Origin of the sequence: Flavobacterium cellulosilyticum (genome assembly GCF_004349355.1) — a bacterium.
Lineage (GTDB): Bacteria > Bacteroidota > Bacteroidia > Flavobacteriales > Flavobacteriaceae > Flavobacterium > Flavobacterium cellulosilyticum.
The window spans coordinates 519,043-633,330 of sequence record NZ_SMFK01000002.1 but is presented as its reverse complement, the minus strand read 5'-3'; the positions used below and the strand labels follow the sequence as shown (position 1 = coordinate 633,330).

At 33.3% G+C, this 114,288-nt stretch carries 76 protein-coding genes and 1 pseudogene; 37 read left to right on the top strand and 40 right to left on the bottom strand.

From position 1 onward, the window contains the following. The 5 genes and pseudogenes from E0F76_RS06580 to E0F76_RS06560 form a co-directional block, all read right to left on the bottom strand. A pseudogene (locus E0F76_RS06580) lies at positions 1 to 242 on the bottom strand (ISAon1 family transposase); the annotation flags it as partial. A gap of 91 nt (positions 243 to 333) precedes the next feature. Further along, the gene (locus E0F76_RS06575; protein WP_132003100.1) at positions 334 to 690 is read right to left on the bottom strand and encodes an ISAon1 family transposase N-terminal region protein; all 357 of its coding nucleotides are present in this window, start codon (positions 688 to 690) and stop codon (positions 334 to 336) included. Between the two features lie 140 nt (positions 691 to 830). Further along, entirely contained in the window at positions 831 to 3,548 is a 2,718-nt protein-coding gene (locus E0F76_RS06570) for a DNA gyrase/topoisomerase IV subunit A (RefSeq protein WP_132003097.1), read from the bottom strand. Beyond that, a complete protein-coding gene (locus E0F76_RS06565) occupies positions 3,549 to 4,646 on the bottom strand; it encodes a PDDEXK nuclease domain-containing protein (RefSeq protein ID WP_132003094.1) in 1,098 nt (365 codons plus the stop codon). A 21-nt stretch (positions 4,647 to 4,667) separates the two neighbouring features. After that, a complete protein-coding gene (locus tag E0F76_RS06560) occupies positions 4,668 to 6,530 on the bottom strand; it encodes a DNA topoisomerase IV subunit B (RefSeq protein ID WP_132003091.1) in 1,863 nt (620 codons plus the stop codon). 640 nt (positions 6,531 to 7,170) lie between these two features. Here E0F76_RS06560 and E0F76_RS06555 point away from each other — a divergent pair. Next, on the top strand, positions 7,171 to 9,753 hold the full coding sequence (locus E0F76_RS06555; protein ID WP_132003088.1) for a pectate lyase family protein: 2,583 nt from the start codon (positions 7,171 to 7,173) through the stop codon (positions 9,751 to 9,753). 272 nt (positions 9,754 to 10,025) lie between these two features. Beyond that, positions 10,026 to 11,375: a DEAD/DEAH box helicase gene (locus E0F76_RS06550; RefSeq protein ID WP_132003085.1), complete on the top strand. Its 1,350-nt coding sequence runs from the start codon at positions 10,026 to 10,028 to the stop codon at positions 11,373 to 11,375. Positions 11,376 to 11,442: 67 nt separating this feature from the next. Here E0F76_RS06550 and E0F76_RS06545 read toward each other — a convergent pair whose 3' ends face one another. Then, positions 11,443 to 12,555, bottom strand: a complete 1,113-nt coding sequence (locus E0F76_RS06545) for a lactonase family protein (protein WP_132003082.1) — start codon at positions 12,553 to 12,555, stop codon at positions 11,443 to 11,445. 147 nt (positions 12,556 to 12,702) lie between these two features. On the opposite strand from E0F76_RS06545, the gene E0F76_RS06540 reads away from it, so the two are divergent. The 4 genes from E0F76_RS06540 (at position 12,703) to E0F76_RS06525 (ending at position 17,139) form a co-directional block, all read left to right on the top strand. Continuing rightward, positions 12,703 to 14,631: a vWA domain-containing protein gene (locus tag E0F76_RS06540; RefSeq protein ID WP_132003079.1), complete on the top strand. Its 1,929-nt coding sequence runs from the start codon at positions 12,703 to 12,705 to the stop codon at positions 14,629 to 14,631. A gap of 106 nt (positions 14,632 to 14,737) precedes the next feature. Beyond that, positions 14,738 to 15,991, top strand: a complete 1,254-nt coding sequence (locus E0F76_RS06535; RefSeq protein WP_132003076.1) for a dihydroorotase — start codon at positions 14,738 to 14,740, stop codon at positions 15,989 to 15,991. A gap of 117 nt (positions 15,992 to 16,108) precedes the next feature. Further along, positions 16,109 to 16,441 carry a hypothetical protein gene (locus tag E0F76_RS06530; protein ID WP_132003073.1) on the top strand — a complete coding sequence of 111 codons (333 nt, stop codon included), beginning with the start codon at positions 16,109 to 16,111 and terminating at the stop codon, positions 16,439 to 16,441. 56 nt (positions 16,442 to 16,497) lie between these two features. After that, on the top strand, positions 16,498 to 17,139 hold the full coding sequence (locus E0F76_RS06525) for an alpha/beta hydrolase (protein WP_132003070.1): 642 nt from the start codon (positions 16,498 to 16,500) through the stop codon (positions 17,137 to 17,139). Between the two features lie 70 nt (positions 17,140 to 17,209). Here E0F76_RS06525 and E0F76_RS06520 read toward each other — a convergent pair whose 3' ends face one another. After that, positions 17,210 to 17,710, bottom strand: coding sequence for a hypothetical protein (locus tag E0F76_RS06520; protein WP_132003067.1), 501 nt, complete (start codon positions 17,708 to 17,710; stop codon positions 17,210 to 17,212). A 12-nt stretch (positions 17,711 to 17,722) separates the two neighbouring features. Continuing rightward, the gene (locus tag E0F76_RS06515; protein ID WP_132003064.1) at positions 17,723 to 18,487 is read right to left on the bottom strand and encodes an MBL fold metallo-hydrolase; all 765 of its coding nucleotides are present in this window, start codon (positions 18,485 to 18,487) and stop codon (positions 17,723 to 17,725) included. Between the two features lie 102 nt (positions 18,488 to 18,589). On the opposite strand from E0F76_RS06515, the gene E0F76_RS06510 reads away from it, so the two are divergent. Next, a complete protein-coding gene (locus E0F76_RS06510) occupies positions 18,590 to 20,047 on the top strand; it encodes a TonB-dependent receptor (protein WP_132003061.1) in 1,458 nt (485 codons plus the stop codon). A gap of 80 nt (positions 20,048 to 20,127) precedes the next feature. On the opposite strand, the gene bcp is transcribed toward E0F76_RS06510, so the two are convergent. Then, positions 20,128 to 20,580 carry a thioredoxin-dependent thiol peroxidase gene (gene bcp, locus E0F76_RS06505; protein ID WP_132003058.1) on the bottom strand — a complete coding sequence of 151 codons (453 nt, stop codon included), beginning with the start codon at positions 20,578 to 20,580 and terminating at the stop codon, positions 20,128 to 20,130. Positions 20,581 to 20,958: 378 nt separating this feature from the next. Here bcp and E0F76_RS06500 point away from each other — a divergent pair, with 378 nt between their 5' ends. Beyond that, positions 20,959 to 21,618 carry an endonuclease III domain-containing protein gene (locus E0F76_RS06500; protein WP_132003055.1) on the top strand — a complete coding sequence of 220 codons (660 nt, stop codon included), beginning with the start codon at positions 20,959 to 20,961 and terminating at the stop codon, positions 21,616 to 21,618. Between the two features lie 212 nt (positions 21,619 to 21,830). Here E0F76_RS06500 and E0F76_RS06495 read toward each other — a convergent pair whose 3' ends face one another. Next, positions 21,831 to 22,418 carry an RNA polymerase sigma factor gene (locus E0F76_RS06495; RefSeq protein WP_132003052.1) on the bottom strand — a complete coding sequence of 196 codons (588 nt, stop codon included), beginning with the start codon at positions 22,416 to 22,418 and terminating at the stop codon, positions 21,831 to 21,833. A 333-nt stretch (positions 22,419 to 22,751) separates the two neighbouring features. Between E0F76_RS06495 and uvrA (E0F76_RS06490) the strand changes: the two genes are divergently transcribed. The 3 genes from uvrA (E0F76_RS06490) (at position 22,752) to tamL (ending at position 33,098) form a co-directional block, all read left to right on the top strand. Next, positions 22,752 to 25,538: an excinuclease ABC subunit UvrA gene (gene uvrA / locus E0F76_RS06490; RefSeq protein ID WP_132003049.1), complete on the top strand. Its 2,787-nt coding sequence runs from the start codon at positions 22,752 to 22,754 to the stop codon at positions 25,536 to 25,538. Between the two features lie 170 nt (positions 25,539 to 25,708). Further along, the gene (locus E0F76_RS06485; RefSeq protein WP_132003046.1) at positions 25,709 to 30,793 is read left to right on the top strand and encodes a translocation/assembly module TamB domain-containing protein; all 5,085 of its coding nucleotides are present in this window, start codon (positions 25,709 to 25,711) and stop codon (positions 30,791 to 30,793) included. Between the two features lie 10 nt (positions 30,794 to 30,803). Continuing rightward, on the top strand, positions 30,804 to 33,098 hold the full coding sequence (tamL, locus tag E0F76_RS06480; RefSeq protein WP_132003043.1) for a translocation and assembly module lipoprotein TamL: 2,295 nt from the start codon (positions 30,804 to 30,806) through the stop codon (positions 33,096 to 33,098). Positions 33,099 to 33,199: 101 nt separating this feature from the next. Here tamL and E0F76_RS06475 read toward each other — a convergent pair whose 3' ends face one another. Together E0F76_RS06475 and E0F76_RS06470 are read right to left on the bottom strand one after the other, a co-directional pair. Next, complete coding sequence (locus tag E0F76_RS06475; protein WP_132003040.1) at positions 33,200 to 34,927, bottom strand: tetratricopeptide repeat protein; 1,728 nt, start codon at positions 34,925 to 34,927, stop codon at positions 33,200 to 33,202. A gap of 387 nt (positions 34,928 to 35,314) precedes the next feature. After that, positions 35,315 to 35,836: a hypothetical protein gene (locus tag E0F76_RS06470; RefSeq protein WP_132003037.1), complete on the bottom strand. Its 522-nt coding sequence runs from the start codon at positions 35,834 to 35,836 to the stop codon at positions 35,315 to 35,317. Positions 35,837 to 36,074: 238 nt separating this feature from the next. Between E0F76_RS06470 and uvrA (E0F76_RS06465) the strand changes: the two genes are divergently transcribed. The 5 genes from uvrA (E0F76_RS06465) (at position 36,075) to E0F76_RS06445 (ending at position 45,596) form a co-directional block, all read left to right on the top strand. Continuing rightward, on the top strand, positions 36,075 to 38,906 hold the full coding sequence (gene uvrA / locus E0F76_RS06465) for an excinuclease ABC subunit UvrA (protein WP_132003034.1): 2,832 nt from the start codon (positions 36,075 to 36,077) through the stop codon (positions 38,904 to 38,906). Positions 38,907 to 38,935: 29 nt separating this feature from the next. Beyond that, complete coding sequence (locus E0F76_RS06460) at positions 38,936 to 39,403, top strand: DinB family protein (protein WP_132003031.1); 468 nt, start codon at positions 38,936 to 38,938, stop codon at positions 39,401 to 39,403. Between the two features lie 9 nt (positions 39,404 to 39,412). After that, positions 39,413 to 40,141, top strand: coding sequence for an LOG family protein (locus E0F76_RS06455; protein WP_132003028.1), 729 nt, complete (start codon positions 39,413 to 39,415; stop codon positions 40,139 to 40,141). Positions 40,142 to 40,172: 31 nt separating this feature from the next. Further along, positions 40,173 to 42,998, top strand: a complete 2,826-nt coding sequence (locus E0F76_RS06450) for a gluzincin family metallopeptidase (protein ID WP_246021991.1) — start codon at positions 40,173 to 40,175, stop codon at positions 42,996 to 42,998. A 189-nt stretch (positions 42,999 to 43,187) separates the two neighbouring features. Then, entirely contained in the window at positions 43,188 to 45,596 is a 2,409-nt protein-coding gene (locus tag E0F76_RS06445) for an alpha-ketoacid dehydrogenase subunit alpha/beta (protein ID WP_132003025.1), read from the top strand. A 9-nt stretch (positions 45,597 to 45,605) separates the two neighbouring features. Here E0F76_RS06445 and E0F76_RS06440 read toward each other — a convergent pair whose 3' ends face one another. From E0F76_RS06440 to E0F76_RS06420, 5 genes are all read right to left on the bottom strand, one after another. Next, positions 45,606 to 45,902: a hypothetical protein gene (locus E0F76_RS06440; RefSeq protein ID WP_132003022.1), complete on the bottom strand. Its 297-nt coding sequence runs from the start codon at positions 45,900 to 45,902 to the stop codon at positions 45,606 to 45,608. Between the two features lie 164 nt (positions 45,903 to 46,066). Beyond that, positions 46,067 to 47,527 carry an oligosaccharide flippase family protein gene (locus E0F76_RS06435; protein ID WP_132003020.1) on the bottom strand — a complete coding sequence of 487 codons (1,461 nt, stop codon included), beginning with the start codon at positions 47,525 to 47,527 and terminating at the stop codon, positions 46,067 to 46,069. A gap of 16 nt (positions 47,528 to 47,543) precedes the next feature. Continuing rightward, positions 47,544 to 48,845, bottom strand: coding sequence for a glycosyltransferase family 4 protein (locus E0F76_RS06430; RefSeq protein ID WP_132003017.1), 1,302 nt, complete (start codon positions 48,843 to 48,845; stop codon positions 47,544 to 47,546). Positions 48,846 to 49,158: 313 nt separating this feature from the next. Further along, complete coding sequence (locus E0F76_RS06425) at positions 49,159 to 51,588, bottom strand: YfhO family protein (RefSeq protein WP_132003014.1); 2,430 nt, start codon at positions 51,586 to 51,588, stop codon at positions 49,159 to 49,161. A 92-nt stretch (positions 51,589 to 51,680) separates the two neighbouring features. After that, entirely contained in the window at positions 51,681 to 51,962 is a 282-nt protein-coding gene (locus E0F76_RS06420; RefSeq protein ID WP_132003011.1) for a DUF4834 family protein, read from the bottom strand. Between the two features lie 123 nt (positions 51,963 to 52,085). Between E0F76_RS06420 and E0F76_RS06415 the strand changes: the two genes are divergently transcribed. Then, positions 52,086 to 53,021 (top strand): transporter, encoded by a 936-nt coding sequence (locus E0F76_RS06415; RefSeq protein ID WP_132003008.1) that lies wholly within the window; start codon positions 52,086 to 52,088, stop codon positions 53,019 to 53,021. A gap of 19 nt (positions 53,022 to 53,040) precedes the next feature. Further along, entirely contained in the window at positions 53,041 to 54,159 is a 1,119-nt protein-coding gene (locus tag E0F76_RS06410) for a GTP cyclohydrolase (protein WP_132003005.1), read from the top strand. A 151-nt stretch (positions 54,160 to 54,310) separates the two neighbouring features. Here the strand turns inward: E0F76_RS06410 and E0F76_RS06405 are convergent, their stop codons facing one another. Then, complete coding sequence (locus tag E0F76_RS06405; RefSeq protein ID WP_132003002.1) at positions 54,311 to 55,573, bottom strand: aminotransferase class I/II-fold pyridoxal phosphate-dependent enzyme; 1,263 nt, start codon at positions 55,571 to 55,573, stop codon at positions 54,311 to 54,313. A 430-nt stretch (positions 55,574 to 56,003) separates the two neighbouring features. On the opposite strand from E0F76_RS06405, the gene E0F76_RS06400 reads away from it, so the two are divergent. After that, the gene (locus E0F76_RS06400) at positions 56,004 to 56,492 is read left to right on the top strand and encodes a VOC family protein (protein ID WP_220398903.1); all 489 of its coding nucleotides are present in this window, start codon (positions 56,004 to 56,006) and stop codon (positions 56,490 to 56,492) included. 198 nt (positions 56,493 to 56,690) lie between these two features. Then, on the top strand, positions 56,691 to 57,521 hold the full coding sequence (locus tag E0F76_RS06395; RefSeq protein WP_132002999.1) for an NYN domain-containing protein: 831 nt from the start codon (positions 56,691 to 56,693) through the stop codon (positions 57,519 to 57,521). Here the strand turns inward: E0F76_RS06395 and E0F76_RS06390 are convergent. Together E0F76_RS06390 and E0F76_RS06385 are read right to left on the bottom strand one after the other, a co-directional pair. Continuing rightward, the gene (locus E0F76_RS06390) at positions 57,518 to 59,902 is read right to left on the bottom strand and encodes a hybrid sensor histidine kinase/response regulator (protein WP_132002996.1); all 2,385 of its coding nucleotides are present in this window, start codon (positions 59,900 to 59,902) and stop codon (positions 57,518 to 57,520) included. The two genes, E0F76_RS06395 and E0F76_RS06390, sit on opposite strands and share 4 nt — an antisense overlap. Positions 59,903 to 60,522: 620 nt before the next feature. Then, positions 60,523 to 60,963: a lipocalin family protein gene (locus tag E0F76_RS06385; RefSeq protein ID WP_132002993.1), complete on the bottom strand. Its 441-nt coding sequence runs from the start codon at positions 60,961 to 60,963 to the stop codon at positions 60,523 to 60,525. A gap of 213 nt (positions 60,964 to 61,176) precedes the next feature. Here E0F76_RS06385 and E0F76_RS06380 point away from each other — a divergent pair, with 213 nt between their 5' ends. The 3 genes from E0F76_RS06380 to E0F76_RS06370 all read left to right on the top strand — a co-directional run bounded on the left by E0F76_RS06380 (position 61,177) and on the right by E0F76_RS06370 (position 64,620). Continuing rightward, entirely contained in the window at positions 61,177 to 61,749 is a 573-nt protein-coding gene (locus E0F76_RS06380; RefSeq protein WP_132002990.1) for a non-canonical purine NTP diphosphatase, read from the top strand. 100 nt (positions 61,750 to 61,849) lie between these two features. Beyond that, positions 61,850 to 63,766, top strand: a complete 1,917-nt coding sequence (locus E0F76_RS06375; protein WP_132002987.1) for a DEAD/DEAH box helicase — start codon at positions 61,850 to 61,852, stop codon at positions 63,764 to 63,766. An 86-nt stretch (positions 63,767 to 63,852) separates the two neighbouring features. Continuing rightward, positions 63,853 to 64,620, top strand: coding sequence for a carboxypeptidase-like regulatory domain-containing protein (locus E0F76_RS06370; protein ID WP_132002984.1), 768 nt, complete (start codon positions 63,853 to 63,855; stop codon positions 64,618 to 64,620). A gap of 60 nt (positions 64,621 to 64,680) precedes the next feature. On the opposite strand, the gene E0F76_RS06365 is transcribed toward E0F76_RS06370, so the two are convergent. Continuing rightward, the gene (locus E0F76_RS06365; RefSeq protein WP_132002981.1) at positions 64,681 to 65,064 is read right to left on the bottom strand and encodes a hypothetical protein; all 384 of its coding nucleotides are present in this window, start codon (positions 65,062 to 65,064) and stop codon (positions 64,681 to 64,683) included. 440 nt (positions 65,065 to 65,504) lie between these two features. Between E0F76_RS06365 and E0F76_RS06360 the strand changes: the two genes are divergently transcribed. Continuing rightward, on the top strand, positions 65,505 to 66,281 hold the full coding sequence (locus E0F76_RS06360; protein ID WP_132002978.1) for a T9SS type A sorting domain-containing protein: 777 nt from the start codon (positions 65,505 to 65,507) through the stop codon (positions 66,279 to 66,281). A gap of 132 nt (positions 66,282 to 66,413) precedes the next feature. Here E0F76_RS06360 and E0F76_RS06355 read toward each other — a convergent pair whose 3' ends face one another. From E0F76_RS06355 to E0F76_RS06300, 12 genes are all read right to left on the bottom strand, one after another. Then, entirely contained in the window at positions 66,414 to 67,628 is a 1,215-nt protein-coding gene (locus E0F76_RS06355) for a 6-phosphofructokinase (RefSeq protein WP_132002975.1), read from the bottom strand. Between the two features lie 191 nt (positions 67,629 to 67,819). Beyond that, a complete protein-coding gene (locus E0F76_RS06350) occupies positions 67,820 to 68,476 on the bottom strand; it encodes a TrmH family RNA methyltransferase (protein ID WP_132002972.1) in 657 nt (218 codons plus the stop codon). Between the two features lie 254 nt (positions 68,477 to 68,730). Further along, positions 68,731 to 70,989 (bottom strand): glycosyl hydrolase family 28 protein, encoded by a 2,259-nt coding sequence (locus E0F76_RS06345; protein ID WP_132002969.1) that lies wholly within the window; start codon positions 70,987 to 70,989, stop codon positions 68,731 to 68,733. Between the two features lie 157 nt (positions 70,990 to 71,146). Further along, the gene (locus tag E0F76_RS06340; protein ID WP_165932645.1) at positions 71,147 to 74,365 is read right to left on the bottom strand and encodes a pectinesterase family protein; all 3,219 of its coding nucleotides are present in this window, start codon (positions 74,363 to 74,365) and stop codon (positions 71,147 to 71,149) included. A gap of 194 nt (positions 74,366 to 74,559) precedes the next feature. Continuing rightward, positions 74,560 to 76,263, bottom strand: a complete 1,704-nt coding sequence (locus E0F76_RS06335; RefSeq protein WP_132002963.1) for a glycoside hydrolase family 28 protein — start codon at positions 76,261 to 76,263, stop codon at positions 74,560 to 74,562. Positions 76,264 to 76,286: 23 nt separating this feature from the next. Then, complete coding sequence (locus tag E0F76_RS06330; protein WP_220398902.1) at positions 76,287 to 77,477, bottom strand: glycoside hydrolase family 88/105 protein; 1,191 nt, start codon at positions 77,475 to 77,477, stop codon at positions 76,287 to 76,289. Between the two features lie 25 nt (positions 77,478 to 77,502). After that, positions 77,503 to 79,149 (bottom strand): glycoside hydrolase family 43 protein, encoded by a 1,647-nt coding sequence (locus E0F76_RS06325; protein ID WP_132002960.1) that lies wholly within the window; start codon positions 79,147 to 79,149, stop codon positions 77,503 to 77,505. A 178-nt stretch (positions 79,150 to 79,327) separates the two neighbouring features. Beyond that, positions 79,328 to 80,989, bottom strand: a complete 1,662-nt coding sequence (locus E0F76_RS06320; protein ID WP_132002957.1) for a DUF4957 domain-containing protein — start codon at positions 80,987 to 80,989, stop codon at positions 79,328 to 79,330. A gap of 11 nt (positions 80,990 to 81,000) precedes the next feature. After that, positions 81,001 to 82,923 carry a RagB/SusD family nutrient uptake outer membrane protein gene (locus E0F76_RS06315; RefSeq protein ID WP_132002954.1) on the bottom strand — a complete coding sequence of 641 codons (1,923 nt, stop codon included), beginning with the start codon at positions 82,921 to 82,923 and terminating at the stop codon, positions 81,001 to 81,003. A gap of 17 nt (positions 82,924 to 82,940) precedes the next feature. Then, positions 82,941 to 86,171 carry a SusC/RagA family TonB-linked outer membrane protein gene (locus E0F76_RS06310; RefSeq protein ID WP_132002950.1) on the bottom strand — a complete coding sequence of 1,077 codons (3,231 nt, stop codon included), beginning with the start codon at positions 86,169 to 86,171 and terminating at the stop codon, positions 82,941 to 82,943. A 53-nt stretch (positions 86,172 to 86,224) separates the two neighbouring features. Beyond that, positions 86,225 to 87,040 carry a hypothetical protein gene (locus E0F76_RS06305; RefSeq protein ID WP_132002947.1) on the bottom strand — a complete coding sequence of 272 codons (816 nt, stop codon included), beginning with the start codon at positions 87,038 to 87,040 and terminating at the stop codon, positions 86,225 to 86,227. A 667-nt stretch (positions 87,041 to 87,707) separates the two neighbouring features. Next, positions 87,708 to 92,051, bottom strand: coding sequence for a hybrid sensor histidine kinase/response regulator transcription factor (locus tag E0F76_RS06300; protein ID WP_132002944.1), 4,344 nt, complete (start codon positions 92,049 to 92,051; stop codon positions 87,708 to 87,710). Between the two features lie 306 nt (positions 92,052 to 92,357). Here E0F76_RS06300 and E0F76_RS06295 point away from each other — a divergent pair, with 306 nt between their 5' ends. From E0F76_RS06295 to E0F76_RS06275, 5 genes are all read left to right on the top strand, one after another. Next, a complete protein-coding gene (locus tag E0F76_RS06295) occupies positions 92,358 to 94,973 on the top strand; it encodes a glycoside hydrolase family 3 C-terminal domain-containing protein (protein ID WP_132002941.1) in 2,616 nt (871 codons plus the stop codon). Between the two features lie 164 nt (positions 94,974 to 95,137). Beyond that, the gene (locus E0F76_RS06290) at positions 95,138 to 95,830 is read left to right on the top strand and encodes an SIR2 family NAD-dependent protein deacylase (protein WP_132002938.1); all 693 of its coding nucleotides are present in this window, start codon (positions 95,138 to 95,140) and stop codon (positions 95,828 to 95,830) included. Positions 95,831 to 95,958: 128 nt separating this feature from the next. After that, positions 95,959 to 97,305 carry an adenylosuccinate lyase gene (gene purB / locus E0F76_RS06285; protein WP_132002935.1) on the top strand — a complete coding sequence of 449 codons (1,347 nt, stop codon included), beginning with the start codon at positions 95,959 to 95,961 and terminating at the stop codon, positions 97,303 to 97,305. 32 nt (positions 97,306 to 97,337) lie between these two features. Beyond that, positions 97,338 to 98,123: a polysaccharide deacetylase family protein gene (locus E0F76_RS06280; protein WP_132002932.1), complete on the top strand. Its 786-nt coding sequence runs from the start codon at positions 97,338 to 97,340 to the stop codon at positions 98,121 to 98,123. 183 nt (positions 98,124 to 98,306) lie between these two features. Next, a complete protein-coding gene (locus E0F76_RS06275) occupies positions 98,307 to 100,544 on the top strand; it encodes a cation:proton antiporter domain-containing protein (protein ID WP_132002929.1) in 2,238 nt (745 codons plus the stop codon). 64 nt (positions 100,545 to 100,608) lie between these two features. Here the strand turns inward: E0F76_RS06275 and guaB are convergent, their stop codons facing one another. From guaB to E0F76_RS06255, 4 genes are all read right to left on the bottom strand, one after another. Continuing rightward, the gene (gene guaB / locus E0F76_RS06270) at positions 100,609 to 102,081 is read right to left on the bottom strand and encodes an IMP dehydrogenase (protein WP_132002926.1); all 1,473 of its coding nucleotides are present in this window, start codon (positions 102,079 to 102,081) and stop codon (positions 100,609 to 100,611) included. 672 nt (positions 102,082 to 102,753) lie between these two features. Further along, on the bottom strand, positions 102,754 to 104,145 hold the full coding sequence (locus E0F76_RS06265; protein ID WP_132002923.1) for a DUF5723 family protein: 1,392 nt from the start codon (positions 104,143 to 104,145) through the stop codon (positions 102,754 to 102,756). Then, positions 104,142 to 104,678 (bottom strand): hypothetical protein, encoded by a 537-nt coding sequence (locus E0F76_RS06260; RefSeq protein ID WP_132002920.1) that lies wholly within the window; start codon positions 104,676 to 104,678, stop codon positions 104,142 to 104,144. The genes E0F76_RS06265 and E0F76_RS06260 overlap by 4 nt, the downstream gene beginning before the upstream one ends. 63 nt (positions 104,679 to 104,741) lie before the next feature. After that, a complete protein-coding gene (locus E0F76_RS06255) occupies positions 104,742 to 105,605 on the bottom strand; it encodes a hydroxymethylglutaryl-CoA lyase (RefSeq protein ID WP_132002917.1) in 864 nt (287 codons plus the stop codon). Positions 105,606 to 105,826: 221 nt separating this feature from the next. Here E0F76_RS06255 and E0F76_RS06250 point away from each other — a divergent pair, with 221 nt between their 5' ends. Together E0F76_RS06250 and E0F76_RS06245 are read left to right on the top strand one after the other, a co-directional pair. Further along, on the top strand, positions 105,827 to 106,438 hold the full coding sequence (locus E0F76_RS06250) for an RNA polymerase sigma factor sigma-70 region 4 domain-containing protein (RefSeq protein ID WP_132002914.1): 612 nt from the start codon (positions 105,827 to 105,829) through the stop codon (positions 106,436 to 106,438). Beyond that, the gene (locus tag E0F76_RS06245) at positions 106,435 to 107,148 is read left to right on the top strand and encodes a DUF3307 domain-containing protein (protein WP_132002911.1); all 714 of its coding nucleotides are present in this window, start codon (positions 106,435 to 106,437) and stop codon (positions 107,146 to 107,148) included. The genes E0F76_RS06250 and E0F76_RS06245 overlap by 4 nt, the downstream gene beginning before the upstream one ends. On the opposite strand, the gene E0F76_RS06240 is transcribed toward E0F76_RS06245, so the two are convergent. After that, positions 107,131 to 108,153: a quinone-dependent dihydroorotate dehydrogenase gene (locus E0F76_RS06240; protein WP_132002908.1), complete on the bottom strand. Its 1,023-nt coding sequence runs from the start codon at positions 108,151 to 108,153 to the stop codon at positions 107,131 to 107,133. The genes E0F76_RS06245 and E0F76_RS06240 overlap by 18 nt on opposite strands. 311 nt (positions 108,154 to 108,464) lie before the next feature. Here E0F76_RS06240 and E0F76_RS06235 point away from each other — a divergent pair, with 311 nt between their 5' ends. The 6 genes from E0F76_RS06235 (at position 108,465) to E0F76_RS06210 (ending at position 113,148) form a co-directional block, all read left to right on the top strand. Continuing rightward, positions 108,465 to 109,046: a YceI family protein gene (locus E0F76_RS06235; RefSeq protein ID WP_132002905.1), complete on the top strand. Its 582-nt coding sequence runs from the start codon at positions 108,465 to 108,467 to the stop codon at positions 109,044 to 109,046. Between the two features lie 56 nt (positions 109,047 to 109,102). Further along, complete coding sequence (locus E0F76_RS06230; RefSeq protein ID WP_132002902.1) at positions 109,103 to 110,494, top strand: hypothetical protein; 1,392 nt, start codon at positions 109,103 to 109,105, stop codon at positions 110,492 to 110,494. Between the two features lie 82 nt (positions 110,495 to 110,576). After that, positions 110,577 to 111,197, top strand: a complete 621-nt coding sequence (locus E0F76_RS06225; RefSeq protein ID WP_132002899.1) for a hypothetical protein — start codon at positions 110,577 to 110,579, stop codon at positions 111,195 to 111,197. A 142-nt stretch (positions 111,198 to 111,339) separates the two neighbouring features. Continuing rightward, a complete protein-coding gene (prmA, locus tag E0F76_RS06220; RefSeq protein ID WP_132002896.1) occupies positions 111,340 to 112,200 on the top strand; it encodes a 50S ribosomal protein L11 methyltransferase in 861 nt (286 codons plus the stop codon). Positions 112,201 to 112,215: 15 nt separating this feature from the next. Beyond that, positions 112,216 to 112,833, top strand: a complete 618-nt coding sequence (locus tag E0F76_RS06215; RefSeq protein WP_132002893.1) for a class I SAM-dependent methyltransferase — start codon at positions 112,216 to 112,218, stop codon at positions 112,831 to 112,833. Positions 112,834 to 112,872: 39 nt separating this feature from the next. Continuing rightward, entirely contained in the window at positions 112,873 to 113,148 is a 276-nt protein-coding gene (locus E0F76_RS06210; protein WP_132002890.1) for an ATP-dependent Clp protease adaptor ClpS, read from the top strand. A 73-nt stretch (positions 113,149 to 113,221) separates the two neighbouring features. Here the strand turns inward: E0F76_RS06210 and E0F76_RS06205 are convergent, their stop codons facing one another. Both E0F76_RS06205 and E0F76_RS06200 read right to left on the bottom strand, forming a co-directional pair. Beyond that, on the bottom strand, positions 113,222 to 113,635 hold the full coding sequence (locus tag E0F76_RS06205) for a DUF6691 family protein (protein ID WP_132002887.1): 414 nt from the start codon (positions 113,633 to 113,635) through the stop codon (positions 113,222 to 113,224). A 3-nt stretch (positions 113,636 to 113,638) separates the two neighbouring features. Next, positions 113,639 to 114,196 carry a YeeE/YedE family protein gene (locus E0F76_RS06200; protein WP_132002885.1) on the bottom strand — a complete coding sequence of 186 codons (558 nt, stop codon included), beginning with the start codon at positions 114,194 to 114,196 and terminating at the stop codon, positions 113,639 to 113,641. Positions 114,197 to 114,288: the final 92 nt, after the last annotated feature.

Sequence of the window (114,288 nt, the reverse complement as noted above, 5' to 3'; positions counted from 1 at the left end):
GTTATTTCGGTAACTAGATTTCGTTGTTTAAGCGGTATTTTTTCAATGATAGCAATCACAGTTTCAGCTTTAGTTCCAGCAACCATTGCTACTATAGTTCCTTTTTTACCTTTGGCTGACTTATTAGTTAGAATTGTATAGAGTTCGCCATTAGATAAGGAGGTTTCGTCTATTGATAATCGTTTTCCAATGTTATCTGGGAAAATAAGCCATTTTTTTGCGTGTGGTTTTTGATTCCACATTTTAAAATCACTTAAGAAATCTTTGTACTGATGTTGTAGATTCTTACCGCTTACACCGTAGAAAGAAGCAATAGCATTGCAATCATTAGGCTTAGAATCTATTGATTTCTTTTAAAAAAGACGCAAACTCCTGTGTTACCCGAGTTCCGTCTGCTACTAAATTCCAATCTCTAAAAACGACTTTTCCTGTATCTTCATTAAGCCATCTTCTGCGAGTGATGTGCAGATAAACCTGATGTCCACGAATAGGAAAGTCTTGAACAGTTATCTCATCAAAAAAACCTTTGGAGCTTAATTTAGCTTGACGATATTCTTTGCGTATAGAATTGATCTCTTTTAAATAAAGATGAAGAATTTCTTCCCCTTTTTTATAGGAAGTAAGTTCGAAATAATCAACAATAATTTCAGGTAATAACAATTTGAGAAGTTCAATAAAAGAGTCTTGCATTTCTATATAATTTTGAAATACAAATATCGAAATTTAATATTTCCCCACAACTTTTAGACTTGATCCAATAGAATTTACCACAAAAAAACAGGAACAGAATTTTTAAATCTGTTCCTGTTTTTTTGTGGTATAAATGATTATTAAAACAAAGTGATTTGCCCGTCTTCATCTAGCTGCACATCACCATTGTCCTCCCCTACTCCAGTATCACCTTCAACTTCTAGCTCTTCCGGAACTACTTCTTCTGGCTCTTCATAAGGCAATGGCTCCAAAAGATTGACTTGCTTCAATTTATCTGTCGTCAATTGATTTCCTAAAGCTTTAAATCCTTTTACAGCAATAAAACTTTCAATATCTACCAATTGAGTTTCTTTTTGAACTCCTTTAATTTTCGGAAAAATCAATTCGGCCATTGGACGATAATCTGTTGAAACTATTTCTAATTGTGATTTCGGATGTTCCGTAATAAAACTTTCCTCTTTGTTTTCGGTTTCCACCAAAAAGCGTTTGATGTAATAGCGCTCTTTTTCTCCGTCATAATAAATAGCAGAAATCGGTTTTTTAGGATGCCATTTCTCTAAAACAACCATATCTTCATCAAAATGTGTAGTTAATTCCGGTGTAAATACTTTTAGTTTTCCACTTTGAGAAATTACCAGAATTTTGTCATTGGGTCTAAATTCTCCTAATAATTCTCCTCTAGCATCAACGTTTAATTTTTGTACCGTATCATCAAACCAAATCTTTCTTGGTCTCAAGGTTGAAATCCCTTTTTCTTTGATTTCAATTTTCTTAATTGGATATTTAGAGACAATATTCCCTTTAGAAGCACGACCTTTTATGGCTATATTGGCAAAATCAACATCCCATTTCAATTTTTTAATACTTCCTATTTGGCGCAAAATAATCGTAATTACTTCGGCTTCTCCATTTCTATTGCAGGTAAAATAAAGAATTTGAGAACCTTTCGTTCCATTAGTCAAATCGTATAATTTATCCCGTGTCACTCCTGAAACATTGAAACGTTTTATGTAGGATGGCCCTGATTTTCCATCTCGGTAAATCATATTGTAAATCGTTCGTTTGTCGCTTTTGTCAAAAATGGCGATGTGAATAATGTCTTTGCCCACAAACTTCTTGTCATCAACTTTGCAAATCATCATATTTCCGTCTCGTAGAAAAACAATCACATCATCTATATCTGAACAATCGGTAACATATTCATCTTTCTTCAATCCAGTTCCTATGAAGCCTTCTTCCCTATTCACAAATAGTTTCGTATTTCGCAAAGCTACTTTTGTGGCTTCAATATTATCGAAACTCCGCAATTCGGTTTGGCGTTCCCGACCTTTTCCGTATTTCTCTTTTAATTTGGTAAAATAAGCAATCGCAAATTCGATAAGATGTTCTAAATCATATTTTACTTGTTCTATATCACCTTCTAGAGCTTCAATTTTATTTTGTGCTTTATCGCTGTCAAATTTCGAAATACGCATAATTCGGATATCCAACAAACGAAGAATATCTTCTTCAGTAACGGCTCTTTTTAAGTTTTTGGTAAAAGGTTTTAATCCATCGTCTACCGCTTTTATTACATCTTCACGAGTCGTTTTGTCTTCAATGTCACGATATATTTTATTTTCGATAAAAATACGTTCCAACGAAAGAAAATGCCATTGTTCCTCAAGTTCACTCAATTGAATTTCGAGTTCACTTTTCAACAATTGCACCGTTCTGGCTGTAGAAATTTCCAACATTTTAGAAACCCCTACAAATAGCGGTTTATTGTCTTCAATAACACATCCTAATGGTGCTACCGAGGTTTCACAACCAGTAAAAGCAAATAAGGCGTCTATCGTTTTGTCTGGTGAAACTCCGGGAAAAAGATGAATTAATATCTCAACATCAGCAGCTGTATTATCTTCAATTTTCTTGATTTTGATTTTCCCCTTGTCATTGGCTTTCAGAATACTGTCGATTAATGTCGTCGTATTAGTCGAAAACGGAATTTGGGTAATGACCAAAGTATTTTTGTCTAATTGGGCAATTCTCGCACGAACACGAACACGTCCGCCACGCATTCCATCATTATAATTGGATACATCCGCAATTCCAGCAGTCATAAAATCGGGGAAAATCTGGAATGGTTTTCCTTTCAATATTTTTATAGAAGAATCAATTAATTCATTAAAATTATGAGGCAAAACTTTCGTAGAAAGCCCCACTGCAATCCCTTCAGCACCTTGAGCGAGAAGCAACGGAAATTTTACAGGAAGATTATTCGGTTCGGCACGACGACCATCATAGGAAACACCCCAATCAGTGATTTTTGGAGAATACAATACTTCTAGTGCAAACTTCGACAATCGTGCTTCAATGTAACGAGAAGCCGCAGCACTATCACCTGTGAGGATATTTCCCCAGTTTCCCTGGCAATCGATCAACAACTCTTTTTGGCCAATTTGCACCATGGCATCACCAATACTTTGATCTCCGTGTGGATGATACTGCATGGTGTGACCAACCACGTTCGCTACCTTGTTGTAACGACCGTCATCTAATTCCTTTAACGAATGCATAATTCTACGTTGAACGGGTTTAAAACCATCCTCAATTGCGGGAACTGCTCGTTCCAAAATCACATAGGAAGCATAATCCAAAAACCAATCCTTATACATTCCTGTAACTTTGGTAATGGTATCGCTTTCGTCGCTATTATTCTCGTAAAAATGGTGCATTCCACCCGAAGTCTTAATGTCTTCAAAGCCTTCTTCGTTCTTTGAGTCGTCTAACTCTTCGTTAGTTTCGTTTCCATCGTCTTCGTTTGGGATGCTATTTTCTTCGTCTTCGTCTTTCATTTATTTTGATTCCGAAATTAATTTTATTAAATCTTCTCTGCTTGGCAGAACTGTTTTGTATTTGCTAGCAAAAATTTGCTCGTTATTTTCTGGTAAAGTATATTCAACAACTAAGTCACTTTTGTTTTGACAAAGCACAATTCCAATGGTTTTATTTTCGCCTTCTATGCGTTTTTCTCTGTCGTAATAATTGACATACATTTGCATCTGACCCAAATCTTGGTGCTTTAATTCTCCTATTTTTAAGTCGATCAATACAAAACTTTTTAGAACCCGATTATAAAAAACCAAATCAATTCGGAAATGTTTGTCGTCAAAAGTGATTCTTTTTTGTCTTGCAACAAATGTAAAACCGTGACCTAATTCTAATAGAAAATGCTCTAGTTTATTGATAATTTCTTCTTCCAATTCATTTTCAGAATACTGATGCAATTCTGGTAATCCCAAAAACTCCAATATATAAGGATCTTTGATAATATCACGAGGTTTCTCAATAATTTGCCCTTTCTCAGAAAGTTTCATTACACCTTCCTTATCTCGACTTAAAGCCAATCTTGTATAAAGAGCCGAATCATACTGTCTTTTTAATTCTCGTACACTCCAGTTGTATTTCTCAGATTCTATTTCGTAGAACCGTCTTTCCTTTTCATCTTCAATTCGCATTAGAAACGAATAATGAGACCATGATAATTTGAAAATAGAAAATAATGTTTGAGCATTTAATTCCGCAGACATTGTCTGCGAAATGTTATCAAGTAATTGCGCAGACACTGTCTGCGTTTTTTGATTATCTAAAATCCTCAACAGTAATGCTGATTTTGAATAAATCAAATAAAACTTTCTAATTTGCTCTAAATTCCTCAAAGAAAATCCTTTTCCAAATTCCTTTTTCAAATCTTGAGACAGCCCTTTTAAAATTTGTTTTCCGTATTCTGCCCGATCTTTTCCACTTTGTTCTTCTTCGACAATCATCCTTCCGATTTCGAAATAGGTACAAACCATAGTCGAATTTACTGCACGCAAAACTTGTTGTCGAGCATTTTGCAATAACGCAACAACTTGTTGGAAAAGGATTTTATTTTGAAGCTCTTTTGACAAAATTATGTTTTTAAACTAGTATTAATTTGCCTCTATTGTATCCAATTCCACCTTCAAATTCTTGATGATAAATTCTTGTCGATCTGGTGTGTTTTTACCCATATAGAAAGACAACAATTGCTCTACTGAGGTATTTTTATCCATCATAATTGGATCTAAGCGGATAGTTTCACCAATAAAATTCTTGAATTCGTCTGGCGATATTTCCCCCAATCCTTTAAATCGGGTGATTTCTGGTTTTGGTTTTAATTTTTCGATAGCCGCTTTTCGTTCTTCATCCGAATAGCAATAAATGGTTTCTTTCTTATTTCGAACTCTAAACAAAGGTGTTTGCAAAATATACAAATGGCCTTCCTTGATTAATTCTGGGAAAAATTGAAGGAAAAAAGTAATCAATAACAATCGAATATGCATTCCATCGACATCGGCATCTGTAGCAATTACGATGTTGTTGTAACGCAAATTTTCCATATCGTCTTCGATATCCAAAGCCGCCTGCAAGAGATTGAATTCTTCGTTTTCATACACAATTTTCTTGCTCATTCCATAACAATTCAAAGGTTTTCCACGCAAACTAAAAACCGCTTGAGTGTTTACATCTCTCGATTTTGTGATTGAACCTGATGCCGAATCTCCCTCGGTAATAAAAAGGGTACTTTCTAAATTTCTTGGGTTTTTAGTATCGGTAAGATGTGCACGGCAATCCCTTAATTTCTTGTTGTGTAAATTTGATTTTTTAGCTCTGTCTTTGGCTAATTTTCGAATTCCAGATAATTCTTTACGTTCGCGTTCTGCTTGAAGAATTTTCCGCAAAAGTGCATCGGCAGTTGCAGGGTTTTTATGCAAAAAACTGTCTAATTTATTTTTTACAAAATCATTGACAAAAGTACGAACCGATGGCATTCCAGGCTCTGAACCTATATCTGTAGAACCAAGTTTGGTTTTGGTTTGCGATTCGAAAACAGGTTCCATCACTTTGATACTAATCGCAGTAACAATGGATTTTCGAACGTCCGAAGCTTCAAAAGGTTTGTTGTAATATTCTCGAATCGTTTTTACAATAGCTTCGCGATAAGCGGCTAAATGTGTTCCTCCTTGTGTTGTATTTTGACCATTTACAAACGAATGGTATTCTTCTGAATATTGGGTTTTACTATGTGTTAATGCAATTTCAATATCGTCGCCTTTCAGGTGAATAATTGGATATTCTAAATCTTCGACATTAATGGTTTCTTCCAATAAATCTTTCAATCCATTTTCAGAGAAATATTTTTCACCATTAAATAAAATAGTCAATCCATTGTTCAAATAACAATAGTTTTTGAGCATTTTAATTACATATTCATTTCTGAATTTATAATTTTTAAAAATAGCTTCATCTGGAATAAAAATAACTTTAGTTCCTTTACGCTTTGTTGTTTCAATTATATCTTCATCAAGAACCAAGTTTCCTCCAGAAAATTCGGCCGCTTTTTGCTTCTCATCACGAACCGATTCTACGCGGAAATAATTAGACAAAGCATTTACCGCTTTCGTTCCCACACCATTCAAACCAACTGATTTCTTGAACGCCAAAGAATCATACTTTCCACCCGTATTCATTTTTGAAACAACATCAATCACTTTTCCAAGTGGAATTCCACGACCATAATCACGTACCGTAACCGTTTTGTCCTTAATGGTTACCTCGATAGTTTTCCCAGCTCCCATAACGAATTCATCGATACAATTGTCTAAGACTTCTTTTAGAAGAATATAAATACCATCGTCAGATGAAGAACCGTCACCGAGTTTACCAATGTACATTCCGGGACGCATTCTGATGTGTTCTTTCCAGTCTAGTGACCGAATATTATCTTCGGTATATTGATTTTGATCGGACATTTTAAAAATTATCGATTTTAACTGCGTTTTTTTTACGGTCTAAGCTTTTCCAATAGACCTCGAGTGTGCTAATATAGTATAATTTGATAAAATTTGAAAGAGGGAAATGTCAAATTTATCAATAATGATATTTACAGATGATTTTTATATTTTTTAATACCGACGTTAAATTAAACAATAGCCTCTTTAAACGTAAAAGAAGACATGCCAATCATCTTAACTCTTTGCTTATTTGTATGCATTGTTCGAATATTAATACAATCAAATAAAACACCTAAATATTTCAAGTAAAATTCTTGATATACAATTTATTATAATTAATTTAAAGTTTAATTGAATGAAATAAATCATTTAATAATTTAAAATATCATTAAATGCATTCAAAAAAATAGGTCTATACAAGAACTAGTTAATTTTATTTAACCAAATACTTAATAATGAAGCATATTGTAAAGAAATTAACTACATAAATAATGATTACGATAATTATTTACTAATTTTTTTGCATAAATGAAAAAAAAGTATACATTTGCGTAATCGATTACACAATAAATTAAATTACAGATACAAGCTGAAATTAATTTCTAAACATGATAATTAAAAAACTATAAAACCCAACAAACTAATTAATTTTTGAACTATGAAAAAACTATTATTTTATGTATCAATTTTATTGACTTCACTCCAAATAGGAGCTCAATCAATAACAATAAATGAATCGGCCGGATGGCTTGAATCTGCTTTCGTAAAATGGGCTCCAGTTGCTGGAGTTGATAGCTATAATGTATATTATACAGGTGGAGGCCAAGTGAACATGAAAATCGATAATCAATTGATTCGTAGTTATGGTACTTATTTTCGTGCTGATGTTCCGGGTCTTGCTGCAGGAACCTATACCCTTACTATAAAGCCTGTCACAGCTAATGTTGAAGGAACTGGGACCACAACTACTAGTTTAACTGTTGTTGCCCAAGATCGTAATGGATTTGCTTTTGATGGCGGTCGAGTTCCTGGAGGATATAAAGCTGATGGAACTCCTAAATCAGGAGCGGTAATTATTTATATCTCACAAAATACAAAAAATACAGTTTCAATGAATATTACTGGAGCGAGTAAAAACCCGTGTATAGGCTTACAAAACATATTGTATGGCATCAAAAAAGGGAAAGACACTCGTCCGTTTATCATCCGTTTGATTGGTAATATTACTGATATGACCGTAATGGAAGGTGGCGATATCACTATTGAAAATGCTAATAATATAAACAGTTATATTACTATAGAAGGTGTGGGTTCTGATGCAGTTGTAAATGGCATGGGGATTAGACTTAAAGCAGCTTCTAACATCGAAGTTAATAATCTTGGATTTATGAACTGCGATAGTACTGCTGGTGACAATGTGGGAATGCAACAAGACAACGATCATATTTGGGTACATAATTGCGATCTGTTTTATGGAAATGCAGGTAGCGATGCAGACCAAATAAAAGGTGATGGCGCATTAGACAATAAAGGAACTACATTTTGTACCTTTTCCTATAATCACTTTTGGGATAACGGAAAAGCAAGTTTGTTAGGACTTAGCGAAGGCACAACAGTAGGTTTGTATGTTACGTATCATCACAACTGGTTTGACCACTCTGATTCTCGTCATCCACGCGTTCGTTTTTACTCTGCTCACATTTATAATAACTATTTTGATGGAAATGCAAAATACGGATCAGGTTCTACTTTGGGATCCTCTTTATTTGTTGAAGGCAATTATTACCGTAATGCTAAAAACCCTATGATGATTTCCTTACAAGGAACTGATGTTTGGAGTGAAGCAAAACAAGCAAATGACCCAGGAAACCAAGGAACTTTTTCAGGTGAAGCTGGAGGTATGATTAAAGCCTTCAATAATATTTTTGACACTGACATTGCTACTAATCCCATGCGTTTTGTTGCTTATGCTGATCCAAACCCACTTTTCAATGTTGCTGGTAAAACAAATTCTACTACTGATTTTGATGCCTATGTTTCTGCTACTAGAGGAGAAATTGTTCCTAGTACGGTCATTTCTAAAATAGGAGGAAATACATACAACAACTTCGACACTTCAGCAGCATTATATGTGAAAAATTTAGTGATTGATGAACCTGCAGTAGCAAAAACTAAGGTTATGCAATTAGCTGGTCGTATTTCAGGAGGTGATTTGATTTGGACTTTTAATAATTCTGTAGATGACAAATCTTACGCTGTAATTACAGGATTGAAGAGTGCACTTACCAATTATACATCAAGTATGGTAGCGGTACAAGGTGAAATTCCAGAAGTGATTAGCAGCCAAACATTGACAACATCTACAGATAATAATCAAACTGTTGCTAGCAATGCTGCGATTGATCCAATGATCTTTATTTGGGGTGGTGATGCTACAGACGCTTCTGTTTCTGGATTACCTGCATCAGGAATTACTTTTGCAAAAGATGCTGTAAACAAGACAATTACCATTTCTGGAACGCCTACAGCAAATGTATCTTATACGGTTACCACTAGTGGTGCCGCTGGTACACCAGCCTCTTCTACTGGAAGCATTACCCTAGCAGGAAGTACTCCAAGCGACGAAATACACAACTTTACTGTATCAGGAAAAACAAGTACTTTTTATTCTATCACTGGAAACATGAATTCTACTGCTGGTTCTGCCACTTATGATGGTTTAACAATGACTGCTCGTTTAAAAATAGAATCTTTGCCAACCACATCAATCACGTATACAACAATTGCAACCTCGACATTAACTTTAGTTTTTGACCCATCTTTTGTAGGTACTATTAAAATATCTGTTGGTACTACTGCCGGAGCGACCACTACTTATACTGCAGTGAATGGTATAGTTACTGTGCCATCACTTCCTGCTGGAACTTATGTTATAAATAAAGGAGGTACTACCAATCTTTACTACATAAAAACTAAATACGATGCAACTCTTGGTTTAGGAAATAATGTTCAACCTATACAATTGAATTTATATCCAAATCCTGTTTCAACTAATTTATTCTTGTCTTCTGCCAATGCTCAAATTGAAAATATTATGATTTTCAGTTTAACAGGAGCTTTGGTAAAAAATATACCAAATGAAGTAAAAAGTATCGATCTAAGCAATCTAAATGCAGGAAGTTATGTAGTTGTTGTAACTACTGATCAAGGTTCATTTACTCAAAAGATTATTAAAAAATAATATTTTTAACAAATAATACCAAACCTCGCTTAAAGCAATTTAAGCGAGTTTTTTTTATGTTTCAAATAGCAATAAGCTTTAAATAAATCGCTATCCTTGCGAGCTCCCCACAAATTATCCTTTAATAAAGAGTTTTAATAATTAGATTAGGAGTTTTTGAAGGGTACAAATACTGATAATTAGAATTTTATATTTTTCTAATTTCCGAATACACTAACATTCTAACCATCTAACCATCAATTTAGCGTACCTTTGCACAAAATTTACGTTTTATGACCACTTTCGAACAATTCAATCTACCTAAATCTGTACAAAAAGCTATTGATGATTTAGGATTTGTAACGCCTACTCCTATTCAGGAAAAAACTTTTTCTGTGATAATGTCAGGACGCGATATGATGGGGATTGCACAAACTGGAACCGGTAAAACGTTTGCTTATTTATTACCATTATTAAAACTGTACAAATTTACACCTGGTCATACGCCCAAAATAGTAATTCTAGTTCCAACAAGGGAATTGGTCGTTCAGGTAGTAGAGGAAGTAGAAAAACTGACTAAATACATGTCGGTTCGTACTGTTGGTATTTTTGGAGGTGTTAACATTAATACACAAAAAACTACCGTTTATACCGGTTGTGATATCCTTGTGGGTACTCCCGGACGTGTAATGGATTTAACATTAGACAATGTAATCCGTTTTGAAGAAATGCAAAAATTGGTCATCGATGAGTTCGACGAAATGTTAAATTTAGGTTTCCGTACTCAATTGACCGCTATTTTGGCAATGATGCCTAAAAGACGCCAAAACATCTTGTTTTCGGCTACGATGACAGATGAAGTAGATGCCATTTTGAATGATTATTTTGATTATCCTGAAGAAGTAACACTTTCGGCATCAGGAACACCGTTGGAAAACATCACACAAATTTCTTATCAAGTACCTAACTTTAATACCAAAATCAATTTACTAAAGCATTTATTACAGACTAATGAAAACATGAGTCGTGTTTTGGTTTTTGTGAATAACAAGAAAATTTCAGATATGGTTCACGAACGTATCGAGGAAGATTTTGAGGGTCAATTTGGGGTAATCCACTCCAATAAATCCCAAAATTATCGTTTGAGTACAATGGCTTCTTTCCAAGAAGGTAATCTTCGCGGACTAATCACTACCGATATTATGGCGAGAGGTTTGGATATTTCCAATATTACGCATGTTATCAACTTCGAGATGCCAGAACTTCCGGAATTATACATGCACCGTATTGGACGTACTGGTCGTGCAGATGCTAAAGGTTCGGCTATCAGTTTAATTGCTCCTCGTGAAGACGAATTTAAATTTGCTATTGAATTATTGATGGACATGGAATTAGCAATAGCAGATTTTCCATCAGAAGTAGAAATTTCATCTAAACTTATTGAACCCGAAAAAGACAGACAGCCGATTAAGTTCTTAATGAAAAAACAAAAATTGGAAGGTGATGGTGCTTTTCAAGAAAAAAGCAAAAAGAATAAAAAAGTCAATCTCGGTGGACCTGGTGTTACTAAAAAGAAAACGCACGGATCTGTCAACAGAAATATGTTGAAAAACCAAGCCAAAAAACGCAAGGACAAGAAATAGTGGTCAATGGTCAGTTTTTAGTGGTCAGTAATTAATATCACTGAACACTAAAAACTGACCACGAATACTAAATTTTAGTAAAAACCAAACAAACTGGAGAACACAATTCAATTTTCTTACCCGTATCCGTTAGAATTCCCGTTTCTTTATTTCTCTTGAATATCACTATATTATTTGAATATTGATGTCCTACCAAAAGGAAATTCCCTGTTGGATCTATAGCGAAATTTCGAGGTCCATCGCCCAATGTACTAGTGCGCCCTTCATAATTTAATTTTCCGTTTTTAAGTATTTTAAAAAACGAAATATCATTAGCTTCTTTTCTGTTTGTGGCATATAGAAATTTTCCGTCTGGAGAAATATGAATATCGGCTGCAGTAAATGTTCCTTTAAAATCTTTTGATACAACACTTGCCTCATCTATCTTTTTTAAATTTCCATTTGAATATCTAAAAACTATGATTTTTCCGTCCAATTCCTGTAATAAATAAACAAATTTTCCGTCTTTACTAAATGTCAAATGTCTCGGACCACCTCCAGGATTGACTGAAACCGTATTTTTTAATTTCAAAATTTCGCTGCCAACATTTGGGTTGTATTGATACACATATACTTTATCAGTACCTAAATCATTGGCCAAAACATATTTTTTGTCTGGCGAAAAATACACCATATGAGCATGAGCCGCTTCTTGACGTTTTTCGTTAATTCCTTTGCCTATGTGTTGCACGACTTGTTTCACTTCAGTAATACTTCCGTCATTATTTTTACCAAAAACCGAAATACTTCCACTAGAATAATTGGCCGTAATTACGTTTTTATCATTATTAATAATATAACAACAATTTTGTCCTTTTGAGAATTCTGAATTGATTAAGTCTAGTTTTCCACTTTTTGAATCAAATTTAAAAGCACTTACCGCACTTTTTTTATCATTCTCACTAACAGAATAGACAAATTTATTATCATTTGAAACAGTCAAATAACTAGGATTTATAATGTTATCGGTGCTGCTTTTTAAATTGTAATCCGCAGAATTAGAGTCAAATTCGTAAACATAAATTCCTTTGCTATCACAGCTTTTGGTATAAGTACCAACAACCAAATTGAACTTATTTTCCTGTGCTTGTACAAAGAATAAAGCAAAAATAGAAAGTAGAATTGTAAAGTTGTTTTTCATAATAGTAAGAATAAAGTAAGAATGAAATTAGAAAACAAAAATACGGCAAACTTAACCTACTATAGTATACAAATTTGTATTTTTGAAAAATTAAATTCACAGAACTCCCCTTATATTAAAGTCTTGTGAAGTAAACTAAACAAAAGAATGCAATTCAAACATCCAGAAATTCTCTATTTCCTATTTTTACTGGTTATACCAATTCTGGTTCATCTCTTTCAATTGCGACGTTTCAAAAAGGAATATTTCACCAACGTACGTTTTCTTAAAGAACTTTCCATTCAAACTAGAAAGAGTTCCAAAATCAAAAAATGGCTGCTTTTAGCTACTCGTTTGTTACTATTGACTTTTATTATTATCGCTTTTGCACAACCTTTTTTTCTTGCCAAAGACACAAAAAACAGTTCCAACGAAATGTATATTGTTCTGGACAATTCCTTTTCGATGCAAGCCAAAGGTCAAAAAGGGGAACTTCTCAAAAGAGCGGTACAGGAATTATTGGAAAACACGCCTGAAAATCAAACTTTTTCTTTAATTACGAATTCCCAAACTTTTTGGAATACCGATATAAAATCAATTCAAAGAGAATTACAAAATCTAAAATACAGCGCTTTGCCTTTTCAACTGGAAAGCGCTATGGCAAAAATAAATTCACGAAAATCAGCTTTTAACAAAGATGTTTTAATCATAACTGATGCTGTCGGCTTAGAATCAACTCAATTGAAAAGCATCGACAATTCATTTAATACTTATTTTATCATTCCAAAATCAGAACACGAAAATAATGTTTCAATTGACAGTGTTTTTATTCATCAAACCTTGGATGATTTCTATGAAATTGGACTAAAATTATCCGCTTTTGGAGAAGAAAATAATCCTATTCCAGTAGCATTGTACAATCAAAATAAATTGATAGCAAAGACATTGACCAAGTTCGAAAGCAAACAAAAAACAATCTATTTTACAATTCCAAAAACTGATTTCCACGGCTATGCCTCCATTACAGATAATGGCTTAGATTATGACAATACCTTATTTTTTACAATTTCAAAACCAGAAAAAAGCAAGGTAATCAGTATTGGTTCAACCGAAAAAAGTAATTTTCTTTCTAGAATTTACACTAGCGATGAATTTATTTACCAAAATTTTGATATTAAGACCTTAGATTATAATTCACTCGACAAACAAGATGCCATTATACTGAATGAATTGGATGAAATTCCACTAGCACTTCAAACCACTTTAAAATCGTTTGTTAATAAAGGAGGGAATCTTATAATTATTCCTTCTGTTCAAATTAGAATCGCAAATTTGAATACTTTTTTGATGAATTTTGGCACCATTCAATTCAAACCTTTAGAAAACAATGAAAAATTGGTCACTAAAATTAATTTTAATCATCCGTTATATGCTAATGTTTTCGAAAATAAAATCACTAATTTTCAATATCCAAAGACACAAAAATCATTTGGAATAACTAGCAAAAATCCTGCGGTTTTAAATTATGAAGATCAAACACCTTTTTTGACTTCGATGCGCAATCCTATTTCTGCTGTTTATATTTTTGCAGCACCAATTAATAGTGAAAATTCTAATTTTCAAAAATCACCTTTAATTGTTCCAACTTTTTATAAAATGGCATATAACAACCGTAAAAATGGAATAAAAGCGCTGACAATTGGAAATAACATTCCCTTTTTGGTTGATGCCAATTTATCTAAAGATGAAATTTTGAATGTAAAAAACGAGACTGAAACTTTCATCCCAATTCAACAAATCCTCAATAATAAAGTACAGTTGACATTTAATGATTATCCAGAACAAGCTGGAAATTGGGGCATTTATAAACAAAAAGAACGTATCGAAAATATCAGTTTTAATTACAATCGAAGTGAAAGTAATCTAAATCAAATCAGTAAAGAGGTTCTTTCAGACTATAAAATAATCGATTCCATAGAAACCGTTTTTAATACCATGCAAACAGATAGAACTGACAGTCCGATTTGGAAATGGTTTGTTATCTTTGCATTGCTTTTTCTAGTAATAGAAATGGCAATAATACGATTTGTGAAGTAAAAAAGTTCGCCATAAATAACACTAATTTATATAAAACAATTTGTGGAATTCATTGTGAAAAATAAGTTCAATAATAAGAAGAGAACCTAAATAATTAGTACGCATTATGAAAATAATCATCCGGGAAGCAACAATTATCGATTCCGAAAGTCCTTTTCACAACATAAAAGTTGACATTTTAATAGTTGATGAAGTAATCAAAAAAATTGGAACTTCGATTCAAAACACAGAAAATGCCGAAGAAGTAAAACTAGACAATTTACATGTATCACAAGGTTGGTTTGACAGTAGTGTTTCTCTTGGAGAACCTGGTTTTGAAGACCGAGAAACAATTGCCAATGGTTTAAATGTTGCCGCTCGTAGTGGTTTCACCGCAATTGCATTGCAACCCAACTCCTACCCGATTATTGACAACCAATCCCAAATTAATTTTGTGAAAAGCAAATCCAATGGATTTGCTACACAACTTTTCCCTATTGGTGCTTTGACAAAAGGTAGCGAAGGAAAAGATATGGCTGAATTATTCGACATGAAAAATGCGGGAGCAGTGGCTTTTGGAGATTATAATAAGAGTTTAAACAATGCTAATTTGCTCAAAATAGCCTTGCAATATACCCAAGATTTCGATGGCGTTGTCATCGCTTTTGCCCAAGATGCTAACATAAAAGGAAACGGAGTTGCCAATGAAGGTACTGTTTCTACCCGATTAGGATTAAAAGGAATCCCAAATCTTGCCGAAGAATTACAAATCACCCGAAACTTATTTCTATTGGAATACACGGGTGGAAAACTACATATTCCTACTATTTCGACAGCAAAATCAGTACAATTAATAAAAAAAGCCAAAGCCAAAGGATTGAATGTGACTTGTAGCGTTTCAGTGCATCATTTAGTGCTAACCGACGAGAAACTAGAAAATTTTGATACAAGATTCAAAGTATCACCACCGTTGCGAAATGAAAAAGATAGGAAAGCACTTCTAAAAGGAGTTCTCGATAATACAATTGACATGATTACATCTGACCATAATCCGATTGACATTGAACATAAAAAAATGGAATTTGATATGGCTAAAAATGGCACAATAGGCTTGGAAACTGCTTTTGGAGCTTTATTAACCGTTATGCCTTTGGACAAAATAATCGGAAAACTAACCCTTGGTAAATCAGTTTTTGGTATTGAAAATCAATCCATTTCCGAAGGTAAAAAAGCCAATATTACACTCTTCACTCCAGAAGGTAAAAGTGTTTTCAATAAAAAAAATATTTTATCCAAATCAAAAAACTCAACTTTTCTTGGGACTGAAATCAAAGGAAAAGTATATGGAATTGTCAATCAAGGACAGCTCGTTTTAAACTAAAAAATTAAACACTAGGTGCACCAAGAAGGCACAAAGGACACTAAAATTAAACTCAACTAAATAAATACTTTGTAAACTTTGTGTAAAAAAACTTTGTGAACTCAGTGATTAAAAAATATGGAAAACAACAACATCGAAAAAGGAAAAACAGCAGCAATAACAAGCTATATTTTAATCATAGGAGTATTCATTGCTATGTCTATGAACACCGCAGAAGACAAAAGCTCATTTGCTTCGTTTCATATTCGACAAGCACTTGGCTTATCCATCACATTTATCTCATTAGGACTAATCATCAGCAATTTTGATAATCCGATGATCTCTATATCCATGTGGATTTTCCTTTCTGTTTTGTGGACTTACGGGATTTTTAGCGCGATCAATGGCGAATCAAAACCTGTTCCATTGTTGGGTAATTATTTTCAAAAATGGTTTAAAAGCATTTCTTAAATTAAAATTCCAATACTGAATACAAAAAACTGAACACTGAACACTGAACACTAATTATGAAATTATCACTAGAATATCTAATAAGAGAACCCAAAATAAAATTAGAAAAAAACCCACTTTTACTTTTGATTCATGGCTACGGCAGCAACGAAGCCGATTTATTTTCTTTCGCAACGGAACTTCCAGAAGATTATTATATTGTTTCAGCTCGTGCGCCTTACGACATTCAATATGGGAGTTACGCCTGGTATGCCATTAATTTTGATGCTGATCAAAACAAATTTTCAGACAATGATCAAGCTCGAACCTCAAGAGATTTGATTGCCTGTTTTATCGATGAATTGGTTGAAAATTTTTCTATTGATGCTTCAAATGTGACTTTAATTGGCTTCAGCCAAGGCACTATTTTAAGCTATGCAGTAGCGCTTTCGCATCCCGAAAAAGTGCAAAAAGTTGTTGCGATGAGCGGTTATATCAATGAAGAAATTCTAGAAAAAAATTACTTACGAAATTCATTTTCGAATTTAAAAATATTTGCCTCACACGGCACAGTCGACCAAGTAATTCCTGTGGAATGGGGACGAAAATCATTACCATTTTTAGAGAAATTAGGAATCAATACTACTTATAAAGAATATCCAATTGGACATGGAGTTTCCCCTCAAAACTTTCATGATTTCAAAGCTTGGCTACTTTAAGGAAGTGGTCAGTGTTCCGTTTTTTAATATTCAGTACTCAACTGATTGTTAAAAACCGGAACACTGAATACTATTTCTGATATAACAAAGACTGAATAGTTTCAAATGAAACCGTTTCATCTTCGTTGATGAAATACTTCAATAATACTTCGCCCCAATATTCGCCGTCACTAAAATCAGCAATAATCCAGCGGTGATTTAGAATCCTTACTTTGTTGATGATAAATTTATTGGCACCAATTTGATCTTGACCAACAAATGGATTTCCTTTAGGATTGGAGTTTAAATCCAATAATTTTTCGGTTACAAAAGGTATCAATTTTTCGACCTGAATGGTTTTTGTGGCATTATCAGGATTAAAATAATTTTGAGCATTTTCATTTTTAGCCAAAGAGAAATAATTGGCATCGGCCAAAAGCGCAGTGTTTTTTTCCAAATTCTCTTTCATTCTCTTTTCTAAATTTGCAAATTTCTTTTGTTCAAAATCCAATTCTTTACTCAAATACATATAGGTAAAAACATTCAGTAACAGCACAAGAATAAATAAATAAAGCAGGAACGATTTTTTCATTTTAAAAAAATATTAAATAGTAATTTCTAAGTTGTCATAAGCCAAATAAACGTTTTTTGGCAGCTTTTGTTGTACTTCTTCGTGAAAACCAAGTACATGACTGATATGCGTGATATAAGTCTTTTGAGGTTGTATTAAATCTATAAAATCAAGTGCCTCCTGCAAGTTAAAATGAGTATTATGATGTTCTTCACGCAAAGCATTTACAACTAAGACTTTCAAGTTTTTCAATTTGTCTCTCTCGCTTTTTTCTATCGTTTTTACATCAGTCAAATAGGCAAAATCATCTATTCTGTAACCAAAAATCGGAAGGTTTCCATGCATCACATTGATTGGAATTGCAGTTTTATTTCCAATAGCAAAAGGATAATTATTGACAACTTCAATAGTTTTAACAGAAGGTGCGCCTGGATATCTATTTTTAGTTTCAAAAATATAATCAAATCGTTTTATAAGATTTTCTATTACACGATTATGGGCAAAAATGGGAATTTCTCCTTGTTTGAAATTAAATGGGCGAATATCATCCATACCAGCAGTATGATCTGCATGCTCATGAGTGAATAAAATACCATCTACTTTTTGGCATTTTGAAACCAACATTTGCTGTCTGAAATCGGGTCCGCAATCTATAATATAAGAATAATTTTCCCAAGAAATCCAAACCGAAACTCTTAGTCTTTTGTCCTTTAAATCAGTACTTAAACAAACCGGATGATTGCTACCAATAACAGGTATTCCTTGTGAAGTTCCAGTTCCTAAAAAATATACATTCATTAAGTGTTTTTTTACTAAATTATTTTACAAAAATAGGTTTATTTATCTTTCATAAGTAATGGATTTAATTAACTTTGCAGTAAACTAGCTGAATTTAAAGAAATGGGAACAGAAATAAAACTGAAGGGTGACAAAGTCATCGAACAAATTCCTTCTATAAAAGACAAAGCACTACGTATTAATTTGAACGAAAATATTTACGGGACATTTGCTGAAATTGGAGCTGGACAAGAAACGGTAAGACATTTTTTTAGATCTGGAGGTTCCTCAGGAACTATTGCAAAAGCGATGTCAGCTTATGACAAAGATTTTAGTGATGCTGTTTATGGTTCTGAAAAAGACGGTAGATATGTAACTGAAAGCAGGTTAAAGAAAATACTTAATCACGAAGTAGATTTAATGGAAAAGCGTTTAAGTAGAGAAAAACATCCTAATAAAATGTTTTTTAGCTATGCTAACACCGTTTCAACTATTGATTTTGCAAAACAATTTAAAGGTCACGGATGGGTTGGAATTAGTTTTCAATTAGAGCCAGAAGAAGCCTATAATGATATTATTATACATATTCGTTTTAAAGAAACTGATGTGAGGTTGCAACAAGAAACTTTAGGCGTTCTTGGAGTAAATTTAATATACGGTGCCTTTTATAAACACAATGACCCTAAAAAGTTGTTGCGTTATTTATACGATCATTTAGACAAAGACCAGCTTGAGATTGATACTATAAATTTCTCTGGACCCCGTTTTAAAGATGTTGACAATCGATTGATGAGTTTGCAATTGGTAAAAAACGGAATGACAGATGCGGTTATTTTTGACCCACAAGGAAAGAACATCCTGCCTGCAGCTATTTTATACAAAAAAAATATTCTTACTTTAAGAGGAAGTTTCCGTCCTGTTACTAAAGTAAATATGGATATGTATGAAGAATCTTTAAAAATATTTTTGAAGGAAAGAAAAGTGGATGAGCAAAATACGTTGGTTATTTTTGAAATCACACTATCTAACTTACGTTCTGACGGTGAAATAGACGAGAAAGATTTTATGGATCGTGCCGAATTGCTTTGCTCATTAGGACAAACGGTAATGATTTCCAATTTTCAAGAATATTATAAAGTGGTTGAATACTTTTCTAAATACACCAAAGCCAGAATGGGCTTAGCAATGGGTGTGAATAATTTAGTTGATATTTTTGATGAAAAATATTACCGCCATTTAAGTGGTGGAATCTTGGAGGCATTTGGAAAATTGTTCTATCGTGATTTGAAAGTGTATTTGTATCCTATGATTGATCAAAACGGACAAATAATGAATTCCGAGACGCTACGAGTTCATCCTAGAATGAAGGAACTATACAAATTCTTTAAATTTAATGGAAAAGTGGTTGATATCTCCAATTTCAATCCAGCACATCTAGAGGTTTTCTCTCGCGAAGTATTAAAAATGATTAGTTCGAACAAAATAGGCTGGGAAACAATGCTTCCTAGTGGTGTAGCTGAAATCATCAAGAAAAAACGTCTTTTTGGATATTCTCCCAATGAGAAAGTAAATTCTAATTAGCCTTCACAAAATCACTATAAAAAGGTCGATAAAATAATTTTTATCGACCTTTTTTTTTGTTATCAATTTACTAATTGGATTTATTTCAAGATTTGAGCGGCATGTTCCTTTGTTTTTACTTCTGAAATGACCTCGTCAATAATTCCGTTTTCATCAATTACAAATGTAGTTCTATGAATTCCATCGTATTCTTTTCCCATAAATTTCTTAGGCCCCCAGACTCCAAAGGCCTTTATTACAGATTTATCCTCATCTGCTAATAATGGAAACGGAAAGTTGAATTTTTCTTTGAATTTTAATTGCGCTTTTGGTGTATCAGCGCTTACACCTAGCAGCGCAAAGTTATTGGCTTGGAATCGTTCGAAATTATCTCTTAGATCACAAGCTTCGGCGGTACAACCAGGCGTACTTGCTTTTGGGTAAAAGAAAACTACTAACTTTTTCCCTTTGTAATCTGCTAGTTTATGTTCATTCCCATCTTGATCAATTCCTAAAAATTCAGGCGCTTGGTCTCCTTTTAGTAGTGTTGTCATTTTATTTTAGATTTTAGATTGCTGATTTTAGATTATAGAAAAGAGAATACAGATTTTAGAATTAAAAAATATTTTTTGACATTGCTATTGCCATTCTTATTTCCAATGCCATTCTTATTGATATTGTCATTGTCATTGTCATTGTTATTCCTATTGTCCTGCCCCAGATGGAAGTGGAAAGCCCGGACTGAAAAAAAACTATTTTTTCTTGCTAATAAAGAGCGACCAAAGGAAGCTCCTTTATTGCATTAGAAAAAAAGTTTTTTGAGGGAGGACTTGTAGCGTACAGCTGGATTAGGCCCAAATGATTATTAACTTCTGATATATTTTGACTTTGCCATTGAAATTGCTTTTCTTTACCCTTCAAATTTAATGATAATGACCAAGCAAGAGCGTGTAACATTTGTTATAAATACGTTAAAAGAACTTTATCCTGAAATCCCAATACCTTTAAATCACAAAGACCCTTATACTTTGTTGATTGCTGTTTTGCTTTCGGCACAATGTACAGATGTTCGGGTGAATCAAATTACGCCAATTCTTTTTGCCAAAGCCGATAATCCGTATGATATGATAAAAATGACTGTCGAGGAGATCAAGGAAATTATTCGCCCTTGTGGCTTGTCGCCAATGAAATCAAAAGGTATTCATGGTTTATCACACATTTTGATTGACAAACATGGAGGCGTAGTTCCTCAGAGTTTTGAAAGCTTAGAAGAGTTTCCAGCTGTGGGACACAAAACGGCAAGTGTGGTAATGTCACAAGCATTTGGTGTTCCTGCATTTCCAGTGGATACACACATTCACCGCTTGATGTATCGTTGGAATTTATCTAATGGTAAAAACGTAGTTCAGACCGAAAAAGATGCCAAACGTATATTTCCTGAGAAAACTTGGAATGATTTACACCTTCAAATGATTTGGTACGGAAGAGAATATTCACCCGCTCGAGGATGGGATTTAGAGAAAGACGTCATCACAAAAACTATTGGTAAAAAATCTGTTTTGGAAGAGTACTATAAAAAAACGTCCCGATAATTTCGGGACGTTTTCCTAGTTAGCCATAATTTCGAAACTAAAACTCTTTACTTTTATAATGCTTAACGCTTTTGAGTAATTTAATAAAAAAGAAACAGTTTCTTTTTTAGGTTTTAGTGCCTTATTAGCTACTATTTTCGTGGAGTAAATTTTTGCCATATTCTAATAACGTTTAAATTTTATATTAGAACGCAAAAAAGTTCAATCTAGTATTAATTTGTTAAAACAATTTGATGTTTTTCAATCACTTTTCTCATATTCATCAATGCATAACGCATTCTTCCTAGGGCTGTATTGATACTAACGCCTGTTATTTCTGAAATTTCTTTAAAACTCATGTCTTGATACATGCGCATCATTAGAACTTCTTTTTGATCAGCAGGAAGTTCTTCGATAAGTTTTTTAACATCAATTTCGACTTGATCTTTGATAATTTGATTTTCTATAGTAAGAGAATCGTCAGACATAATAGAAAAAATGGAAAATTCCTCAGTTTCTCGATACATTGGCATTTTTTTATTTTTCCTAAAATGATCAATGATAAGGTTATGTGCAATTCGCATAACCCAAGGCAAGAATTTACCTTCTTCATTATACGCTCGAGATTTTAACGTTTTAATCACTTTAATAAATGTATCTTGAAAAATATCATTCGAAATATCCCGATCAGAGATTTTAGAATAAATAAAACCGAAAATTTTTGATTGATGTCTATTAATCAAAATGGTTAAAGCGCTTTCGTCGCCTTCGACATAGTTCTTTATTAATAAAGAGTCTGGAAGTTGTATATTATTAGCCATAGCATTACTTTTTTAGTTTAAATTGAATGGGGTGTTCCTCTAAAAAGTAGTTATATAGTATAGGCTAATGATTTTTTGATATTAATTAATTTACAAATTAACAATTTTTTATCTTAAGGAACAAGTGAAATCTATAAAATTAAGTTAAAAAAAACACAACCTTTAGAAAACCGTATACCTTTTCAGTGGTAAAACCGTTTCTACAAACCCACAAACACATTACTTTTTAGGTTATAAATTTCTAAAAACTGTTTTTGCTGATGAAAATTGTGATTTATTCAGTGGCCGTTCTCATTTTAAAATTGATTACTTTTGTGAAAATTCGGTTTTCATATGCAAATTGACCTTTCAACACTCGATCCTAAGAAAAATATTATTATCAAAGGAGCGCAAGTTCACAATCTAAAAAATGTGGATGTTGCCATTCCTAGAAACAAATTAGTGGTAATCACTGGACTTTCGGGTTCTGGTAAATCAAGTTTGGCTTTTGACACTTTGTATGCCGAAGGGCAGCGTCGCTATGTAGAAAGTTTATCTTCCTACGCTCGACAATTTTTAGGAAGACTTGACAAGCCAAAAGTAGAATACATCAAGGGAATTGCGCCAGCCATTGCTATAGAACAAAAAGTAAATACTACTAACGCCCGTTCTACGGTTGGAACATCTACCGAAATTTATGATTATATCAAATTATTATTCGCCAGAGTAGGTCGGACTTTTTCTCCTGTTTCTGGAAAAGAAGTGAAGAAAAACACCGTTTCGGATGTGATTTCAGACGTGAAAGAATTTGGTATTGATACTAAATGGTTGCTCCTCGCTCCTATTCATCTTGAAAAAGGAAGAGCACTTGAGGACAAATTGAAAGCCTTACTCAATCAAGGATTTTCGAGAATATTGGTCGAAAATGAAACCGTGCGTTTGGATCAAATCGACGAACATTCGTTAGATAACAAAGACATTCTTCTTATAATCGATAGAATTATCGTTAAAGATGAAGAAGAATTTTACAATCGACTTTCGGATGCCGTGCAAACTGCATTTTATGAAGGAAAAGGGATTTGTCATTTACAGGAATTAAACACTAATAAACGGCATTCTTACAGTAATAATTTCGAATTAGACGGTATCACTTTCTTAGAACCCAATGTTCATTTGTTCAGTTTTAATAATCCTTATGGAGCCTGTCCGGTTTGCGAAGGCTACGGAAACATCATCGGGATTGACGAAGAATTGGTTATCCCAAACACCTCTTTATCCGTTTTCGAAAACGGTATTTATCCTTGGCGCGGAGAAAGTATGAGCTGGTTTCGGGACGAATTAGTCAACAACGCGTACAAATTTGATTTCCCGATTCACAAACCTTTTTTCGAACTTTCGGATGCGCAAAAAGAGTTGGTTTGGACTGGAAATAGTTATTTTCAAGGATTGAATGCCTTCTTCAAAGAATTAGAAGTAAAAAATTATAAAATTCAAAATCGGGTGATGCTTTCACGTTATCGTGGCAAAACCAAATGTTACTCTTGTAAAGGAAAACGCTTGCGAATCGAAGCTTCTTATGTGAAAATTAATTCTAAAACCGTGTCGGATTTGGTCGATTTGCCTATCAAACATTTAGTTTCTTTTTTCAAAAATATCGAATTGGATGTGTATGAAAAGCAAATTGCCAAACGATTATTAGTAGAAATCAACAACCGATTATCGTTTTTGACTGAAGTTGGGTTGGATTATTTGACGTTAAATAGAAATTCGGCGACACTTTCTGGAGGAGAATCGCAACGCATTAATTTGGCCACTTCATTAGGAAGTAGTTTGGTGGGTTCGATGTATATTCTAGACGAACCTAGTATTGGTTTGCATCCAAAAGATACCGAACGCCTGATTAAAGTTTTGCTATCATTGCGTGATTTAGGAAATACAGTTATAGTGGTGGAACACGATGAAGACATTATGAAAGCTGCTGATATGATTATTGATATTGGTCCTGAAGCCGGTACTTTTGGTGGCGAATTAGTGGCACAAGGTACTTTTGATGAAATCTTGAAATCGACTTCTTTAACAGCTCAATATTTGAATGGAGATTTAGAAATTAAGACACCTCGTATTCGCCGAAAATGGAGCAATTATATTGAAATACTTGGTGCACGAGAAAACAATTTACAAAATATTGATGTCAAATTTCCTTTGGAATGTTTGACGGTGATTACAGGAGTTTCCGGTAGTGGAAAAAGTACTTTAGTAAAAAAAATATTATTTCCGGCAATGCAGAAACAGCTGGATGGTGTGGGGGAAAAAGCCGGACAATTTTCTGAAATGCGTGGGTATTACCATAAAATTCAACATATCGAATACGTGGATCAAAACCCGATTGGTCGAAGTTCTCGTTCGAATCCTGTGACCTACATTAAAGCGTATGACGAGATTCGGGAATTATTTGCCAAAGAAAAACTATCCAAAATCCGTGGTTATCAAGCCAAACATTTTTCTTTCAACGTTGATGGTGGTCGTTGCGAAACCTGCAAAGGTGATGGAACCATAAATGTAGAAATGGTTTTTATGGCCGACGTACAATTGCATTGCGAAACGTGTAACGGAAAACGATTCAAAAAAGAAGTGCTGGAAGTTGCTTTCAATGGTAAAAACATTCATGATATTCTGACTATGACCGTCGATGATTCGATAGCATTTTTCACAGCTAACAAACAAAATAAAATCATCCAAAAATTGCAACCATTACAGGATGTTGGTTTGGGTTATGTGCAATTGGGACAGTCCTCTTCTACCCTTTCTGGTGGTGAAGCACAACGCATCAAACTGGCTTCTTTCTTAGTTAAAGGAGCTACCAAAGAAAAAGCACTATTTGTGTTTGATGAACCCACAACGGGTCTGCATTTCCACGACATTAAGAAACTCTTAGCTTCATTTGAAGCTTTAATCGACAAAGGACATTCAATATTAGTAATTGAACACAATTTGGATTTGATAAAATGCGCCGACTGGATTATTGATTTGGGTCCTGAAGGTGGAGAAAATGGAGGGAAATTACTCGCCGAAGGCACACCAGAAGACATTATTAAAAACAAAAAATCCGTTACGGCGAAATATTTAAAGGAGAAATTGTGATGATTTAAGATCCTCTATTTTAAGTCCGATTCACTCTATAAAAACATAAAATTTTACAATAAATAAGTGTAATTATGTAATCTATTATATTATATTTTGTACACATTTGTAAGTTCTAAGAATACTAAATTTATTAATACAGATTGAGTCTGAAAGAGTTTTATTGACGTATGCATACAAAACAAATTCATTTTCTAAAAAAAATACTTGGTGTTCTGCTTTGGTGTGTCATTTCGATAATTGCATTTTTACTCCTTATTTTCATTTTAATTCAAGTTCCAGCCTTCCAAAATTATGCGAAAGACAAAGCAATAATCTATTTAGAAAATAAAATTAAAACTAAAGTTTCATTAGACCGAATTGACATTAATTTTCCAAAAAAAATTGTTTTAGAAGGATTTTATTTTGAAGACCAAGAAAAAGATACTTTATTAATTGGCAAACGACTAGAAGCCGATATTGATTTATTTAAACTTTTAAACAGTGAATTGCAGGTCAATTCGGTTTCTCTGCAAAATGCCTCAGCCAACATTTCCAAAAACAAGGACGACGTATTTAATTTCGATTATATCATCAAGGCATTTGAATCAAAACAACCCACAGACCCGAATAGTAAACCCTTTACAATATCCGTTGTTAAAGTAAATCTCGAAAATGTCAATTTTAATTTTAAGGATAACTATTCTAGAAATGATATTCATGTAATAATTGCACATTTTGACACCAAATTCAAGAAATTTGAATTGGATAAAATGGATTTTAACATTCCTACTATTGATTTAAATGGTTTGAAATTAGTTTTGAATCAGGATATCGTTGAAAGAATTGCAAAAGTATCTGCTGAAACGATGGATACCATATCGAAGAGAAAAGATTTCAAACTAAAACTTGGCACAATTAGTTTATCTAATATTGATATTTCTTATGATAATAAAGATTCCAAATTGGGTACGGGATTGGTTTTAGGTAATTTAGAATTATCGGTTAACAAAATAGATTTAAATAAACAGCTGCTAGATTTCGAAACTTTCGAATTAAAAAATTTGAAAGGAAATTTAAAATTGGGAGTAAATGACAAACAATTTAAATCCCCCAATATCGATTCGACTGGAACAGCTAATATAAGATGGAAAGTAAAATTGAATACAGTTGATTTACAAAATATAGTTTTCAAATTTGATGATATGCATTACAAACCAATCTCAAAAGGGATTGATTACCGACATCTTGATTTGGATAAATTATATTTTAAAGCAGCCAAACTGTATTACTCGAATGATACTATTTCAGGAAATATAAAATCACTTGCTGCAATTGAAAAAAGTGGCTTGCAAATTCAGGCATTAAAAACTGATTTCTTTTATGGACCAAAAAGTGCTTATTTGAAGAATTTGTATTTAAAGACTCCACAAACGCTTCTGCAGAATAACATTAAAGTCGGTTATCCATCGATTGCTGTCTTGCAAAAGAATATCGAAAACCTTACTTTGGAAGCTAATTTAAATCACGCCAAAATAGGGTTTAAAGACATTTTACTATTTGCTCCCGATTTACAAAAAGAGAATCTATTTAAAAGCAATCCAAATGCAGTTTTGTATTTGAATGCCCGTTTAAATGGAAAAATTAAGGATCTTACTATTCCGCAATTTGAAATGAGTGGAATTGGAAACACAAGCGTCACCGTTTCCGGTAAAATTACTGGCTTACCTGACTATCTAAAAGCGAATTATGATTTAAACATCAAGAAATTCTCTAGCACTTCTAAAGATGTTCTTTCTTTTGTACCTACAGGAATAATTCCCAACTCCATTCAACTGCCTTCCCAAATAAATGTAGCGGGAAAATTTAATGGATCGATTGAGAATTTCAAAACAAATTTGGCTTTAAATAGTAGTTTTGGGGATGCTAAAGTAGATGCCTTGTACGATCAGCGAATCAAAAATCATGAGAAATATAAAGCCACAGTGTATTTGCTCGATTTCGATTTAGGAAGCTTAATCAAAAATGACTCTTTGGGAAAAATCACACTTTCTGCGAACCTAAAAGGGAAAGGTTTGGATCCAAAAACTGCACAGGCGGAACTGGACGGAATTGTCCAGAAGGCAGTTTTTAATAAATATGTATATAAAAATTTAACTTTAAAAGGAAATATCAAAAACGGGTTATTTGCAGTAAAATCAGCCATCAAAGACCCCAATTTAGCGTTCAATCTGTCTGCCAATGGAAATGCAAAAGACAAATATCCTTCAACACAATTAAAATTAAATCTAGATATTGCCGATCTCCAAAAACTCAATCTTCATGCAGGCCCAATGAAATTGAGAGGGAATATTGACGCTGACATTGTCAACAGTGATCCTGATTATTTAAACGGAAAAATTTTCTTTTCCAACATTCAAGTATTACAAGAAGCCGATGTTATTGTACTGGATTCGATTAAAATTGTGGCATTCGCAGACAATAAAAAAAACAACATCAAAATAAATTCTCAATTTCTAAAGGCAGAAGTTGACGGTAAATACAAGCTGACCACATTGGCAGCAGCCCTAAAAAAAACATTATCCCAATATATTGAATTAGGCAACTCAAAAAATAAGGCAGCAGCTGATGAACAACGATTAGATTTTAAGCTATATGTTGATAACGACCCAATCCTTTTTAAAATTTTCCCAAAATTGACAGGTTTGGAACCTATTAACATCGCTGGAAAATACAATAATGTATCCGATTCTTTGATCGTAAAAGGAACAATTCCAAGAATTGTATATGATAAAAATACTATTGCGGACGGAAAAATAAACATTGAAACTAAAGGAAAAGTTTTGGATTATCAGCTTTCTGTCGCAACATTTGAAAGCGGACAAATTAAAGTTCCATATACCAGTTTATCCGGAAAAGTGGAGAACAATAGGCTATCCTATGCCTTGGAAGTAAAAGATTCAAAAGAAAAAAAGCAATATTTTATAGCAGGCGAATTGCTTCATGCTGATATTAAAAACACACTAAAAATTAATGCGGAAAATCTAGTGCTCAATTATGATAAATGGAATATCAATGCCGAAAACGCTATTGAATTTGGAGATAAAAGACTTTATATCGATAAGTTTTATTTGGATCATTCCGGAAACGAACTTAAAATCCAGTCGCAAGGCAATCAGAACAATGCTCCACTAAAGGTTGATTTCGTAAATTTTAAAATTGAGACCATTTTGAATATTATCAAAAAAGACAAATTGATGATGCAAGGATTGATAAATGGAACAGCTTTGATCGAGAATGCGATGACAAAACCAACTTTTACCTCTGATTTAAAAATAGATGGTTTTGTTTTTAATGAAGAAGCCGTTGGCGATATTCTTCTAAAAGTGGAAAGCAAAACTTATAATCTATTGTCTACAAATGTTACGCTAAGCGGTGAAGGAAATGATGTAAGTCTTGATGGAACTTATAAAATTGATGATAGTAGTTTTGACCTTAAATTAGATATGACCAAGTTAAACATCAAAAGTATACAAGGCTTTAGTTTGGGTCAAATTGCAGATGGAGCAGGCTTTTTATCTGGGAATTTTAAAATCACTGGAAATATAGATGCACCAAAATTAAATGGTGATTTGCACTTTAACGATGCTGGTTTTAGAATTACAAAAATAGACTCTTATTTTAAAACCTCTAATAAAAATGTTAGCTTTCAGAATGAAACAATTGCATTTGATCATTTTAATTTTTATGATGAAAACCAAAATGAATTATCGCTAAACGGAACAGTTCATTCAGCAGATTTTAGAAATTATGATTTTGGATTAAGCATTGTGGCGAACAATTTTAGAGCAATTCATTCTAAAGAGGCTGACAACGATTTATTTTATGGGGATTTAATTTTAGATACCAATTTGAACCTTAAAGGAACTATCTACAATCCGATTGTAAGTGGAAACATCAGAATAAATGAGGATACTAAATTTACAATTGTTTTACCTCAATCTGATCCATCCATAGCAGACAGGGAAGGAATAGTAGAGTTTGTGAATGAAGACAATTTATATCTGAAACAAACGGCGTCTTTGGAAAAAAAACTCAATCAGTCGGCATTAATCGGAATGGATGTGAGTGTTGCAATTTCAATCGATAAAAAAGCCGAACTTACTTTGGTTATCGACAAAGGAAACGGTGATTACCTGAATCTTAAAGGAGAAGCCCAACTTACTGGAGGCATTGATCCTTCTGGAAAAACAACTTTAACTGGTAAATATGAATTTTCAGACGGTGCTTACGAGATGAATTTTAATATGATTCGCCGTAAATTTGATATTCAAAAAGGAAGTTATATTGTATGGAATGGCGAGCCAACTATGGCAACTTTAAACATTAATGCTATTTATAAAGTGAGTGCTGCGCCAATAGATCTACTTGGGAATCAACTAGGAGCAGTTAGTCAAACCGTAAAAAACACTTACAAACAAAAAATTCCTTTTCAGACTATATTAAAAATGAATGGAGAATTAATGAAACCTGAAATAACATTTGATATTATTCTACCAGATGGAAATTATGGTGTTGCATCAGATATCGTAACGGCATCCCAAGCAAAATTGGAGCAATTACGACAAGAACCAGCAGAATTAAACAAACAGGTATTTGCCCTTTTATTGCTAAACCGATTTATTGGCGAAAATCCTTTTGCAAGTGAAAGTGGAGGAACTAGTGCGGAATCATTGGCTAGACAAAGTGTAAGTAAGATACTTTCGCAACAATTAAATGATCTTGCTGGAGATTTAATTTCCGGTGTCCAGTTGAATTTTGATTTGCAATCGACTGAAAATTATACTTCAGGAGCTAAGGAAAACAGAACCGATTTGAAAGTTGGAATTTCTAAAAAGCTATTTGATGATAGAATAAAAGTAACGGTAGGTAGTAGTTTTGGTGTGGAAGGTCAGGAACGAGCCAACGAAAATGCTTCGAATATTGCTGGTGACGTCGCACTGGATTATCAACTTACAAAAGACGGACGATATATGATTCGGGTCTATCGTAAAAACGAATATCAGGTTGCTATAGCAGGACAGATTGTAGAGACGGGCATCGCTTTTATTGTTACAATGAGTTATAATAAATTCAGCGAACTTTTTCACCGTACAGAAGAAGAAAAAGAGATCATTAAGAAAGAAAAAATACGCAAAGAAAAAACAAAACTCAAATTAGAAAAGGAAAAACAAGAAAATCTAGATAAAGAACTAATTGAGGATAATGACCAATAAAAATAGAAATATGGAAACCAGATATATAAAATATTTTATCGTGCTATCCTTGTTTTTTGTTTTTGGATGTAGCAACACTAAATATCTAGCCGAGGGTGAGTTATTGTATACAGGAAGTACAGTAAAAGTGAAAGATTCAGTTATAAAAAAGAAAGAAAGAAAAGTACTTGAAAAAGAGGGCGAAAACTTACTTGTACCAAAACCCAATAAGAAAATATTTGGATTGCGACCTAAATTATGGATTTACAATTTAGCTGGAAAACCTAAAAAAGCCAAGGGAATCAGATATTGGTTGAGAAACAAAGTCGGAGAAGCGCCAGTTCTTTTTAGCAAGGTCGATTTAGATTATAATGCATCCGTTTTAAGAAATTACACCCAAAATAGAGGTTATTTTAAGACAAGGGTGAGTGCTGATTCGACTGCCAAAAACAAAAGAGTTACTGCACAATATATCGTATTGCCGAAAAGACAATACAAGATAAAAAATATACAATTTCCAGCAGACTCTTCAGATTTGGGAAAATCAATTGCCAAAACGAGTGACAAAACCTTACTGAAAGAAGGTAATCCATATGATTTAGAAATTATTAAGCTCGAAAGAGAACGCATTGATGCAAGCCTAAAAGAAAAGGGATATTACTATTTTAATCCAGATTATATTTTGGCTCAAGTAGATAGTACAAAAGGAGACCATGAGGTCAATATTAAATTAAAAATAAAAGACAAAACACCAGATAAAGCGGCAATTGCCTACAAAATAGACAAGATTGTAGTATATCCTAATTTTTCGATTTTAAAAGACAGCCTTACTTATAAAAAAGAGGATATTATACAGTATAAAGATTATACCATTATCGATTCGGCGCATACTTTTAAACCAAGGGTCTTTGACCGAACTTTATATTTTAAAAAAGGAGATTATTACAACCGAAAAAACCACAATCTCACCTTAAACCGTTTTGTAAATCTGGGTACTTTTAACTTTGTGAAAAATGAATTCAAAGTCTCAGATAGTTTAAAAAACACTTTGGATGCCTATTATTATCTGACGCTTTTACCTAAAAAGTTTATCCGTGTAGAGGTTTTGGGAAAAACTAATTCAGCCAGTTTTACTGGTACAGAAGTTAATATAAATTGGAATAACCGAAATGTATTTCGTGGAGCTGAATTGCTTACATTATCTGTATTTGGTGGAGCCGAATTTCAGCTTTCTGGAAAAAATAAAGGTCAGAATATATACAAATTGGGAGGGGAAACAAGTTTGACCTGGCCAAGATTTATTACACCGTTTAAGATGGAAGGGTCCAGTGAATTCGTTCCCAGAACCAAGGCAACTGTGCGATATGAATTTCAAAAAAGAATACAGCTTTATGCCTTAAATTCTTTTAAAACTTCATTTGGTTACATCTGGAAGGAAGATATTCGGAAAGAACATCAATTGAATGTGGTCGACATTACGTTTGTAAGCCCGAATAATGTGACGGCGGCATATCGGGAAAATATTTTGGCAGATGCCTCTTTGGGAAAAGCAATTGAGAAACAATTAATTTTTGGTCCTACGTACTCGTACACGTTCACAAATAGAATGTTAAAATTCAAAAAAAATACTTTCTATTTTAATGGGAAAGCGGATTTGGCCGGAAATGTTACTGGTTTGCTATTGGGTGCCAATATTAAACGCGGTGATACTATAAAAGTATTTGATGTTCCCTTTAGCCAATACGTAAAATTAGAAACTGATTTCAGGCATTATTTAAAATTAGGTAATGAAAGTGAATTGGCTAGCAGAATCATTGTGGGAGCCGGATTTGCTTATGGAAATTCGAATACATTGCCTACAACCAAGCAATTTGTAGTAGGCGGAACCAATAGTATACGGGCCTTTAGAGCCAGATCACTAGGACCAGGAAGTTACAATGCACCAATTATTTCCAATTCCTTTTTACCAGAACAATCTGCTGACTTAAAATTAGAGTTTAATACAGAATACAGGGCGCAAATTTATGGTTTAATGAAGGGAGCCTTATTTGTAGACGCTGGAAATATATGGCTTTTAAACGCTGATCCCAATAAACCAGGAGCAGAAATCTCTAAGAATTTCATGAAACAGATTGCCGTTGGAGCTGGAGCTGGATTGCGCTTTGATTTTTCTTTTTTGATTTTAAGAACCGATTTGGCATTTCCGCTCAGAAAGCCTTATTTGCCAGAAGGAAAAAGATGGGTGATTGATGCTATTGATTTTGGTAGTGGTTCTTGGAGAAAAGAAAATTTAATTCTTAACATTGCCATTGGTTATCCTTTTTAATATAGTGTCATAAAAGTCTTTTTATTTCTATTATTACAAAATTTATTGTAGTATAATCATCCGTTTGTTTATCAAATTTCAATCTAGCTTTAATTTAGAATTTACAATATTCGAGATGATGCGATTTCAATATCCGCATTTTTCCAAGCTGTTTCAAAACGATTTTTTGTTTCATTGTACTTCTTTTTGTCTCCAAGTTTCTCGTAGGCATTCATCAGTCCTTTTAATGCCCAACCGTTTTCACGAAAAGTTTTTAAATCTTCATCATACACTCTTAATGCTTCTTGGTATTTTCCTGATTCAATTAACACAGCTCCCAAATGATGGCGTACAGAAAAAAACCAATCTGGCGGTTCATCATAATTCAAAGCATCCTCCTTTTCAATTGCAATCTTTAAAAAAGTAATTGCTTTGGAATAGTTTTTTTGCTTAGCTAATATTTCTCCCTCCAAAGTTTTTGAGGCTATCTCACATAAATCTAAAGCATTATTGATATCCCAAATCGTAAAATCTTTTAGAATTGGGTCTGTCATAATTTGTTTCATTTCGCTAAGATGTTTTTTTGCATCTACGATTTTATTTTGTGAAAGCATTGCCATACCTTGAGCATAATGCCATATAACCAAAGGATATTTTATGTTTTTTTCGGGAGCGGGAGAAGATCTAATGTCATTCCATAAACCAAGTTTTACTTCAACATACCAAGGAATGGAATAATAATGTTGAAGTGAAGACCAAGCTGGATCATTTAGTAGTTTTTTATAACAATGGTCGGCTGTTGCTTTAGCTCCTTTCAATGCAATTTTACTTTCACCGCAAAGTGTTGCGCATGCTGAAATAAAATGATAATTGTGTGGATAATAACCTAGCGGATAGATGCCTTGTGCATGGCATGATTCTATATACAAACTATCCACCAATACTGCTTTTTGATTGGCTACAACACCGTCATGATAACGTCCGATTCTAATGTAAGTATGCGAAGGCATATGAACTAGATGCCCTGCACCCGGCACTAAATCCCGAAGCAAGTCGGCACTTGGCAATGCTTTTTCGGCATGTTGCGACATTTCTGTTGCATGAATATAAAAATGGTTTGCACCTGCATGACGTGGTTCCAACTTCAAGCATTTTTCAAGGACTGCAAGAATTTCGGGAGTCCAAGGTTGAATAGACCCGTCTTTCTTAAACAAATTCCAAGGATGTAAATCCATTAATGATTCAGCATAAATTGAAGCTATAGTTACATCTTCAGAATACTTTTTAGATACTTTACGCATTGCAACCGCATACGAAGAATCAAGTACTGAACGGGTGATGGTAGTATCTTTGGCATAACGATGAGATAATGCTTCAATCAAATCTTTTTCTTTTTGGGTAGATGATTTAGAATATAATTTTGCTTTTTGTACAGCATCAAAAGCACGTTTTAAGTTATCATTCTCCATACCAGCGTTGTAATTCGGCCCCAACACATAGGCAAAACCCCACCAACTCATTGCACAAGTTGGATCTTGTCTAGTAGCTTCGTAAAAGGAACGAGCTGCCTCAGCATGATTAAAACCAAATGATAACATTAGTCCTTGATCAAAATATTTTTGTGCTTCTACATTTTTAGTTGAAACAGGAAAATGAATACCTTCCAATCCAGCAAGAATTGGTGCTTTCTTACCAGAGGAATACCACGATTTATCCATAACTTCAGGAGTACAGCAACTATATTTACTTGAAATGGATTTGACTTTAGTAATTTCTTTTTTGTTTTCTTCATGATGCTTGCATGAAAATAAAATTAGACTAAAACAAATTAAGTTTAGAAGACGTCTCATAATGCTAGATTTATAAATTCAACATTAAAATAAAGCAGATAAAGTATTCACAGTAAATAATAAGGATAGTCTCAAAAATGTTGATAATTCCTTTTCGTTTCACGGTTGTTGCAGGTTAAATAAAAAATGTGATTTTTGTTTAAGAACTAAACTCAAATATACAAAAACAAAATGAATCAAGAATATTTTAAAAGTCAAAATATTGATTTACAAAAGATTATGACACATAGGGATATATTAGAGGAATGGTAGAATGCCTCGAGGAAGTGGTTGTCAATTCCACGTTTAAAAAAATACCAATGAAATAATACAAAAAGAATCGAATATGGAATTGGTTGAAAGAGTGATTGTAAAAAGGAACTCTTTTTACTGAAAACTAAATACTTTTTATTTGGATTTATCACCTACAAAATAATCGTTGGAGTTTTTAAACAACACATTAAAAGTAGTCAAACTACCATAAATTCTGGTGATATATTGTTGCATATCGATTTTCTCGGATTCTTCAAGATTACTGGCATTAATTTTTTGTTCCATTACTCGAACTCTATCGCGAACCATGGTGATTTTATGAAAAAAAGTATCAATTGGCACTTCTTTATTTGCAGTTGCAGTTCCGGGTTCTAGAATAATTTTGCCGCCCTTCCATTTATCGGCAATGGGTACAATTTGAGAAACATCACTCCATTTTTGCAATAAATTCTTCAATGATTTTTCTACGTCACGAAAACTAACCGAGTCTACTTCGTCCTCAACTGCTTCAATAATTTCAAATTCACTATCGATAGCAATAGTTTCCAATCCATCTTCGATGAAGGTAACCCAATACTGTTTTGACGTTACATTAGTAACTACACCAAGTCCCAATTCTGGATGTTTTATACGTGAGCCAATTCCTAAAATATTCATGGTTCTGTTTTTTATTCAAATATAAAAAAATAAATTAATTCAATGATAGCAATTAGTTGCTACTGAAAATGGAATTAAATTAAATAAAAAAAAATATATACCTGACAGTTGGAACTCAAGGACTGCTAATTAACTTTAGCAAATTAATTAAATTAGTCTGCTATTTTAACGTTTTCTTTTATTTGGTCTTACCAAAAAGTTCCTCTTAAAATTGTATTTTTGCTTTTTGCCAAAATTTATGCTAGAAAACGATAACAACATTGAAGTATTGGGTGCGCGAGTGCACAATCTAAAAAATATAGACGTCAAAATTCCTCGTGAGAAACTGGTGGTGATAACCGGGCTTTCTGGTTCGGGAAAATCATCTTTGGCTTTCGATACGATTTATGCTGAAGGACAACGCCGTTATGTAGAAACGTTTTCGGCCTATGCCAGACAATTTCTCGGTGGTTTAGAACGCCCCGATGTGGATAAAATTGATGGCCTTTCCCCTGTCATTGCTATCGAACAGAAAACAACTAGTAAAAGTCCACGTTCGACCGTGGGAACGATTACAGAAATTTATGATTTCCTACGACTGTTATATGCGCGTGCCGCCGATGCTTATAGTTATAATACAGGCGAAAAAATGGTTTCCTATGACGACGAGCAAATCAAAGATTTGATTACCCAAGATTTTTCGGGAAAACGCATTAATATTTTGGCACCAGTTATTCGTGCCAGAAAAGGACATTATGCTGAATTATTCCAGCAAATTGCCAAACAAGGTTTCTTGAAAGTTCGCATTAATGGGGACATCAAAGACATTACAACTGGAATGAAACTTGACCGATACAAAACTCATGACATCGAAATCGTGATTGACAGAATGGTTATTGAGGACTCAGAAGACAATGTAAAACGGCTGACCGAAAGTATCAAAACGGCGATGTATCACGGTGAAAATGTATTGATGATTCTAGATCAAGACACGAATGATATTCGGTTTTTTAGTCGGAATTTAATGTGTCCAACTACTGGAATTTCCTATCAGAATCCAGAACCTAATTTATTTTCATTCAACTCGCCAAAAGGAGCTTGCGACCATTGCAAAGGTTTGGGAACGGTAAACGAAATCAACCTCAAAAAAATTATTCCTAATCCGAAATTGTCTATAAAAAGTGGTGGTTTTGCACCTTTGGGAGAATATAAATCGTCCTGGATTTTCAAACAACTGGAAATCATCGGTGAAAAATTTGGTTTTAAATTGACTGATGCTGTCGAAACTATCTCCGAGGAAGCAATGGAAATGATTCTGAATGGTGGTAAAGAAAAATTCTCGGTCGAATCGAAAGTTTTGGGCGTGACTAAAGACTACAAAATTGAGTTTGAAGGGATTTCGCATTTTATCAAAAATCAATACGACGAAAGCGGTTCTACAACAATACGGCGTTGGGCAAAAGAATTTATGGACGAAGTCAAATGTCCAGTTTGCGAAGGTTCGCGATTGAAAAAAGAAGCTTTATTTTTTAAAATCAATGAGAAAAATATCGCTGAATTGTGTGATATGGATATCTCAGATGTGACGGCTTGGTTCTTGGATTTGAACAGCCATTTATCCGAAAAACAAAAAAAGATCGCTACTGAAGTCATCAAAGAAATTAAAGATCGTTTGAACTTTTTGATGAACGTTGGTTTGGATTATTTAGCTTTAAGCCGAAGTTCAAAATCGCTTTCTGGCGGTGAGGCTCAACGCATAAGATTGGCAACGCAAATCGGTTCGCAGTTGGTTGGCGTTTTGTATATTTTGGATGAACCGAGTATTGGTTTACACCAAAGAGATAATGACAAATTGATTCATTCCTTGGAACAATTGCGAGATATTGGTAACTCAGTGATTGTAGTAGAACACGACAAAGACATGATTATTCGTGCCGATTACGTCATTGATATTGGTCCAAAAGCAGGGAAATTCGGTGGAGAAATTATCAGTATTGGAACACCAGCCGAGAACTTAAAATCAGATACAATTACAGCTCAGTATTTGAACGGATCGATGAAATTTGATATTCCTGAAAAACGTAGAGAAGGAAATGGAAAATTTTTAAAACTGACAGGAGCAACAGGAAACAACCTTAAAAATGTATCCATAGAATTGCCTTTGGGCAAAATGATTTGCGTTACAGGAGTTTCAGGAAGTGGGAAATCAACATTGATCAATGAAACCCTCTACCCTATTTTGAATGCTTTTTATTTTAATGGTGTCAAAAAACCAAAACCGTATAAAAAAATTGAAGGATTAGAACATATCGACAAAGTGATTGCTATTGACCAAAGTCCCATTGGGAGAACACCACGATCGAATCCAGCGACTTATACCGAAGTTTTTACGGAAATCAGAAACCTCTTTACAATGACTTCTGAAAGTATGATTCGTGGCTATAAAGCGGGACGTTTTAGTTTTAATGTAAAAGGCGGAAGATGTGAAACCTGCCAAGGTTCCGGTGTGCGAACAATTGAAATGAACTTCCTGCCAGATGTATATGTGGAATGTGAAACTTGCCAAGGAAAGCGTTTTAACAGAGAAACTTTGGAAATCCGATACAAAGGAAAATCAATTTCGGATGTGTTGAATATGACTATCGATGAAGCTGTTCCATTCTTTGAAATGATTCCAAAGATTTACCGAAAAGTAAAAACCTTGCAAGATGTTGGTTTGGGATATATAACTTTGGGGCAACAAAGTACAACACTTTCTGGTGGCGAAGCGCAACGGATCAAACTGGCGGGAGAATTATCGAAAAAAGATACGGGAAACACTTTTTATATTTTGGATGAACCTACAACTGGTTTGCATTTTGAAGACATCAGAGTATTGATGGATGTAATTAATAAATTGGTCGATAAAGGCAATACGATTTTGATTATAGAACACAATATGGACGTAATTAAACTTGCTGATTATATCATTGATATTGGCCCCGAAGGTGGAAAAGGTGGCGGTATGGTTGTAGCCAAAGGGACTCCTGAAGAAATCATTAAAAATAAAAAAAGCTACACCGCACAGTTTTTGAAAAAAGAACTACATTAGCTAGAGTATATAATCCTTAAAAAGATGAAATGGAATATAGGCCCGGTGCAATTGGCGCTATGACTGATGAATACGAGAAAGCACTGTTAGAATTAAAAACGGTTTTACAAACTATTTCGAATGATAGATTCTTAGTAAAAGATGATTCTAAAGAAACCGATTTTAAATCAATTAGAAATATCACGCTGCATATTGTTAATTCTGGATATGTCTATTCTAACTACATTAGAAAAAGTTTTGGAAAGAAAATTAAATTAAATGAAATCGAGATTAATTCGGTTGAAGAAGCTTTATATCATTTGGACAAAATGTTTCAATACAAAATTGATACGTTTGAAAACAAATGGCTTTTGAGCGACGAAGAAATGATGAAAACTAGAATCCATACTTCTTGGACGAAATATGATCTTGAAGCAATAATTGAACATTCGATAGTACATATATTGAGGCATCGCTTACAAATACAAAAAGAAATCACAAAAATAAATTTAGCATAAATCACAAAAATGAGATTAGAAGATTTTGACAATGACGAGGACAAAGTAATTCAGGATAAATTTAAGAGAAAGACTTGGAATGAAATTCGGACTAATGATAGTTGGGCTATTTTCAAGATTATGTCTGAATTTGTGAATGGGTATGAAGCAATGGGGAGAATAGGTCCTTGTGTAACAATTTTTGGTTCAGCCAGAACAAAACCAGATAATAAATATTATTTATTAGCCGAGAAAATCGCATATAACATCAGCAAAGCGGGTTACGGTGTCATTACTGGTGGTGGGCCGGGAATTATGGAAGCTGGTAATAAAGGGGCTCATCTTGGAGGTGGAATGTCAGTTGGATTGAACATAGAATTGCCTTTTGAGCAGCATTTTAATCCCTATATCGATCACGATAAAAACCTGAATTTTGATTATTTCTTTGTTAGAAAAGTGATGTTTGTAAAATATTCCCAAGGTTTTGTGGTAATGCCTGGAGGTTTTGGAACAATGGATGAATTATTTGAAGCATTAACATTAATACAGACTAAAAAAATCGGAAAATTTCCAATAATATTGGTTGGAACTGAATTTTGGTCGGGTTTAATCGACTGGTTTAAAACCGTTTTAGTAGAACAAGAACATACCATAAACGCTATTGATTTAGACCTTTTCAAAATAGTAGACACTGAAGATGAAGTGGTGAATGTTTTAGATAAATTTTATAAAAAATATGATTTATCACCTAATTTTTAATTACTAAAATCAAAATAAACGCACCAAAAACTTGAAATCATTTCAAAAAATAATTTTTATATTTCTACTCGTATTTACCTCTTTAAAACAATATGGACAACATAATTCCCATATCGTTGCCGAAGTAAATACGGTAAATAACAAGTTGAATGTTCAACAGGAATTGGTGTTTTACAATCAATCAGAAGATACTTTGACCTCGATTGTTTTGAATGATTGGATGAACGCTTATTCCTCAAAAACTTCGCCCTTAGCCAAACGATTTTCGGATGAGTTTTATAGAGGTTTTCATTTGGCCAATGAAGAAGAACGTGGAGGTACAATTAATTTAGAAATTTCTGCACATAACCAATCTGTTTTTTGGGAAAGAGCGGCTAAAAACCCAGATTTAATCCTCGTTAAATTAGGTGCAAAATTAGCCCCCAAGGAGAAAATTACTTTACATCTCACTTATATAGTAAAGGTTCCGAGTGATAAATTTACACATTATGGCCATTTTGGAAATGAAGGTATGTACTTGAAAAACTGGTTTATTATACCCGCTCGATATGAGAACTTTTCGTTTATAAAATACAGTAATAACAATTTGGATGATATTGCAAATGGTTTTTCTAACTTTGACATCGAACTTATTATACCCAATAAGTTTAGTCTAACTACTGATTTAAAAAGCAGAGCAATAAACCAAAACGAAAACACTACAACTTACACTATTAGTGGAACTAACCGTACCGATTTCAGTGTGTTTCTGGAACCAAAAAACAGTTTTCATAGCTATAAAAATAACATTGTAGAAGTATTGACTAATTTAAATGGAAATACAGCAGATGAAATTCAAAAAGCAATTGCAGTTGACAGAGTAGTTCGTTTTACAAATAATTTAATTGGGAAAATTCCTTACGATAAAATAACCGTTTCGCAAGCTGATTACGACCGAAATCCCTTTTATGGTTTGAATCAATTGCCTTCATTTATAGTTCCGTTTCCAGATGAATTCCTTTTTGAAATTAAATTTTTAAAGACTTATTTAAATAATTATCTAAAAAATACTTTGAAGTTAGATCCAAGAAAAGACAATTGGATTTATGATGGAATTCAAATATATACCATGATGAAATATATGGAAGAAAACTGTCCCGATTGTAAAATGACGGGGCGAATTGCTGATTATAAAATATTTAAAAGTTTTAATATATTGAACTTGGATTTCAACGAACAATACAGTTATTTCTATTTATTAATGGCTCGCAAAAATTTAGATCAACCACTAGGTACTCCAAAAAACCAGTTAATTAAATTCAATGAACAAATTGCTAGTAAATACAGAGCTGGATTGAGTTTAATCTATTTAGACAATTATCTAGGGAACGATATTTTATCCAATAGTATAAAGCAATTTATTGCTAAAAACGAGAATTCTCAAACTACAAGATCTGATTTTGAAACTCTTTTAAAATCGAATGCTAAAAAAAATATTGATTGGTTTTTCAATACTATTATTAATTCGCGTGAAATTATAGATTACAAGTTTAAGAATGTTTCAAAAACAAAAGACAGTGTTTCATTTTCACTAAAAAACAAAACTCTAGTTTCAGTTCCAATGCCTATTTATGGGATCAAAAACGATAGTATTGTTTTTAAAAAATGGATCGAAACTAACCAAAAAGATAGTATTTATACCATCGCAAGAAATGATGCTTCAAAAATTGTAATCAATTATAAAAATGAAGTTCCTGAATTTAATTTACGAAATAACTGGGTAAAATTAGATGGTTTATTTCCAAACAATCGTCCGGTGACGTTTGCTTTTATGAAAGATTTAGAAAACCCATATTACAATCAAGTTCTATATGCTCCTATCTTAACTTATAATGTTTATGATGGAATGTCACCAGGAATTAGGTTACAGAACAAAGCCATATTAAATAAGCCATTTATATATGACATTACACCAACCTATGCTTTAAAATCACATTCTATATCAGGTGGAGCCACCTTTATAGTAAATAGAGATTTCAGAAACAGTAATTTATTTAATATACGGTATTCTTTAAGTAGTTCTTATTTTCATTATGCCCCTGACGCTACATATTTTAAATTAAACCCAATGGTTTTAGTGCAAATTCGAAACGATAATTACAGAGATAATAGAAAACAACTTATTGTTGCTCGTCAAGTTATAGTAAACAGGCAAAAAAGTGAATTTGTAATTGATAATTCAGCGCAAAATTATTCGGTTTTTAACCTAAAATATATCAACTCCAGAACGGAAGTTACTGATCATATAAAATTTGTAAGTGATGTTCAATTTTCGAGCAAATTTGGAAAAGTATCGTCCGAAATTCAATTTAGAAAACTCTTTGAAGACAATCGCCAAATCAATTTACGACTTTTTGCAGCTAGTTTTATTTATAATAGAACAAATTCAGATTTTTATAGTTTTGGATTAGACAGACCAAAAGACTACTTATTTGATTATCCATTTTTAGGAAGATCGTCCAGCACCGGCATTGTTAGCCAAGAATTCATTATGGCTGAAGGAGGTTTCAAATCGAAACTAAATACCCGATATGCAAACCAATGGATTAGTACTTTAAATGCTAGTTATAGTTTGTGGAATTGGATTGATGTCTATGGTGATTTTGGCTTAGTTAACAACAAAAATCAAAATACAAACGTCGTTTATGATAGTGGCATTCGATTAAATTTACTCGAAGACTTTTTTGAATTATATTTTCCTGTGTATTCTAATAATGGACTAGAAATATCTCAAACTAAATACAATGAAAAAATTAGGTTTATCATCACGCTAGACCCGAATAGATTATTACAACTTTTTACAAGAAAATGGTTTTAAATAATTTTAAATAAATCCTTTTATTTTACAATAATTACTACCTACTTTATCATTTTGATGACAATAACATAAAAATATCGACTATATTTTATAAAAAATCATTAAAAATAAAATTATTATTCTCTCTTTGAATTATGAATACAACTTGTTTTTATTTAAATTTGCAATGGAATGTTATCCTTTTAAATTATGATAAAAGAAGAAACCAGAGCTACATTGACATTTGAAGACTTCAAAACCGAAGTTCTAAATGATTACAAAATCGCTATAACTAGTAGAGAATGTAGTCTTTTAGGGCGTAAAGAAGTTTTAACCGGAAAAGCAAAATTTGGAATTTTCGGTGACGGAAAAGAAGTTCCACAATTAGCGATGGCAAAATATTTTAAAAACGGAGACTTTCGATCAGGTTATTATCGAGATCAAACCTTTATGATGGCAATTGGTGAATTATCAATTCAACAATTTTTTGCTGGTTTATATGGGCATACCGATATAAATCATGAACCAATGTCTGCCGGAAGACAAATGGGTGGTCATTTTACTACTCATAGTTTAAATGAAGATGGAACATGGAAAAATTTAACAAGACAAAAAAATTCTAGTTCCGACATTTCACCTACAGCATCTCAAATGCCTCGAATGCTGGGTCTGGCTCAAGCTTCTAAAATATATAGAAACATCCCTACTTTAGCTGAAAACTCTAATTTTTCTATCAATGGAGATGAGATTTCTTGGGGAACAATCGGAAACGCAAGTACCTCCGAAGGTCTCTTTTTTGAGACAATAAATGCTGCTGGTGTATTACAAGTTCCAATGGTTTTAAGTGTATGGGATGATGAATACGGCATTTCTGTTCATGCAAAACATCAAACTACTAAAGAAAGTATATCTGAAATTCTTAAAGGTTACCAAAGAGAAGGAAACAGTAACGGAATTGAGATTTTAAAAGTAAAAGGCTGGGATTATGTTAGTTTAATCGAAACTTATGAAAAAGCATCAAAATTAGCACGTGAAACCCATACACCAGTATTGATTCATGTATACCAATTAACTCAACCACAGGGACATTCCAGTTCAGGTTCACATGAACGCTATAAAGATGCTGCTAGACTAGCATGGGAAAAAGATTTTGATTGCATTCGACAAATGAAATTATGGATGATTGCAATCAACATTGCATCTCCTGAAGAATTAGAAGAAATTGATGCCAAAGCCAAACAAGAAGTTCTAGATGCTAAAATTGTTGCTTGGAAAGCATTTATTAACCCTATAATTGAAGAGCAAAAAGAACTAGTTACTTTACTAGAAAGATTAGCTCCAGCTAGTAAGAATAAAGACAGAATACTAAAAATTATTTCTGATTTAAATAGGATAAAAAATCCTTTAAAAAAGGAAATTCTTGTTGCAGCTCGTACCATTTTACGTTTAGTTACTAATGAAAATAGTAAAATTGAATTATCAAAATGGATTATTTCGTATACTAAAAAAACCGAGAAAAATTTCAGTAGCAACTTGTTTTCTGAATCTGGTAAAAATATATTTAGTGTAAAAGAAGTATTACCCGAATACCATCGAGACTCAAAAGAAGATACCGATGGTAGAATGATATTACGTGATAATTTTGATGCCATTTTTACAAAATATCCTGAAGCATTAATATTTGGAGAAGACTCAGGAAATATTGGCGATGTAAATCAAGGATTAGTTGGATTACAAGAAAAATTTGGAGAGCTTCGTGTTGCCGATGTTGGCATTAGAGAAGCTTCCATTATTGGTCAAGGAATAGGAATGGCTTTACGAGGTCTTCGTCCAATTGCCGAAATTCAATATTTAGATTACTTATTATATGCCATTCAGATAATGAGTGACGATTTAGCAACATTACAATATCGAACAGTTGGCAAACAAAAAGCACCATTAATTATTAGAACACGTGGACATCGTCTCGAAGGCATTTGGCATTCTGGTTCACCGATGGGAATGATTATAAATGCAATTAGAGGAATTCATGTTTTAGTTCCTAGAAATATGACTAAAGCTGCCGGTTTTTATAACACTTTGTTAGAATGCGACGAACCTGCATTGGTAATAGAATGTCTTAATGGCTATCGTCTAAAGGAAAAAGTACCTGTAAATTATGGTGATTTTAAAACTCCGATTGGTGTAGTTGAAACTATTAAAAAAGGAACAGATATTACATTAGTCTCTTATGGTTCAACTCTAAGATTAGTATACCAAGCCGCAAAAGAACTTCATGAAATTGGAATTGAATGTGAAATAATTGATATTCAATCATTACTTCCGTTTGATGTAAACCATGATATTGTTAAAAGTATTGCTAAAACAAATCGGCTATTAATTATAGACGAGGATGTTCCTGGTGGAGCTTCAGCTTATATTTTACAACAAATTATCGAAAATCAAGATGGTTATAAATATTTAGACAGCAAACCACAAACCTTATCTGCAAAAGCGCATAGGCCCTCTTATGGAACTGATGGTGATTATTTCTCAAAACCATCAATTGAAGATATTTATGAAAAAGTGTATGCTATGATGAACGAAGCAAATCCTTCGAAATATGAAAGTTTGTATTAATATAGAATTTTAATTACAACATTTTTCTTGAAATATTTTTCCATCTTCATCTATAGCAATAAGAATTTTCTTTTCTTTAGAAGAAACATGACTTATGTAAATCCATGGCAATGACCAAAGTCCTAAAGTGACACAAAAAAGTATAAAATTAATGCTGTGATTAACTTTTACTCCTTTTTTTGAAAGAACTGCAAACGGTAACTTTTCATTATTTTCAACAATCTCAAATCCGTTGTGAATTTTATTCGCTAGAGTACTTATGTATTCTTTTCGAAACTCATTACTGTCAAGTTGAAGACTTCTCATAAGCATTTGGAAATTAAAAGTATACTTAAATAAGAATTTGATACAATAAAATTTAGATTTAAAATTACATTCGGCTATTCTTACTTATTTCTATAAAATACTAAATAATATCGACAAATGTAATAAAAAAATCTATTTTTTTAATTATTTAAGAATATTGTACTTTATTTTAGTTTTTTCAATAAAGTGTCTATAACTTGGTTAATTTCAGTTGAAATAACAAACCTATAGTTCAAATAGACATATGCAATTGTCATTAGACCTGATTTTAAAATAATCGAGATTATGGGATGAAAAGGAAATTCCCAGAAATAAAATACCAAAAACAAGAAAAGTGTCAACACTATAGAATGCCCAGTTTGCTTTGTAAAAGGATATAATTCTAGTTTTTTTACCACAAAAAGTAATTTTGCTAAACTATATAATGTTATAGATAATAATGTTGCAAATGCTGAACCTATAATGCCATAAATAGGAATAAAAATCATGTTCAACCCAATAGTCAGTATTACTAATAACACGCCCAAAATCAATACTGTTTTATAGTATTTTGTATTAAAAATAATAGCGTTATTATTCCCTAAAATCAAATCAAAATATTTAGACAAACCAATTATGAAAACAACGATTATACCTCCAGCATATTCTGGCGGTACCATTTCGTACAACTGATTAATATTAACAAAAATACCGAGCATTACAAAGCCACCAACTACTTGCAAATTGATGGATGTCTTTTTATATAATGCATCCATCTCATCGTGCTTATTTTCATGCATTAATTTAGCAGTAATTGGATATACAATTTGGTGCATTGCCCTACTAGGAACCGATATTACTAATGCGATATATGTAGCTACTGAATAATAGGCAATATTTTTGATATCCATATATTGGTTTAATATCATTTTATCTCCATCCAAAAGCAAATTTGCCACGCTGCCCGATAAAATAATATAAAAAGTATATTCTAAAATGCCTTTTGCATTTTCGGGTATTGTAAATTGAAATACTGGTTTTTTAATGCTAAAAGCGTAAAACATAGTAATCAATAAAGCAATTAAGTAAACAACGGCTGTGGCATAAATGAATCCTTCTACGGAAATCCAATTATAATATACTCCAATACACAAAATCAATGAAGCAGAACGTAAACCAACTTCTTTTATAAAATTCCCAAAGACAGAATGCATATGAACCCTTAGCCATGCATAAAATATTTCGAAGTAAGCCATGCAAACTCCAATAATTGGAATCAACCAAATAAACGTTTTTACTACTGGATTTTTCTTTGATACAAAAAACAATATCTCATCGTAATAAAACAATCCTATCAATATAAAAGGTATAATTAAAAGTAACGGAAATAGAACGGTAAACGATAAAAATCGAGATCGTTCCTCATCAGTTTGATATTGAGAGTAGAATTTAACTAAGGTGTTTTGCATACCAATAGCAAACAAAGGCATAATTACATTAGCACTTGATACAATATAATTAGATAAAGCATAATAGGTAGCTCCAAGAAAAACTGGGTATAAATAAATAGTATTAATGCCCCCAATAGCAAATCCGATGTATGTAATTATGGTATTCTTTAAAGACTGATTTAGAACTATTCCCATTATTCGATTTAGGATTTTAGATTTTAGATTTAGGATAAGCTATTAATTCAACCAATTTTTCTGTCAAACTTTTTCTTGAATATTGTTGCAAACCAATGCCATTCGATTGTAATTTTCCGTCCAAAAACTGATTATAAAAGTCCAAAAGTACACTTTTTAGTTTCATCTTTTCGGAATAGTCAAAAAATACGCCTGTATTGGTATTGGTTATAATTTCAGCAAAATCGGAACCAATAGGACCAATCGCTACTATAGGTCTTCCCGAAACCATATATTCAAATAATTTTCCCGGAATAATGCTTTTAGTATCTTCGGAGTTAATTTCAATAAGCAATAGTACTTGTGATTTTCTTTGATGCGCAATTGCTTCGGAATGGGAAACATAACCCAAATTATTCAAATAGGAATTTAGTCCAAATTGAGAAATGGTCTCTAAAACTTCCTGACTTACTGCACCAATTAATTTAATTTCTAAATGAGATTTAAAATCGGGAACTTCATGAATTAATTCCACTAAAATTTCCCATAGCAGTTGCGGATTTCTTTCCGACAGAAAAGAACCAATATGTGCCAATGAAAATTTAGTATCCAAAGCTTCTTTACCTACTTTTTCGGTATCATACCCATTCGTAATCACAGCAATTGGCTTGGTGGTTATTGCTTGAAATTCTGTTTTTGTAGTTTTACTAGTTACTATAATCGTGTCAGCTGTATTCAAAACTTGGTATTCTAAGGCTTTATGTTTCTTGGCAGCGTAATTTGATAAGCGTAAGGATTTATGATAGCCGATAGTGGTCCAAGGATCACGAAAATCAGCAAACCATTTTATAGTCAACTTTTGTTTTAATTCCAATCCAATGAGGTGCAAACTATGCGGTGGCCCTGATGTAACAATAGTATCAATTCCATTTTCTAGAATATATTTTTCTAAAAAATGTACTGATGGTTTTACCCAATAAACTCTAGCATCAGGAATAAAAAGATTCCCACGAACCCAAAGAAATACTTTGTCTAAAAAGGATTGCTTTTTTTGATTTGGAATGATCCCCGAACTAATTTTCTTCGTTTTATTTTTAGATAAAAACGAAGCCAATTGATACGGTTCAAAAATTGTATGTTTTAGTATAATTGCCTTATCAGAAACTTCTTTTACAAGATTCTCATCAATAATGGGATACGTTGGATTTTCAGGAATATAAACAATTGGCTGAACGCCAAAATCTGGTAAATACTTTACAAATTTTAACCAACGCTGTACTCCTGGTCCTCCTGCTGGTGGCCAATAATACGTAATAATAAGGAGTTTATTTTGTTTCAAATTTAAGATTTTTAAATATTGGATTATAAATCTCCATTTAATTTTTCTAGTTCTTCAATATCTAACAAATCTTTTGGACGATTTGAAGCTTTTTTGGCATAGCAGCTTTATTTGCAGTTTTCAAAAGACACGAAATTTCAATAATAGCCATCAATTTTTCAAAACGTTGCTGTGGCGACAATTTTCTAATCTCCTCTCTTTATCTGCCTTCCATAATTTTTAGATGAGCATGATGTAATGTCTCTTTATTCATTTTTATAATCTAAAAATAAATTATTTAGAGTCTGTTGTTGTATCAAATTTACAATAAATATTACACAACAAATCTTCCTTTCTTCTTTTCTAAATAAACCCCACCAATTAATAAAAACAACATTCCAATACAACTAATAAGTGTAATGGTGCTTCCTGTTTTAACTACTTGTGACTCAAACTTAAATTCAATGGTGTGTTTTCCTTCTGGCACTTGCAAAGCTCTAAGCACATAATCTACAGGAAAATGATCCACTTTCTCACCATCTAAATAGGCATTCCAACCATTTTCATAATAAATTTCAGAAAAAACAGCCAAACCAATTTTAGAATTTTCAGAGGTGTATTTTATATAATTGGGTTTGTAAATTTGGAGATCAATTGTTCCATTTTCGCCCCAGTCTCTTTTTAGACGTACATTTTTAAATTTTGCACCATAATCGTGAACATTGAAAATGGCGACACTTTTAGTATTCAAACCAGTCAACGATTGTATTTCATTATCTGCTCTATTTACTAATTTAACGCCACTCACAAACCAAGCATTTCCATTTGCATTCGGGTTTATAATTGGAACTGATTTTCCCACGCTATCTGTTTGTATCACATATTTCACATTCAACATATTTAGTATTTCCATATTGTTTTTAGCAATATGATAATCAAATAATTGTTGCATTCGTCTAGGTTTTACAGCACTGTAACCTCCAATCGATTTATGAAAATAAGAAGCTCTTGCACTTGATAAATTACCCGCAACTTCAAAAACACGGTAATGTGTGGTGTCTTGCAAAATTTGTATATCGGCTTGCGTTTCCTGAAAAGGAACTTCTACTTCACTTCTGCTCACAAAATCCTTGGCAGAAACATACTTTTTATCTACAAAAAACAAATCGAAAACCATCAATAAGCCCACAAGAATTATAGCTGTATTTTGAGTGAATTTGTTTTTAATGTATAACCAAAAAACACCTGCCACCAACACAGTAAAAAACATCGAACGCAATAAATCCGCGCTATACAAACTCATTCTATCAGCTTTAAGTGCGTCAACAAATGCGGGGCCATAATTTTCTCTGAAATAACTATCACTTGCTCCTGAAAAACTGAAATTGCTTTTGAATAAAAACAAACTGATAAAAATAACGGAAATAAATATCCCACTTTCTTTCAATGCTTTGATTTGCTTTTCATTTTCCAATTTAAAAAAGGATTGCAAACCCATAATAGCTAAAACAGGAAAACACAATTCTAATATCACTTGAATAGATGAAACTGCCCTAAACTTATTGTACATTGGAACAATATCAATAAAAAAGTCGGTCAAAAGTGGGAAGTTTTTTCCCCATGAAAGCAGTAAAGCCACAATTGCACCTGATAGAAATACATATTTAATTTTTCGCTTATCCGTAAGTAAAGCAATAACAACTAGGAAAAAAACAACAATTCCTATATAAGCCGGAGCAGCGACAATTGGTTGATCACCCCAATAAGTTGGCATTCCTGAAACGAAACTAATTGCCTGAGATTGTGGCACACCTTGAGCAATCATAAAGGTATACATGGCACTGTCCGTTCCTAATGATTCATTATTAGAACCTCCAAAAAGTCTTGGTGCAATCAAATTGAGACTTTCGGCAATTCCATAACTGTATTCCGTAATATAATCATGAGACAAAGCACTATTACCAACACTCTTAGAACCATCAGCATTAAAGGACAATTCACTTTTTCCGCGAGTACTAAAATTAGCATATTCGGCTGTGGCCAATAAACCAGTCGCATTTGCTCCAATGGCAAAAATTCCGGCTATTGCCAAAACTCCAAAAGAAGCAAAAAGAGATGGAATTTGTTTTTCTTTTATAGCTTGATATATAAAATAACCTGAAAGTATCAATAGAAAAATCAATAAATAATAGGTCATTTGAAAGTGATTGGCATTGATTTCCAAGGCAACTGCAAACATCGTCAACAACCCTCCCCATATATATTTCTTTTGATAAACTAAAATAAATCCTGCTATTACTACTGGCATATAGCCTATCGCATGGGCTTTGGCATTGTGTCCAACTCCTAGAATAATGATTAAATAAGTCGAGAAACCAAAAGCCAATGCACCAAAAAAGGCTTTTAAAGGATCCACTTTTAAAACTAAAAGCAAACCATATAAACCAATAAAATACAAAAATAAATAATCCGCTGGGCGAGGTAAAAACCGGATGGCATCGTCTAAATCTCCAATGTAATCGTGAGGATATTTCGCACCCAATTGATAGGTTGGCATGCCTCCAAAAGCAGAATTTGTCCAAAATGGTTCTATATGATCTGACTTTCTAAAATCGTTTTGCTCCTTTGCCATTCCAGTATATTGAACAATATCCGATTGAAAGATTTTCTTTCCTTGTAAAACAGGATAAAAATAAAAGAGTGAAACAATTACAAAACCGAGTATAACGAATGCGTGTGGATAGAACTTTTGAAGTTGCTTCATAGAATAATTTTAGTTTTCAGATTTTAAATTATTTATTTCTGAATATGGAAATTGGTTTTGGTTTCAATACTGATTACTACAACTGAATACTTTTATTCCAGTTCTTCGTAATCAACGTAATCCCCTACTTTTTTGGTTTCACGGGTTTTTTTTGCATTTGCAGAATCGATTATAATCTCGTCATTATTTGGTGTTTTTTGCCAAGAATTACCTTGAGTATTTTGTTGTTGTTTTTGGAAATTTTCACCAGCTTTCTCCACTACTTTTTTAACTAATAAAGGTAATAACAATTTTGCCAAAAACTTAAAAATATAGTAGAAAGCTATTATATAAAATAATGTTCGTATGAATCCGGAAAATGATGCTTCTTGCATAATCAAATATTTTTTGCAAAATTAACAATTCCTTTGTTCAAAATTAAAATATCATTCTTAAATTAATAATAAAATATAGTACATTTGAAAAGCGTTATCCTTTTTCAACCTAAAAAACAGAGTATGTACAGAATAAAAACTATGGTCGTCGTTGCTTTTTTATTATCCCCATTGATTCATTATGCCCAACATACGGATGTAATTAACTCGAACAGACCAGGTGAAACCATGTCTGCTTTTTCAGTTGGAAAATCCGTAATTCAAGTTGAATCAGGAATTTATGGCATCAAAGAAAATCATAGTATTTTGAATTATGATGCAAATGGATATGGGATTGACATGACTTTGAGATATGGTTTTTTACAGGAAAAATTAGAATTAATAGCTGATTTCCAATACCAATATGAACAAGTTACTTCTCCTTTAAAAAGTATCAATAAATCAGCAATGAAGCAAACCATTATAGGTTTAAAATATTTGATTTACGATCCTTTCAAAAATTACGAAAAAAAAATAAATGTGTATAGCTGGAAAGCCAATCATTCTTTTAATTGGCACCAATTTATTCCAGCCGTTTCCGTTTTTGCTGGTGCAAATATTACTCTCGCTAACAATCCTTATTATTTTTCTTCCAATGCTGCAATTTCACCAAAAATCATGTTGATTACTCAAAATCATTTGGGTGATGGTAGTTGGGTATTTGTAACTAATATTATTGGTGATTATATTGGAACCGATTATCCAAGTTATGGTTATGGTCTAACTTTGACAAAAGGATTCAACGAAAAATGGTCTGGATTTATAGAAAATCAAGGCTACAAAAGTGATTTTTATAGTGATGCCATCGTTCGTGGTGGAGCCGCTTATTTAATAAACAAAGACATGCAAATTGATGCATCCATTAGCAGCAGTTTAAAAACTACTCCTTCAATATTTTATGGTGGCATTGGGTTTTCTTGGCGTTATGACGCCAATTATCAAGAAGTGCGAGTGAAAATTGATACCGGTGATTCTACAAAAAAAGCAAAAAGAAGAGCAAAAAAAGCCAAAAAAGGATAAACTTACAATAGAAAAAAATATGATTACTATAAAAGAAGCCATTACAAAAAAGGAAATGACCGAATTTGTAAAATTCCCTTTCTCACTATACAAAGACAATAAATACTGGGTTCCACCTATTATAGCCGACGAATTAGAATCTTTTGACAAAACTAAAAACCCAGCTTTCAAGAGTGCCGAAGCCAAGTTTTACATAGCATATAAAAACGACACAATCGTTGGACGAATAGCAGCTATCATTAATTGGAGTGAAGTTAATGACCAAAAAAAGAAAAAAGTACGTTTTGGTTGGTTTGATGTTATTGACGATATCGAAGTAACTAAAGCCTTATTAGAAAAAGTCTATGAACTAGGTCATAAAAATAATTTGGAACACATTGAAGGCCCAATGGGTTTTTCAAATCTAGACAAAGTAGGAGTACTAACCGAAGGTTTTGAGGAAATGGGAACTATGATAACTTGGTATAACCATCCCTATTTTGTTACTCATTTAGAAAAGTTGGGTTTTGTAACTGAAAAAGAATATATCGAAAGTATTTTTCCTTTTTCAAATGTGAAACCAGAATTCTTTATGAAAGCACAAGAATTAATCAAAAAAAGATACCAACTAAAGAGTTTAACTTTTACAAAAACTAAGGACATAATGCCTTATGTGGACAAAATGTTTGATTTATTTAATGATTCTTATGCCAGTTTATCCTCCTTTGTCGCTATTTCTGACATTCAAAAAGAATATTTCAAGAAAAAATACATCAGTTTTATCAATCCTGAATACATTAAATTTGTGTTGGACAAAAATGATAAAATAGTAGCTTTCAGTATTGTAATGCCTAGTTTTTCAGAAGCTTTACAAAAAGCAAAAGGCAAACTATTTCCTTTTGGATTTTACCATCTACTAAAAGCACGAAAAGAGAGCAAAGACGTTGTTTTTTATCTCATAGGTGTTGCTCCTGAATATCAAAATAAAGGAGTTCCATCCATTATTTTTAATGAGTATTATAAAACTTTTACCGAAAAAGGAATCAAAAATTGCATCCGAACTCCTGAACTTGCAGAAAATCATGCCATCCATAATTTATGGAAAAATTTTGATCCAAAAGTGCATTGCAAGAGAAAAACCTTTATAAAAAACCTTTAAAGAAAGTGGTCAGTATACGGTGATCAGTGGTCAGTCAGTTTGATAAAGTAAAAAAATTGTATAAAAAAACCTTTCGATATTTCGAAAGGTTTTTTGTTTATATAAATATCATTTTTATACAGATAGTAAGTCTAAACACTGAACACTACTATTAAGCGTCTAAATCAACTTTAGTTCTACTGGCAATTTCTTTATAGGTTCCGTTTTCTAGTTTCTCACGAATGGCTTCAAAAGCAGTAAGTGTTTCATCTATATCTGAAAGCGTATGAGAGGTTGTTGGAATCATACGCAACAAGATAATTCCTTTTGGAATAACAGGATATATTACTATCGAAAGGAAAATTCCGTAATTTTCTCTCAAGTCGTTCACCATAACCATCGCTTCTGGAACACTTCCTTTTAAATAAACAGGGGTAATACAAGTATTAGTATCCCCAATATCAAAATTTTTTTCTCTAAGTCCGTTTTGCAATGCGTTCACATTTACCCAAAGTTTATCTTTAATTTCAGAAGAATTTCTCAATAATTCCAAACGTTTCAATGAACCAATAGTTTGAATCATTGGCAACGCTTTGGCAAACATTTGCGAACGCAAATTGTATTTTAAATAATCAATTATTGCAGTATCAGCAGCCACAAAAGCACCAATATTTGCCATTGATTTAGCAAAAGTCGAAAAGTAAACATCGATATCATCTTGAACACCTTGCTCCTCACCTGCTCCAGCTCCTGTTTTTCCAAGAGTCCCAAAACCGTGAGCATCATCAACTAAAAGACGGAAATTGTATTTCTTTTTCATTTCCACAATTTCTTTCAACTTTCCTTGCTGACCGCGCATTCCAAAAACACCTTCGGTAATAAACAAAATACCTCCACCAGTTTCAGTAGCCATTTTAGTAGCACGTTGCAAGTTCTTCTCCATGCTTTCAATATCATTATGTTTGTATGTATAGCGTTTTCCGCTATGCAAACGAACACCATCAATAATACAAGCATGAGAATCTACATCGTACACAATTATATCATTTCTGGTAACCAAAGCATCAATAATCGAAACCATTCCTTGGTAACCAAAATTCAATAAATAAGCCGATTCTTTCATAACAAAAGCAGCCAATTCCTCTTCTAATTGTTCGTGATATTTCGTGTGTCCAGACATCATTCTGGCTCCCATTGGATAAGCTGCACCATAAGCTATTGCTGCTTCGGTATCTGCTTTACGTACTTCAGGGTGATTGGCTAAACCTAAATAGTCATTCAAACTCCAGTTCAAAATATCTTTACCCTGAAACTGCATTCTTGGACCTAGCTCTCCTTCTAATTTTGGAAAAACAAAATAACCTTCTGCTTGAGAAGCCCATTTTCCTAAAGGCCCTTTATTGTTTTGAATTCTTTCGAATAAATCTTTAACCATAATATATTGAAATTATTATATTTATTTTTTAGAAGTTGCAAAAATAATTATTTAATACTTCTAATCATAATCTTTTTTTTTCAGGAGCATAACGAATCATATTCAATACAAAATTTACTCCTGCTCTCGCCTTTATCTCTCCACTACGTTACGAGGATATCGGCTCCATCAGGGCTATGCAAAACGAATTGTTTTCATAATTTCTTAAGCCAAACAATCAAACATAAAAACATTCAAAAGCGTAAACCATCTTAAAATTTATTAGAAAAATTTAATATATTTGAGAATAAACAATCCTCATGTTTATCATACATAGCAGCCCATTAAACGGATGGAACGCCGAAATTCACCCGTATTTACGTATAAGTTATTCGTAATTTTATGACAATATAAACGCATAATCAGAAACACAATGCAATAAAACTGAACAATGACTAAAATTATGACAAAAAACAAATTACTTAGAATGGACAATGTTAGCATCGTTGTAGAATCACTTGATGACACCATTTCGTTTTTCTCAGAGATAGGCATGAAACTCGAAGGACGAGGGACAATTGAAGGAGAATGGGCTGGTCGCATTACTGGACTTGGTTCTCAGCGCGTAGAAATTGCAATGATGGTTACCCCAGATGGTCACAGCCGACTCGAACTTTCGAAATTTATCACACCTCCTATTTTATCCGATCACCGGACAACACCTGTGAATTCCCTCGGATATCTACGTGTTATGTTCACCGTTGAAGACATTGACGAAATGGTAGCTAAATTAACCAAGTGTGGCGCTCAACTTGTTGGAGAAGTGGTTCAGTATGAAAACTCTTATCGATTATGCTACATTCGTGGAACCGAAGGACTACTTATTGGACTAGCCGAAGAAATTGGTAATAAAGGAGTAAAAGAAGTGCATAACCGCTAGTGTTTTATTTTTCCAGTAATTCAAAATTGAACTTTTTGAAATGTATCTTAGCAACATAACAATTTTATTTACAAGAGCACATTTTGGTGATAACTATAACTATACCCAAAAATTTGGAATATTTTTTTCCATTAGCACTATAACATCAACATATACAAGAAACTTCGTATATTTGAATTATTATTTCAAATAAAATATATGTCACAAGATTCTAAAGAACTCAAACTAGCCGTCCTCATTGATGCCGACAATGTTCCCTATAGCAATGTAAAAGGAATGATGGAAGAAATCGCTAAATACGGAACACCAACCACAAAACGGATTTATGCTGACTGGACCAAACCCAATGCGGGCGGCTGGAAAAGTGTTTTATTAGAACATGCTATTACACCTATTCAACAATACAGTTATACCGTTGGTAAAAACTCTTCGGATTCAGCCATGATCATTGACGCCATGGATTTGTTGTATTCCGATAAAGTTGATGGTTTTTGTATTGTATCAAGTGATTCCGATTTTACCCGATTAGCTATTCGATTAAGAGAATCCGGAATGAAAGTAATTGGCATTGGAGAAAAGAAAACACCCAATTCATTTATTGTTGCCTGTGATCGATTTGTTTATATAGAAGTGTTAGATGGAGCCATTAAAAAGACCCGAGCAATACCAAATGGTCGAAATAAATCTCCGAAAAATAAGCTAGCTGAAGAAAATAAAAAGGTAATTGAAAAAGTGGTAACAGTAGTTACTGAAAAAACCGCTCCAAAACCATTAAATAAGATTGACAATCAAACCATAGAACTCATCGAAGATACACTAGAAGCTATTGGTGATGATGATGGCTGGGCATTCCTGGGAGATGTAGGTAATCTTATTGTAAAGAAAAAACCTGAATTCGACCCAAGAAACTATGGCTTTTCAAAACTAACGCCCATGCTAAAATCCCTTACTGATATTCTTGAAATAGACGAAAGAGAATCCGATAAAAAAGGAATCAAACACGTTTTTGTACGATTGCGTTATAGTTAAACAAGTTCTTTTATCGCCTTGTATAAGGCTTCCTTTTTTATGGGTTTAGTCAAATAATCATTCATTCCTATTTCCGCAACTCTCAACTTGGTGCTTTCCATAACATCTGCAGTTACAGCGATAATAGGAATGTTTGCATAATTCAACCCTACTTCTCCATTACGTATCGCTATTGTTGCCTCATAACCATCCATTATAGGCATTTGAAGATCCATTAAAACAATATCAAAAGTATTAGTTTTAAATGCATCTAATCCCTCTTGCCCATTATTAGCAAAAACAACGGTTGTATTCATCCATTTTTTTGTTATCATCCTAATCACCATTTGATTAATTGAATTATCTTCAACTACTAAAATCGTTTTCCCTTCTAAATCAAAAACTTCAGGCTCAGCTAAAACTAGATCTACTTTTAGTTGTTCTACAATTTCAAAATCAATGGTGATTTTACAAGTTGTTCCTTTTCGTGGACAACTTTTCATTACAATAGTTCCGCCTTGCAAATCAACCAACGTTTTTACAATATAAAGTCCTAAACCCAATCCCCCAAACTTCCTTTTATTATCAATACTATTTTGTGAAAAAGAATCAAAAATACTATCCATCTTTTCTTTTTTAATACCAATACCCGAATCGGATAATGATACAATCAAACGAACTTTATTATCTGGTATAACTTGAGCTTCAATATCAAAATTAATAAAACCTTCAGAAGTAAACTTAATAGCATTACTTATTACATTATTTACAATTTGCGAAAACCTCATTTCATCTCCCATAACAACACTAGGAAAATCACCATTTTTAGTGAAATTAAACTCTAGCCCCTTGTCATTGATTCTTAATTGTACAGACTCTTTTATATGTTCTAAAGTCCGCAAAGGATTAAAAGCTTTAGCTTCTAATTTCAATTCGTTTTTTTCTATTTTCGAAAAGTCAAGAATATCATTTACTGAGCTTAATAAGCTATTTGCTGAGTATTTTATAATCTGACAAGTATTTATGGTGTTTTCCTCTATAACATCATTTGAAACTGAATCGATTAAATTCAATATAGCATTCAGTGGAGTTCTCAATTCATGACTTATATTAGATAAAAAATAAGATTTTAAATCATTCATTTCTTCTAAACGAACCAGAGCAAGACGATTTAATTCAGTTTTTTCATTTTTAAGATTCCTTATTAAATTAGACATTGAAAGCGAAAGAAAAATTATTTCTAAACCAGTACCAAACTTGGAACTATTTTGGATGAGAAAAATATTAGGAAGCAATCCAAAATTATTAAGAATGAAAACCACAAAACCAATAATTAAAAATAAAATCCCGGTAACAAAAAACAAATCTACCGTGGCTTTTTCTCGGAAAAGAACAATTATTGAACTTATGATTAATACTAGAATAAATAACCCCAAAATATTGGCAAGAGGATAACAATAAACCAACATTGAAGGAACAAATATTATTATTACCATTAGAATAAATGACAATAAATAAGTAACATAAAACAATCCATAAATTTGCAAATTGTATTGTTCTATTTTTAAAAAGACCTCACTGTACTTCCCTAATAAAATAAGAGTAACTAATGCAAAGAGCAATACACAATGTTGTGATAACCAACCTCCACTTGGATCAAAATATTTATAAAAATATCCATCTAATGACAATTGCATAAAACAGACAAAAAATACATACAAACTATAATATAAAAATGTTCGTTCTTTTAAAGCGAAAAAGAAAAAGAAATAAATGATTGATGCAATTGCCAATATACCATAGAAAATTCCAAAAATGAATTGTTCAAATGATTCTGTTTTATTAAAATCATCGGAAGAATGTAATATTACAGGCATTTTAATAACCTCTCCATCACTCTTTAAATGAAAAAACAAATCAAGTTTCGCATTTGGTCGAATGTTTAATTTAAAAATTGTTTTCCTATTATCGAAAGCCCTTTTGTCAATAGGCATCTTATCACCACTCACAAACTCTAGAATAGTACCCGATTTTTTATCAATCACATATAATTCGACTCTATCGGTTATAGGTCGTGCAGTTTCTAAATAATAGTTTAAATCCACATTTGAATGATTTTCAAGTGAAGTTTTTCCCCAAAAATAATTTTGCGTAAACCCTAAATCTTCATTATCAGATTCTAATGGAGTTGGATTTAAAGAATCATAATTTTTGATTACATATTGAATATTTAGCTTTTCTTCTCCTACATCAGCAACTGTGGTAAAGCCATGTAAAGATATTTTTTCAGGAATAGTGTTAGTTTGAAATATATATTGTGAATATGAATTGGTATAAACCAACGTAAAAAAAAAGAAAAGTAATATGGCATTTAATTTGGTAGCTTCATTATAAAATCTCATGTATTGACCTTTAATATTTAATATAGTGCGAAATAAAATCTATTTCTATTTTTAATGTTTTCAAAAATAGGATTTTTATTGGATAAAATATTACAATATCAAAGAACCTTAACTAATCTTGAACTAAAAGTCGGCTTTGCGCAAATGGTTTAGCTCAAATTTCATTTATTGACAAAAATTAACTTTTGAGAATTACTGCAATTCATTTTAATTTTTAAAAATATAAATGGAAAACAAGCTGAAACTAACCCACTGCCAACATTATTTTAACTATTCCTACTACCAAAAGTGTTTGATTGATCCAAAAAAGATCCATTAAAAATGAATCGACATAAGTATATTACATAAAAAAGGAGGTCTTTTTACAGACCTCCCATTTCTAGGTTTTGATTTATCATTATCAACTTCCACCTTTCGATTTAGCTGACTATTGAATATCATCTCTGGTGAGATTTACATACTCAAGAAATTAATCAAAACCACATTCAAATATACAAATTAATACATAATAATCTATTACAAAACAGTGTTTTAACTGTTTTTTAACAGCTCTAAAATATAATACTTTTATAAATAATTGTTTTAGAATAAAATAATACTTTAATTAATTTTAAAATTAATTATGCTTTAGTAAAAGTTTGATTTACAGTGATAGTTATTCCACTTTGAACTGTTGTTATTTTTAAAACCATTTCAGTATTGGTAACACTCACCACTTGAAAATCACCTCCTAATGATGAACCTGTAACTGTAACTTTTAAGCTATTACCATTTGCTACCCAAGTTCCCTCTTGTTGAGATAAGACACATCCTGAAGTATAATCACCGGCTTTCGCAACACCACCTGATTTAATTTCAATATAATCTTTACTACAACCAGCCTCATTTCCAGAATATTCCGACTCCGCTGTAGTAATAACTCCTTGAGTAAAACTTGTTTTATTGAAATTCCATTTTCCTATAACCAAAGCCATATCTACTGGCCCTTCATCTTTTGTACAAGAGCTAAAAAACACACTTAAAACTAATACCGTAACGAATAATAATTTTATTTTTTTCATAATTTTCAATTTAATTTGATTAGCAATAATAACATTAAATAAACTACAAACACTCAGAATCTTATTTTTTGTAATATGAATAACTTTTAAAACCAAATTAATAAAATTAAAATAAGGATTAACCTATGTTATTTAAATTCAAAATTTGATTTATATTCAGAATCTTAAAGTTAGTACATTTGACTTTTAAAAAAAATTTAAAAACAAAAAAAAATGAAATTAGTTTTTGCCACAAATAATAAAAATAAAATCATCGAGATTCAACAATTACTTCCCAAAACTATTGAAATTATCAGTTTAGAAAGCATAGGTTGCCAGGAGGACATTCCTGAAACAGCAGCAACAATTGAGGAAAATGCGATTATGAAAGCTAATTATGTAACACAAAAATATGGATACGATTGCTTTGCAGATGATACCGGATTAGAAGTTGATATTTTAAATGGTGCTCCGGGAGTTTACTCGGCACGTTATGCCGGAGAACAAAAAGATGCAGATGACAACATGAACAAACTTTTAAAAGAACTTGAAAATAAAACCGATAGAACTGCCCAATTCAAAACCGTAATAGTTTTAAATTTAAATGGGCAACAACATATTTTTACTGGCATTGCCAAAGGCAAGATTACTTTAGAAAAAATTGGAAATCAAGGTTTTGGTTATGATCCAGTTTTTATTCAAGAAGGGCAAAACCTGACATTTGCACAACTTTCACTGCAAGAAAAAGGAGCAATTAGCCATCGAGGTAAGGCGACAGAACAACTTATTGCTTTCTTAAAAAAGTAACTAATTGATTTTCAAATAATAATAAATCCTTAAATCTGAATTTTGAATTAGATTATATCGTTTTTTAGCCGTACTTTTGCACCAAATTTTAAAAACATATATGAATAAATTTGAACAATTAGGATTGAGTGAATCGCTACAACGTGCGATTATCGATCTAGGATTTGAGAATCCGACCGAAGTACAGGAGAAAGCGATTCCCCTATTATTGGAACAAGACATTGATTTAGTTGCGTTGGCTCAGACAGGGACAGGGAAAACAGCAGCTTTCGGTTTTCCAGTCATTCAAAAAATTGATGCCAACAACAGAAATACACAGGCGTTAATTTTATCACCTACCCGCGAACTTTGTTTGCAGATTACAAACGAAATTAAAAACTACTCAAAATACGAAAAAGGTATTAATGTAGTGGCTGTTTATGGTGGTGCAAGTATTACTGACCAAGCTAGGGACATTAAAAGAGGCGCACAAATTATTGTTGCAACTCCAGGTAGAATGCAAGACATGATTAACAGAGGATTGGTAAACATTTCTCAGATTAATTATTGTATTCTTGACGAAGCAGATGAAATGTTAAATATGGGCTTCTATGAAGACATTGTAAACATCTTATCTACTACGCCAGACGAAAAAAACACATGGTTATTCTCTGCTACAATGCCAGCAGAAGTAGCACGAATTGCAAAACAATTCATGCGTGACCCACTGGAAATTACAGTAGGAGCTAAAAACTCTGGTTCAGCAACGGTTTCTCACGAATTTTACTTAGTAAATGCCCGTGACCGTTACGAAGCTTTGAAAAGATTGGCTGATGCTAATCCAGACATTTTCTCTGTAGTCTTTTGTAGAACGAAACGTGACACACAAGCTGTAGCCGAAAAATTAATCGAAGATGGATACAGCGCTGCTGCATTACACGGAGATTTATCTCAAGCACAACGTGATGGTGTAATGAAATCTTTTAGAGGTCGTCAAATTCAAATGCTTGTAGCTACTGATGTTGCTGCACGTGGAATTGATGTTGACAATATTACTCACGTTGTAAACTATCAATTACCTGACGAAATAGAAACCTATAACCACCGTTCAGGTCGTACTGGTCGTGCTGGGAAATTAGGAACATCTATCGTTATTGTAACCAAAAGTGAAATACGCAAAATTTCTTCAATTGAAAGAATCATCAAACAGAAATTCGAAGAAAAAACAATTCCATCAGGAATTGAAATATGCGAAATTCAATTGTTGCACTTAGCTAATAAAATTAAAGACACTGAAGTTGATCATGAAATTGACAACTACTTGCCTGCTATCAACAATGTTCTTGAAGGATTATCTAAAGAAGAGTTAATCAAAAAAATGGTATCTGTTGAATTCAACCGTTTTATCAATTATTACAAGAAAACAAGAGATATTTCTTCTCAATCAGGTTCAGATAGAAGAGAACGCGATGATAGAGATGGTGCTCCAAGAGAAAACAACAACGGTGGTGCCACGAGATATTTCGTAAACATTGGATCAAGAGATAATTTTGATTGGATGTCATTGAAAGATTATTTGAAAGAAACATTAGACCTTGGTCGTGATGACGTTTTCAAAGTTGATGTAAAAGAAGGTTTCTCTTTCTTTAATACTGATCCTGAACATACTGATAAAGTAATGGAGATATTGAACAACGTACAATTAGAAGGACGTCGTATTAATGTTGAAATATCTAAAAATGACGGTGGCGGAAGACGTGATCACAACGGAAGAAGTTCTGGTGGTTTTGGAGGCGGCGGTCGTTCAGGTGGCGGTGATAGAGGTTCAGCTCCAAGAAGAGAAGGTAATTTTGCTCCAAGAAAAGAAGGTGGTTTTGGACCTAGAAGTAATGCAGCTCCAAGAACTGGTAGTTTCTCTGATAGATCTTCAAGATCTTCAGATGCGCCAAGACGTGAAGGTGGTTTTTCTGAAAGACCTCCTAGACGTTCTGAAGGATCAAGTGACACACCTAGAGAAAGAAGACCGAGAAGAAGTTAAATTCTTCTGTTAATTTTCTTATAATTAATTTGAAACTACAGAATATTTCATGCCTATTTATTACTTTTAAAGTTTTAAATCAGTTTATGAAATATTTTGTAGTTTTCTTTTTTTTAACACTTGGCACAACAGCATTTTCTCAAAATGTTGAGCCAGTTCAAAAAGTGTCGGGTATAATTCTGAATGACAATACCCATTTCCCTTTATCGAATGTAAATATCATTAACATTAACAAGGTTAAAGGAACCACAACTGACGAAAAAGGTCTTTTCGATCTTGAAGTTACAGTAAACGACACTTTACATATTACAAGTATAGGATTTCAGTCTTTAAGAATTAAAGTAACTAATGACTGGATAAAAAATAAAACCACTAAAATTCAACTTACAGAAAAAGCATATGCACTTCAAGAAGTAGTTGTAGGTAATTATGATTTAACGGGCTATCTTGAAATCGATTCAAAATTAATCCCGACTAAGGAAAACTTTCGATACAGTATATCAGGTCTAACTGAAGGGTATGAAGCTGGAGAATATTCTCCAAATGCTTTTGGCAAAGTAATGGGATCCATTTTTAACCCTGCTGATGCTCTTTATAACTTCTTTGGAAAAAAACCTTACGAGCTGAAAAGATTAAAAGAAATGAAGAAAGACGATACCGTACGAAATCTTCTTGAATCCAAAACAGATAGAGAAACTATTGCAGTATTACTGGGAATTGATAAAAATGAAATACCCGAAATTTTACATCGTTGCAACTATTCTGAATCCTTTGTAAAAACGGCCAATGATCTTCAAATTCTAGATGCAATTAGCTCTTGTTATGAAGAATATAAAATACTAAAAAGGAATTAATTTTATCAAAAAAAACTATAAAACACCTTAAATTTAAATTACAAAAAAAAAGAATTGAATTTAAAATATTTGAATTCCATTTTCTTCGAGTATGTTAAAAAGATACATACTTTCTTTAGGATTATACATTTCTACTCCACACAGATACCATTCTCTAATTACACTAATTTGAAATAAATTATAGTTGTCTGAATCGATTTTTAATCCAATCATTCCTGCTAAAAGAAAATCTTCTAAGATTTTTTTAGTAACAATTCTTAATGGTATCCCTTCATTAATAGCACCATTCATACTTTCATAATCCATTCTACCAGATGTAAAACCAGAATTAAAAGCTTCTCCTTTTTTACTACTTTCATTTGCTAAGAAAGGATTAAACCCTTTTGAATATCCTTCAAAATATTTTTTTCTATAAGTAGGACTGTATATGTTTTTAGTACTCATATATTGATGTATTTGATAATTTTTGCTCAAACATATCAACAATATTTTATTTAAAATATTAAAATCGTTTAAAGGAAAAAATACTCTTTAAAAAACATAGACCATGTCGTTTGTCGATGAAATTTGATACTGAAAGTACTACAAATTAATAAATGAATTTCGCTTCCATTTTTACGAATTCTTATCCTAAAATTTAAACTTACCTGTCTCAATTATTGATTTGAATCTACGTTTGTTTTACTATCCATATTTTCATAAAAAGCACCAACAAGAAAAATAGTACCCAAAAACAAGAGTACAAAAAAAAATAAAACAAATCAAATAATATATTATTATTGTATATTAAATATATTCCTATATTTGTTTCACAATCGGTTGTGTAGAACAACCGATTGTGAAATACAAAAACAATTAATTAACAACCTTTTAAAAAACAAACTATGATGAAAAAATTACTTTTTTTACTGTTCGCTGTAATTGGAACAACAGCATCGCTGACTGCCCAAAATTTATTATCAACCTATAATGAAGGATTCGAGAGTATTAATGGAACCGCGACGGGTAATACTCCTTATTATTGGTGGAACTTCTTTAATGATACTGCTGCTACCGCAATACTTACCGATCAAACAACAACAATTCATAGTGGTACTCACGCCGCTAAAGTTGTTGTTGGCACTGCTGCTGCTGGTTACCAACCTCAGTTAGCAAATGGAAAGACTTTAGCATTAACTATAGGAAACACCTACACGGTTAGTTTTTGGATAAAAGCTGTTAGTGGTGGAGGAACAGTCCAATCTTCGAATAGTGGAAGTTCACTTTATGGGCCAAATTTCACTACTTCTACTTCTTGGACACAATATTCACAAACTTTTACAGCTAATGCTACTGATTATCAATTATGGATCCATTTAGGTGGATTTGTGGATACCTATTATGTAGATGATACGGCATTAGTAGCGGGATCTGTTGCTCTTGGTCTTGAAAGTTATAATTCAAAAAATAGTTCCATTTATCCAAATCCAGTTATAGAAAAATTGAATATTAATTCCGATTCTACTATAAAAATGGTAACCATAAGTGACCTTAATGGTAAAACTGTAAAAACCATTAAGAGCGCCGAGAATATTGAATCTGTTAATTTATCTGATTTAAGCAAAGGCATGTATCTTTTAAAAACTGATACCAATAAATTATTCAAGTTTTTGAAAAACTAGATATCCAATTTATTTGTTTCATAAATTTAAAGAGCATTCAAAATAAAAAAAGTAGTAAACGGTATAAATCATTTACTACTTTTTTTTATTTCACAATTCTAAAACATCTTTCAATGGATTAAACGTCTAATTTTACCATCCGAGAATTTTATTAAAATCATATTCCTCTGGATGGGGAACATACAGTTTTGCTTTCTCGTAATCAACAGGAGTAATATAGTGTAAATCAGAAAAAAGAAGTTTTGCCATTTCAGAATTAATATCCACCAAACGTGGTTTTATTTTTCCGTCGGGACCTTCAAGATCTTTTAAGTAGATTGGCTTAATATCGCCATTTGAGTTAGCTGAAACCAAACAACCAGTTAGACCTTGTTTATATAACTTCTTAACACCCATTGCGAGTAAAGTACATAAGGTTAAATCAAAACCAATAGGTCTACAACAACGAAGCTCGTAACCCATTTCTACAGGTCTACTTTTTATTTCGATGTTTAAACTTTTTAATTTTTGTTGCAATAGCACATTAAAAATATGTGACTTACTTACATTTCCAAGTTCTGGGTGACCATGATCATCATATGTGAAATTGATACCTGAATTTTTAATTTCATCTTCATCCATAAAATGAAAAACCCCTTCACTTATAATACTTACTCCATACGGAATATTCTCTACAAGTCTTTTTAGAATAGTTGACACCAACAATCGGGTAATCTTATCTAAAGTTACACTGCTTTTATTGAACATTTCCGGAATAATAACCATTGGAAAATGACAACTCATTCCGATACCAAAAGCAAGATGACCTGCTTCGCGTCCCATTGTAGATAACACAAACCAGTTTTTACTCGTTCTAGCATCTTCATAAATGGTATTACCAATCCTCACTCCTTCATCCTTAGCAGAGTGAAAACCAAAAGTTGGATTTCTATCAGGAAGTGGAAGATCATTATCTATTGTTTTAGGGACATGGATATTACTTATATCTATATTCTTACTAGCAAGGAATTTGCCAATTCGATTCGCAGTTGAAGCTGTATCATCTCCACCAATAGTAACCAAAAGTTTAACATTATTATTGACAAAAAAGTCGGTATTAAACTCTGAATCTTTGGGCTTATAACGACTCATTCTAAGGGAAGAACCTCCAAGACTAAAAATTTTATCAGCATATTCAAAGTCAAGATCATCTATATTAGGAGTGTTAGTAAAAATAGTCCTGTATCCATCGTGAATACCAATCACTCGATAATCCTCTTTAATAAAAATTTTAACTAGCGTACTTATAACCGCATTTATACCTGGTGCTGGCCCACCACCGCAAAGAATAGCAATAGAATTTTTCATGATTTTTTGATGTAAATTTACCTTATTACTATATCGTTATAGTTGCTGCAAAACTAAAGGAATAACCTATCTTTAACAAATAATTTTATTGAATTTTCAGCAAAATATCAAACAAAAAAACACTTATAAGTTAGTTTTTCTCGAAAAATAAAGCAGCGTAATTTAGTGTTAAATTTATATTTAAAATTTTATTAACGTTCTGAATAATAGCGTTCTTCGATTCTTTTAATATCTTTTATGGAATTTCTTGCCCACTCCATTCGTTTGATCAAAATTTCTTGTTCTGACAGTTGCCATTCAATTTTAGATTTTTGCAATCTTCTCGTCAAGTTTTGAATAATAATTGAAGCAGATACAGAAATATTTAAACTCTCTGTAAAACCTACCATGGGAATTTTAATAAATCCATCCGCTTTTTGCAAAATTTCCTGAGACAATCCATCTCTTTCTGTTCCAAAAAACAAAGCACTTGGTTTTGTAATGTCAAAATCTTCTAGTTCGCAATCATTCTCGTGTGGAGTGGTGGCAATAATTTGATACCCTTTATTTTTTATTGTATCAACACAAGACGTAACACTGTCAAATGTATTAATATCAACCCATTTCTGCGCACCCATAGCGATTTCCTTATCAATACTTTTCCCATACCGTTGTTCAATCACATTCAGCTCTTGAATACCAAAAACCTCGCAACTGCGCATCACGGCACTAGCATTGTGCATTTGAAAAATATCTTCCACCACAACCGTAAAATGTTTGGTTCGGTTTTCCAATACTTTCAAAAACTTATTTTTACGATTTTCAGTCAGGATGTTTTCGAGAAAATTAAGGTAATCGAGGTCAATCATCTTTAGGATTTTTTTTTGTAAAAATAACAAAAAAGAATAGTTTATGTCCATATGTAAAGCAAGGATTAAAATAGTATGTTCATAAAGACAGCTGCTATCTTGCCAAACAACCGCGCAATTAATCCAGTCCTTTCCGGCAAACTATGTAACTAAAAAAATAAAAAATGGAGTCTTAAGACCCCATTATTTAAACTCTTTTGATTCTTTTATTTTTCCAAGTACTAAAGAACTAAAAGTACTGACAGTCTTTCGATTTATTCCTTGATTAACTTCGCTGTGTTAATTTTTCCATTATCCAACGTAATTTGTACAAGATAACAACCAGCAGAAAACCCTTCGACATCTATGGTTTGTTGAGTTGAATCATTCCCATTTAACTCTTTTATTTTTGCACCAGAAAGAGTATAAAGTACAATTTTTTCAATACCTGAATCCGTACTTATAGTGAAATTATCTCCTTTTATTGGGTTTGGATAAAAAGAAAATTTATTAGTAAAAGGTACATCCCCCATGGATAAATTACATGATGTCGAGGCTCCCGTCGTTGCATTGATGCCATTTATGATGTCGCTGCCGCTTACGGTTTCTGCTTTATAAGGAATAATTGCATTTCCTTTACCAGCAGGAATAGTAATAGAGGAACAGTTTTGAAATATAAGCCCTGTTACGAAATTGGTAACCATCCCTTTATTGTTCGCGCTAATCTTCACATTATCAAAAACCACAGAGTTGATAAGGGATTCTGGCAAACCATAAAGTATTCCTGCATTATCAGAATTGGTCGCAGTAATATTTTTGAATATAATATTTTTCCAAGTTGGGGTAGTGCTTGTGACTGTTCCAGCCACTAGAGTTGATGGATCAGCGGTAGGCTCTTTGGGATACCAGCAGGTAATGGCAAAAGGAGTTGACACATTCTTCATGGTAACATTTGAATAGGTAAATGAAGTTTCACCGCCACCACGAGTAGTATTAGATTTAAGACGAAACCCGTTGGAAGTACCAATGAAGCTACAATTATCTACGATAAGGTTGCTTACATTAGAAGTGTAGCTTCCTACCGAAACACCATGACCATCCCCAAAACTACTGTTTTTAACTTTAACATTTTGAGTATTCGTATCTATTGCCACATTATCATCACCTACAGAAAAATAACAGTTCAATACATCCAAACCATTCCAGTACCAAACATCAAGAGCATCTGTATTTGGTGCAGATGAAGGTGCCATAACGGTTACGTTTTTAATTGTCCCATTTGATCCTTGACCGCTACCACTTTTCCCCATAGTGATACTAACATTGGGTGCGTTTTGTATCGTAATATCCGTAATTAAAACCGTGTTACAGGCCTTAAAACGTATAATGCCAGGACGACCAATACCCGTTGCATCATAGGCAGTCCACCAAGCACTACCATTTCCTTCAATAGTACCCGTTCCGCTTATTTTAATATTAGAAAGATTCTCTCCGTAGATAAAAGTGGTATAAGCATCTGCTGATCCACTATTTGGATAGGAACCCGCAGGAAGTCCGTTTCCATTTCCATAAGGCATTAATTGCAAAGTAGCTCCAGCTGAAATAAATAGATTCACATTACTTTTCATGGTAATAGGACCACTCAAAAAAGGAGAAGCATCAGCAGGGACAACAACGGTGCCTCCTCCTGCAGCGTTTGCAGCAGAAATAGCTGCATTTATTGCTCCCGAATTATCAAGATTAGAGCTATTACCTCCATATTTTAACTCTGTAATTATATACTGAGTTGAAGAGATGTTTGGTTGCGTCTGAGTTGATGCGATATCCGGAAAAGTTACCGCTTTGAATTGTGCAACACGAGTAGTATTTGCATTCACAGTAACCTCAAGTGTACTATTTGTAGAAACAATTGCTCCATTTTCATCTACCCATTGAACAAAATTATATCTAAAATTATCTGTTGCTGTTAACGTTACTACTGTTCCTTGTAGAAAAGAAGTACCGCCTGGATTCATAGAAATAGCACCTGATGAAGCAGGACTAACATTTGTTGTCAAAGTAAAAGTAGCAGCATTAGGATCAGTCGTGATTTTTTCTAAATAATCAATATTGAACAAATACCCTGTTCCTACTCCAGTAAAAAGCAAATATAAATCGTGTACACCAGTTGTTTGTGCAATAGCGGTTGAACATTTTTTATAATCACTAAATCCTGTAGTCCCTGATACAGTAGCTGTTCCAATTAAAGCTCCTGCTGTCGAATCTAATCGAAACTCGATATTCCCGCCAGTTACGCCAGAAGCCAACACATCAAAACGAGTATCATATTGGCTAAACGTATGTCCAGTGAATTTTATCCAAGTTCCGTTTTTAATATAACCTACGTTTCCTCCCCCAGAAAGAGATGCATTAACCTCTGCTCTTGCCCCTGAAGCTGTATTGAAAGTTTCGGCTTCAATTCGCTGGATAGTTTGCGAAAATCCTGTTACTGAAAACAGTATCAGTAATACCGAAATAAAAAAATGTTTTTTCATTTTTGTTAAGTTTAATAATCTAATATTTTACTTAAAATCCTAATTTTAAGTATTTATGATTTTATATTTATTATAATAGGAGTACTGTTACTGTTAAAATAATTAATGACCTGAACATCACAGTACTCATAGAACTTGTTTGAAAGAAATCTATATTCTAATTTTTGATTACTTTTACTTTGTAAACAACTCCTTCGTTGTTTTTCAGGCTGATAATGTAAACACCAGCATTCAAAGTGCCTAGATCTATTGAACGAGACCTATCAGTTGCCAACACTCCATTTTTAACCTTTTGCCCTTGCATTGAATAAACATCATAATGTAAACTACCCATTCCTTCAGGCAATGTTAGGTTGACCACACCATTTGTAGGCATTGGATAAACTTTTACCCCACTTAATTCTTTTATCATTCCTAGTCCCAAAGTACTAATAGAACTAACAGTACTCAAACCACCATATTCATTAGCTGCTTGCACAGTATAGGCGTATTTTCCTCCTGCTGCCGCAGTATCGACATAAGTGGCATCGGATGTAATGGCCAATACCTTGCCTTCTCTACTCACAACATAACAAATGGCATATTGATTATCATCCCATTTGAGGGTGTTGTTTCCTATATCTGAAAGATTAGATGGTGCTTGAATTTGTTCTACCACTAAACGTGGATCCCATTTGTCTGTTCCGCTAAGAACATTTTCTATCGTATATTGATCAGCCTGTGCTTTGGTCAATACCGGATTGTAATTTCCTGTTTGAGCCACTCCATTTACTGTAAACACATTGGTTCTATTTGCTGTATTAACGGCTACTCCATTTGCATTTACACTATTGTATTCTGCAAAAAGTGCTGGTACAGTTCCCATACTTGCCCAACCTTGAGTGTTAGGTTCATTTATCATTGTTGTGTTTAAATACACTGCTCTAGGAGCATTTTGCCAAGGACGTCCTAAATAATAGCTAGTCGCAGCTGTAATTGTGTTATTATTAAAAATATATCCAAATTGTAAATTGGAATCGTGATTGGGAGCAACAAGATAACCTGCTGCAACAGAAACAAGATTACATTCTTCGAACCAATGGATTCCTCCTCCACAAATAAAGTCCACATCTCCTTCTATTGTTGATTTATAATAAAAACTTCTATTACCGCCTGTAACTTGAGTGTCTTGTTTACTACGCAAACGGATACCGTTATACACATTTCTATCTCCAGCAGGATTCAATGCTGGTCTTTGTCCTGATGTAGTAATACCATCTTTATGCTCAATGGTTACATTTTCCATATATAAATCATTGGCTTCAATAGATAGGACAGCATTTTTAATACCCCATCCTGGATTACCTTGAAGAATAACTTTATCCTTTGATTGGGCAATTAATGACACATTATTTTTCCCTGATGGAAGTTGAAGCACTATCCCTTGTGGATTTGTACCATCGCCACCAAGATTATAAGTTCCATTGGTAATCAGTACAAGAAATCTTGTTGATGAATTTGAAGGTGCTGCATTAAATGCTTCAGCAATAGTTTTTACATATTTTCCAGAAGCTACCTGATCAACTGTTGCATCAGCATCAACTATCAAATTAAATACACGCTTAGCTGGAATTGGTTTTACCATTGTTTTAAATGACAAACTAACTGCTGCTGCACTATTATTGGAAAGATCCGTAACCAGTCCAGCTGGCATACTAAAAGTATATTGTTTGTTATATTCTAATCCGAAATAACTGAATTTTACCGTTTTATTTACAAATTCTGGAGTTAAAACTTTTCCGTTTAAAGTTACTGTTCCTGTACCTAATTTTACCTTTTCGTCATAAGTCAGGATGATATTACCACTGGCACCAACCGTAGTTGAAGCTGCAGCAGGAAGTGTGGTTTGAAGTACTGGAGCAATCGCATCCAACACCAAAACCTCATCGGCTTTAACCATAAGATTGGATATTACGGTTGCCGTTACATCAGTGGCACTTCCGTGTTTTGGACCATTGACATTAGGAAACCATCTGATATAAATTTTTGCTTTTCCTTCTGCCTCAACTGGCAGGATTCCTCCAATTGGTGTAATGGAGCTTGAATTTATGGTAGTCAAGCTAGAAACATTTACAAAGGTTACACCGTCAAGTGAATATTGAAAAGTCCATTCGTCACAGCCGTAATAATACCCAATTAGTCCAGATGAAACGTTTATATTTTTATATCCAACTGTTGAAAAGGAGGTCATAAAATAAAAAAAATCACCCCTAATAGTATTCCATACACAAAAACCATTTTTCCCTCCTCTGTTTTGAAGTCTCACATTGGGAGTAACAATATTATCATTACTATTATAAGCAAATAACTGTGGTTTATTGTCCACATTAGAATACAATTCAGCAATCCTAGGATGCGCATATTGATCGGTCTTAAATGTCCAACCAGCTATAAAGGATACGTTATCATAAGTGCCTGTAATACTCGTGTTGGCATTCATCACTACCGAAGTACTTAATGCTGTCAATCCATTGGACCAATTACTGAATTTAATAATGTCATTTTCAATAGCGGTAATTGTAACATTTGTTCCAGCTTCGTAAATAGTGAATCCCCCGTCTTTACCAGCAGGAGAAACCGAGTATTCTCCCAATCCGAATGCACCAAGAACATTTACATTCAAGGTATAAGTAGCAACTGGTTCAAATTCGGCAACATAAGTAGTATTTGAAGTAATCGCAAAAGTAATTGGATTAACCGTTGAAATGGGAGTTCCACTTCCATTTACCCATCGAGTAAATTTATAACCAAAATTTTTGTTTGCGGTTAATGTAATTGCAGTCCCTTGGGTAAATACAGTTCCTGCAGGATTCGAAGAAACCGTACCTGACGAAGCTGGACTAACATTGGTAGTCAAAGTGTAAGTAACTGCACTAGGATCATTAGTCACTTTTTCAAAATAATCTAGATTGAATAAATAGCCTGTGCTTGTTGGATGTTTAAAAACCAAATACAAATCGTGAGTACCCGTTGTTTGTGTAATTGCAGTTGAAAACTTTTTATAATCGCTCCATCCAGTACTTCCAGATACGGTTGCAGTACCAATTAAAGTACCATCTGCTGCATCTATTCTAAATTCAACCGTTCCTCCCGTTGTTCCTGCAGCTGCCACAGTAAAACTGGTGTCATATTGATTAAACACGTGTCCGTTGAATTTAATCCAAGTATTATTCTTAATGTAACCCACATTTCCTGTTCCGGAAAGAGCTGCATTCGTTTCGGCTTTAGCCCCTGAGGCTGCATTAAAAGTTTCGGCTTCAATTCGCTGCGTTATTTGCGAAAATCCCATTGCTGTAAACAGTATCATTAATAGGGACATAACGTAATGTTTTTTCATTTTCATTTTTGTTTGGTTTGTTAATAGTTCATCTAAATTTTAAATTATTGTTTTTTTTACACTAAAATCTTAATACTTCAAAATCCGTGTTGGAGATTTACAGGTTCGTATTATTTTTTCATGTTTTATAAAGTTTTAAATGTTATTAATTAGACTTATTGGTTTGTTATAGACACAACAAATCACGCCTCTTATTAGTCCATTATTTTTACTTGATCTTTAATCGATTCCAGCACTTTTATATCCTTTTCAAAAGTCATTTTATAACCTTTCATTTTCAATGATATCTCTTTTGTGGTAGCACCTCCAACCCAAAAAGCTTGGCTTTCTCCAGTAGATTTAAAACTTTCGATAGTTACATTTTGACTATTGGAAAGACTTGCTGCTATACCTGGTTTGTCAAGTCTTAAGTCAATATTTTCAAAATCAATTTTACGGACATAATTCATTTGGATACCAACTTCCGATCGAATAATCATGTTTTTGAATTGTATGTTTTGAACAGGCATTTCCGGGATACCCATAATTTTTAAAGCTTGTTTGGCACCGTTTACATAAATATTTTTGAAATACATATTCTTGAATGCAGGAGTCTCTTCTGAAACTGGCATTTTTTCGACAGTCATTTCACCTGTATGAGGATCTTCGGCTATAGCTTTGCCAAAATAATACAGATTGAAATTTATCGCATCGGTTGGAATGTTGTTCATCCTGATGTCTTCCATCCAAATATTTTCAACCACGCCGCCTCTACCTCGAACTGACTTGAAACGCAAGCCACAATCAGTACCATTAAAGGTTAGGTTTTTGACAAAAATATTGCGAACACCACCCGACATTTCGCTGCCAATCACAAAACCACCATGGGCGTGATAGACTACGCAATCTGTAATTACAAACAATTCAGTAGGTTTTGCTCGTTCCCTGCCTTCTTTGTCTTTACCGGATTTGATGCAAATGGCATCATCTCCAACATCAAAACGACAGTTGGTTACCGTTCCTATTCGGCAAGATTCGATATCAAGTCCGTCTCCATTTTGAGAATACCAAGGATTACGAATGGTTAGGTTGCTTAAAGTAACATGCTCGCATAGTAACGGATTGACATTCCAAGCTGGAGAATTTTGAAAGGTAACCCCATCCAGCAGCAGTTTTTTGCAATTGACAAAGCTTACCATTACTGGACGTAATGCCTGCTTGTAAGGTTCCATATTTTCGACAGTAGGCGTTTTGGGCAATTTATCTTTTTCTTCATTTCCTATCAATGCGCCTTCGGAAGGATACCAAATTTTGCGATCTTTAGATAGAACGCCTCCTGAGTTTACCAACGTTTTCCATTGTTCATCGGTCATTTTGCCTATTTTAACCGGTCTCCATTTCGAACCATTTCCATCAAAAATACCTTGACCGGTAATCGCAATGTTTTCTAAGTCAACTCCCGTGATAGGAGATTCGCATCGAATAACCTTGTTGCCCTCAAAATAGGAATGAATCAGTTTGTATTGACTTAAATCACCTGTAAATGAAATATAAGCGCCATTTTTTGTGTGTAGATTAACATTACTTTTCATTTTTATAGGACCTGTTGTCCACAATCCAGAAGGGATAACTACAACTCCTCCTCCGGACTCGGAACATTTTTTTATCGCTTCGTTGATAGCTTCGGTACAAAGTTCCTGACTGTTTGGAACTGCCCCAAAGTCCTCAATATTCAAAGTATCAGCTTTAAACACAGGAATCTGCACATCTGGCATTTTGAAAGGGAGATTCAACCCACCGATTGATTTTTCATTTTCAGAATAAGACGTATTCCTAATACCTTTAATCGTCTTGTTGTTACAAGATGTAACTGAGAACAATACCATCCAAATTAAAAGGGCTGTTATACTTTTTTTCATAAATAATTTATATTTTTAATACACTATTTTTTATCTAATACTTTTTGCAATTCGACACCAGCCATAATAAATGGACCTACGGCCTTTGCATCGTCGTTTCGAATGGGTTCAGAGAGATAGTACTCAAATGATCCATTTCTGTCTTCAGGTTGTTTTCCTCCCAAACCGGCCACCGCACAGCATTTAGTAATGGAGATCGTATTGTCAGAGTTTTCAATTATAAATTGTTTTAAAATGCCATTAAATCCTTTTTTTGCAGCCTTTAAATAGGTTTGGTCGACATACCCTTTTCTAAAGGCTTTGGCAAACGAATAAACAAACATTGTTGAACATGTTGATTCTAAATAGTTTCCTTCTCGGCTTGGCTGATCCATCACTTGCCACCAAACCCCAGAATCAGGTTCTTGCGCTAAAAGCACCGCTTTATATACTTGTTGCAGGTTGTTAATCATCCATTGGCGTTTGGGATGATTTAGAGGAATAAATTCTAAAATATCTACCAAAGCCATACAATACCAACCTTGTGCTCGTCCCCAAACATGCGAGGAACACCCAGTTTCTTTATTTGCCCAAAATTGTGCTCGCTTTTCATCATAACCATGAAAATTTAGACCTGTTTTGGGTTCGAAAGTGTGTTGCTGAATAAGTTCCACTTGCAGGATGGCATCATCAATGGCACTTGGAACATTAAAGGTAGAACCATATTGGGCAGAAAATGGATCTGCCATATATACACCATCAAGCCACATTTGCCAAGGATAATTTTTTTTATGCCAATAACCACCATCGGTATTACGCGGATGGGTTTCCAATTGCTTGTGAAGCTCATCCATTGCTTTTTTATATTTAGGCTCTTTTGTTTTGGCATATAAATCGAATAGTATTTTTCCAGGATTAATCAAATCCAAACTATAGCTGTCTATTTTATAGCCTCCGAGAATATTTCCCTCCTCATCTATCATTTGTTCTGCATAGGCTAGTGCATACTCCCAATAGGTATTGTTTCCTGTATACTGATATAACTTTTGATTGGCCAGAGTTACCAAGCCACCCGTATAATTCCATTTAGGGTATTTGGCATAATCAAGATACACTGGATCAGGGTTTCGTTCTTGATCAGAATCGGCCATTTTCTTGGCCCATTCAATAGGCAAGATGTCGTTTGAATTTGTTTGTGCAACGCCTACATTAAAAGCCGTTAACAGAACTATCATATAGAATTTCAATTTGCGCATCCTATTAATTTTCATTTACTCTAAACCAATCATAATCAGCATAACTACTATCACTAATAGACGTAGTTCCTGTAGCAAACATACCAATCTTTGCTCCTACCCAACGTCCGGCACTGGGCTTGAAAGGCGTACCAAACTCTTTGAATACCTTGCCATTAGTGCTATAATAAAAGGTAACTTTAGCATCATAGGGCTCTACATTTTGTATCATTTCAACTTTAGCACGGAAGTAGACTGTTTTTTGGTCTATACCAATTGATGCTATTTCCACTTCACTTTCTTTGGATGTGCGAGCCTCTTTCATTAAGCGCTGAACCAATTTCAAATCCCCCGATTCACTTTGCTCTATAGCGATGTAGGAGTAATCTTCACCAAATACAATCAAACCTGTACTGCATTCTTTTGCATCGGGATTATTTTCGAAAGTGAGTTTTGTTGTTGCTGTAAAGTTTGCGCCAGGAAATTTTTGCAAAAAAAGATTTGGCATCATCCACATCGTTTTCATTTCCTCTGGACGTGGAATACAATTCAAACGGAGATATCCAAGATTAGCAGATTGCCATCCCCATTGCTCATTCGGGTTTTGATTGGCTTGCCATTGCCATTGTAATCCATATTGATGATTGTTGAATTCATCTGAAGAAACCAATGGAGTTGCAGGATACGATTTTCCAACATTAGGTTTTTTCCATTCCGATACAGGCTCACCAATACCATCATGATTGGTATCTAGTCCTATAATTGGCCAATCTTCTTTCCAGTTTACAGGTTCTAAGTGCACAATTCGTCCAAATGCCCAACGATCTTGGAAGTGTATAAACCATCCGTCTCCATTAGGAGTTTCAACATATCCGCCTTGATGTGGTCCATTAATAGCGGTATCTCCTTGTTGTAAAACAACCTTTGACTCATAAGGTCCCCAAATATTTTTTGATCGCATGGCCAATTGCCATCCTGTTTTTACTCCTCCTGCAGGAGCCATAATCCAGTAATACCCCTTTAGATAATACATCTTAGAGCCTTCCACTGTTGTATGACCATTATGCCCATCAAAAACCATTGCTGGATTTCCGATCAGTTCTGTCCCATCCGAATTCATTTCAGATAACATCAAAATAGTTTTTACACTTGCTCTACTTCCTGCAAAGGCATAGGACAAATAGGCTTTTCCATCCTTGTCCCAAAAAGGACAGGTATCGATATATCCCTTACCTTCTTTTACCAATACGGGCTCTTCCCAAATACCTGCAGGATCTTTAGTTTTCACCATATAGATTCCAAAGTCTGGATTTCCCCAATAAATATAGTATTCTCCATTGTGGTAACGGATCGATGGCGCCCAAACACCATCGCCATGACGTACGGTTCTAAAGTGTTCAACAGGAGCTTGATTTTGTAATGCGTATCCAATTAACTCCCAATTTACAAGATCATTTGAATGGAGAATAGGTAACCCTGGAGAGCTATTAAAACTTGAAGCAGTCATATAATACCCCTCTTTACCTGCGCATACATCCGGATCTGAATAATCAACATGCAAAATGGGATTTTTGTACTTTCCATTTCCTACATCGGCATTCCAACCTTGTGCATTTACTCCCAAAAAATAAATTGTCAAACCTAATGACATTAGCAATCGTTTTAATCTCATTTTAAATAGTTTTCAACCAAACTCAATTTCGTAAAAAAGTCATAAAAACAAAAAAAGTCTATGATCCTTATCCAATTGAATTTGTTTAGATTTATTAGTATTTTAAAATAGAATAAAGAGGTAACCTTGTTTGGACACCTCTTATATTCTCAATTATATTATTTGTTAAGCTAATCCTTTATGGAAGCCATCTGGTATCTCCTACCCTTTTGGTAACAATTGGAGAATTAGGGTCTTTAATTTTTAAATTTCCTGCTTTTGGATCTACGAACAAGTTTAGTGCACTAATTCCCAATTCTGTTCCTTGAATGCTAGAAGCGCCAAGTAAATAATCCGTAGTGGTGTAATTATTACTATATGAAGTTGTACAACCTGCGGCAATTGCCTGAATTACTTTACCACAAGCAGATGCTAACAATACATTCTTAAAAACCAAAGTTGAGCCTACGGCAGACTGCAGATTAATTAAAGAACGATTATATGCATAATCATAAATTGTTACATTGCTATATTCCAAATAAATTGGATAAGCAGAGCTACCATAATCAAACAAATTTTTAAAATTTCGCGTTTTATCAGGTACTTCAGTGCCAATGGTATAATAATCTCTCATAAAAGTACAATTAGAGAAAACGGCTCTTTTAAAATTATCTGCTCCAGCAGAGCCAAGAGCAAAAGTACCATAAGGACCTGAATGACCACCATCCATATCCAATGTACAATAGTTCATTTCAAAGTTTCCTACTTCTTTATATTTTCCATTTCCTTGATGTCTCCAAAAACCACGTCTGAAATTATTGAATACACAGTTATAGAAAGTAACTTCGCCAATGGTCCAAGAATTTCCACTATTAAAGAAGTAACTCGCATCAATAGTTTGATAAAAACGAATGTTTTCAAACGCTAAGGACGACAAATAGCCTCCATTTTTAATATTCCAGTTTCCGTTTAATTCAATTTGTGGTCGTTCGCCTTGGTTACTACCTGTAAGTTTAAAACCTTTTGAAATAGTAAAAGGAGTAACTTTAAATAGCGAACCTGCTTCTAAGTAATATTCCGTTCCTTCTGGAATCGTTGGATCCAAATCGTTCGCTCTCAATAGCGCATCTAAATCATCCCCTTTCATCACCAAAATTTGTCCTGCTGATGGTCCTGCTGAACGAAAAGTTACCTGATTATAAGGTCTATCATAAACACGTGATTTAGTATTATCGTAAACATTTAAATTGTAAGCGGTACTTTTTTGCAAACCTTCTACTTTAGCTTCTCCAATTCTTATTTCCTCTGCTGTTAATTTACGTCCTATAGAAAGAACATCCTTAGATGATGCTGGTACAACAGAAATACTATCCACTGGATTTGCTGTATCAATCTTCCAACTTACTTTCACATCGATTTCAGTAATATTCACCTTCTCAACAGGATTCAAAATTTGAGCATATACAGGACGATCCTCAGTCAATGCATTCGTATTAGACCACTGCGAATTAAATTTAGTATCATTCTTATTGGCACGAACCCGAATGTAATACTGTGTTTTATAAGGAATATCATCCATAAAAATTTGGGTATCCGTAGTCGTATAAGATTTATACAAGCTGGTGTAGTAATTATCAAAATGCAATTCTACCGTATAAGAATCGGCATCATTAACTTTGTACCACACCAATGCAATAGAATTACCTTTAACCAAAGGGGCTGCTAGTACAAATTTGGGTTGAAATAAATCTCCATTCTTATCGTATCCCAAATTCTCTTCTTGACAAGAGTTAAATATTCCTCCAAGCAAAATCATGCTTAAAAGTGAAATTATATATATTAATCGTTTTGAATTTTTCATACTATATTTAATTAATAGTTAAAGCCATAATAATTCTGAATATTTCCCCTATGATCTGTAATCACTTTAGAAGGATAAGGGCACAAATAACGCAAAGGATCATTAGGAGTTACACTTGCTGCATTGTTGAAATTGATGAACCCTCTAAAACTCCATTTGATGTCATTTCGTGGTTCATAAGTAGAAGTATCACTATTTAATGAATACCAAGCTGATGCAAAAACCTGTTCGGTATATCCTGCTGGTTTAGCTGTCAAAATCTGATCAATTCCTTGAATATCTAAAATGGTTCGACCTGCATTTTTAGGATCTGGAATGTTTTTCCAGTACACACTTCCTGGTATATTATCTACACCTTGAACATAAGCACCATTAGCTACTTTACCCCAGTTGATCAATTTATTGTATTGATTATAAATAACTGAACTGTATTTATTCCAGCGTGCTAAATCAAACTTACGTTTACTCTCTCCTCCAAACTCCCATGCACGCTCGTCCATTATGGCATTGAAAAATGATTCTTTAGTATTTTTAGAAGCCACATAAGTATCTACTTTTGCTGACCAATCTGTCTTATCAAATGCTCTACGACGTACACGTCTTAGACATTCTTGAGCGTCTTCACGTGGGCCAACACGTTCGTTAACGGCTTCGGCATACATTAACAATACATCGGAAAATCGCATCCATGCGAAGTTTACACCCGTAGATTTAGTGCTTACAGCACCCAATGGTTTCTCCTCATAAAGTTTCGACCATTTTCCAGTTGCCAACTTAGCTAAATCCAAACGAATTACTTGATTCAGATTAACATCATACGAATACGGTGCACAGGTAACATCTCGTCTCAAATCTTTCTTATCAAACGAGTACAAATAAGTTCCACATAAACTAAGACTTCCTGAAGCTCCTCCATAAGGATTAGTTACTGGTGCTGATGATCCCGGTTGTATTACTTGTCCTGTGATTGGAACTCCTATGGAATATCCATATTCCCCTGAGGTACCTTTTAATAAAGCTAATGAAAACATTACATCATCATCAACTGGTGTTACCCAATTATTTTGTTGTTTCCAAAAATCGCTATAACTCAATTTTAGATCATAGTGCTTCTCATCAATTACTTTACCTAAATATTTGATTGCAATATCATAATACAACTCAGGATTTTCTCCACGAACCATGTGTCCTACGGTAGCTGCACTAGTATCAGGACGCAAAGCCCATCCTCCACGAGTAAGAGCTAATAAACCAATCAAGCCTTGATTAAAACTTTTTGAGGCACGTTCTGTACCAAAATCTAACTGATTAGGATATTGCATTAGCGGTTCAACAGACTTCAAATCGTCTATTAGAAATTCCAAAATTTTATTTCTATCGGTAACTCCTACCGTAAAATCCTCTCCTCCAACTGATGATTTCGTACGAAATACAACATCTCCCCAAATGCGAATCATATCTAAATATACCATCGCACGAAGTGTCTTAGCCTCTCCATACATTTGAGTTATATTGGATGCTTTGTCTTTCGGGTCTGCTTTATAAATAGCAGAATTTTCAATTCCTTCAATTACATCATTAGACAAGTTAATAATTTTGTACATCGCATTCCAAGTAGAATTCAGAGTAGTCCAATAAGGCTTAGGTTGAAAACAGGCTATATCAGAACCGTTTACATTAACCGCATTAGTTGAAATCCCCGACATTTCTACATCGGTATTCGGATTAAATACAAAAGCAAGACGGTTAGAATACACATCGTCGCTCAACATCAGTGTATATATACCAGCAACAGCTGAATGTATTTCACTTTCTGAACCGAAAACCTCAGCTTGGGTAAACCCGGTTGCTGGATTAACTTCTAAATAATCACTACAAGATGTGAAACACAGTCCGAAAGTAAATAGAAGGCTTAATAATATCTTTTTATTCATTGTTTTAAGATTTAAAATTAAAATGATAATTGAGCTCCAAAAGTGTAATTTCTTGTTCTTGGATACGCATTATAATCAATGTTAGGTGTTAATCCAGTTGATAAATTAACTTCTGGGTCGTAACCTGAGTAATTAGTCGAAATAAACAAATTGGACCCAGTTGCATACACACGAACTCTATTAAATACTAGTTTCTTAGTTAATGATTTCGGAATTGTATATCCTAGAGTAAGTGTATTCAATCGTAAAAACGAACCATCTTCAATGGCATAGGACTCAGCTATAGGACGACCAACTGTGGTTGGATTCCAGATAGTAGCATTCTTATTGAAATCGGCTAAAAGCTCTGGAGAGTAACGTAAATCGTTCCCCATATCATCAAAATTTCTCCAACGATTCTCCAATGACACTTCCATTCCTAAATTATTTTGGGTATTTGAATACCAAGAAGTCATCATGATTTTGTTGGCATTATAAACATCAAAACCATACACAAAGTTGAAAAAGGTAGATAAATCAAAACCTTTCCAAATGGCATTAAATCCAAAACCTCCTGAAAACTTCGGATTAGTATTACCAATCACTTGTCTGTCATTTGCACCAATTACATACGTATTGGAATCTGATGCATCAACAGGAGTTAATTTTTTGAATTTAGGATTTCCTGGGCGTGGAGCGCCTGCCAAGTTTACTGAGTTGGCAATACCGTCTTTTAGTTTCCACACTTTAGTAATTGGATCTAATGGTAAGAAATCATCTACTTTATAAAAACCATCATTTACAAAACCGTAAATCAATCCTTTTGCTCCGCCAACATAAGCACGGTAATCATCATCGTTTAGCAATTGTGTTCCAGCCCATCCTGAACTAAGAATCCATTCATTTTCTCCACTTGAAAGTGCATCAATTTTGTTTTTGTTAAATCCAATATTGAAGTTTAAATCCAATTGAAAATCATTGCTATCTTTGCCCTGAACTACAGTACCATTAAGACCAAGCTCAATTCCTTTATTAGAGGTTTGACCTACATTGGTCATAATTTTACTAAAACCAGATGTTCCAGGAATATCAGAAGGCACTAACAAATCTTTTACTGTATTTTTATAAACTTCAAGAGTACCTGTAAGACGTTCCTTAAAGAAACCAAAATCAACACCAAAGTTTGTAGTATAAGTTGATTCCCATTTTATATTAGGATTAGTCAAAAAAGTAGCATTATAAAAATTATAATAGTTATTACTAGTTTCTCCCCAACCTACTGATTTGTTTTGAGAAACGCCATAATATTTAGCATATAGATCGCTACTAATTCTATCATTACCAGAAACTCCATAACTCAAACGAAGTTTCAAATTCGAAACGGTTTTACTATCCTTTAAAAAGGCTTCATTAGACATTCTCCACGCAAATGAAGCGGAAGGAAATACTCCCCAACGATTAGAAGGACCAAACTGTGTTGAACCATCGGCGCGAATTGTAAAAGCGGCAAGATATCGATCATCATAACCATAACTTGCACGACCAAAGAAGGATGAAATTCGATTTGGAGAACCTTCGACAGAATTGTTTGTTAAAGGTGTTCCCAAAGCAAGATTAGATATTGCTTTTTCTCCCGTTATAGTTTCAGGAAAATAACGAGTGGTATAGGTTTTATTAACACTACTCTGATCCTTCATTTCTTGACCAACCATCAATTGAATATCATGAAGCGAATGTATTTTAAAATTATAATTCAATACATTACTCAATTGCCAACGAGGACTTTGAGTCATTCCCCAAGATACTACTGGAAGATTACCATTGGCATTTGCTGTGCCTGTACCTGTACCAAAGAAACGACCGTCTTCTGAATATTGGTATTGAAACCCAAAGGAACTACGAAAACTTAAACCTTTTTTAATATTCCAAGTTAATGCCCCAACAGTGTTAAAGGTACGCGAAACACGATCGCGATAATTCTTTTGAGCTGCTTCTATTGGATTGAAACGTGTAACAGGTGTATAATCTTCAGGATCAAAATAAGTATGATCGTCTGGCAATACCATGTAATCTTGCAAACCAAGAGTTGGCGCTTGACGTATCGCATCTAACAAACTAACCCCTTCTGTACCAGAACCTGATATAGTTTGATCTGTAAAACGAGATTGTAATTCAAAAGTAAATTTATCAGATAAATTAGTATTCAATGCAAAGTTAATGTTGGTTTGTTTCAAACCAGTCCCTACCAATACTCCAGGTTGATCTTGATTCACAACAGCAAATTTGTACTTTGTTTTTTCAGTACCTCCATTTATACTAAAATCAAGGTATTTAGCAATTGGATTAGTACCAAAGATTTCATCCTGCCAATCAGTTCCCTTATTGCCTTGATAAATATACAATTCATTAGCATGACCATAGCGATTAAAAAAAGCCGTTGGATTAGACGATTTTTGTCTTTCGGACTCATATTGCATCATCGTATATTCATAAGGATCCATTACGTCCAAATGATTCGACAAGGTTTTCATTTGCATATAACTATTTATATACACCGAAACTTGACCTGCTTTAGGTTTCTTTGTAGTTACCAAAACAACTCCATTAGCACCTCGAGCACCATATATAGCTGTTGCTGCGGCATCTTTTAGGACTTCTACCGATTCTATATCGGTTGGCGGAACATCATTTAGAGTAGCCACCTCAAAACCATCCACCAAAATCAAAGGCGAATTATCTTGAGTGATCGATCCACCACCACGAACTCGAATCTGTATTTCAGCCCCTGGCGAACCATCGTTTGAAGTTATCTGAACCCCTGGTAATCTACCCACCAATGCTTCAGCTACAGAACTAGTTGGCACTTTTTCTAGTACCGAACCTTTTATACTAGAAACGGCTCCTGTTATGTTTCCGCGTTTTACAGAACCATAACCAATAACCACAACTTCATTCAATTCACTGAGAGATTCTTTCATCAGGATTTCAATACCGGAAGTACGCCCTTTTAAAGGCATTGTCAAGTCTTCCATACCCACATATTTCACCACCAAAACAGCTGTGTTTGGGTCACTTACCTTTATAGAAAATTTACCGTCTAAATCGCTGAAAGTACTCGATTTTTCGTTTTTTACTATAATTGTTGCACCCGGAATCGAACCCATTTTATCACGTACTACACCTGTTACGGTGACAAGTTTCTGAGCATAACCACTAGCCGTTAATAACAAGAGGGTTAAAATGCTCACGATATGTTTTTTTATCGTCATATTTATTATATTATTTAGATTTTTTTTTAAATCTGTTCATCATTAGATTTTATTTATTTTGTCGCTATTACCCCATTAATAGTCACCACATAATCTTTAATAATTGGTGTGTCAGGATCATTCAAGTTAAAATCAACATTGGTAACTCCGTTTGGCAAAATTGGAAAAGTCCCCGCAAACTCTTTTGTTTTGACAACAACGGAATTCGCATCCATAAACTCAATTTTGACACGAACATTATTTGCTGCATCGTCCGTTTGGAATACAATAAAATCGTCTAAATAATTTACTCCACCAGAGGTTGTTTTCTTAGATTTAAAAACATACATATCTCCTTGTATAAAACTTTCGTCAAAGGCTTTGTATCCAGTTCGTTTTACAAATACTGTAGTTTTAATAATAGAATAACTTGGATCTGCCACAATGTCTTTTGCTTTCAAACGCAATGTCCCAGTTCTTGTTAGAATGTTCATTTTAAGAGTATCCGCAAATGGTGAGTTGTACGAAGTAGCAGCCGATAAGTTTACCTTTTGATCGGCAGAAACTAATTGCGGAACAACTAAATCCTTTAGATTGACTGGAGACGTGACCATTTGAGCTGGAATATCGGATGCCATGAAAGTGTACTTCCCATTGTCGAGAGCAAAACGATAGAGCGAACTATAGTTCCCAAAATAATCGCCGTTATCGTTATAAACAAAAAGGCATAAGGTTGAAATACCCACATTTGTTTTAAAAGGTTGTCCATTCAACTGAAGTGAATTATTTCTCACCACCGAAGTGTTGTATTTTATTTCATCTTTGCTACAGCCAGTCACCAATAAAAGTAGCAGTCCACTCCCAAGAATAAGATTTATTATCTTTTTCATACTAAACAATTTAAAAATTGAAATTCATTAAGAAGATCTGATGACTGAGATGATTCCATCAATTCATTACTTTGGTTGCAAGACACTGTGTACATCCCAACAAATGGCAGGACGAAAGTGTTAATTTGTTTCATAAGCTTATTTTTAGTTAGTTAATAAAGTCCTTTTGAGACTTTTGGTTGAGTCACAAAACTAGATATATGGCATCCTAATATGGAGTAAAAATCGCTTTTCAATAAGGGGGTAATTGCTAATTTATCTACTAATAAATTGATGAATCAATAAATAATAGGGGGTTTTTTTTCACTATAGGAAAATTTAAAGAAAACTAGAAACTCCGGAAATAAACTCAAGTCGCGTTAACACAAGCTAGTTTATACTACATTTTTGGAACAACACAGAAAAAGGCCAAATTTCATTCTCGCACAAAAAAAAACAGGGACGAAAAGTCCCTGTAAAAGTGTCAATCCCCGAAAAAAATTACTATTTGTTCCAACAGCAATTGATAAACTACTCCATTTGTCACGCTGGAAGCGTCTAAATTATGTTGCTCTCTCGTGCTTTGAGACGCTTCTACCGTGACAAATGGCAAGAATAAATTACCTTCAAACTATTATTAGTTCTAATCGATTCGGATATACAGTTTGAAAAAATAGGGGTTCTCCATCTAGCGATGCAATTGGCGATATTCAGCTGGAGTAGCATTGAATTTTGTTTTAAAACATTTTCCAAAATATTTCAAATCGTTAAAACCTACTTCAAAACAAATTTCCTTTATCAACATATCTTCATTTTTAATCAGCTCTGCAGCCGCATTCAATCGCATATCACGAATAAATACGACCGGAGAAACCCCTGTTATATTTTTAAGCTTATTAAAGAAACTAGCCCGTGACATATACATTAATTTTCCTAATTCCTCAACTGAAAAATCTGACTTAGACATATTAACCTTCACAAATTGAATCACTTGAAACATAAACTTATGATCCTTATGAGAAATTGGCAAGGGCTCTTTTTCCGAAATTTCAATAATATTACCCGAAGAATACAAATGCTGAAGGCGCAAGCGTTGTTCCAAAACATTCTTTACCCTTGCCTTTAAAAAACTTACATTAAACGGTTTGGTAAGATAATCATCAGCTCCGTATTCCATACCTTCCAATTTACTTTCAATAGCTGTTTTTGCACTAAGCAAAATGACCGGAATGTGACTAGTGGCAATGTTATTTCTAATTAACTTGAGCATTTCTATACCGTCCATTTGAGGCATCATAATGTCACTAATAATAAAATTCGGCGATAAACTTTCTGCTTTTAAATGTCCTTCAACACCATTTTCTGCCACATAAATAGTATATTCCTCCTCCAGTACAGAAACAATAAAATTCCTCAATCCTGGATCGTCTTCTACAATCAAGCCAACTGGCTTGCCTTCTCTAATTTCTTCTTCTATTGCTATGACCGGCTGGTTTTCGATTGTTATAATATCCTCCTCTAAATAGTCATCGGATTCTTCAAATAAAATAGCTTCATCATCATTAAAATGGTTATTACCTTTTAAAAAGCAAAGTTGAAAACTACTTCCTTTGCCTGGCACACTATCAACTACAATGCTTGCGTTATGTTTTTCGACTAAATCTTTGACAATAGAAAGCCCAATACCTGTACTGGGATTGTTTGGATTTTCATTGTAATTAGAAAAGCGTATGAACAGTCTCTTTTTAACAACAGGATTAATACCAGGACCATTATCGTTAACCTTTAATACAACTTGTTTTTCAGATTCTTCCACTAGCACTTCTACCGTATCTCCCTTATGACAATACTTAAAAGCATTTGAAATAAGATTAACCAAAATTTTATCAAGACTATCCGCATCAGCCCATATAACCGGTGATGAAGCATTTATATTTAACTCCAAACGAATCTTACTTTGTAGACTTATTTCTTTAAAATTTTCACATACCTTGGTAGTAAATTCGCCTAAATCAATTGCTTTAATTTCCAATTTTCTATTTTGGATTCTCCTTAAATCCAAAATCTGATTTACTAAATTTAATAATCGATTACTATTCCTTTCAATACCTTGAAGCTGAATTTTCACTGATTCTGAGATAGTACTATCCGAGATCATTTTCTCCAATGGCGCTGTAATCATAGTAAGTGGGGTTCTTATTTCATGTGAAATATCAGTAAAAAATTTCAACTTTAATTCAGACACTTGATTCTGTATTTGTACATCATTTCGTAATTTCAAAATTGTCATAATAGTGCGTCGAATTAACAAAAACAGACCAACAGCTAACAAAGCATAAAAAACAAAAGCCATATTGGTCCACCAAATTGAGGGCAGAATCGTGATCTTTATTTTTCGCTCATTATTCATCCACAAATTATGATTGTTAGTAGATGCTATCAAAAGGGTATATTTACCTCTAGTTAAATTGGTATAATTAATTGACTGCCCTCCTTTGATATAGTTCCATTGCCTATCAATACCTTCCAATTTATAGCGATAAATAATATTATCATTATTAATGTAATCTAGCGCTGAAAATTGAACCCTAAAGAAATTCTGGTTATGCTCTAAAATAACTTCTTTAAGTAAATCTGGATTACTGGGCGTTTCTGGATTTATTTCATTTAATTCTCTATTATTAACCGCAAATCCAGTTATTGCCAAATAGGGTTTAAATGTAAAAGGCTCAATTTTTTCAGGTCTGAAACAAATGGCACCATTCGAATAACCCACGACAATTTCACCATTAGCAAGACGACATTTTGTAGCTTCTGAAAAAATTTCATTGCCTATAAGTAATTTTAATTCAGGAAAGGTTTCGGCTGTATTTTTCTGGAGATCAAAACGTACCAACTGATTGTCCCCCATTAGCCATATTTTACCTGACTTATCCTCTTGCATGGCTACAACTTCATTAATAGGGAAACCAATAGTCTTTTCACCAAAGGACTGAATCTTTGGTTCCTCTTTTTTATTCCAATCTACCAATAACATCCCCTTTCCATTAGTTGCCAAAACTAATTTGTCTTTTGAAGTCACCAGAATATCTAAGATATCATTACCCGTAACCTGAGGAAACTCTTTAAACTCTAATTTTCCCGCAGCTTTGTTTCCTCCAGAAAAAGAGAACAACTTATAAGAAGAAATAAAAAACAATTGATGCTCCTTGTTTTCAACAATAGAACGAACTCTATCAGCCGATTTTATAGGGTAATTTTTCCATTCGTTTCGATAATTAACAAAACGAATTCCATTATTTGACTCCTGAATAAGATTTACACCCCCTCCCCAAGTAGCCAAATAAATCTTACCTGAAGCCGCCTGATAAATTTTATAAATATCATTTGCACTAATACTGTAATGATCCAACTCATTATATTTATAATGGATTACCTTATAATTAAAAGGTCGTTCACTTGGTATCAAACAAAATAATCCGTTTCCTCTTGTTCCCAGCCAGATTCTACCGCTTTTGTCTTGTAGCATGTGGTAAATATCAGCTCCCCATCCTGGACTGTTGGCAGATAAAGTGCCATCCGCCCCTAACATCCCTATTTTATTTTTCCTGGAATCCAACAAGGTTATTTTCTCAGAACGACAAGCTACCCATAGATTTCCGTTCTTATCTTCCATTAAACTTCTGACATTATTTTTTTTTATCTCCTGTGTTGAGTCTAACTTTAATGCTGAAAAATTATTGTTGTCAAAAATCATTAAATCCAATCCTTTTCTATAAGAGCAAAACCATAAATTTCCCAATTTATCAAATGTTGCTGTATGCATCACATCAGAAACCTCTACTGAAGAATCTTTCATATAGTGCGAAATAGAATATAACTTGTCCTGTTGCTTATCCCAATAAGCCAATGCTCCTCCTTTTGATTGAACCCAAACTGTTCCATTAGGAGCGGTCAGTAAAAAAGTCTTTCTATCTCCACTAGCTATAGTAGGATCAGTGGAATCAGCGTGTAGGTGTTTTAACTTTTTGGCAACCAAATCAAATTTATAAACCCCTGAAGCCGCGGTTTCAAACCAAAAATATCTCGAATGGGTCAACCCCATATAATTAATGTTTCCATTAGGAAATCCTGCTACTGTTTTACTATTATAAACATCTATTTTACCAGATTTTAAATCATAATAACAAATACCTTCTGTGCTGGTAACAAGGAGCACTTTACCAGCAGTGACATACTTAATTTTAACAATATCCGAATTGATTCCAAATTGCACATCAAAAAATGTACTAGACTTTTTGGAATAACGGCTTAGTTTACCGTTAGCTCCTCCAAACCATAATTCGTCATTTATTTCGGTGATGGTATTAAATGAATACGATTTCCCAGAAAGTCTGGTCATATTAAAAAAGAAATACTCAGGTTTATCAGTTTCTTTTTTTAACTTACAGATACCTAAATCGGTCAAAAACCATGTAGTACCCATAGAGTCTTCAAATACATCTTTAATTTTACTGCCACGAAGTTTAGCCGAATCAAAAATAATTTGTCTTTTATTATTATTGGTTTCTAGAACAAATAAGTAATTTTTATTTTCAGGAAACAGCCATACTCTGCCGGAAGACACGAGTTTAAACTGTTTAAAAGAAACATTAGACTGCTCTTTAGATTGCCCACCTAAAGGATAATGAAAACTTAGATTTTGGGTATCAAAATAATAAACCTCCTCTTTTTCGGACTTAATCCAGATTCGTCCACTTTTATCAAATTGAAAACTAGAAACACGATTAGACGATAGATTCAAACTTCCTCTTTGTACTACCTCAAAATTCTGAAAAGCATTTCCATCATATCTAATCAGTCCGTTATAAGTACCCATCCAAATAAATCCTTTCGAATCCTGTTGAATATCTAAAATATGGGACTGACTTAACTTTACATCATGCGAAAAATGTTTTAAAACCCCAAAGGGTTGAGCAAAACACAATTCGAAAATCAGACAAAAAAAAGCAACAATTATAGTTCTTTTCAAAATTTATTTTTTAAAACTCATTCTAATTACAAAAGTATCAAAATTCCTGTCCGAACCTAATAATACAGCTCTTTCTAGCCAAATACCCCTTCTTAAATAGCATTTTGTCCCCAGTTCTAAAATCAAAAAAAAATCAAAACTTAACAACAAGCTTTACGACAACCTACAAATAGCAATTTACCCCAACAAAATGAGACTTAAAACAACTAATTTTGTTTTGTTTGTAATCAAGTAAGTAAAAAAATTTTCAGATTACCAAATGTTGCTAAAAAAGTTCAACCTAAAATATTAATTTCCAAAAACTCAATGAAAAAAATAAAATCTTTATTGTTTATCATAAACCTATTTACAATAACCGCATTTGCACAGCCCAATTTATCGTTTAAAAATCCTGATTTACCTATTGAACAGCGAGTAAATGACTTACTATCAAAGCTGACCGTAGACGAAAAAATAAGCCAATTGATGAATGATTCACCCGCCATTGAACGTCTTGGTATTCCAGAATACAATTGGTGGAACGAATCTCTACATGGTGTTGCTCGAGCAGGTTACGCAACCGTTTTTCCACAATCTATTTCTATAGCATCCGCTTGGGATCGTCAATTAATTTTTGATGTTGCCAATGCTATTTCTGATGAAGCTCGTGCCAAACATCACGAATATCTAAGGCGCGGACAACACGGTATGTATCAAGGATTGACGTTCTGGTCTCCTAATGTTAATATTTTCCGTGACCCTCGCTGGGGTCGTGGTCATGAAACGTATGGTGAAGATCCTTACCTAACAGGACAATTAGGACTTAACTATGTAACTGGTCTTCAAGGTACTAATGAGAAATACTTTAAAGTAATTGCTACTGCAAAACATTATGCTGTTCACTCGGGACCCGAACCCTCCCGCCATGAATTTAATGCAGAAACAAGTGATATTGATTTATATGAAACCTATCTACCTGCTTTCCGTACATTAATAAAAGAAGGACATGTTTATTCTGTAATGGGAGCTTATAATCGCTTTCGAGGAGAATCTGCAAGTGCAAGCCCATTTTTATTCAATATACTCAGAAACGATTGGGGATTTAATGGTTATATTGTATCCGATTGTGGTGCTGTCGCCGACATTTGGAAACAACACAAAATTACTAACGACGCAGCAACAGCTTCGGCTTTGGCTATAAAATATGGTTTAGATTTAGAGTGTGGAAGCACTTTCAAATCACTAAAAGAAGCCGTTACTCGCAATTTGATTACCGAAGCCGAAATTGATGTCGCCGTAAAACGTTTGTTTACAGCTCGTTTCAAACTAGGCATGTTTGACCCAGATGAGATTGTTCCCTACGCCCAAATTCCTTATTCATTAAACAACAACTCCGCTCACGACTATCTAGCTCGTGTGGCTTCCCAAAAAAGCATTGTGTTGTTGAAAAACCGAAACCAAACTCTACCTCTTTCTAAAAACATCAAAACTATTGCCGTAATAGGTCCTAATGCCAATGATGTACAATCTTTATGGGGAAATTACAGTGGTACTCCCAGCAATCCAATAACTGTGTTAAAAGGGATTCAAAACAAATTGGAACCGAATGCCAAAGTGCTTTATGCTAAGGGAACCGATCTTGCCAAAGGGGTTCCCGAAATGAAAGTTATTCCATCGTTCTATTTTCAAAATGAAAACGGCACACAAGGGGTAACAGCAAAATACTTTGACAATGCTAAATGCGAAGGAAAACCTCTTTTTACCCGTATTGATGACAATATTGATTTTAATTGGGATATTGATACTCCAGATCCTCGTATGAAAATGGGAAGCTACAGCGTTAAATGGACTGGTTTTCTTGTTCCACCAAAAACTGGAACATACAACATTTCGGAATGGTCAAAACCTTTTATGACTATTGAAATTGAAGGCGGCAAAACTTCTGGAGGAAAAAACAATCATGCCCCAAGAATTCGTCCACAAAAAATGGAGCTAGAAGCTGGTAAAAAATACAAAATAGAGGTTAAATACCAAAACTACTATGGCAATGCTATAGCGCAACTATTGTGGGCTGAACCAGAAGAAAACGTATTACAAGAAGCTGTTCAAGTTGCTAATCAAGCGGATGCGATAGTTCTAGTTTTGGGATTAAACGAACGTTTGGAAGGTGAGGAAATGAAAGTAGAAGCGGAAGGTTTTGAAGGTGGAGACCGCACAAGCCTTGACTTACCTTCTAATCAAATAGAACTAATGAAAGCCATGGTAGCAACAGGAAAACCAGTTATTTTAGTCTTAATAAACGGAAGTGCACTCTCCATAAATTGGGCAAATGATAATGTTCCTGCCATTCTAACTTCTGGATATCCGGGGCAACAAGGAGGTAATGCCATTGCTGATGTACTTTTTGGCGACTACAATCCAGCAGGGCGACTGCCTGTTACTTACTACAAATCAGTAGATCAGCTTCCTGATTTCGAAAACTATGATATGAAAGGTCGTACCTATCGTTATTTCGATAAAAAACCGCTATACCCATTTGGATTTGGTTTGAGTTACACCAAATTCAAATACAGTAACCTACAAATCCCTACTGATATTAGTACTGAAAAAGCTTTTGAAGTATTGGTTGACGTAACCAATATAGGTGACCGTGACGGAGATGAGGTAGCTGAATTGTATCTAAAAGACGAAAAAGCATCTACTCCTCGCCCAACTTGTCAATTAGAAGGTTTTGAACGTATTAATCTAAAAAAAGGCGAAACAAAAACGGTTCACTTTAAAATCAATCCAAGACAGCTCTCTTTAATAAATAATAAAAACCAACGTATCGTAGAACCGGGATGGTTTACTGTCTCTGTCGGAGGAAAACAGCCAGATGGTTCTAATGACATTCAAAGTGGTCGATTCAAGATTACTGACAAACCATTACTACTCGAAAAATAGTTTTATTAAGTGATCGATAGTTTCAAAGACATAAAGTCAAAATAAGGAATGTGAAGTTAATTTTAAACAAATTAACTTCACATTCCTTATTTTTATATAATTTTAAAATACGTCACTATTTTTTTATTACTTTCATAACTTGTTTTACTACTAAATTGGTCCCCATGAAAAAGAAACTTGTTGTTTTAACTGGAGCAGGAATAAGTGCCGAAAGTGGCATTAAAACCTTTCGTGATGCCGATGGGCTTTGGGAAGGTCATAATGTATTGGATGTGGCCACTCCTGAAGGTTGGTATAAAAATCCAGCATTAGTCCTTGACTTTTACAATCAAAGACGCAAACAATTACTTGAAGTACAACCTAATTTAGGACATCAAATATTAGCGGAATTGGAAAATGATTTTGAAGTGCAAATTATCACTCAAAACGTTGATAATCTACATGAAAAGTCAGGAAGTACAAGTGTATTGCATCTGCATGGTGAATTATTAAAAGTTAGAAGTACCAAAATCACCAATTATATTCTAGACTGGGAATCGGATTTAAATTTTGGAGATTTAGATAGTATTGGTAACCAATTACGGCCCCATATTGTTTGGTTTGGTGAAGAAGTTCCTGCCTTAGAAGAAGCCATAAGCATTGTAGAAAATGCCGATATCCTGATAATTATTGGGACATCACTCCAAGTTTATCCTGCTGCAAGTTTGATAAATTTTTCGAAACCAAACGTGCCCGTTTATTACATTGACCCCAAACCCGCTACAATTTATGATTTACCTAACGACATTAAAATCATTGCTACTACTGGCTCAGAAGGAATGAAAATTGTTAGAAAAGACCTTGAAAAAATGAAATAGCAAATGCATTGGCAATTTCAATAGCATTTTCAATAGCAATTTCAAAAACAAAAGCAATTTTTAAATCTGAAATCTGAAATCTAAAATCTGAAATCTATATATTTGCGCTTTCTAAAAACACAACAACAATGACAAGTTTAAACGAATTAAATGCGGTTTCACCAATTGACGGAAGATACAGAAGCAAAACCAGTTCACTTTCTAACTATTTCTCTGAAGAAGCTTTAATCAAATACAGAGTATTAGTTGAAATTGAATATTTCATTACACTTTGCGAAATTCCTTTACCACAATTAAAAGACGTAAACCCAAACCTATTTGACAGTTTACGTGATATCTATAAAAACTTTTCTACCGAAGATGCTCTTTGGATAAAAGAAACAGAAAAAGTAACCAACCACGATGTAAAAGCCGTAGAATATTTTATCAAAGACGCTTTTGAAAAATTGGGTTTATCACAATATAAAGAATTCATCCATTTTGGATTAACCTCTCAAGACATCAACAATACCGCCATACCTCTTTCTACAAAAGACGCTTTCGAGAAGGTATATATGCCATCATTAATCACTTTAACTTCAAAATTAAAAGATTTAAGCATCGAATGGCGCGATATTCCAATGTTAGCTAGAACGCATGGTCAACCTGCTTCACCAACACGTTTAGGCAAAGAAATTGGAGTTTTTGTGGAACGTTTAGAAGAACAAATGCGTTTGTTATTCAATATCCCGTTTGCAGCAAAATTTGGTGGTGCTACCGGAAATTATAATGCGCATCACGTGGCTTATCCACAAATTGATTGGAGAAAATTTGGACGTGATTTTGTTGAAGAAAACCTAGGTTTACATCACTCCTTCCCTACCACACAAATTGAACATTACGATCATTTTGCTGCTTTTTTTGACGCATTAAAAAGAATCAACACTATTATTATTGATTTAGACCGAGACATTTGGACTTATGTTTCAATGGAATATTTCAAACAAAAAATAAAAGCTGGAGAAATTGGTTCTTCAGCAATGCCACACAAAGTAAATCCTATTGATTTTGAAAATTCTGAAGGAAATCTAGGAATTGCCAACGCAATTTTCGAACATCTTTCCGCTAAATTGCCCTTGTCGAGATTGCAACGTGATTTGACAGATAGTACTGTTTTGAGAAATATAGGAGTGCCTATTGGACATACATTAATTGCATTTGAAGCTACATTGAAAGGTTTGAATAAACTACTTTTGAACGAACCTAAATTTCATGAAGATTTAGAAAAAAACTGGGCCGTTGTTGCCGAAGCAATTCAAACTATTTTGCGTCGCGAAGCCTATCCAAATCCTTATGAAGCCTTGAAAGGGCTGACAAGAACCAATGAAGCTATCGATAAAAAAGCGATACATGATTTTATTGCAACCCTTGATGTTTCAGCAGAAATTAAAGCAGAATTAATAAAAATTACTCCTAGTAATTTTTTAGGGATTTAATAGATAAAATACTCATATAGTACAAAGTAATTATGAATAATTACCTTCTGAAAATCGTATTACTTTGTACTTTTTTTATTTTATTTTCTAGTGAAATATTAATTCCAACTACAGTTTTCAAACCCAATACTGCAGGCGTGGTATTATCATTTGATGACGATTACATAAATGAGTGGTATGCAACGAATCAAAAACTAAAAAAATATTCTTGGAAAGCTTCTTTTTGCGTCTCTAAAATAAACACATTAACAATTTTTGAATTAAAAAAACTTCAGGAATTACAAAAAGAAGGACATGAAATTGCAGGTCACGCATACAATCATTATAATGCGGTTGATTTCATCTGCGATCATTCAATCGAAGAATATAGACAGCAAGAAATAAATCCGATGCTCGATTTGATGAATTTTTATGGAATCAATGTTACCTCTTTTGTATATCCTTATGGAAGCAGGAACAAAAAGCTTGATGCTGCTTTATTGCAACAATTTAAAATCATTAGAGGACGTGCATTTTGTGAAACAAACCCAAAAAAACAAGGCTGTTACTACGATAATAAAAGATTAGTTTTTAGTTTTAGCATAGATGACACACACAATCATTTTAACATTCCCTATCTCTTGAAATTATTAGATTATTCAAAGGTGAATAACAAAATAGTGATTTTGAATTGCCACAAAACCGTAAATATTGTTAATGGAGATTATCAAACAAAAAATCAAACTTTGGAGCTAATTTGCAAATACATAAAAAAGAATAATATGAAATTTTATTCTTTATCTGATTTTACTCCACAGCAATATACAATACTACAATAGAAAAAGGAACAAGTGCTAACTATGTTTATAAAATTCATTTTACAAATAACTTCTTTAGATAGTATTTAATAAAGTCGCACTATTCAAATTCTATTTTCAACATTAAAAAGTCCATTTTTAAAATAAACTCTTAAAAAACGGACTTTTTTAAGTACTTTACACAAGTCAAAAAAACAATAATTTATGCTATTAATCGGAACTATACCTGTAGCAGCTTCTCACTTAGAGCCTTTAATTAGCGATTTAGGTTTAATACTTATGACTGCGGGAATTGCGGTATTAATCTTTAAAAAATTAAAACAACCTCTTGTTTTAGGATATTTAATTGCTGGATTTTTAGCTGGAAACCATTTTGATTTTTTTCCATCCGTAAAAGATCTTAAGAGTGTACAAATTTGGGCTGACATAGGTGTAATCTTTTTATTATTCAGCCTTGGACTTGAATTTAGTTTTAAGAAACTAATGAAAGTAGGCGGAACAGCTACAATCAATGCTACTACTCAAATTTTTACAATGGTAATTTTGGGTTATTTATCCGGACAGTGGATGGGTTGGGGAAAAATGGACTCCCTGTTTTTAGGAGTTATTCTTTCTATTTCATCAACAACAATAATTGTAAAAACCTTTGAAGAACTCGGTGTCAAGGCACAAAAATTTGCTGGAATTGTAATTGGCTCATTAATCGTACAAGATCTTATTGCGATCTTAATGATGGTCCTGCTTTCTACAGTGGCCGCCAGTCAGCAGTTTTCAGGTGGAGAATTATTACAATCTGTACTGAGACTGATTTTTTTCTTGACAGCTTGGTTTGTGGGTGGTATTTTCTTTATCCCAACTTTATTAAAAAAAGCAAAGCATTTATTGACCGATGAAATGTTGTTAATTCTTTCCATCGCATTATGTTTGTTGATGGTAATCCTAGCAGCAAACGTAGGTTTCTCACCTGCTTTAGGAGCCTTTATTATGGGATCCATCATTGCCGAAACCAAACTAGCTGAGCGAATTGAACATTTGGTAAAACCAGTAAAAGATTTATTTGCCGCAGTATTTTTCGTATCTGTTGGTATGTTAATCAATCCAGTAACCTTGTACGACTACGCTTTACCTGTTCTCTTTTTGACTTTTGTTACCATATTTGGTCAATCAATTAGTTCGATTATTGGGGCATTAATATCAGGTCAACCGTTAAAACAATCCATTCAAATAGGAATGAGTTTGGCACAAATTGGTGAATTTTCCTTTATCATTGCCACATTAGGAATGTCGCTAAAAGTGACCAGTGATTTTTTATATCCAATAGTTGTGGCGGTATCAGCTATAACTACTTTTACTACTCCATTTATGGTTAAAGCGGCAATTCCCTTTTCTGAATATTTAGAAAAAAAATTACCTCGAAAATGGGTAAAAAGAATCTCTAGATACAGTACAAATGCTCAAGCTATAAGTTCCGTAAGTACATGGCAAGTAGTCTTAAGAGCCTATATGACTCAAATTATTATTCACTCCACAATAATTATTGCCGTTATTTTACTTTCTTCAAATTTTGTATTGCCTTATGTAGAAAATTCTAAATTTGGGAATGCTATTGCGGCACTAATCACTTTAATTATCATTTCTCCTTTTTTATGGGCTTTATCTTTGCGTAGAGTTGCTATAAAAGATGTTGAAGTTTTATTTAAAGAAAGAAAATACCGTGGACCCGTTTTGATGATGATATTTTTCAGAATGGCCCTGGCTGTATTTTACATTGGATTTTTACTTAATATCTTTTTCTCCCCTTTTATTGCGTTTTTTGCTTTGGTTGTCGCTGTGGTAATTTATTATTTCTTTCCCAAAAAATTACACGAACAATACCATAAAATTGAAAGTCATTTCTTAAAAAACCTTAATGATAGGGAAACAAAAAAAATTGACCGTCGCTATGCTAATCTAATGCCTTGGGATGGGCACATGTCTACTTTCGAAATAGCAAAAGAATCCAATTTGGCAGGAAAGACTTTAAGAGATATTCGCCTTCGAGAAGAATTAGGAATTAATATTGCCTATATAAAACGAGGGGAAATAACCATACAAATCCCCAATAAAACAGAACGATTATTTCCAGGAGATGAGATTTGTGTTATTGGAACTGATGCTCAAGTCAAGCAATTTGCCAACTATTTAGAACAAAATGAAATTGAACCGCCTAAAAAAGTAGAACACGAAATTGTATTAAGACAAATAGAACTTGAAAATGAGGAGTTTATTGGAAAGACTGTAGGACGATCTAAATTAAGAGAACGAACTTGCGGTTTGCTTGTCGGGATTGAACGAAAAGGAAATCGGATATTGAATCCGGAATCGAATATTGTATTAGAAAAAAATGATCTTCTTTGGATTGTAGGTGACAAAAAATTAATGGCTAAGTTATTCGAAATTTAGTTCCATAAAAAAAGGCAAAAGTTCGATACTTTTGCCTTTTTAATTGCTGCCAAATGGCAAAAATTTATCTTGAATAATTTGGTGCTTCTTTAGTAATAGTCACATTATGTGGGTGACTTTCGGTAATTCCGCTTGAAGTAATACGAACAAAACGTCCTGTTTCTTGTAAAGTTGGAATATCTTTAGATCCGCAATATCCCATTCCTGCTCTAAGTCCTCCAATGAATTGTTGCATACTCTCTTCCAATTCTCCTTTATAAGGTACACGACCTACGATTCCTTCTGGAACTAATTTTTTCACATCATCTTCCACATCTTGAAAATAACGATCTTTTGATCCACCTTCCATTGCTTCAACAGACCCCATTCCTCTGTAAGATTTAAATTTTCTTCCTTCGAAAATAATTGTTTCCCCCGGAGATTCTTTAGTTCCTGCAAGAAGTGAACCCAACATCACACAATCAGCACCAGCTGCAATCGCTTTAGGAATATCTCCCGTATAACGAATTCCACCATCGGCAATAACAGGAACTCCTGTACCTTTTAATGCTGCTGCAACTTCAAGAACTGCCGAAAACTGAGGAAAACCAACTCCTGCAATAATACGTGTTGTACAAATTGAACCAGGTCCAATTCCTACTTTCACACCATCAGCACCATTTTCTACCAAAAATATTGCCGCTTCTGGAGTGGCAATATTCCCAACAATTACATCAATTTTAGGAAATTTACTTTTTACATCTTTCAACACATTGATTACTCCTTGTGTATGTCCGTGAGCAGTATCAATTACAATTGCATCTACCCCAGCTTTAACTAAAGCTTCAGCTCTTTCAACTGCGTCCCCTGTTACTCCTATAGCTGCTGCTACACGCAAACGACCATATTTGTCTTTGTTGGCATTTGGTTTTTGAGTTAATTTGGTAATATCTCTAAAAGTAATTAGTCCAACTAATTTATTTTCCGAATTGATAACCGGAAGTTTTTCAATTTTATATCCTTGCAAAACTACTTCGGCTTGTTCCAGCGAAGTACCTTCAGCAACAGTAACCAAGTTTTCACTTGTCATTACTTCAATAATTGGTCTGGCATTATTTTTTTCGAAACGCAAATCACGATTTGTAACGATTCCTTTAAGAACTCTATTTTCATTTACAATCGGAATACCACCAATTCCATATTCTTTCATCGCTTTTTTTGCATCGGCAACGATAGAATTCAATGGCAAAGTGACTGGATCGATTATCATACCTGATTCTGCTCTTTTTACTTTACGTATTTTAGCAGCTTGTTGTTCGATGGTCATATTCTTATGCAATACTCCAATTCCACCTTCTTGAGCTATAGCAATTGCCATAGCGCTTTCGGTAACAGTATCCATCGCAGCAGATACAATTGGAACATTCAGGGTAATATTTCTTGAAAATTTTGATTTAATACTCACTTCTCGAGGAAGTACATTGGAGAAATTGGGAACTAATAAAACGTCATCGTATGTTAGACCTTCGCCGATAATTTTTGAGTTATGTGCTATCATTGCAATTTGAAGTTGTAGTTAAATTGCGTGCAAATATAGTTAAACTTAAGCAGAAAAACATCATAAATTAATTTTATAAATAATTAAATTAGCAGTGTTCAACTATTTATCGTTTTTGAAAATACATTACTACTCAAAGAACCAATGTCCCTTTAATTGGTATTCGCCACAAGTATTTATTTTTAAATAAAAGAATATGCCAATAGTATGTTTATATCGGCAGCAATTGCATTAGTGTGCAGAATCTCACTTTACTAAGAATCAAAATACAGAAATGCTATTGACATTTAATAAAATTGTCCCAACCTAAATAGCAAAGTAATTCGAAACGATGAAATCATCGAAATCTCCAGCGAAGAAATTGTTCTAGGTGATATAATCCAAACTGAGGTGCTGTTTTTTAATCTAGCAGAAGCTGTTATCCAACATTTCAATCTTTCGCGTTTAGAAATAGAAAATTCAGTAAGGCTTTTGACCCTATGTCCGCAACAGGTTTTCGTGTTTTTATAATTGGTATTTCAGAATTACTAGGTGATGATTTTCCAAAAAAAAACAACAAGAAATCAATCCTAATTTTAAAGATTAGTTGTTTTTTACACCCCTCCTAAAGAGAATTTTATTACGCTATTTGATGCTTTTCACAAAGCTGAAATTCAAATAAAATTCATTTGATTAGTAAGGAGTATTTTTATCTGGGAATATAATATTAAGGCCAAATTGGAATGACAAACTATTGGCCTTAGCAACATCCCTATATTCTAAAAGATTATCAGCTAGGAAATAAAAATTGACTTTTCCAATGGTAGTTGACAATCCCAATCCAATGTTTTTCAACGAAAATGAATCCAAAGTATAAGTGGCTTTCATTTCTAGTGACTTAAAAATTTGCCTTTTATAATATGCCGTTAAAGCCATCAAAGGAGATCTAGGCGTTGTCATTGCAAAAAGTTGTGCCCCCACAGCATTTTTAGATTCAATTTCATTACCCAGACAATTACATTCTGAATTTCTTCCGTCACCAAATGAATATTGAAAAGAAGTATTAAACTTTATAGGCCGCCAAGTAGTATATTTTACATTTAGAGTATCTAAAGGAATCGCTTTTATAAAATCTTGATATATTCCATTTCCGGAACTTCCAGGTTCAAAATCGGGGGTTAACCCAAGATGCCTATAATATCCTTTAAATCGATAATCCCTAACTTCTTTAGTATGTCTTATAAAACCCACATCTAAAATACTTGCAGTAAATTGCATGTTTTTTTCTGGATAATATGTTAGTCCAACATCTAATCCCAATCCTAAATTCCCACCTAATAATGTTTTTTTGAGAATATCGCTTTTTGTGTTTCCAGAATAGTAATCTGTATAATTAGTAAAACCTGAAGTATTGACCATAACATTGGATGATATGACTTGCTCATAGATAGTATTTGCATCCGTTTTAGTATAAAAATACCCTGAATTGTTAGTTGACTCAATATTGAAAATACTGGAATAAATCTTTCCTCGAGCACCAAGAATTAATTTTTCGTTTATGTTTTTATGGAATCCAAGGTGAAAAACCGATAGCAATTCGCCTCTTGCATTTAAATCCCCAAAATCAAAAACTTTACCTACATAATCCTTATTTCCATCCAACATAACTATTGCGTAATCTTTTGGCATATACACTAATAAATCCATTTCTTGATACATTCCAAAGGAGACATAAGAACCCGATTGCCAATCTCCAAGTTTAAATCCACCACTTACAACTTCTATTTGTTCGTTTATGGCAAGTTTATCTTTCCTTGAAGTTGAAAACACAACATTTCGCAATTTGGCGTTAAAATCAACTCCATTTTTAGCAAATAAATCATAGGCCGAAAAACCACTTGAACCTACGTTTGCAGAAACTCCAGAAAGGAAAGGAATACCTATAAATCCGATGTATTTTACATCTAAACCAGGATTAGTCAACAATGACTGAGGAATTGAAGTGAAGTTGTATAAAATTTGTTTATTTTGAGAAATGCAACCTATCGATACCAATAAAACAAAAAACAATGTAATTTTTCTCATTCAGCATTTAAATAAATAGTGGCACTTGAACGCAATTTTAAATTTCCTAAGCTATTTTCATTCAATAATGGACCTGGATGCATTGTAACAGTAAATGCAATCTTGGCTGTTTTTTTTAACAAATCAAGATTAGCGCCTTGGAAAACTTCCGTTTTAGTCACTACATTTTGAACCCCTGAATATGCTGGAACATCAAAAGGAATCGAATAGACAATTGAATTTTTATCATCTAGAAAATAGAGATTAATAGTATACGCTCTATTGATTGTATTATTAAATTCAAAATAAAAATCCACTCTTTTCAAGTTTGTTTTGAAAAAGCTATCATTAAAAACTTCAAAGTTAATTAAATCACCTGTTTGAATTTGTTCAATTCCTCCCTTAACAAATTGATTCGCCTGAATATCAAAACTAGCCAAATTTGCTACTATCACAGGTTTAGTCTCAATATTGTTGATTTGATTAAAATCTAATTCACTTGAACAAGAAAAAGTAAAAAAAGCTAGGGCTATAATGCCCAAAAATTTATTCATAATTTTTTATTTCATCTGTTTTACTATCCTTTATTAACAACGGAAGTATTTTTATATTATTATTTAATGAAATTCACCAAATAATTTCAACGCCTCATTGTAAGCGCTTTCAAAACTCATCGGACTCGCGTTTGTATTTTCTTTTTTAAATGTAAAATAAGATAATAATTTCTCCGTTGGCATATTACCCGTCAAATCATCTTTGGCCATTGGACATCCTCCAAACCCTTGAATTGCACCATCAAATCTGCGGCATCCGGCATTGTAGGCAGCATCAATTTTCTCAAACCATTTATCGGGTGTGGTGTGTAAATGAGCACCAAATTCAATTTTTGGATATTTAGGTATTAAATGCGAATATAGATAATTAATAACTTCTGGAGTCGAACTTCCTACAGTATCTGAAAGGGAGAGGATTTTAACTCCCATATTCGAAAGCTTTTCAGTCCAATCACCCACAATTTCCATATTCCACGGATCTCCATACGGGTTTCCAAAACCCATCGAAAGATAAGCAACGACTTCTTTATTACTTTTATCGGCAATCTCAAGAATTTCATGCAAAGTCACTACTGACTGTGCTATGGTCTTATGAGTATTCCTCATTTGGAAATTTTCTGAAATCGAAAAAGGATAACCTAAATAGTGTATTGGTTGATGTTGCGCAGCTATCAATGCTCCTTTAGTATTGGCAATTATAGCTAGTAATTTACTTCTTGTTTGAGATAAATCGAGTTGTGCCAAGACCTCAGCGGTATCTTGCATCTGCGGAATGGCTTTTGGAGAAACAAAACTACCAAAATCAATTGTATCGAAACCTACCCGTAGCAAGGATTGTAAGTATGACACTTTTCTGGCAGTTGGAATAAAAGCCTTTATTCCCTGCATGGCATCTCGTGGACATTCTATTAATTTTATTGCTTCCATTGAAAAACCAAAGATAAACCAAATTCAGATTTGACAAAATCGTTTGTATTAATTTTATAATTTATATACTACTATTTTGGCAAAATTTTAAATCATTACACTTTTTGGTAATAATTTGTTTTATTACGCTTTTTAGTAATATTTTATATTATTACACTTTTTGGTAATAATTTCATTAGACAAATCGTTTTCCGAATTCATTTTTTAATTACATTTGAAATATGATAGCCATTATTACAGGAGATATTATAAATTCAAGAAAGCTTGCCTCCAAAATTTGGATGAACGGTTTAAAACTACTATTTAACACCATAGGAAAAAACCCGTCAGAGTGGGAAATCTATCGTGGGGATGAATTTCAGTTGGAAATAAAAAATCCCGAGGATGCTTTATTGCTTGCAATTCAAATAAAATCCTACCTAAAAACACTAAAACTAGATGCAAGAATGAGTATTGGTTTTGGGGATAAAACTTATAAATCAAAAAAAATATCAGAAAGCAATGGTACCGCTTTTGTAAATTCTGGAGAATTATTTGAAACTTTGAAAAAGCAAAAAATCAATTTAGCCATAAATACTAGCAACGAAGCTTTTAACACCGAAATTAACTTGATGTTGCGATTGAGCTTGACTTTTATGGATAATTGGTTGGTACAATCGGCAGAATTTGTTGCAATAGCTATCGAAAATCCAACACTTTCACAAGAAGAAATTGGCGTAAAATTAGGTATAAACCAAGCTGCAGTAAGCAGAAGACAAAAACGTGCCCAATTTGACTTAATGATAGAAATGGAAAATTATTTCAGAACTAAAATCAAAACTGTCAGCGTATGATACTTTTTGTAAAACTACTTTTAGCCCATTTGCTAGGCGATTTTTTATTACAACCCAATGCTTGGGTTTTAGATAAAGAAAACAAAAAACAAAAAAGCATCTACTTATATGTTCATACTTTTTTACATGGAATTTTGGCGTGGCTACTTGTTGGCGAAATTGCTTTTGGCTGGTTTGCGCTACTTCTAGCGCTAACTCACGGAGGTATCGATTTTATGAAATTGAGATTTCAAAAAAAGAAAACAAAAAGAAATTGGTTTGTAGCTGATCAAATTTTGCATTTGATTACTATTCTTATAATTGCAGGAATTTATCAAAACGTGTCGATTGATTGTGCAATTTTCAATAATCAATTTTGGATACTCCTCACAGGAATTTTATTTCTAAGCAAACCTACTTCGATAATAATACGAAACATCATTTCGGTTTGGACTCCAGAAAGCAAAAATAAAAAAGATGATTCGCTACAAAATGCAGGAAATTATATCGGAATACTAGAAAGGTTATTTGTTCTTTGCTTTATACTCACTGGTCATTTTGAAGCCATAGGATTTTTATTGGCCGCAAAATCTATTTTTCGCTTTGGCGATTTAAAAGAGGCTAAAGACCGAAAACTAACAGAATATGTCCTTATCGGAACGCTTTTAAGTTTCGGAATTGCTTTATTGACTGGGCTTTTGGTTCAATTAGGCCTATTGCATTTTTTTTAAAATTTGTTTGTTGATTTCTTTTATCAATGCTGGCCCTTCATATATAAAACCAGTGTACAATTGAATTAAACTAGCTCCTGCTTCCAGCTTTTCAATAGCATCTTCGGCTGAATGAATCCCTCCTACTCCAATAATTGGAAAAGCTTTATTACTTTTTTCAGAAAGAAAACGAATCACTTCTGTTGAGCGATTTCTCAAAGGCTTACCAGACATTCCGCCTGTTTCAATCTTATTTTCAGATTGTAATCCTTCTCGAGATAAAGTGGTATTTGTGGCTATAACTCCTGCAATTTTAGTTTGTTTTACAATATCTATAATGTCTAGAAGTTGATTATCTGTCAAATCTGGAGCGATTTTCAATAGAATTGGTTTTTGTTTTGGCTTAGCCAAATTTTGATTTTGCAGTGTTTGTAATAACTGTGTCAACGGCTCTTTTTCTTGTAACTCACGAAGATTTGGTGTGTTTGGTGAACTCACGTTAACCACAAAATAATCGACATAATCAAACAAGGCATCAAAACAAATAAGATAATCAGAAGTCGCTTCTTCATTTGGTGTTAATTTATTTTTACCAATGTTTCCGCCAATAAGAACACCTTTGTTTTTCTTAAGCTTTTCAACCGCAACCTGTACGCCACCATTATTAAAACCCATTCTATTAATCAAAGCATTATCTTCTATTAACCTAAAAATACGTTTTTTGGGATTACCCTCTTGCCCTTTTGGAGTCAATGTTCCTATTTCAATAAATCCAAAACCTAGGGTAGACAATTCATTGTACAAGGATGCATCTTTATCCATACCAGCCGCCAATCCTACTGGGTTTTTAAATTTCAAACCAAAAACTTCCGTTTCCAATCGTTTGTCATTAATTACATATAAAGATTTAAGTAGCGAAGGAATTCCTGGTATTTTAGATAAATTTCGAATTAATGAAAAGGTAAAATGGTGCACTTTTTCAGGATCAAAACAAAAAAATAATGGGCGAATCAGAAGTTTATACATAATTATAAAATTGTTGTGCAAAAGTAAAATTATCTTATTGATAAAATAAATATTTTCGATTTTAAATTTATTTAATCCTTTAAAGTCTGCAAAATAATTGGTTTACAAACTAACATCACACTCCAATAAACAGTATATGTTTTAGAATAACTTATAATATACCTAATCAATTAAACATACGCCAACCAAACTAATATAATCAATAATAAAACTTAGAATATGATAATTATCATTTTAAATAGTAAGCTATCAAAATATCTTTGTATAAGAAAAACAGAATCAAATTTAATAATAATTAAAATTTATAAATCATGTTAAAAAATAAAACTTTAAAATATTTCACCTTACTACTTGTAAGTGTCGTAATCTCAATTCAAAGTGTTGCACTAGCGCAATATTCCCCAATTATTTTACAATGGTCAACTATCAACGTTCACGGAACTTCAAATGTGCATGATTGGGATATGAAACCAACCAAAATTATTGGAGAATTAGGAATAAGCAATGTAAAACAAATCTATGCTCTAACTATTAAAATAGAAGTTAAATCGTTAAAAAGTGGAAACGGAATTATGGATGGCAAAACTTATGATGCTTTTGATTATAAGAAAAATCCTTATGTGAGTTTTCAATTAACAGATGCATCACAAACAAAATTAACCGAAAGCGATGCAGAAATTACATTAACTGGAAATTTAAGTTTTGCTGGGCAGACGCACAAAATTGCTATTAAATCGATAGGTAAAATTACAAAAACAGGAGATTATGAACTTAAAGGAAGTTTTCCTTTAAAAATGACTGATTTTGGAATGAAGCCACCAACAGCAATGTTGGGAACAATGAAAACAGGCGATGCAGTTACAATAAAATTCGATGTAACTTATAAAGGATAATTTCAATAAAATAATCAAAAACTAAATATAATAATAACTAATTTAAATTTTTAACCATGAAAACAACTTTTAAAATATCATTAATGATAGCCGCCATATTCATATCTGGCAATTTACTGGCACAAACTTCTTTTGGACACATGCAAAACCGAATTTCCCGTGATAAAGACGGTATAAATATATTTGATGTAAAAAAAGACACTGTAGCATTCAAAGGTCTTAGTATAGACTTAGGTGGTGCATTCAATATGGATTACCAAGCATTAAATTCGTTCAATGACCAACCTTCAACTTTTGCTCTACCTTCAAATATTGTTGGATATCGCTTAATGAATAATGAAAATAATTTCACCCTTCCTGCAGCTGACATGACCATTGGAGCCCAATTGTTTGACGGTGTAAGAGTAAATCTAAATATTTATTTAGCATCAAGACACCACAATGACACTTATGCAAGTGGTGGATATTTACAAATTGACAAGTTAGACTTCATCAAGAAAGACTTCCTTGCTGGTGTTATGCAATACGCTACAATTAAAATCGGACAAATGGAGAACAACTTTGGTGATGCTCACTTCAGAAGTTCGGATAATGGTAGTACGCTTAAAAATGCGTTTGTTGGAAACAACATTATGAATGCATTCACTACTGATATGGGTATGGAAGTGTATTACAACAGAAGTGGATTAGTAAGTATGTTAGGTGTAACTAATGGAAATTTAAATCAAGGTATTAAAGAAGTTTCTTTTTCTCCTGGTCCAGATGCAAATACAGTAGTTAGTCCTGCAATCTTGGCTAAATTAGGTTATGACAAACAAATCAACCAAGATTTGCGAGTAAGACTTACCGGTTCTTACTACCATAATGCAAACTTGGGTAACTCAAACTTATATTCATCTTCTAGATCAGGATTTGGTTTTTGGGGTGTATTGAACAATAGCGATTATACCAATAACGGTGTTGCTGTTGCTAATAATTACAATTCAAATTCTACACCAGAGGGAACATTCAATCCAGGCTTCAAAAACTGGGCTACTTCGTTGATGTTCAATCCTTTAATCAAATTTAGAGGTCTTGAATTATTTGGAACTATCGAATTAGCTTCAGGAGGAGATAAAGCTAGTGTTGACGCAAAACGTACAGCAAACCAATTTGCTGGAGACGTAGTTTACAGATTTGGAAAAACAGAACAATTCTATATTGCAGGAAAATACAATACCGTATCTGGAAAACTATCTAATGCAGATGCTAAAGAAGTTACTGTAGATAGAGTTGAATCAAGCATTGGCTGGTTTATGACTAAAAATATTTTAGCAAAATTAGATTATGTTAGTCAAAACTATAAAAATTACACACAATTTGCAGGAAACGTGCCTACTGGAAATGCAAACAACTTTTATGGTGGTAATTTCAAAGGTTTGGTATTTGAAGCCGTAATTAGTTTCTAATTGATTTATTTGATTTAGTTCTTTTAATCTGGCAAGATCAATACTTGTCGGATTAAATTTTTAAAATATTAAAAAATTTGTTATGAAAAAGATTATTAGTTTACTGGTATTGAGTTTCATAATTATTTCTTCTACAAAAGCCCAAAATTTGTATACTGCAGAACTACAAAAGAATAGTTCCTTAACAATAACTGGCTCAACTAATCTTTTGTCGTTTAAACTATATCAAAAAGATGAAAATCTTTTAAAAAACAAGTTAATAGTTGCAGTTACACAATCTCAAAACAAACTGTTTTTAAGCCAAAACCAACTAACGGTATTGGTAAATAATTTCCTTTCAACTAATCCGATGGCTTTAAAAGATTTTTTAAAGTTGGTGAAATCGGATATATATCCTACTTTACAAGTACAAATCAATTATTTGGATTTACAACCTATTTCGGATAAAGAACAGGTTAAAAAAGGAAGTGTACTGGCAAGTATAAAAATTACAGGTGTAACAAAATTTTATACCATTCCCATTTTATTCAGTAGCAATGGAGATATATATACCGTAAATGGCAATAAAAAAATAAGTATTCGGGATTTTGGTCTTACACCTCAAAACAAAATGATGGGAATTATAAAAGTAAGTGAGTGGATTGATATCGATTTTCATATGAATTACAAGATCACTTCAGAAAAGAATATTACAAAACTTTAAATAATATTAACAACTAAAAATCTATCTTTTACATTCAATTGTTCAAAACCATTGAAGTTAATTTACAAACAATTAATCTCTTTTTTAAATTAATCATATTCGATAAAAAGAGAAATACTACCTTTGTAAAAAAAAGATTTTTATGTCAAATATATACTTAGGCTTTCATTTTACAATTGAACCCAAAGACTCGAGCAATAGCGAACAGGCGAAGCAATTAGGTTCTGAAATTTTAATTGCCGAATTAGGAGAATTACCTTTCGAAAGTTTTACAGAAAATGAATTTGGAATAGTTGCCTTCATTCAAAAAGAACTTTATACAGAAAACAGCCTTAATGATTTATTCGTTTTGAATTCACCAGAATTTACCATTTCCTATAAAATGGAAGAAATTGATCCAGTAAACTGGAATGAGGAATGGGAAAAGAATTTTGAACCTATCGATGTTGACGGTAACTGTCATGTTCGCGCTCCTTTTCATCCTAAAACTAATGCCAAATTTGATATAATAATCGAACCAAAAATGAGTTTTGGAACGGGACATCATGAAACTACACACATGATGATACAGCATTTATTAGAAATGGATGTAGCTGGAATGAAAACCTTGGACATGGGATGCGGAACGGCAATTTTAGCCATTTTAGCAGAAATGAAAGGGGCACAACCTATTGATGCTATTGACATTGACAACTGGTGTTATTTGAATTCTATTGAAAATGCGGAACGCAATAATTGTGAACACATCACAGTTTATGAAGGAGATGCAGCCTTGCTGGAAGACAAAAAATACGACCTGATTATTGCCAACATCAACCGAAACATTTTGTTGAACGATATGCAAACTTATGTAGATTGTTTGAACCCAAAAGGAACTCTCCTATTGAGCGGTTTTTACGAAGAAGACATTCCGTATATTAACGAGTCTTGTCTTGAAAAAGGCATGACATATGTTAAAAAGTTCGAAAGAAACAACTGGGTTTCATTAAAATACGTAAATTAGTAGTAATAAAAAACAATAGTGAAAATCAACAACAAAAATCATTGGGAAACCGTTTACGAAACCAAGCAGCCTAACGAAGTAAGTTGGACGCAAGAAAATCCAAAAACTTCCCTTGATTTTATTCGGAAAACCCATTTAGGCAAAACCGCAAAAATCATAGACATTGGTGGTGGCGACAGCAAACTGGTTGATTTTTTACTGGAAGAAGGTTATGAAGATATAACTGTTTTGGATATTTCGGCCAATGCATTGGAAAGAGCTCAAAAAAGACTCGGAAAAAAGGCTGAAAAAGTGAGTTGGATTGTATCTGATATCATAGATTTTATACCAGAAACCATATACGATATCTGGCATGACCGAGCCACATTCCATTTTTTGACAACAGAAAAACAAATAAAAAAGTATACTGACTCCATTGAAAAATGGGTTTCAAATTATTTTATAATCGGAACCTTTTCTGAAATTGGCCCAACAAAATGTAGCGGTTTGGATATAAAACAATATTCTGAAATGGATATTGAAAATCAATTTTCGAATCATTTCAAAAAAATAAAATGCATTAAAGAAAATCATATTACTCCTTTTGAAACTAAACAAAACTTCATATTTTGTGTTTTAAAAAAAATAAATTAAATACAATGGTTTTTTTCTAAACCCATAAAAATTAAAAAGATGAGTACAAAAGAAAAAATAAGAGAAAAAGTCATTCTAAAAGAAGCGACAACAAGAAATTACGAAATCATCGTTTATAATGATGATGTAAATACTTTTGATCACGTAATAGATACTTTAATTCGAGTTTGTGAGCATACTCCAGAACAAGCGGAACAATGCTCTCTGATTGTTCATTATAACGGTAAATGTACAGTGAAAACTGGAATTTTAGAGAAATTAAAACAGCAATGCACACAATTACTTGAAGCTGGCTTAAGTGCAGAAATAATATAGATTAATCTATTTTAAACAATAAAAAAAGCATTTTCTTATTAGGAAAATGCTTTTTTTTTCATTTTATCTTTATTTAATGAGGCAATTTATCTTTTAGAATACCGTATAAAAAAGTACCAAAAAGGGCTCCAAATAGAACAAAAATTACAGGTATAAATCCAGCACCTAATAATATAAATATTGGTCCTGGACATGCTCCAACTAGAGCCCAACCCAAGCCGAATATTATTCCTCCAATCCAAAAGCGAGTAGATCCAGGTTCTTTGTCCAAAATTTCTATGGGTAAGCCTCGAATGTCTTTTATTTTTTTTCGTTTAATAATTTGAATTCCTATAACTCCTGTTACGATTGAAACCATAATAATTCCGTACATGTGAAAAGATTGAAATTGAAACATTTCATAAATTCTGTACCATGAAACGGCTTCCGATTTTGTCAGGACAATTCCAAAGATAAAGCCAACAAGTAAATAGCGTAATGTATTCATAATTTAAAATAGTAATGGTAAAATAAAATGAGTCATAATCAATCCCCTAATGAAAAATCCTATAACGGCTTTCAATGATTTAATTTGAAAATTACTTAATCCTGATATAGCGTGACCTGAAGTACAACCACCAGCATAACGAGTTCCAAAACCTATCAAAACACCACCAATCGTTAATATAAAAATTATTTTAGGTGATTGCAAACTTTCAATACTAAACAAAACATCTGGTAATAATTTCCCATTGGGAGCATCAATGCCAAGTTGGGCAAGTTGAGCAATTGTTTTAGGATTTATAGCTACTATAGAACTATCATTCATAAAATGAGTTGCAACAAAACCACCAAACATAGCACCTAGAACAACTATCAAATTCCAGCGTTTTGCTTTCCAATCAAAATCAAAAAAAGACACTCGTTTTCCTATGCCAGTCATCGAACATAAGGTACTCAAATTGGATGACATTCCAAAAGCTTTTCCAAAATATATCAAGGAAAGCATTATCATCCCTATCAAAAAACCTGAAACATACCAAGGCCATGTTTGAAATATAAAATCCATTGTATAGCTATTTTTTAGCGAAATTAATAATTATAACTCTAAAAGTAGAATTATTACCTCCTTAATGTTGTTTATGGAAACAATACCCGCTA

Bases quoted from the DNA above. Each gene is read 5' to 3' on its own strand.
- E0F76_RS06470 (WP_132003037.1), bottom strand. From the start codon at position 35,836: ATGAATATTTTAGGAATTGGCTCACGTATAAAACATCCAGAATTGGGA.
- E0F76_RS06575 (WP_132003100.1), bottom strand. From the start codon at position 690: ATGCAAGACTCTTTTATTGAACTTCTCAAATTGTTATTACCTGAAATT.
- E0F76_RS06520 (WP_132003067.1), bottom strand. From the start codon at position 17,710: ATGAAAAAATCGTTCCTGCTTTATTTATTTATTCTTGTGCTGTTACTG.
- E0F76_RS06390 (WP_132002996.1), bottom strand. From the start codon at position 59,902: ATGAGATTTTATAATGAAGCTACCAAATTAAATGCCATATTACTTTTC.
- E0F76_RS06550 (WP_132003085.1), top strand. From the start codon at position 10,026: ATGACCACTTTCGAACAATTCAATCTACCTAAATCTGTACAAAAAGCT.
- E0F76_RS06515 (WP_132003064.1), bottom strand. From the start codon at position 18,487: ATGAATGTATATTTTTTAGGAACTGGAACTTCACAAGGAATACCTGTT.
- E0F76_RS06310 (WP_132002950.1), bottom strand. From the start codon at position 86,171: ATGACGATAAAAAAACATATCGTGAGCATTTTAACCCTCTTGTTATTA.
- E0F76_RS06375 (WP_132002987.1), top strand. From the start codon at position 61,850: ATGAATAAATTTGAACAATTAGGATTGAGTGAATCGCTACAACGTGCG.
- E0F76_RS06325 (WP_132002960.1), bottom strand. From the start codon at position 79,149: ATGAGATTAAAACGATTGCTAATGTCATTAGGTTTGACAATTTATTTT.
- E0F76_RS06440 (WP_132003022.1), bottom strand. From the start codon at position 45,902: ATGAGAAGTCTTCAACTTGACAGTAATGAGTTTCGAAAAGAATACATA.
- E0F76_RS06395 (WP_132002999.1), top strand. From the start codon at position 56,691: ATGTCACAAGATTCTAAAGAACTCAAACTAGCCGTCCTCATTGATGCC.
- E0F76_RS06370 (WP_132002984.1), top strand. From the start codon at position 63,853: ATGAAATATTTTGTAGTTTTCTTTTTTTTAACACTTGGCACAACAGCA.
- uvrA (WP_132003049.1), top strand. From the start codon at position 22,752: ATGCAAATTGACCTTTCAACACTCGATCCTAAGAAAAATATTATTATC.
- E0F76_RS06205 (WP_132002887.1), bottom strand. From the start codon at position 113,635: ATGAATACATTACGCTATTTACTTGTTGGCTTTATCTTTGGAATTGTC.
- E0F76_RS06435 (WP_132003020.1), bottom strand. From the start codon at position 47,527: ATGGGAATAGTTCTAAATCAGTCTTTAAAGAATACCATAATTACATAC.
- E0F76_RS06225 (WP_132002899.1), top strand. From the start codon at position 110,577: ATGAAAAAGATTATTAGTTTACTGGTATTGAGTTTCATAATTATTTCT.
- E0F76_RS06340 (WP_165932645.1), bottom strand. From the start codon at position 74,365: ATGAAAAAACATTACGTTATGTCCCTATTAATGATACTGTTTACAGCA.
- E0F76_RS06260 (WP_132002920.1), bottom strand. From the start codon at position 104,678: ATGAATAAATTTTTGGGCATTATAGCCCTAGCTTTTTTTACTTTTTCT.
- E0F76_RS06415 (WP_132003008.1), top strand. From the start codon at position 52,086: ATGTACAGAATAAAAACTATGGTCGTCGTTGCTTTTTTATTATCCCCA.
- E0F76_RS06295 (WP_132002941.1), top strand. From the start codon at position 92,358: ATGAAAAAAATAAAATCTTTATTGTTTATCATAAACCTATTTACAATA.
- E0F76_RS06535 (WP_132003076.1), top strand. From the start codon at position 14,738: ATGAAAATAATCATCCGGGAAGCAACAATTATCGATTCCGAAAGTCCT.
- E0F76_RS06350 (WP_132002972.1), bottom strand. From the start codon at position 68,476: ATGATTGACCTCGATTACCTTAATTTTCTCGAAAACATCCTGACTGAA.
- E0F76_RS06360 (WP_132002978.1), top strand. From the start codon at position 65,505: ATGATGAAAAAATTACTTTTTTTACTGTTCGCTGTAATTGGAACAACA.
- E0F76_RS06545 (WP_132003082.1), bottom strand. From the start codon at position 12,555: ATGAAAAACAACTTTACAATTCTACTTTCTATTTTTGCTTTATTCTTT.
- E0F76_RS06570 (WP_132003097.1), bottom strand. From the start codon at position 3,548: ATGAAAGACGAAGACGAAGAAAATAGCATCCCAAACGAAGACGATGGA.
- E0F76_RS06200 (WP_132002885.1), bottom strand. From the start codon at position 114,196: ATGGATTTTATATTTCAAACATGGCCTTGGTATGTTTCAGGTTTTTTG.
- E0F76_RS06445 (WP_132003025.1), top strand. From the start codon at position 43,188: ATGATAAAAGAAGAAACCAGAGCTACATTGACATTTGAAGACTTCAAA.
- E0F76_RS06530 (WP_132003073.1), top strand. From the start codon at position 16,109: ATGGAAAACAACAACATCGAAAAAGGAAAAACAGCAGCAATAACAAGC.
- E0F76_RS06555 (WP_132003088.1), top strand. From the start codon at position 7,171: ATGAAAAAACTATTATTTTATGTATCAATTTTATTGACTTCACTCCAA.
- E0F76_RS06365 (WP_132002981.1), bottom strand. From the start codon at position 65,064: ATGAGTACTAAAAACATATACAGTCCTACTTATAGAAAAAAATATTTT.
- E0F76_RS06255 (WP_132002917.1), bottom strand. From the start codon at position 105,605: ATGGAAGCAATAAAATTAATAGAATGTCCACGAGATGCCATGCAGGGA.
- prmA (WP_132002896.1), top strand. From the start codon at position 111,340: ATGTCAAATATATACTTAGGCTTTCATTTTACAATTGAACCCAAAGAC.
- E0F76_RS06405 (WP_132003002.1), bottom strand. From the start codon at position 55,573: ATGGTTAAAGATTTATTCGAAAGAATTCAAAACAATAAAGGGCCTTTA.
- E0F76_RS06560 (WP_132003091.1), bottom strand. From the start codon at position 6,530: ATGTCCGATCAAAATCAATATACCGAAGATAATATTCGGTCACTAGAC.
- E0F76_RS06320 (WP_132002957.1), bottom strand. From the start codon at position 80,989: ATGAAAAATTCAAAACGATTAATATATATAATTTCACTTTTAAGCATG.
- E0F76_RS06280 (WP_132002932.1), top strand. From the start codon at position 97,338: ATGAATAATTACCTTCTGAAAATCGTATTACTTTGTACTTTTTTTATT.
- E0F76_RS06540 (WP_132003079.1), top strand. From the start codon at position 12,703: ATGCAATTCAAACATCCAGAAATTCTCTATTTCCTATTTTTACTGGTT.
- tamL (WP_132003043.1), top strand. From the start codon at position 30,804: ATGGAAACCAGATATATAAAATATTTTATCGTGCTATCCTTGTTTTTT.
- E0F76_RS06425 (WP_132003014.1), bottom strand. From the start codon at position 51,588: ATGAAGCAACTTCAAAAGTTCTATCCACACGCATTCGTTATACTCGGT.
- E0F76_RS06315 (WP_132002954.1), bottom strand. From the start codon at position 82,923: ATGAATAAAAAGATATTATTAAGCCTTCTATTTACTTTCGGACTGTGT.
- uvrA (WP_132003034.1), top strand. From the start codon at position 36,075: ATGCTAGAAAACGATAACAACATTGAAGTATTGGGTGCGCGAGTGCAC.
- E0F76_RS06475 (WP_132003040.1), bottom strand. From the start codon at position 34,927: ATGAGACGTCTTCTAAACTTAATTTGTTTTAGTCTAATTTTATTTTCA.
- E0F76_RS06460 (WP_132003031.1), top strand. From the start codon at position 38,936: ATGGAATATAGGCCCGGTGCAATTGGCGCTATGACTGATGAATACGAG.
- E0F76_RS06290 (WP_132002938.1), top strand. From the start codon at position 95,138: ATGAAAAAGAAACTTGTTGTTTTAACTGGAGCAGGAATAAGTGCCGAA.
- bcp (WP_132003058.1), bottom strand. From the start codon at position 20,580: ATGACAACACTACTAAAAGGAGACCAAGCGCCTGAATTTTTAGGAATT.
- E0F76_RS06525 (WP_132003070.1), top strand. From the start codon at position 16,498: ATGAAATTATCACTAGAATATCTAATAAGAGAACCCAAAATAAAATTA.
- E0F76_RS06355 (WP_132002975.1), bottom strand. From the start codon at position 67,628: ATGAAAAATTCTATTGCTATTCTTTGCGGTGGTGGGCCAGCACCAGGT.
- E0F76_RS06345 (WP_132002969.1), bottom strand. From the start codon at position 70,989: ATGAAAAAACATTTTTTTATTTCGGTATTACTGATACTGTTTTCAGTA.
- E0F76_RS06230 (WP_132002902.1), top strand. From the start codon at position 109,103: ATGAAAACAACTTTTAAAATATCATTAATGATAGCCGCCATATTCATA.
- E0F76_RS06420 (WP_132003011.1), bottom strand. From the start codon at position 51,962: ATGCAAGAAGCATCATTTTCCGGATTCATACGAACATTATTTTATATA.
- E0F76_RS06305 (WP_132002947.1), bottom strand. From the start codon at position 87,040: ATGAAAAAGATAATAAATCTTATTCTTGGGAGTGGACTGCTACTTTTA.
- E0F76_RS06250 (WP_132002914.1), top strand. From the start codon at position 105,827: ATGATAGCCATTATTACAGGAGATATTATAAATTCAAGAAAGCTTGCC.
- purB (WP_132002935.1), top strand. From the start codon at position 95,959: ATGACAAGTTTAAACGAATTAAATGCGGTTTCACCAATTGACGGAAGA.
- E0F76_RS06500 (WP_132003055.1), top strand. From the start codon at position 20,959: ATGACCAAGCAAGAGCGTGTAACATTTGTTATAAATACGTTAAAAGAA.
- E0F76_RS06245 (WP_132002911.1), top strand. From the start codon at position 106,435: ATGATACTTTTTGTAAAACTACTTTTAGCCCATTTGCTAGGCGATTTT.
- E0F76_RS06495 (WP_132003052.1), bottom strand. From the start codon at position 22,418: ATGGCTAATAATATACAACTTCCAGACTCTTTATTAATAAAGAACTAT.
- E0F76_RS06335 (WP_132002963.1), bottom strand. From the start codon at position 76,263: ATGAAAAAAAGTATAACAGCCCTTTTAATTTGGATGGTATTGTTCTCA.
- E0F76_RS06385 (WP_132002993.1), bottom strand. From the start codon at position 60,963: ATGAAAAAAATAAAATTATTATTCGTTACGGTATTAGTTTTAAGTGTG.
- E0F76_RS06275 (WP_132002929.1), top strand. From the start codon at position 98,307: ATGCTATTAATCGGAACTATACCTGTAGCAGCTTCTCACTTAGAGCCT.
- E0F76_RS06485 (WP_132003046.1), top strand. From the start codon at position 25,709: ATGCATACAAAACAAATTCATTTTCTAAAAAAAATACTTGGTGTTCTG.
- E0F76_RS06380 (WP_132002990.1), top strand. From the start codon at position 61,177: ATGAAATTAGTTTTTGCCACAAATAATAAAAATAAAATCATCGAGATT.
- guaB (WP_132002926.1), bottom strand. From the start codon at position 102,081: ATGATAGCACATAACTCAAAAATTATCGGCGAAGGTCTAACATACGAT.
- E0F76_RS06410 (WP_132003005.1), top strand. From the start codon at position 53,041: ATGATTACTATAAAAGAAGCCATTACAAAAAAGGAAATGACCGAATTT.
- E0F76_RS06240 (WP_132002908.1), bottom strand. From the start codon at position 108,153: ATGTATAAACTTCTGATTCGCCCATTATTTTTTTGTTTTGATCCTGAA.
- E0F76_RS06400 (WP_220398903.1), top strand. From the start codon at position 56,004: ATGACTAAAATTATGACAAAAAACAAATTACTTAGAATGGACAATGTT.
- E0F76_RS06265 (WP_132002923.1), bottom strand. From the start codon at position 104,145: ATGAGAAAAATTACATTGTTTTTTGTTTTATTGGTATCGATAGGTTGC.
- E0F76_RS06455 (WP_132003028.1), top strand. From the start codon at position 39,413: ATGAGATTAGAAGATTTTGACAATGACGAGGACAAAGTAATTCAGGAT.
- E0F76_RS06210 (WP_132002890.1), top strand. From the start codon at position 112,873: ATGAGTACAAAAGAAAAAATAAGAGAAAAAGTCATTCTAAAAGAAGCG.
- E0F76_RS06510 (WP_132003061.1), top strand. From the start codon at position 18,590: ATGGGAACAGAAATAAAACTGAAGGGTGACAAAGTCATCGAACAAATT.
- E0F76_RS06330 (WP_220398902.1), bottom strand. From the start codon at position 77,477: ATGATAGTTCTGTTAACGGCTTTTAATGTAGGCGTTGCACAAACAAAT.
- E0F76_RS06235 (WP_132002905.1), top strand. From the start codon at position 108,465: ATGTTAAAAAATAAAACTTTAAAATATTTCACCTTACTACTTGTAAGT.